100 protein-coding genes (2 of these 100 running past the window's edge) are annotated in these 115343 nt (G+C 54.9%); 52 read left to right on the top strand and 48 right to left on the bottom strand.

The window, feature by feature from the left end:
- The 17 genes from mraZ to L103DPR2_RS13645 all read left to right on the top strand — a co-directional run.
- Window positions 1–163: the final stretch of a division/cell wall cluster transcriptional repressor MraZ gene (mraZ, locus tag L103DPR2_RS13725; RefSeq protein ID WP_055361654.1), read on the top strand. 266 nt of this gene lie to the left of the window's left edge; only the last 163 of its 429 coding nucleotides appear in the window; its start codon lies beyond the left edge, outside the window; its stop codon occupies window positions 161–163.
- A 7-nt stretch (window positions 164–170) separates the two neighbouring features.
- Window positions 171–1103: a 16S rRNA (cytosine(1402)-N(4))-methyltransferase RsmH gene (gene rsmH, locus L103DPR2_RS13720; protein ID WP_055361653.1), complete on the top strand. Its 933-nt coding sequence runs from the start codon at window positions 171–173 to the stop codon at window positions 1101–1103.
- Window positions 1100–1420 carry a cell division protein FtsL gene (gene ftsL / locus L103DPR2_RS13715; RefSeq protein WP_055361652.1) on the top strand — a complete coding sequence of 107 codons (321 nt, stop codon included), beginning with the start codon at window positions 1100–1102 and terminating at the stop codon, window positions 1418–1420. Before rsmH ends, ftsL begins: the two co-directional genes overlap by 4 nt.
- Window positions 1417–3150 carry a peptidoglycan D,D-transpeptidase FtsI family protein gene (locus L103DPR2_RS13710; RefSeq protein ID WP_055361651.1) on the top strand — a complete coding sequence of 578 codons (1734 nt, stop codon included), beginning with the start codon at window positions 1417–1419 and terminating at the stop codon, window positions 3148–3150. Before ftsL ends, L103DPR2_RS13710 begins: the two co-directional genes overlap by 4 nt.
- Window positions 3150–4691, top strand: coding sequence for a UDP-N-acetylmuramoyl-L-alanyl-D-glutamate--2,6-diaminopimelate ligase (locus L103DPR2_RS13705; protein WP_055361650.1), 1542 nt, complete (start codon window positions 3150–3152; stop codon window positions 4689–4691). The genes L103DPR2_RS13710 and L103DPR2_RS13705 overlap by 1 nt, the downstream gene beginning before the upstream one ends.
- Window positions 4688–6142 carry a UDP-N-acetylmuramoyl-tripeptide--D-alanyl-D-alanine ligase gene (locus tag L103DPR2_RS13700; RefSeq protein ID WP_055361649.1) on the top strand — a complete coding sequence of 485 codons (1455 nt, stop codon included), beginning with the start codon at window positions 4688–4690 and terminating at the stop codon, window positions 6140–6142. The genes L103DPR2_RS13705 and L103DPR2_RS13700 overlap by 4 nt, the downstream gene beginning before the upstream one ends.
- Window positions 6132–7310 carry a phospho-N-acetylmuramoyl-pentapeptide-transferase gene (mraY, locus tag L103DPR2_RS13695; protein ID WP_055361648.1) on the top strand — a complete coding sequence of 393 codons (1179 nt, stop codon included), beginning with the start codon at window positions 6132–6134 and terminating at the stop codon, window positions 7308–7310. The genes L103DPR2_RS13700 and mraY overlap by 11 nt, the downstream gene beginning before the upstream one ends.
- Window positions 7311–7312: 2 nt before the next feature.
- Window positions 7313–8827: a UDP-N-acetylmuramoyl-L-alanine--D-glutamate ligase gene (murD, locus tag L103DPR2_RS13690; RefSeq protein ID WP_055361647.1), complete on the top strand. Its 1515-nt coding sequence runs from the start codon at window positions 7313–7315 to the stop codon at window positions 8825–8827.
- 8 nt (window positions 8828–8835) lie between these two features.
- Entirely contained in the window at window positions 8836–10110 is a 1275-nt protein-coding gene (gene ftsW / locus L103DPR2_RS13685; protein WP_108257118.1) for a putative lipid II flippase FtsW, read from the top strand.
- Window positions 10107–11168, top strand: a complete 1062-nt coding sequence (gene murG, locus L103DPR2_RS13680) for an undecaprenyldiphospho-muramoylpentapeptide beta-N-acetylglucosaminyltransferase (protein ID WP_055361645.1) — start codon at window positions 10107–10109, stop codon at window positions 11166–11168. The genes ftsW and murG overlap by 4 nt, the downstream gene beginning before the upstream one ends.
- Window positions 11165–12574, top strand: a complete 1410-nt coding sequence (murC, locus tag L103DPR2_RS13675) for a UDP-N-acetylmuramate--L-alanine ligase (RefSeq protein WP_055362072.1) — start codon at window positions 11165–11167, stop codon at window positions 12572–12574. Before murG ends, murC begins: the two co-directional genes overlap by 4 nt.
- Complete coding sequence (locus L103DPR2_RS13670; RefSeq protein WP_055361644.1) at window positions 12571–13548, top strand: D-alanine--D-alanine ligase; 978 nt, start codon at window positions 12571–12573, stop codon at window positions 13546–13548. Before murC ends, L103DPR2_RS13670 begins: the two co-directional genes overlap by 4 nt.
- On the top strand, window positions 13545–14333 hold the full coding sequence (locus tag L103DPR2_RS13665; protein WP_055361643.1) for a cell division protein FtsQ/DivIB: 789 nt from the start codon (window positions 13545–13547) through the stop codon (window positions 14331–14333). The genes L103DPR2_RS13670 and L103DPR2_RS13665 overlap by 4 nt, the downstream gene beginning before the upstream one ends.
- Window positions 14334–14367: 34 nt before the next feature.
- Window positions 14368–15597 (top strand): cell division protein FtsA, encoded by a 1230-nt coding sequence (gene ftsA / locus L103DPR2_RS13660; protein WP_055361642.1) that lies wholly within the window; start codon window positions 14368–14370, stop codon window positions 15595–15597.
- A 129-nt stretch (window positions 15598–15726) separates the two neighbouring features.
- Complete coding sequence (gene ftsZ / locus L103DPR2_RS13655; protein ID WP_055361641.1) at window positions 15727–16950, top strand: cell division protein FtsZ; 1224 nt, start codon at window positions 15727–15729, stop codon at window positions 16948–16950.
- A gap of 80 nt (window positions 16951–17030) precedes the next feature.
- Entirely contained in the window at window positions 17031–17954 is a 924-nt protein-coding gene (gene lpxC / locus L103DPR2_RS13650; protein WP_055361640.1) for a UDP-3-O-acyl-N-acetylglucosamine deacetylase, read from the top strand.
- Window positions 17955–17963: 9 nt separating this feature from the next.
- Window positions 17964–19193 carry an MFS transporter gene (locus tag L103DPR2_RS13645; RefSeq protein WP_055362071.1) on the top strand — a complete coding sequence of 410 codons (1230 nt, stop codon included), beginning with the start codon at window positions 17964–17966 and terminating at the stop codon, window positions 19191–19193.
- An 83-nt stretch (window positions 19194–19276) separates the two neighbouring features.
- Here the strand turns inward: L103DPR2_RS13645 and ruvC are convergent, their stop codons facing one another.
- The 5 genes from ruvC to L103DPR2_RS13620 are packed head-to-tail and all read right to left on the bottom strand — an operon-like array spanning window position 19277 to window position 24487.
- A complete protein-coding gene (gene ruvC / locus L103DPR2_RS13640; RefSeq protein ID WP_055361639.1) occupies window positions 19277–19825 on the bottom strand; it encodes a crossover junction endodeoxyribonuclease RuvC in 549 nt (182 codons plus the stop codon).
- Between the two features lie 35 nt (window positions 19826–19860).
- Window positions 19861–20607: a monofunctional biosynthetic peptidoglycan transglycosylase gene (gene mtgA / locus L103DPR2_RS13635; protein WP_055361638.1), complete on the bottom strand. Its 747-nt coding sequence runs from the start codon at window positions 20605–20607 to the stop codon at window positions 19861–19863.
- 24 nt (window positions 20608–20631) lie between these two features.
- On the bottom strand, window positions 20632–21474 hold the full coding sequence (aroE, locus tag L103DPR2_RS13630) for a shikimate dehydrogenase (protein WP_055361637.1): 843 nt from the start codon (window positions 21472–21474) through the stop codon (window positions 20632–20634).
- 13 nt (window positions 21475–21487) lie between these two features.
- On the bottom strand, window positions 21488–22414 hold the full coding sequence (locus tag L103DPR2_RS13625; protein ID WP_082466826.1) for an energy transducer TonB: 927 nt from the start codon (window positions 22412–22414) through the stop codon (window positions 21488–21490).
- Window positions 22415–22417: 3 nt separating this feature from the next.
- Window positions 22418–24487, bottom strand: coding sequence for a ribonuclease catalytic domain-containing protein (locus tag L103DPR2_RS13620; protein WP_055362070.1), 2070 nt, complete (start codon window positions 24485–24487; stop codon window positions 22418–22420).
- Window positions 24488–24587: 100 nt separating this feature from the next.
- Here L103DPR2_RS13620 and rodA point away from each other — a divergent pair, with 100 nt between their 5' ends.
- The 3 genes from rodA (at window position 24588) to L103DPR2_RS13605 (ending at window position 28631) form a co-directional block, all read left to right on the top strand.
- Window positions 24588–25742: a rod shape-determining protein RodA gene (gene rodA / locus L103DPR2_RS13615; protein ID WP_055361635.1), complete on the top strand. Its 1155-nt coding sequence runs from the start codon at window positions 24588–24590 to the stop codon at window positions 25740–25742.
- 70 nt (window positions 25743–25812) lie between these two features.
- Window positions 25813–27273 (top strand): metalloprotease TldD, encoded by a 1461-nt coding sequence (gene tldD, locus L103DPR2_RS13610; protein ID WP_055361634.1) that lies wholly within the window; start codon window positions 25813–25815, stop codon window positions 27271–27273.
- A gap of 233 nt (window positions 27274–27506) precedes the next feature.
- Window positions 27507–28631, top strand: a complete 1125-nt coding sequence (locus L103DPR2_RS13605; protein ID WP_055361633.1) for a 3-deoxy-7-phosphoheptulonate synthase — start codon at window positions 27507–27509, stop codon at window positions 28629–28631.
- Window positions 28632–28704: 73 nt separating this feature from the next.
- Here L103DPR2_RS13605 and mpl read toward each other — a convergent pair whose 3' ends face one another.
- Complete coding sequence (gene mpl, locus L103DPR2_RS13600) at window positions 28705–30093, bottom strand: UDP-N-acetylmuramate:L-alanyl-gamma-D-glutamyl-meso-diaminopimelate ligase (RefSeq protein WP_055361632.1); 1389 nt, start codon at window positions 30091–30093, stop codon at window positions 28705–28707.
- 31 nt (window positions 30094–30124) lie between these two features.
- Here mpl and L103DPR2_RS13595 point away from each other — a divergent pair, with 31 nt between their 5' ends.
- The 6 genes from L103DPR2_RS13595 (at window position 30125) to L103DPR2_RS13570 (ending at window position 34719) form a co-directional block, all read left to right on the top strand.
- Window positions 30125–30709: a hypothetical protein gene (locus L103DPR2_RS13595; protein WP_055362069.1), complete on the top strand. Its 585-nt coding sequence runs from the start codon at window positions 30125–30127 to the stop codon at window positions 30707–30709.
- A 33-nt stretch (window positions 30710–30742) separates the two neighbouring features.
- The gene (locus tag L103DPR2_RS13590; protein ID WP_231717652.1) at window positions 30743–31330 is read left to right on the top strand and encodes a TlpA family protein disulfide reductase; all 588 of its coding nucleotides are present in this window, start codon (window positions 30743–30745) and stop codon (window positions 31328–31330) included.
- Window positions 31331–31479: 149 nt separating this feature from the next.
- The gene (accB, locus tag L103DPR2_RS13585) at window positions 31480–31971 is read left to right on the top strand and encodes an acetyl-CoA carboxylase biotin carboxyl carrier protein (protein ID WP_055361631.1); all 492 of its coding nucleotides are present in this window, start codon (window positions 31480–31482) and stop codon (window positions 31969–31971) included.
- A gap of 15 nt (window positions 31972–31986) precedes the next feature.
- Entirely contained in the window at window positions 31987–33336 is a 1350-nt protein-coding gene (gene accC / locus L103DPR2_RS13580) for an acetyl-CoA carboxylase biotin carboxylase subunit (protein ID WP_055361630.1), read from the top strand.
- 3 nt (window positions 33337–33339) lie between these two features.
- A complete protein-coding gene (gene prmA, locus L103DPR2_RS13575; protein ID WP_055361629.1) occupies window positions 33340–34224 on the top strand; it encodes a 50S ribosomal protein L11 methyltransferase in 885 nt (294 codons plus the stop codon).
- Window positions 34225–34227: 3 nt separating this feature from the next.
- Window positions 34228–34719: a DUF3426 domain-containing protein gene (locus L103DPR2_RS13570; RefSeq protein WP_055361628.1), complete on the top strand. Its 492-nt coding sequence runs from the start codon at window positions 34228–34230 to the stop codon at window positions 34717–34719.
- A 76-nt stretch (window positions 34720–34795) separates the two neighbouring features.
- On the opposite strand, the gene L103DPR2_RS13565 is transcribed toward L103DPR2_RS13570, so the two are convergent.
- The 6 genes from L103DPR2_RS13565 to L103DPR2_RS13540 form a co-directional block, all read right to left on the bottom strand.
- Window positions 34796–35281 carry a histone H1-like repetitive region-containing protein gene (locus L103DPR2_RS13565; RefSeq protein WP_055362067.1) on the bottom strand — a complete coding sequence of 162 codons (486 nt, stop codon included), beginning with the start codon at window positions 35279–35281 and terminating at the stop codon, window positions 34796–34798.
- A gap of 186 nt (window positions 35282–35467) precedes the next feature.
- Window positions 35468–36658, bottom strand: a complete 1191-nt coding sequence (locus L103DPR2_RS13560; protein ID WP_055361626.1) for a ribonucleotide-diphosphate reductase subunit beta — start codon at window positions 36656–36658, stop codon at window positions 35468–35470.
- 159 nt (window positions 36659–36817) lie between these two features.
- Window positions 36818–39730, bottom strand: coding sequence for a ribonucleoside-diphosphate reductase subunit alpha (locus L103DPR2_RS13555; RefSeq protein WP_082466825.1), 2913 nt, complete (start codon window positions 39728–39730; stop codon window positions 36818–36820).
- Window positions 39731–40208: 478 nt separating this feature from the next.
- Entirely contained in the window at window positions 40209–40778 is a 570-nt protein-coding gene (ampD, locus tag L103DPR2_RS13550) for a 1,6-anhydro-N-acetylmuramyl-L-alanine amidase AmpD (protein ID WP_055361624.1), read from the bottom strand.
- Between the two features lie 31 nt (window positions 40779–40809).
- Entirely contained in the window at window positions 40810–41070 is a 261-nt protein-coding gene (locus L103DPR2_RS13545; protein WP_055361622.1) for a PP0621 family protein, read from the bottom strand.
- The gene (locus L103DPR2_RS13540; RefSeq protein ID WP_055361620.1) at window positions 41067–41873 is read right to left on the bottom strand and encodes a cytochrome C assembly family protein; all 807 of its coding nucleotides are present in this window, start codon (window positions 41871–41873) and stop codon (window positions 41067–41069) included. Before L103DPR2_RS13540 ends, L103DPR2_RS13545 begins: the two co-directional genes overlap by 4 nt.
- Before the next feature lie 78 nt (window positions 41874–41951).
- On the opposite strand from L103DPR2_RS13540, the gene ffh reads away from it, so the two are divergent.
- Entirely contained in the window at window positions 41952–43349 is a 1398-nt protein-coding gene (gene ffh / locus L103DPR2_RS13535) for a signal recognition particle protein (RefSeq protein ID WP_055361618.1), read from the top strand.
- A 25-nt stretch (window positions 43350–43374) separates the two neighbouring features.
- Here ffh and L103DPR2_RS13530 read toward each other — a convergent pair whose 3' ends face one another.
- Together L103DPR2_RS13530 and L103DPR2_RS13525 are read right to left on the bottom strand one after the other, a co-directional pair.
- On the bottom strand, window positions 43375–44889 hold the full coding sequence (locus tag L103DPR2_RS13530; protein ID WP_055361617.1) for a glutamine synthetase family protein: 1515 nt from the start codon (window positions 44887–44889) through the stop codon (window positions 43375–43377).
- Window positions 44890–44899: 10 nt separating this feature from the next.
- Window positions 44900–46264, bottom strand: coding sequence for an aromatic ring-hydroxylating dioxygenase subunit alpha (locus L103DPR2_RS13525; protein WP_055361615.1), 1365 nt, complete (start codon window positions 46262–46264; stop codon window positions 44900–44902).
- A gap of 34 nt (window positions 46265–46298) precedes the next feature.
- Here L103DPR2_RS13525 and L103DPR2_RS13520 point away from each other — a divergent pair, with 34 nt between their 5' ends.
- Entirely contained in the window at window positions 46299–46742 is a 444-nt protein-coding gene (locus L103DPR2_RS13520; protein ID WP_055361613.1) for a gamma-glutamylcyclotransferase family protein, read from the top strand.
- A 3-nt stretch (window positions 46743–46745) separates the two neighbouring features.
- Here L103DPR2_RS13520 and miaB read toward each other — a convergent pair whose 3' ends face one another.
- Window positions 46746–48083 (bottom strand): tRNA (N6-isopentenyl adenosine(37)-C2)-methylthiotransferase MiaB, encoded by a 1338-nt coding sequence (miaB, locus tag L103DPR2_RS13515; protein ID WP_055361611.1) that lies wholly within the window; start codon window positions 48081–48083, stop codon window positions 46746–46748.
- A 143-nt stretch (window positions 48084–48226) separates the two neighbouring features.
- Window positions 48227–48799 (bottom strand): DUF2889 domain-containing protein, encoded by a 573-nt coding sequence (locus L103DPR2_RS13510; RefSeq protein ID WP_197274884.1) that lies wholly within the window; start codon window positions 48797–48799, stop codon window positions 48227–48229.
- Window positions 48800–48965: 166 nt separating this feature from the next.
- Here L103DPR2_RS13510 and L103DPR2_RS13505 point away from each other — a divergent pair, with 166 nt between their 5' ends.
- The 15 genes from L103DPR2_RS13505 to L103DPR2_RS13435 are packed head-to-tail and all read left to right on the top strand — an operon-like array spanning window position 48966 to window position 65204.
- Window positions 48966–49775 (top strand): GntR family transcriptional regulator, encoded by an 810-nt coding sequence (locus tag L103DPR2_RS13505; RefSeq protein ID WP_055361609.1) that lies wholly within the window; start codon window positions 48966–48968, stop codon window positions 49773–49775.
- Window positions 49776–49816: 41 nt separating this feature from the next.
- Entirely contained in the window at window positions 49817–51019 is a 1203-nt protein-coding gene (locus L103DPR2_RS13500; protein ID WP_055361607.1) for an ABC transporter substrate-binding protein, read from the top strand.
- Between the two features lie 45 nt (window positions 51020–51064).
- Window positions 51065–51949, top strand: a complete 885-nt coding sequence (locus tag L103DPR2_RS13495) for a branched-chain amino acid ABC transporter permease (protein WP_055362064.1) — start codon at window positions 51065–51067, stop codon at window positions 51947–51949.
- 10 nt (window positions 51950–51959) lie between these two features.
- Entirely contained in the window at window positions 51960–52928 is a 969-nt protein-coding gene (locus tag L103DPR2_RS13490) for a branched-chain amino acid ABC transporter permease (protein ID WP_055361605.1), read from the top strand.
- Entirely contained in the window at window positions 52921–53682 is a 762-nt protein-coding gene (locus L103DPR2_RS13485; protein WP_055361603.1) for an ABC transporter ATP-binding protein, read from the top strand. The genes L103DPR2_RS13490 and L103DPR2_RS13485 overlap by 8 nt, the downstream gene beginning before the upstream one ends.
- The gene (locus L103DPR2_RS13480) at window positions 53679–54389 is read left to right on the top strand and encodes an ABC transporter ATP-binding protein (protein WP_055361601.1); all 711 of its coding nucleotides are present in this window, start codon (window positions 53679–53681) and stop codon (window positions 54387–54389) included. The genes L103DPR2_RS13485 and L103DPR2_RS13480 overlap by 4 nt, the downstream gene beginning before the upstream one ends.
- 13 nt (window positions 54390–54402) lie before the next feature.
- Window positions 54403–55371 carry a tripartite tricarboxylate transporter substrate binding protein gene (locus tag L103DPR2_RS13475; RefSeq protein ID WP_055361599.1) on the top strand — a complete coding sequence of 323 codons (969 nt, stop codon included), beginning with the start codon at window positions 54403–54405 and terminating at the stop codon, window positions 55369–55371.
- On the top strand, window positions 55368–56678 hold the full coding sequence (locus L103DPR2_RS13470) for a 3-isopropylmalate dehydratase large subunit (RefSeq protein WP_055361597.1): 1311 nt from the start codon (window positions 55368–55370) through the stop codon (window positions 56676–56678). The genes L103DPR2_RS13475 and L103DPR2_RS13470 overlap by 4 nt, the downstream gene beginning before the upstream one ends.
- A complete protein-coding gene (locus tag L103DPR2_RS13465) occupies window positions 56675–57214 on the top strand; it encodes a LeuD/DmdB family oxidoreductase small subunit (protein ID WP_055361595.1) in 540 nt (179 codons plus the stop codon). The genes L103DPR2_RS13470 and L103DPR2_RS13465 overlap by 4 nt, the downstream gene beginning before the upstream one ends.
- 25 nt (window positions 57215–57239) lie before the next feature.
- Entirely contained in the window at window positions 57240–58928 is a 1689-nt protein-coding gene (locus L103DPR2_RS13460) for a hydantoinase B/oxoprolinase family protein (RefSeq protein WP_055361593.1), read from the top strand.
- The gene (locus L103DPR2_RS13455; protein WP_055361591.1) at window positions 58925–60973 is read left to right on the top strand and encodes a hydantoinase/oxoprolinase family protein; all 2049 of its coding nucleotides are present in this window, start codon (window positions 58925–58927) and stop codon (window positions 60971–60973) included. Before L103DPR2_RS13460 ends, L103DPR2_RS13455 begins: the two co-directional genes overlap by 4 nt.
- Window positions 60974–61007: 34 nt before the next feature.
- On the top strand, window positions 61008–61622 hold the full coding sequence (locus L103DPR2_RS13450; protein WP_055362063.1) for a cysteine hydrolase family protein: 615 nt from the start codon (window positions 61008–61010) through the stop codon (window positions 61620–61622).
- Window positions 61619–62995: an FAD-dependent oxidoreductase gene (locus tag L103DPR2_RS13445; RefSeq protein WP_055361590.1), complete on the top strand. Its 1377-nt coding sequence runs from the start codon at window positions 61619–61621 to the stop codon at window positions 62993–62995. Before L103DPR2_RS13450 ends, L103DPR2_RS13445 begins: the two co-directional genes overlap by 4 nt.
- On the top strand, window positions 62992–63879 hold the full coding sequence (locus tag L103DPR2_RS13440) for an isocitrate lyase/PEP mutase family protein (RefSeq protein WP_055361588.1): 888 nt from the start codon (window positions 62992–62994) through the stop codon (window positions 63877–63879). The genes L103DPR2_RS13445 and L103DPR2_RS13440 overlap by 4 nt, the downstream gene beginning before the upstream one ends.
- The gene (locus L103DPR2_RS13435; protein WP_055361586.1) at window positions 63876–65204 is read left to right on the top strand and encodes an FAD-dependent oxidoreductase; all 1329 of its coding nucleotides are present in this window, start codon (window positions 63876–63878) and stop codon (window positions 65202–65204) included. Before L103DPR2_RS13440 ends, L103DPR2_RS13435 begins: the two co-directional genes overlap by 4 nt.
- Here the strand turns inward: L103DPR2_RS13435 and L103DPR2_RS13430 are convergent.
- The 3 genes from L103DPR2_RS13430 to L103DPR2_RS13420 form a co-directional block, all read right to left on the bottom strand.
- Window positions 65201–66514 carry an MFS transporter gene (locus L103DPR2_RS13430; protein WP_055361584.1) on the bottom strand — a complete coding sequence of 438 codons (1314 nt, stop codon included), beginning with the start codon at window positions 66512–66514 and terminating at the stop codon, window positions 65201–65203. The genes L103DPR2_RS13435 and L103DPR2_RS13430 overlap by 4 nt on opposite strands.
- 26 nt (window positions 66515–66540) lie before the next feature.
- Window positions 66541–68421, bottom strand: a complete 1881-nt coding sequence (locus tag L103DPR2_RS13425) for an alpha-amylase family glycosyl hydrolase (RefSeq protein ID WP_197274883.1) — start codon at window positions 68419–68421, stop codon at window positions 66541–66543.
- An 81-nt stretch (window positions 68422–68502) separates the two neighbouring features.
- Entirely contained in the window at window positions 68503–70794 is a 2292-nt protein-coding gene (locus tag L103DPR2_RS13420) for a TonB-dependent siderophore receptor (protein ID WP_055361579.1), read from the bottom strand.
- Window positions 70795–71141: 347 nt separating this feature from the next.
- Between L103DPR2_RS13420 and L103DPR2_RS13415 the strand changes: the two genes are divergently transcribed.
- Window positions 71142–72173, top strand: coding sequence for a LacI family DNA-binding transcriptional regulator (locus tag L103DPR2_RS13415; protein WP_055361577.1), 1032 nt, complete (start codon window positions 71142–71144; stop codon window positions 72171–72173).
- Window positions 72174–72222: 49 nt separating this feature from the next.
- Here the strand turns inward: L103DPR2_RS13415 and galE are convergent, their stop codons facing one another.
- The 6 genes from galE to L103DPR2_RS13385 are packed head-to-tail and all read right to left on the bottom strand — an operon-like array spanning window position 72223 to window position 78448.
- Window positions 72223–73233 (bottom strand): UDP-glucose 4-epimerase GalE, encoded by a 1011-nt coding sequence (gene galE, locus L103DPR2_RS13410; RefSeq protein WP_055361575.1) that lies wholly within the window; start codon window positions 73231–73233, stop codon window positions 72223–72225.
- A gap of 3 nt (window positions 73234–73236) precedes the next feature.
- Window positions 73237–74757, bottom strand: a complete 1521-nt coding sequence (locus L103DPR2_RS13405; protein ID WP_055362062.1) for an ABC transporter substrate-binding protein — start codon at window positions 74755–74757, stop codon at window positions 73237–73239.
- A gap of 21 nt (window positions 74758–74778) precedes the next feature.
- Window positions 74779–75621 (bottom strand): ATP-binding cassette domain-containing protein, encoded by an 843-nt coding sequence (locus L103DPR2_RS13400; protein WP_055361573.1) that lies wholly within the window; start codon window positions 75619–75621, stop codon window positions 74779–74781.
- Entirely contained in the window at window positions 75618–76649 is a 1032-nt protein-coding gene (locus L103DPR2_RS13395) for an ABC transporter ATP-binding protein (protein ID WP_055361571.1), read from the bottom strand. Before L103DPR2_RS13395 ends, L103DPR2_RS13400 begins: the two co-directional genes overlap by 4 nt.
- A gap of 9 nt (window positions 76650–76658) precedes the next feature.
- Window positions 76659–77483 (bottom strand): ABC transporter permease, encoded by an 825-nt coding sequence (locus tag L103DPR2_RS13390; RefSeq protein ID WP_055361569.1) that lies wholly within the window; start codon window positions 77481–77483, stop codon window positions 76659–76661.
- The gene (locus L103DPR2_RS13385; protein ID WP_055361567.1) at window positions 77480–78448 is read right to left on the bottom strand and encodes an ABC transporter permease; all 969 of its coding nucleotides are present in this window, start codon (window positions 78446–78448) and stop codon (window positions 77480–77482) included. The genes L103DPR2_RS13390 and L103DPR2_RS13385 overlap by 4 nt, the downstream gene beginning before the upstream one ends.
- An 83-nt stretch (window positions 78449–78531) precedes the next feature.
- On the opposite strand from L103DPR2_RS13385, the gene L103DPR2_RS13380 reads away from it, so the two are divergent.
- A complete protein-coding gene (locus L103DPR2_RS13380; protein WP_055361564.1) occupies window positions 78532–79611 on the top strand; it encodes a P1 family peptidase in 1080 nt (359 codons plus the stop codon).
- A 46-nt stretch (window positions 79612–79657) separates the two neighbouring features.
- Here L103DPR2_RS13380 and L103DPR2_RS13375 read toward each other — a convergent pair whose 3' ends face one another.
- The 3 genes from L103DPR2_RS13375 to L103DPR2_RS13365 form a co-directional block, all read right to left on the bottom strand.
- Window positions 79658–80818 (bottom strand): saccharopine dehydrogenase family protein, encoded by a 1161-nt coding sequence (locus L103DPR2_RS13375; protein WP_055361562.1) that lies wholly within the window; start codon window positions 80816–80818, stop codon window positions 79658–79660.
- Window positions 80819–80891: 73 nt separating this feature from the next.
- Complete coding sequence (chrA, locus tag L103DPR2_RS13370) at window positions 80892–82244, bottom strand: chromate efflux transporter (RefSeq protein WP_055361560.1); 1353 nt, start codon at window positions 82242–82244, stop codon at window positions 80892–80894.
- A gap of 31 nt (window positions 82245–82275) precedes the next feature.
- Window positions 82276–84186, bottom strand: coding sequence for an FAD-dependent monooxygenase (locus tag L103DPR2_RS13365; RefSeq protein ID WP_055361558.1), 1911 nt, complete (start codon window positions 84184–84186; stop codon window positions 82276–82278).
- 227 nt (window positions 84187–84413) lie between these two features.
- On the opposite strand from L103DPR2_RS13365, the gene L103DPR2_RS13355 reads away from it, so the two are divergent.
- Window positions 84414–86618 carry an OsmC domain/YcaO domain-containing protein gene (locus L103DPR2_RS13355; protein ID WP_055361555.1) on the top strand — a complete coding sequence of 735 codons (2205 nt, stop codon included), beginning with the start codon at window positions 84414–84416 and terminating at the stop codon, window positions 86616–86618.
- Here L103DPR2_RS13355 and L103DPR2_RS13350 read toward each other — a convergent pair.
- Window positions 86538–86969, bottom strand: a complete 432-nt coding sequence (locus L103DPR2_RS13350) for a DUF2244 domain-containing protein (protein WP_197274882.1) — start codon at window positions 86967–86969, stop codon at window positions 86538–86540. The genes L103DPR2_RS13355 and L103DPR2_RS13350 overlap by 81 nt on opposite strands.
- Before the next feature lie 166 nt (window positions 86970–87135).
- Between L103DPR2_RS13350 and L103DPR2_RS13345 the strand changes: the two genes are divergently transcribed.
- The 3 genes from L103DPR2_RS13345 (at window position 87136) to L103DPR2_RS14345 (ending at window position 89042) form a co-directional block, all read left to right on the top strand.
- A complete protein-coding gene (locus tag L103DPR2_RS13345) occupies window positions 87136–87687 on the top strand; it encodes a hypothetical protein (protein WP_055361550.1) in 552 nt (183 codons plus the stop codon).
- A 22-nt stretch (window positions 87688–87709) separates the two neighbouring features.
- Window positions 87710–88723: a glutathione S-transferase family protein gene (locus tag L103DPR2_RS13340; RefSeq protein WP_055361548.1), complete on the top strand. Its 1014-nt coding sequence runs from the start codon at window positions 87710–87712 to the stop codon at window positions 88721–88723.
- 136 nt (window positions 88724–88859) lie between these two features.
- Window positions 88860–89042 (top strand): hypothetical protein, encoded by a 183-nt coding sequence (locus L103DPR2_RS14345; protein WP_156339919.1) that lies wholly within the window; start codon window positions 88860–88862, stop codon window positions 89040–89042.
- Here L103DPR2_RS14345 and L103DPR2_RS13335 read toward each other — a convergent pair.
- The 4 genes from L103DPR2_RS13335 to L103DPR2_RS13320 are packed head-to-tail and all read right to left on the bottom strand — an operon-like array spanning window position 89039 to window position 92793.
- Complete coding sequence (locus tag L103DPR2_RS13335) at window positions 89039–89755, bottom strand: ABC transporter ATP-binding protein (RefSeq protein ID WP_055361546.1); 717 nt, start codon at window positions 89753–89755, stop codon at window positions 89039–89041. The genes L103DPR2_RS14345 and L103DPR2_RS13335 overlap by 4 nt on opposite strands.
- A gap of 10 nt (window positions 89756–89765) precedes the next feature.
- Window positions 89766–90968 carry an ABC transporter permease gene (locus L103DPR2_RS13330; protein WP_055361545.1) on the bottom strand — a complete coding sequence of 401 codons (1203 nt, stop codon included), beginning with the start codon at window positions 90966–90968 and terminating at the stop codon, window positions 89766–89768.
- Window positions 90965–92158, bottom strand: coding sequence for an efflux RND transporter periplasmic adaptor subunit (locus L103DPR2_RS13325; RefSeq protein WP_055361543.1), 1194 nt, complete (start codon window positions 92156–92158; stop codon window positions 90965–90967). The genes L103DPR2_RS13330 and L103DPR2_RS13325 overlap by 4 nt, the downstream gene beginning before the upstream one ends.
- 14 nt (window positions 92159–92172) lie before the next feature.
- Window positions 92173–92793, bottom strand: coding sequence for a TetR/AcrR family transcriptional regulator (locus tag L103DPR2_RS13320; protein ID WP_055361542.1), 621 nt, complete (start codon window positions 92791–92793; stop codon window positions 92173–92175).
- A gap of 242 nt (window positions 92794–93035) precedes the next feature.
- On the opposite strand from L103DPR2_RS13320, the gene L103DPR2_RS13315 reads away from it, so the two are divergent.
- Window positions 93036–93305, top strand: coding sequence for a hypothetical protein (locus tag L103DPR2_RS13315; protein ID WP_156339918.1), 270 nt, complete (start codon window positions 93036–93038; stop codon window positions 93303–93305).
- A gap of 300 nt (window positions 93306–93605) precedes the next feature.
- Here the strand turns inward: L103DPR2_RS13315 and L103DPR2_RS13310 are convergent, their stop codons facing one another.
- The 15 genes from L103DPR2_RS13310 to L103DPR2_RS13240 form a co-directional block, all read right to left on the bottom strand.
- Complete coding sequence (locus L103DPR2_RS13310; RefSeq protein WP_055361538.1) at window positions 93606–94193, bottom strand: hemerythrin domain-containing protein; 588 nt, start codon at window positions 94191–94193, stop codon at window positions 93606–93608.
- Window positions 94190–94795 (bottom strand): nitroreductase family protein, encoded by a 606-nt coding sequence (locus tag L103DPR2_RS13305; protein WP_055361536.1) that lies wholly within the window; start codon window positions 94793–94795, stop codon window positions 94190–94192. Before L103DPR2_RS13305 ends, L103DPR2_RS13310 begins: the two co-directional genes overlap by 4 nt.
- 33 nt (window positions 94796–94828) lie before the next feature.
- Window positions 94829–95527 (bottom strand): carbonic anhydrase, encoded by a 699-nt coding sequence (locus tag L103DPR2_RS13300; RefSeq protein ID WP_055361535.1) that lies wholly within the window; start codon window positions 95525–95527, stop codon window positions 94829–94831.
- A 10-nt stretch (window positions 95528–95537) separates the two neighbouring features.
- Window positions 95538–96524 (bottom strand): peptidylprolyl isomerase, encoded by a 987-nt coding sequence (locus L103DPR2_RS13295; RefSeq protein ID WP_231717651.1) that lies wholly within the window; start codon window positions 96522–96524, stop codon window positions 95538–95540.
- Window positions 96525–96565: 41 nt separating this feature from the next.
- On the bottom strand, window positions 96566–97285 hold the full coding sequence (gene narI / locus L103DPR2_RS13290; RefSeq protein WP_055361534.1) for a respiratory nitrate reductase subunit gamma: 720 nt from the start codon (window positions 97283–97285) through the stop codon (window positions 96566–96568).
- Complete coding sequence (gene narJ, locus L103DPR2_RS13285; protein ID WP_055361533.1) at window positions 97282–97962, bottom strand: nitrate reductase molybdenum cofactor assembly chaperone; 681 nt, start codon at window positions 97960–97962, stop codon at window positions 97282–97284. Before narJ ends, narI begins: the two co-directional genes overlap by 4 nt.
- A 13-nt stretch (window positions 97963–97975) precedes the next feature.
- On the bottom strand, window positions 97976–99508 hold the full coding sequence (gene narH, locus L103DPR2_RS13280) for a nitrate reductase subunit beta (RefSeq protein WP_055361532.1): 1533 nt from the start codon (window positions 99506–99508) through the stop codon (window positions 97976–97978).
- Between the two features lie 12 nt (window positions 99509–99520).
- On the bottom strand, window positions 99521–103315 hold the full coding sequence (locus L103DPR2_RS13275) for a nitrate reductase subunit alpha (RefSeq protein ID WP_055361531.1): 3795 nt from the start codon (window positions 103313–103315) through the stop codon (window positions 99521–99523).
- A gap of 59 nt (window positions 103316–103374) precedes the next feature.
- Window positions 103375–105015 carry an MFS transporter gene (locus tag L103DPR2_RS13270; RefSeq protein ID WP_055361530.1) on the bottom strand — a complete coding sequence of 547 codons (1641 nt, stop codon included), beginning with the start codon at window positions 105013–105015 and terminating at the stop codon, window positions 103375–103377.
- Window positions 105016–105036: 21 nt separating this feature from the next.
- Entirely contained in the window at window positions 105037–106314 is a 1278-nt protein-coding gene (locus tag L103DPR2_RS13265) for an MFS transporter (RefSeq protein ID WP_055361529.1), read from the bottom strand.
- A 141-nt stretch (window positions 106315–106455) separates the two neighbouring features.
- Window positions 106456–107136 (bottom strand): response regulator, encoded by a 681-nt coding sequence (locus tag L103DPR2_RS13260; protein WP_055361527.1) that lies wholly within the window; start codon window positions 107134–107136, stop codon window positions 106456–106458.
- On the bottom strand, window positions 107133–109043 hold the full coding sequence (locus L103DPR2_RS13255; protein WP_055361525.1) for a type IV pili methyl-accepting chemotaxis transducer N-terminal domain-containing protein: 1911 nt from the start codon (window positions 109041–109043) through the stop codon (window positions 107133–107135). The genes L103DPR2_RS13260 and L103DPR2_RS13255 overlap by 4 nt, the downstream gene beginning before the upstream one ends.
- Window positions 109040–109513, bottom strand: a complete 474-nt coding sequence (locus tag L103DPR2_RS13250) for an RrF2 family transcriptional regulator (protein WP_055361524.1) — start codon at window positions 109511–109513, stop codon at window positions 109040–109042. The genes L103DPR2_RS13255 and L103DPR2_RS13250 overlap by 4 nt, the downstream gene beginning before the upstream one ends.
- Window positions 109514–109625: 112 nt before the next feature.
- A complete protein-coding gene (locus tag L103DPR2_RS13245) occupies window positions 109626–112106 on the bottom strand; it encodes an adenosylcobalamin-dependent ribonucleoside-diphosphate reductase (RefSeq protein WP_055361522.1) in 2481 nt (826 codons plus the stop codon).
- Window positions 112107–112143: 37 nt separating this feature from the next.
- Window positions 112144–113430 (bottom strand): acyl-CoA dehydrogenase family protein, encoded by a 1287-nt coding sequence (locus L103DPR2_RS13240; protein ID WP_055361521.1) that lies wholly within the window; start codon window positions 113428–113430, stop codon window positions 112144–112146.
- 162 nt (window positions 113431–113592) lie between these two features.
- Between L103DPR2_RS13240 and ytfE the strand changes: the two genes are divergently transcribed.
- Both ytfE and L103DPR2_RS13230 read left to right on the top strand, forming a co-directional pair.
- Window positions 113593–114270, top strand: a complete 678-nt coding sequence (gene ytfE / locus L103DPR2_RS13235) for an iron-sulfur cluster repair protein YtfE (protein WP_055361519.1) — start codon at window positions 113593–113595, stop codon at window positions 114268–114270.
- A gap of 29 nt (window positions 114271–114299) precedes the next feature.
- Window positions 114300–115343: the 5' portion of an NAD(P)H-dependent flavin oxidoreductase gene (locus tag L103DPR2_RS13230; protein ID WP_055361518.1), read on the top strand. 162 nt of this gene lie beyond the right edge of the window; only the first 1044 of its 1206 coding nucleotides appear in the window; it begins with the start codon at window positions 114300–114302; the stop codon falls past the right edge of the window.

The following is a 115343-nucleotide window of genomic DNA, read 5'->3' as shown; positions in this document are numbered from 1 at the left end:
GATCTCCCCTGAGTTGCGAGCTGCCGCGGGCATTGCCAAAGACACCATCTTGCTCGGTATGGGCAATCACTTTGAGTTGTGGGACAAAACAGCCTACGACTCCCAAGAGGCGAAAGCCATGCAGGGCGACATGCCCGATGTCTTTAAGGACTTTTCGTTCTGAGGCCTGCGTGACAACTACTTGGCAACACACCACCGTCTTGCTCACTGAAGCGGTTGATGCATTGTTAGGCAATGCAGGCGAAACCGCCGAAAAAAATGTTTATGTGGATGCAACCTTTGGTCGTGGTGGTCATTCACGTTTGATATTGTCGCGTCTGCCAGTAGGTGCGGCCTTGATTGCTTTTGACAAAGATGTCGAAGCCATTGCTGAAGCTGCCAGCATCAAGGATGCACGTTTCTCCATTCGACATGAAGGTTTTCGCAACCTCGGCGAATTGCCCGCAGGCAGCATTGCCGGTGTGTTGATGGACCTGGGGATCAGCTCCCCCCAAATTGACAACCCCGACAGGGGTTTTTCTTTTCGTTTCGATGGTCCCTTAGACATGCGCATGGACACCACGCGCGGTCATAGTGTGGCCGAGTGGCTGGCCACTGCCAGTGTGGATCAGATCACGGAGGTTGTGCGTGACTATGGCGAAGAACGGTTTGCTTTTCCGATTGCAAAGGCGATTGTGGCTCGCAGACAAGAGCGGGGCCCAATTTCATCCACCGCCGATTTGGCCGGGATCGTGGCTAACACGGTCAAAACCCGCGAGCCGGGCAAGGACCCTGCAACGCGGACATTTCAGGCTCTTCGGATTTTCATCAACGCCGAGCTTGAGGAGCTTGAACAAGCGCTAGAAGCCAGCCTGGATGTTCTCAAGCCAGGTGGCCGTTTGGTGGTGATCAGTTTTCATTCTTTGGAAGATCGGATCGTGAAGCAATTCATTGCGAAGCACTCCAAAGAAGTCTATGACCGCCGCGCACCTTTTGCAGTGCCTCAGGCTATGAAGTTGAAATCCTTGGAACGCATTCGCCCAAGTGAAGCGGAGGTGTCAGCCAATCCGCGTGCACGCAGCGCCATCATGCGCGTTGCTGAAAGAACCGAGGTGGCTGCATGACACGCCTCAATGTGTTCTTGGTCATTGCCATTATTTTCTCGGCCATGTTTTTGGTGCACAGTCATTACGAAGCGCGCCGCTCATTCATGGCCTTGGAAGCTGCGACCAAAGAAGCAACACGCCTTGAGTTAGAGCATGAGCGTTTGCAAGTTGAGCGACGTGCGCAAGCTTCGCCTTTGCGCATTGAGCAAATTGCCAAACAGCAATTGCAGATGCGTTTGGTCACGCCTGGCATCACGCAATACGTGAAGCAACCTGCAGATGTGCAAGTGCCTGCGGCCACGGCAGAAGAGAAGACATCGGGGGCAAAGCCATGAGCCGAAGTGTTCAGCTTTCATCCAGCCCTTTGCTTGCAAGCAAGACGCCTGTATGGCGCAGTAAATTGATTGTGGCCGCTATGGCCTTGGCCTTTGTAGGCTTGGCAGTGCGTGCATCGTATGTACAAGTTTTTGACAATGCATTTTTCAAGCGCCAGGGTGAAGTTCGCTTTGCACGCACACTGACATTGCCCGCCAATCGCGGCCGTATTTTGGATCGCAACGGATTGATTTTGGCATCCAGCGTGCCAGCGCCCAGTGTATGGGCCAATCCGGAAGAGATTGACCGCTCGCCAGAAGGTTTGCGTCAGTTGGGCAAGTTGCTGGAAATGTCGCCTGTCGAGTTGGCCAAAAAATTAGAAAACGAAGACAAGACCTTTGTGTGGCTACGTCGCCAAATGGACGAGTCGGTGGTGAAGGAAATTTTGGCCTTGAACATCAAAGGCATCTACACCATCAAAGAATACAAGCGCTTGTACCCCGAAGGTGAAGCGGCAGCCCACATTGTGGGCTTTACCAATGTTGAGGACAAAGGCCAAGAGGGCATAGAGTTGATTTTCCAAAATCAACTGTCAGGTAAACCGGGCGCACGTCGTGTCATCAAAGATCGCTTGGGTCGTGTGGTGGAAGATGTGGGCCAGATGACCTTGCCCGTTGATGGCGAGGATTTGCAGTTGAGCATCGACAGCAAAGTTCAGTTTTTTGCGTATCAAAAGTTACGCGAAGCGGTCCTAGACAACAAAGCCAAAGCGGGCAGTGTGGTGGTCCTGGATGCACAGTCGGGTGAAATTTTGGCTTTGGCCAATTACCCCAGCTATTCGCCCGATAAGCGTGTCAATTTGAGTGGTGAACAGCTGCGCAATCGCGCGTTGACTGACAGTTTTGAGCCTGGCTCCACCATGAAGCCTTTCACCATTGCGTTGGCGTTGGAGAAGGGTTTGGTTAAACCTGAAACCATCATTCAAACAGCCCCAGGCCGGATCAACATCACGGGCTCCACGATCACCGATGCGCATCCTCACGGTGCCTTGTCTGTGAATGAAGTGATTCAAAAGTCCAGCAACGTGGGCACGGTCAAAATTGCCATGCAAACACAGCCACGTGAAATGTGGGAAATGTTCACTGCAGTCGGCTTGGGACAAAAACCGCAATTGCCTTTCCCTGGTGTGGTCAGTGGTCGCCTACGCGCCGCCAAAACATGGCGACCTGTTGAGCAAGCCACCATGAGCTATGGCTATGGTGTGTCGGTCAGTTTGTTCCAAATGGCGCGCGCGTACACCATCTTCGCAAGTGATGGCAAATCACTGCCTGCCACTCTGATTAAAAATGGCCAAGTCCCGGTGGGCGTTCCCGTGATCAGTCCAGAACATGCAGCGGCCATGCGCCACATGCTGAACATGGCTGCTGGCCCTGGTGGTACAGCGCAAAAAGCTCAAACAGTGGGTTACTCTGTTGGTGGCAAAACAGGTACGGCGCACAAGCAAGAAGGCAAGGGCTACGCCACTAAAAAATACCGTGGTTTGTTTGTTGGCATTGCGCCGATCGACAAGCCCCGTATCGTGGTGGCAGTGATGATTGATGAGCCTACCAATGGCCGCTATTACGGCGGTGACGTGGCTGCACCCGTTTTCAGTCAAACCGTGCAACAAAGTTTGCGCTTGTTGGGTGTGCAACCGGACATGAGCGTGAAGCCGCAAATTGTGGCCAATGGTGTGGAGGAGACGTTCTGATGCAAACCTTGCACAGTCCCTCTCAAGCCGCACAGTGGTTGCGTCAAAACGTGTCAGGTGTTTTGTGCACCGACAGTCGTGTCGTCAAAGCGGGTGATGCTTTCATTGCATGGCCCGGTGCTGCCACCGATGGTCGTGCTTATGTGGTGTCAGCTTTGGCCCAAGGTGCTGCGGCTTGTTTGGTGGAAGCTCAAGGCAGTGAACAATGGACTGCAGAGTGGCTGAAAGCAGATGCTGATACGCAGACAAAAATGGCCGCCTACCCAGGTCTGAAAGCAGACACCGGTTGGATTGCCGACGCCTATTACGAACAACCCAGCCAAGACTTGAAAGTCATGGCGGTGACCGGCACCAATGGTAAAACCTCCACCACCTGGTGGTTGGCACAAGCTTTGAATGCCCTCAACAACACAGCACGTTGCGCGGTGGTCGGAACTTTGGGTGTTGGCGAGCCACCTGCGTTGATGTCGACGGGCATGACCACCCCCGATCCGGTCTTGTTGCAAGCGCAATTGAGGAATTTTGTGGCAGCAGGTGTGACCCATTGCGCCATAGAAGCCAGCTCCATTGGCATTGCAGAACAGCGCTTGGCAGGCACACGCATTCAAGTGGCCATTTTTACCAATTTCACGCAAGACCATTTGGACTATCACGGCACCATGGCTGCTTATTGGCAAGCCAAACAAGCCTTGTTTGCTTGGCCTGATTTGCAAGTGGCCGTTGTCAATGTGGACGATGTGCAAGGCGCTGAGTTGGCCGTGCAACTGCAATCGCAAAAAAACCTCGACCTTTGGACCTGCTCAAGCCAAGGTAAACCAGCGCGTTTACAAGCTTTGAACTTAGAGCGCACAGCCCATGGCATGGCCTTTGATGTGCAAGAAGATCAGCAGCGTGTGCATTTGCAAACCCATTTGATGGGTGACTACAACGTCGACAATGTGTTGGGTGTGATGGCTGCGTTGCGTGCATTGCAATTGCCCTTGAACCAGGTGATCGAGGTCTGTGCACGTTTGCAAGCTGTGCCTGGTCGCATGGAAAAGGTGGTCGGTGTTGAAGGCATTGAACTGCCCTTGACCGTGGTGGACTACGCACACACGCCCGATGCAGTGATGCAAACCTTGTCCAATTTGAAGCGCGTTACGCAAAGCTTGAACACCAAACTGTGGTGTGTCTTGGGTTGTGGCGGAGATCGCGATGTCAGCAAGCGTCCCTTGATGGCGGCTGCCGCAGAAGCTGCGGCCGATCATGTGGTGCTCACCAGCGACAACCCACGCACAGAGTCACCTGCCGCCATTGTGCAAGACATGCTTCAAGGCATGAAGATGCCGCAGGCAGCCTACCAAGAACTTGATCGCGCCAAAGCCATTGCCTACGCAGTGATGCATGCGGACAAGCGTGATGTCATTTTGATTGCTGGCAAAGGCCACGAAGACACGCAAGAGATTGCGGGTGTGAAACACCCCTTCGACGACCGACTGCATGCGCACGAAGCCTTGGTCAGCCGTGCCAACACCATGGCTTCTATGGAGGTTCGCTCATGAACTTCACATTGGCCCAATTGCAAACTTGGCTGCCCATCGCTGTGCCAGTAGTAGGCACCTTGAAGGCTGATCAATTGAAATCCGTCTGCATTCAAGCAGTTCGCACGGACAGCCGCAGTGTGGTGGCTGGCGATTTGTTTGTAGCATTGAAGGGCGAGAACTTTGATGGCGCAGCTTTCTTGCTGCAAGCGCAAGCGCAGGGTGCTGTTGCCGTTTTGTTTGAAGCTGCCCAAGTCCAAAGCCCCGAGACCCAAAAGCATTTGGACGGTGTTCACATTCCTGCCTTCTGTGTGCCGGATGCTCGCGCAGCCTTGGGCGAGTTGTCTGCGCAGTGGCGTCGGCAGTTTGACGTGTCCCTCATTGGTGTGACTGGCAGCAATGGCAAAACCACAGTGACGCAAATGATTGCGGCTGTGTTGCGCGCCGATGCCGCACACCCTTCGATGTCGACACAAGGTAACTTGAACAATGAGATCGGCGTCCCATTGACCTTGTTTAACTTGCGTGCGTCACATCAGCGTGCCGTGATTGAACTGGGCATGAACCATCCTGGTGAAATTGAAGTGCTGGCGCGTTATGCCCAGCCAACTGTTGGCTTGGTCAACAATGCGCAGCGTGAACATCAAGAATTCATGGCCACCGTGGAGGCCGTTGCGCGTGAGAATGGCGAAGTGATTCGCGCCTTGCCAGCCCATGGCGTAGCCGTGTTTCCGGCTGTCGACGCCTACACACCCTTGTGGCGCGAGTTGGCTGGCAACCGTCAGACCCTCACATTTGGATTTGAAGCCGGTGATGTTCAAGCCCACAACATTGCCTGGACCCACGGCGCTTGGCAATTCACACTGGTTGCCAAGGCTCAGTCCTTGCCATGTCGTTTGAACATTGCAGGCCGCCACAACGTCCTCAACGCTTTGGCCGCTTCGGCATGCGCCTTGGCAGCTGGCATGAAGTTGGTCGACATTGTCAAAGGACTTGAGTCCTTTGAGCCTGTCAAAGGTCGCTCTAAATCATGCCAATGGCAAATTGCGGGGCACGCCTACACCTTGGTGGATGACACCTACAACGCCAACCCCGACTCTGTGCGTGCAGCCATTGATGTGCTCGCTGAATTGCCCGCGCCGCGCTTGCTGGTGTTGGGTGACATGGGTGAGGTGGGTCAGCAAGGACCTGAGTTCCATACCGAGGTGGGCGCTTATGCCCAATCGCGCGGCATTGATGCTTTGTTCACCTTGGGCAATTTGTGCGTGCACAGCAGCCGTGCCTTTGTGGGTGCGCGTCATTTTGAAACGATGGAAGCTTTGCAAGCGGCCGTTGTGTTGCACATGCCTGCGTGCAACAGCGTGGTGATCAAAGGATCCCGATTTATGAAAATGGAGCGCGTGGTGGAAAGCTTGCGCGTGCTGACCGAGTCAGCTCAAGCAACCGAAAGAGAGTCCTTACATGCTGCTTAATTTGGCGCAGTGGTTGCAAACCTTGTCCCCTGAGTGGGGCTTTTTGCGGGTGTTTCAGTACATCACGTTCAGGGCAGTGATGGCCGCTTTGACCTCGCTCTTGATTGGCTTGATTGCAGGCCCCGCAGTGATTCGCCATTTGACATCTTTGAAAATTGGTCAGCCTGTGCGCGGCTATGGCATGGAAAGTCACTTGGCCAAAAGTGGCACACCCACCATGGGCGGCGTATTGATTTTGTTGTCGATTGCCATCAGCACCTTGTTGTGGTTTGACTGGACCAATCGCTTTGTCTGGATTGTGCTCATCGTCACTTTGGGATTTGGTGCCATTGGTTGGGTTGACGATTGGCGCAAGGTGGTGAACAAAGATCCTGAAGGCATGCGTTCACGCGAAAAATATTTCTGGCAATCTGTGATTGGATTGCTGGCTGCGTTCTATTTGGTTTTCAGCATTTCTGAGAGCTCCAATTTGCGCGTGCTCGATTTGTTTGTGAAGTGGGTCATCTCCGGATTTGATGTGAACTTGCCCCCCAAGGCCGGCTTGCTGGTGCCTTTCTTCAAAGAGATCAGCTACCCCTTGGGTGTGTTTGGTTTCATGGTCATGACCTATTTGGTCATTGTGGGTTCAAGCAATGCGGTGAATTTGACCGATGGTTTGGATGGTTTGGCCATCATGCCTGTGGTGATGGTGGGCTCTGCCTTGGGCGTGTTTGCCTATGTGACCGGCAGCTCTGTGTATGCCAAGTACTTGTTCTTGCCTTACATCCCAGGCACTGGTGAGTTGATGATTTTTTGCGCTGCCATGGCTGGTGCAGGTTTGGCCTTCTTGTGGTTCAACACCCATCCTGCACAAGTCTTCATGGGTGATGTCGGTGCGTTGGCTTTGGGCGGTGCATTGGGCACCATTGCCGTCATCGTGCGTCAAGAAATTGTGTTGGCCATCATGGGCGGTATTTTTGTGGTGGAAGCTTTGTCGGTGATGCTGCAAGTGACTTACTTCAAGTACACCAAAAAGAAATATGGCGAGGGTCGTCGCATTTTGAAGATGGCGCCTTTGCACCATCACTTTGAAAAGAGTGGTTGGAAAGAAACCCAAGTGGTTGTGCGTTTTTGGATCATCACCATGCTGCTGTGCTTGGTGGGTCTGTCGACTTTGAAGCTGAGATAAGCATGAACTATCTTCAAGGCCAACACATTTTGATTTTGGGGCTAGGCGCTTCAGGCCTGGCCATGGCGCGCTGGTGCGCGTTCGCAGGTGCAGAAGTCACCGTTGCCGATACGCGTGAAGCACCGGCCAATTTGGCCATCTTGCAAAGCGAGTTGCCCCAAGTGCATTGGGTTTCGGGTCCTTTCAGCGCCAGTCTGGTTGAAGGCAGCGCCATTCGTGCTGTGTTTGCAAGCCCAGGTTTGGCACCTGCCGATACAGCCCCTGTGTTGGATGCTGCCAAGTCCATGGGGCTGTGGACGGGTGGCGAGCTGACTTTGTTTGTGCAAGCCCTCGAAAAACTCAAGGCCACACGCGACTACACCCCCAAAGTCTTGGCCATCACGGGCACCAACGGCAAAACCACGGTGACCGCATTGACCGGCCAATTGATTGAGCGCGCCGGTAAAACAGTCAAGGTGGCCGGCAACATTGGCCCCACCTTGTTGGACACCTTGCGCGAATGTGTAGACGACGCATTGCCTGAAGTGTGGGTGCTCGAGTTGTCGAGTTTCCAATTGGACAACGCAGGACCGTTTGAGCCAACTGCGGCCACCGTGCTGAACGTCACCCAAGACCATTTGGATTGGCACGGCAGCATGGACGCCTACGCTGCTGCCAAAGAAAAGATTTTTGGTGAACAGTCTTTGATGCTGTTGAACCGCGACGATGCGCGTGTCATGGCCATGCTGCCAGACCCCATCCGCGCCAAGCTGCAAAAACCCATTGTTCGAGAACACATCACCTACGGTGCTGGTATGCCCGAGCGGCCAGGTGACTTTGGTTTGGAAACCGTCAACGGCATGACCTGGTTGGTGCGGGCTTTGGAATCTGATGAAACACGTCGCCTGCGCAAAGGGGAAGTGGAAGAGATTCACATTCAACGCCTGATGCCAGCCGATGCATTGCGCATTCGCGGTCGTCACAATGCCGTGAATGCTTTGGCTGCTTTGGCTTTGGCCAGTAGCACGGGAAGCAGCTTGGCTTCGATGTTGTTTGGTTTGCGTGAATACAAGGGCGAGCCACACCGAGTGGAATCAGTCGCCATCGTCAATGACATCGAATATTTTGACGACAGCAAAGGCACCAATGTGGGCGCCACCGTGGCTGCGTTGGTGGGCTTGGGTTCTGAGCGCCGCGTGGTGGTGATTTTGGGTGGTGATGGCAAAGGTCAAGATTTCTCGCCGCTGGCCGAACCTGTCTCTCGTTACACGCGTGCCGTGATTTTGATCGGCCGCGATGCTCCCCTTATCCGTGACGCGTTGTCACTGTGTGGTGTGCCCTTGATCGATGCCGCCACATTGCCCGAGGCTGTCAACGCAGCCAAAGAGGTGGCCCAAGCAGGCGACGCTGTGTTGCTGTCGCCCGCTTGTGCAAGTTTTGACATGTTCCGTGACTACCCTCACCGCGCGCAAGTCTTCTGCCAAGCTGTGGCAGAGATTGCAGAGGCAACCGGCCAAATTGTGGAGACCTCTCAATGAGTGGATGGATGGCACGTTTCACTGCTTGGAGCGCTGGCTTGTTCAGCCGCGCCGGCGGTGGTGCGTCCGTTCAGGCCGCAGGTGATGGCGGCTTGCCAGTTAATTTGGGCAGCTATGACTACGCCAAAAATGGTGCTGCGCAAGGCAAGATTCAGAACATTGACCAAGCCTTGGTGTGGGTGGTGGTGGCCTTGCTGATGTGGGGCATGATCATGGTGTACTCGGCCAGCATTGCCATGCCAGACAACCCCAAGTTTGCGCGCTACTCCCAAACGCATTTCCTGGTCCGCCATGTCATTTCCATTGTGATTGGATTTGGTGTGGCTTTGTTGGCTTTCCAAGTGCCTTTGGAAATGTGGGAAAAAAATGCGCGGCCTCTGTTCATTTTGTCTTTGGTCTTGCTGGCAGCCGTGTTGTTGCCTTTCATTGGCAAAGGTGTGAATGGCGCACGCCGCTGGATTTCCTTGGGGGTGATGAACTTTCAGCCCTCTGAATTTGCCAAGCTGGCCGTCATCATTTACGCATCCGATTACATGGTGCGCAAGATGGAAGTGAAAGAGCGCTTCTTCCGCGCGGTGTTGCCAATGGGCGCTGCTGTTGGCTTGGCCGGTATATTTTTGTTGGCCGAACCCGACATGGGCGCTTTCTTGGTGATCGCCATCATTGCCATGGGCATTTTGTTCTTGGGCGGTGTGAATGCCCGCATGTTCTTCTTGATCTTGGCGATCTTGGTGTTTGCATTTGCCATGATCATTGCCGCATCGCCCTGGCGCCGTGAACGCATTTTTGCGTACCTCGATCCTTGGGATCCCACGCACGCACTGGGCAAAGGTTATCAGTTGTCGCATTCACTCATTGCCATTGGCCGCGGCGAAATCTTTGGCGTGGGATTGGGCGGCAGCGTAGAAAAACTGCACTGGTTGCCCGAAGCGCACACCGATTTCTTGTTGGCTGTGATTGGTGAAGAGTTTGGACTGGTGGGCGTGATTGCCGTGATTGGCATGTTCCTGTGGCTCAGCCGCCGCATCATGGTGATTGGCCGTCAAGCGCTGGCTTTGGACCGCACATTCCCAGGTTTGGTGGCACAAGGTGTGGGCATCTGGATTGGATTCCAGTCCTTCATCAACATGGGCGTGAACTTGGGCGCGCTGCCGACCAAAGGTTTGACTTTGCCCTTGATGAGTTATGGCGGCTCGGCCATTTTGCTCAACATGGTGGCCATTGCCATCGTGCTTCGCATCGACGCCGAAAACAAACAGATGATGCGAGGGGGTCGTTCATGACGCGCTGCGCACTCATCATGGCTGGCGGTACCGGTGGGCATATTTTCCCAGGCTTGGCCGTGGCCGAGTCTTTGCGTGATGCGGGTTGGCGCGTGCATTGGTTGGGCGTACCCGGCAACATGGAAAGTCAATATGTACCGCAACGTGGCTTTGCATTTGAGCCTGTTGAATTTGGTGGTGTGCGCGGCAAAGGTCTGCTCAGTTTGGCATTGCTGCCTATGCGTCTGCTCAAGGCATTTTGGCAAAGTCTGCAAGTGGTTCGCCGTGTGCAGCCCCACGTGGTGGTGGGCTTGGGTGGCTACATCACTTTCCCAGGCGGCATGATGTCTGTTCTGATGGGCAAGCCCTTGGTCTTGCATGAGCAAAACTCGGTCGCGGGCTTGGCCAACAAAGTGTTGGCCGGTGTGGCCGATCGCATCTACTGCGCATTTCCAGACGTGCTGAAAAAAGGCGTGTGGGTGGGCAATCCCTTGCGTCAGAATTTCTTGAACAAACCTGCACCTGCAGCCAGATTTGCGGGCCGCACGGGTCCTTTGAAAATTTGGGTGGTGGGTGGCAGTTTGGGTGCGCAGGCCCTGAATGAAATCGTGCCTCAAGCGCTGGCCTTGATGCCTGCAGATCAGCGGCCTGTGGTGGTGCATCAAAGTGGGGCCAAACAAATTGAGGCCTTGCGCAACCATTACCAACAAGCTGGGGTGCAAGCAGAACTGACGCCTTTCATTGATGACACCGCACAAGCCTTTGCCGATGCCGATCTGGTCATTTGCCGTTCTGGGGCCAGCACCGTGACCGAAATTGCGGCGGTAGGTGCGGCTGCCATTTATGTGCCATTCCCATTTGCGGTGGACGATCACCAAACGACCAATGCGAATTTCTTGGTTCAACAGGGTGCGGGCTGGCTGATGCCACAAGCCCAGCTCACGCCTGAAACTTTGGCGGCCCGTTTGGCCAGCCTGACACGTGAAGAATTGTTGGCCTGTGCCGAAAAAGCATGGGCTTTGAAGAAGACACAAGCCACTCAAGAAGTGGTGGCAGCTTGCGAGGCATTGGCCGCATGAAACACGCCATTCGTCATATCCACTTCATCGGCGTCGGTGGCGCCGGTATGAGCGGCATTGCAGAAGTATTGTTGAATTTGGGTTACACCATCTCGGGCTCTGATCTGTCCGACAGCAGCACCTTGCGCCGTTTGGCTGCATTGGGCATCCAAACGCATGTAGGCCACAGTGCAGACAACGTTCAGGGCGCTGACGCCGTGGTCACTTCAACGGCCGTCAAAGCCGACAACCCTGAAGTGCTGGTGGCCAAGGCACGCCACATTCCAGTGGTGCCACGCGCCGTCATGCTCGCTGAGTTGATGCGCATGAAGCAAGGTGTGGCCATTGCGGGCACCCACGGCAAAACCACCACCACCAGCTTGGTGGCCAGCGTGTTGGCAGAAGGTGGACTCGATCCCACGTTTGTGATTGGCGGTCGCTTGAACAGCGCGGGCACCAATGCCAAGCTCGGAACGGGTGACTACATCGTGGTGGAAGCAGACGAATCGGACGCTTCTTTCTTGAATTTATTGCCTGTGATGGCGGTGGTGACCAACATCGATGCCGACCACATGGAGACCTACGGCCACGACTTTGAAAAATTGAAGTCGGCATTTGTTGAATTTTTGCACCGCATGCCCTTCTACGGCACGGCCATTTTGTGCAGCGATGACCCTGGCGTGCGCAGCATCCAAGACAAGCTGGCCAGGCCTGTGACCACCTACGGCTTGAAAGAAGGCGCACAAGTCCGCGCGGTCGATGTTCGGGCTGAAAACGGTCAAATGCATTTCACCGTCCAACGCCGCAACGGTGTGGTTTTGCCCGATTTGCCCATCGTGCTGAACTTGCCGGGTGATCACAATGTGCTGAATGCCTTGGCCGCCATCTCGGTGGCCGTTGAATTGGGTGTGGACGACGCGGCGGTTCAGCGTGCCTTGGCCCACTTCAAAGGTGTGGGTCGCCGCTTCCAGCGCTATGGCGAAGTGAAGCTGTTGAACCAAGCCGGAAGCTTCACGTTGATCGACGATTACGGTCACCATCCAGTTGAGATGGCCGCCACTTTGGCAGCGGCCCGCGGCGCCTTTCCAGGCCGTCGTTTGGTGCTGGCATTTCAGCCGCATCGCTACAGCCGAACACGCGATTGCTTTGAAGATTTTGTGCGCGTGATCAGCCACGGTGCCGACCACGTTTTGTTGTCCGAAGTTTATGCAGCAGGTGAGGCGCCCATCGTTGCAGCGGACGGTCGATCTTTATCTCGTGCTTTACGCATCGCAGGCAAAATTGAACCCGTTTTTGTCGATAAAATTGAAGGCATGGCGCAGGCTATTTTTGACAATGCAAAAGACGGTGACATCGTCATTTGCATGGGTGCCGGCTCCATCGGCGCAGTGCCTGCCCAAGTTCAAAAAATGGGAGGTGTTGCATGAGCAACGCACCAGCCCATTTCGGTAAAGTGGCCGTGCTGATGGGCGGTCAATCAGCCGAGCGCGAAGTCTCCTTTATGTCCGGCAATGGCGTGCTCAATGCCCTGCGCAGTCGCGGTGTCGACGCCCATGCTTTCGACCCTGCCGAACGCAATTTGGCCGATCTCAAAAAAGAAGGTTTCCAGCGCTGCTTCATTGCATTGCATGGCCGCTTCGGTGAAGACGGCACAGTGCAAGGCGCACTCGAATTGCTGGGCATCCCCTACACCGGCTCTGGCGTCATGGCCTCTAGCATCGCCATCGACAAAACCATGACCAAACGCGTGTGGTTGTCTGAGGATGTTCCGACTCCTCGTTATGTCTTGCTCAAGCAAGACAATTTGGGTGAGCAGGCGCAAGCCCATGTGATTCAAACTTTGGGTTTGCCCCTCATCGTGAAGCCAGCGAGAGAAGGCTCGTCGATTGGTGTGGCCAAGGTTACGCAGGCCAGCGAATTGCCTCAAGCCCTGAAGGCCGCCGCAGCATGCGATACCGATGTGCTGTGCGAGCAGTTCATTGCTGGCGATGAAGTCACGTGCCCTGTGTTGGGTGAAGGCGAAACAGCCCAGGCCTTGCCCGTGATTCGAATTGTGGCGCCCGCCGGCAATTACGATTACCAGAACAAATATTTCACCGACGACACGCAGTACTTGGTGCCGTCTGGATTGCCTGAATCTGAAGAAAAGGCCATTCAAGCCCTTGTCGTGAAGGCCTACCAAGTGCTGGGTTGCAAAGGTTGGGGCCGTATCGACGTGATGATCGATGCGCAAAGCCGCAAGCCTTACTTGCTAGAAATTAACACCTCACCCGGCATGACGGGTCACTCCTTGGTGCCCATGTCAGCCAAAGCGGCGGGCATGGATTACGAAAGTCTGTGCATGCACTTGTTGGCCCATGCGGGTCTTGAGCACTCTTTGTCAGCTGGGGGCTTGGCATGAAAAAGCCGCTGGTCTTGCCCATGGATGTGCGCTTGATGCAATGGACGTCAGGATTGATGTTTGCCCTGGCCCTCATCATGTGCGTGGCCAGTGGCATTGGCTGGTTGTTGCGCCATCCTGCTTTCTCCATTCAAGGCATCACGGTGCGCGGCAATGTGACGCACAGCAATGCAGTGACATTGCGTGCCAATGTGTTGCCGCAATTGACAGGCAACTTCTTCACTTTGAATTTGCTGCAAGCCCGTCAAGCCTTTGAGCAAATTCCTTGGATTCGTTCGGCGCTGGTTCGCCGCGAGTTTCCCAACCGTTTGTCGGTCACCTTGGATGAATTTCAGCCTGTGGCGCAATGGGGCACGGAAGGTGATGGCAAGTTTTTAAGTGCCGAAGGTGCCGTGTTTGAAGTCAATGCCGACGATGTGGACAGCGATGCATTGCCCACCCTGAAAGGGCCCGAGTCGCAGGCGAAAACGGTGTTGGAAATGTTCCAGTACCTCAAGCCTTTGATGGCCAAGATGGACATGCCACTGGACAGGTTGGAGCTCAGTCAGCGTGGCAGTTGGTCTGCCCAACTTGAGTCGGGTGCCAGCTTGGAATTGGGGCAAGGCACGCAACAAGAGTTGGGTGACAGATTGAAACTGTTTTCGAAAACATTGACCCAGGTGGCGTCTCGCTACGGCCGCACCACCACGTCATTGTTGTCGGCAGATTTGCGTTATGAAAGTGGTTACGCCTTGAGGTTGCGGGGCGTCAGCACTTTGGCGGTAGATGGTTTGAAAAAACCTTGATCGATTGAAGATATAGACAAGAACGGTTGGACATATGGCAAAAGAATACAAAGATTTGGTGGTCGGTCTCGACATTGGCACGTCCAAGGTCATGGTCGTCGTGGCCGAGGTCATGCCAGGTGGAGAATTGAAACTGGCAGGCATGGGCGTGGCCCCAGGTAATGGTTTGAAACGCGGCGTGGTGGTCAACATCGACGCCACGGTGCAAAGTATTCAGCAAGCTTTGAAAGAAGCCGAGTTGATGGCGGATTGCAAAATCACACGCGTCAACACCGGCATCACTGGCAGCCACATTCGCGGTTTGAATTCAAGTGGCATGGTGGCGGTTAAAGACAAAGAAGTCACGCCAGCCGATGTGGCGCGCGTGGTTGAAACAGCGCGTGCCATCAACATCTCCACGGACCAGCGTTTGTTGTTGGTCGCACCGCAAGAATTTGTGATCGATGGCCAAGATGTGAAAGAGCCCATTGGCATGAGCGGCATGCGCCTTGAAGCCAAGGTGCACATCGTGACCGGCGCTCAAAGCGCCGCAGAAAACATCATCAAGTGCGTGCGTCGCTGCGGCTTGGAAGTGGACCAGTTGCTGCTCAATCCTTTGTCTTCCAGCTTGGCTGTGTTGACCGAAGACGAGCGTGAGTTGGGTGTGGCCTGCGTAGACATTGGCGCTGGCACCACCGACGTGGCCATTTTCACCAACGGCGCCATTCGCCACACGGCGGTGATCCCGATTGCAGGCGATTTGATCACCAGCGACATTGCCATGGCTTTGCGCACCCCTACCAAAGATGCAGAAGACATCAAGGTCGAAAGCGGTTGTGCCAAACAATTGTTGGCCGATCCCGAAGCTCAAGTGGAAGTGCCCGGCTTGGGCGATCGCGCACCGCGCATGCTGTCCAAGCAAGCTTTGGCTGGCGTGATTGAACCCCGCGTTGAAGAAATCTTCTCGCTGGTCCAGCAAGTCATTCGCGAATCAGGTTACGAAGAGGTCTTGTCGTCCGGCATTGTGCTCACTGGCGGAAGCGCAGTGATGCCCGGCATGGTGGAACTGGGCGAAGACATTTTCTTGAAGCCCGTTCGCCGCGGCGTTCCCAAATACAACGGCGCGCTGTCTGACATGGTCAGCCAGCCCCGCGTGGCCACCGTGATGGGCCTGATGGAAGAAGCCCGTTTGGCCCGCTTGCGTGGCTTCAAAGTTTCGCAGAAGAAGGGTTCGATGAACAACGCCTTCACTCGCTTCAAAGATTTCATCGTGGGTAACTTCTGATGGATTGGCGCAAACTTTACTTGGCAAGGGGGAGTCCACATCAGCGATGTTGAAACCCTTTTAATCCAACAAAAATAAAATTTTCAAAAATCAATATTTAGGCAACTGCAACAGTTTTAGGAGAGCACCATGAGCATTGAAATGATCCAAGTCGAAGAGTTCAATCAAGGAACGCAAATCAAAGTGATCGGCGTGGGCGGCGGCGGCGGCAACGCTGTTGAGCACATGATCGAGCGCAACGTTCAAGGCGTTGAATTCATTTGCGCCAACACCGATGCACAAGCATTGGCACGCAGCGCAGCGCACCGCTTTATCCAACTGGGTCATACCGGCTTGGGTGCAGGTAGCAAACCAGAAAAAGGCCGTGATGCTGCAGAAGAGGCTGTGGAAGACATTCGCGCAGCCATCGAAGGTGCGCACATGTTGTTCATCACAGCCGGTATGGGCGGCGGCACAGGCACTGGCGCTGCACCGGTGATCGCACGTGTTGCCAAAGAGATGGGCATCCTGACCGTGGGTGTGGTCACCAAGCCTTTCGACTTTGAAGGCGGTCGCCGCATGCAAAGCGCCGAAGCAGGTTTGGCCGAACTCGAAGCCAACGTCGATTCATTGATCGTGGTGCTCAATGAAAAGCTGATGGAATTGCCAGGCGGCGAAGACATGACCCAAGACGAAGCTTTTGCGCACGCCAATGACGTGCTCAAAAATGCGGTGGGCGGTATTGCAGAAATCATCAATGTGCCTGGCCACGTGAACGTCGACTTTGAAGACGTGCGCACTGTCATGGGCGAACCCGGCAAAGCCATGATGGGTACAGCTTCTGCCAGCGGCCCAGACCGTGCACGCATTGCTTCTGAGCAAGCAGTGGCTTGCCCATTGCTCGAAGGCATCGACTTGTCTGGCGCCAAAGGCGTGTTGGTGTTGATCAGTGCAGCCAAAGGCTCCCTCAAATTGAGCGAGTCCAAGCAAGCCATGAACACCATCCGTGCCTATGCTTCTGAAAGCGCACACGTCATTTACGGTACAGCTTATGACGAAAGCCTCGGCGACGAAATTCGCGTGACCGTGGTGGCCACTGGCTTGTCAAGCCAAGGTGCTCGCCGTACAGCGCCCCCATTGCAAGTTTTGCGCACAGGTACCGACAACGTGCCTTTCACTGTAGACACTGGCGATGCTGTGTCCCCCACACTGGGTGGTCAAAACGCCGCCTTGGGTGGTGACTATGGCCGTTTGAACACACCTAGCGTATGGCGCACCAACCGCACGCAGGCTGCTGCCAAAGTCGACGGCATGGCCTCTGCTGGCATGGACGACATTGAAATTCCAGCCTTCTTGCGCAAGCAAGCTGACTGATTTTCAATTGGCATCGCGTCAGAGTGGGTCTGCAAAACCCTCTTTGTGCAAGCTTGGGCTTGAGAATTTAAAATCAGCCCATGCTTGCTCAAAGAACCCTTAAAACCCTCACCCAGGCCGTGGGTGTGGGTTTGCACAGCGGTCAACGGGTTGAGCTGACCCTGAGGCCCGCGCCAGTCGACACCGGCATTGTGTTTCGACGTGTCGATTTGGCCGAACCTGTCGACATCCACATCAATGCACTCAGCGTCACAGACACGCGATTGGCTTCCACCATTTCCAGTGGCCAAGCCAAGGTGCACACGGTTGAACATTTGATGTCTGCCTGCGCAGGCTTGGGCATCGACAATCTGATCATCGACATCACGGCTGAAGAAGTGCCCATCTTGGATGGCTCAGCTTCTTCCTTTGTGTTTTTGTTGCAAAGTGCTGGCATCGAACTTCAAAAAGCACCGAAAAAATTCATCCGCGTGCTCAAAACCGTTGAAGTGCGTGAAGGTCAAGGCGAGAACGTCAAGTGGGCCAAACTCGAACCCTACGACGGTTATCGCCTGAGCTTTGAAATTGAATTTAAGCATCCCGCAGTTGACTCCACAGGTCAGCAAGTGGTGTTTGACATGGGACGCGATGTCTATGCCCGCGACATTGCGCGGGCTCGCACTTTTGGTTTCACCAAAGACGTTGAAATGCTGCGCTCCAATGGCTTGGCCTTGGGCGGCGGCTTGGACAATGCCATTGTGATGGACGACTACAAGGTCTTGAACAGCGATGGTTTGCGTTACGACGATGAGTTCGTGAAGCACAAAATTTTGGACGCCATGGGCGACCTGTACATCATTGGCAAACCTTTCATTGCCAGCTACACCGCTTTCCGTTCTGGCCATGCCATGAACAACCAATTGCTTCGCGCCTTGCTCGATCAACCCGATGCCTATGAAATCGTCAGCTTTGACGATGTCAAAAAAGCACCCGAAGGATTTGCCTTGCCTGTGCGTGCTTGGTAATTGCAAGGCATGAACACGGCTGCCCAGTCTTCTTTGCGCGATTTGCTGTCGCACCAACCCTTCTTGCGTTTTTGGCTGGCGCGTTTGGCCGGTATCTTGGCCACGCAAATGTTGATGGTGGCTTTGGCCTGGCACATGTACGAAATCACGGGCAGTGCCTGGGACCTGGGTTTGGTGGGCTTGTTTCAATTTGTACCCGCGCTGATCTTGACATTGCCTGCTGGGCAAATTGTGGACCGTGTTCACAAGGTCCACATCTACGCCACGTGCATGCTGGTCCAAACAGCCGTGGCCGGTTTGTTGGTTTGGGGCACCGCCACCGATCAAGTCACGCGCGAGTTGGTGTTGTTCATCTCAGCTGTGCTGGGCATGGTGCGCTCTTTTCAAATGCCCACACAACAAGCACTCACGCCGCACTTGGTGCCCAGTCATCTTTTGCAACGCGCAGTGGCCTTGAGTTCCACAGGTGTGCAAACAGCCGTCATTGGCGGGCCTGCGCTGGGCGGTATTTTGTACGCCATGCATGTCAATGCGGTGTATGTCACGTGTGCAGCCTGTTTGTTCATCGCCTTTTTATTGGCCTTGACGGTTCGCTACGAGCATAAGCCTTCCAAAGCAGCTGCTGATTTGCGCAGCGTGTTGGCAGGTGCTCACTTTGTGTGGCATCACAAGGTCTTGTTGGGCGCCATTGCCTTGGATTTATTTGCTGTGCTGCTGGGAGGCGTCACAGCGCTCTTGCCCATTTATGCCAAAGACATTTTGCACACAGGGCCTGAAGGCTTAGGGCTCTTGCGCTCATCACCTGCTGTGGGTGCTTTGTTGATGGCAGTCGTATTAACGCAGTGGCCCATCGAGCGGCGCGTGGGCCGTTGGATGTTGATTGCCGTGGGCGTGTTTGGTTTGGCCAATTTTGTATTTGGCATTTCAACGCACTTTGTGTTGTCGATGGCGGCTTTGATGGTGGCCGGCGCTGCCGACAACGTCAGCGTGGTGACGCGCCTGACGTTGCTGCAACTGGAAACACCCGATGACATGCGTGGCCGGGTTGCCGCCGTCAACTCGATTTTCATTGGTGCTTCCAATCAGTTGGGCGAGTTTGAGTCGGGTACGACAGCGGCCATGTGGGGGCCCGTTGGCTCAGCGATTTTTGGGGGCTTGGCCACAGTGGGGGTGGCCGTGGCTGCAGTGAAGTTCTTCCCCGAGTTGGCCAAGCGCGACCGCATGGTCATGCCCAAGTAAAACAGCCCTGACACATAGCCTTCAAGCGAACTTGCGCAATGTGGCAACTGCCAATGGGTTCAGTTGCTGAATGACTGCGCTGCTTAATGGCTTCTCCCATCACGGTACATGCCGTGGGTCTTGCGATTGAGCACATCCAAGGCAGCCAGCTTGTTCATGGAGGGACTGGCATGGGCATGCGTGATGGCCAAACCCAGCGCATCGGCTGCATCGGGACCCGGCACCGAAGGCAACTTCAGCATGCGTTTCACCATCTCTTGAATTTGTGACTTGGCGGCACGGCCATGTCCGGTGATGGCCTTTTTCATTTGCAAAGCGGTGTACTCGGCTACAGGCAAATTGCAAGTCACCAAAGCTGTGACGCAACAACCGCGCGCTTGTCCCAATAGCAAGGTGGCTTGCGGATTGACGTTGACGAACACAATTTCGACCGAGGCTGCGTTCGGTTGGTAGCGCTGGTTGATTTCGACAATGCCGTCGTAAATCACCTTCAAGCGATTGGGCAAGTTGCCTTGCTGAACTTTGTCCGTGCGAATCACGCCACTGGCCACATAGGTCAGTTTGGAGCCGTCCATATCAATCACACCAAAGCCAGTGGTTTGAAGGCCGGGGTCAATGCCAAGAATTCTCATGGGTGGATTGTGATGGCTAGAGGGTGAGAGGTGACTCAGGGTAGCGCAACATCGTTCATGCGCGCCATGATGGTTTGCGCACGGTCGCTGAGGTAGACCGATTGCGGCAGCTTTTCAAAGTAGCGGGGTCGCGGCAGCATCACGGCCAAGCGGGCAGCCTCCCATTCGGTGAGCTGGCTGGCAGACTTTTGAAAATAATGCCGCGCTGCTGCTTCTGCGCCAAACACGCCGTTGCCCCATTCCACATGGTTCAGGTAGAGCGTGAGAATTTTCTTTTTGGACAAGAACGTTTCCAAGGCCACCGTGATGACCCATTCTTGACCTTTGCGAATCAGGGTTCGCTCACCACTGAGCAATAGATTTTTTGCCAATTGCTGGGTGATGGTGGAGCCGCCCACAATTTTGGGGGCTACCACTTTGCCATTTTTCTTTTGCGCAGCCTGCGCTTCTAGTTTGGCTTGGGCTTTGGCATTTTTGCTCCACGCTTTTTCCACAGCATCCCACCACACGCCGTTGTGGCTGGTGAAGGCGCTGTCTTCGGAGGCCAGCACGGCGCGTTTGAGCGGTTTGGCGATTTGCTCTGAAGGCATCCAAGTTTGGCGCCACAACAAGCGACCTTGGCTGCTCACAATTTGCCAGGCTTGTGAACGTTCAAATGCGGTAGAGGAGGGATCGACCACCGCCATAAAACCCACGCGTCCAATGAAAAACAATTGCAACAAGACGAAGCCAGCCAATAGCAACAAAAGCCATTGTTTGAATGCGTAGAGTGCGTAGCGCATGAATGACGTTGTTGAAAGAGAAGATCAGGACTGCGCCAACAAGGCGCGCAGCTCGGCCAAAACAGGTGCTGTAGGCGGACGGACGCCACGCCAGACATAGAAGGATTCGGCGGCTTGCTCGACCAGCATGCCCAGCCCATCACGCGCTTGTGCGCCATGTGCAGTGGCCCATTGCATGAAGCCTTGTGCCGCAGGGCCGTACATCAAATCGCAAGCCATACCGCCTTGTTTGAGAACACTGGGAGGCACGGGCACTTCGCCTTGATGCAAGCTGCTGCTGGACGCATTGATCACCACATCAAAGGACTGACTGAACAGTCCTTCGTGTTGCAAACTCAAGGCTTGGCAGTCGACCCCTTGCTCAGAGGCCAATGTGGCATGTCGTTGCACCAGTTCCGTGGCTTTCTCGGCCGTTCGATTGCAGACCCAGAGTTGGCGCGGTTTTTCGCACAGCAGGGGCCCTAAGACGCCAGCCGAGGCACCGCCCGCACCAATCAACAAAACGCTTTTGCCTTTCAGCTGACAGCCCGCGTTGCGAACCAAGTCGGTGACCAAGCCTAAGCCGTCGGTGTTCTCGCCATAGATGGTTTGTCCGTCAAATTTCAAGGTGTTGCAAGCTTGCGCCAGAAGTACACGGGGACTGGAGTGGGTGGCCAATGCCGCAGCTTCTGTTTTGAAGGGCAAGGTGACGTTGCAACCTTTGCCGCCTTGGTGTTGGAAGGCATGCAAGCTGTTGGCAAATCCGTCCAGCGGCGCTTTTGTCATGTGATACACCAAACTTTGATCGGTCAGCTGCGCAAAGCGTGCGTGGATCCACGGCGATTTGCTGTGTTCAATGGGATGGCCGAAAACGCAGTACGTGTCCATGCAATTCAATCGGTTATGGGGTTCGTTGAATGGGTGTTGAGCGAGCTGAAGCGGCACTGTTTTGAGGTGCCAACATGTTGGTTTCTAGGGTTTCATCGCGCGCAAAGTGAAAGCGTGACACCACCACCAATTGGTCCGCTTGACGCTTCATCTCTGGCGTGAATGCATCAAAGGGTGAGGCACCGCGCACGATGGCTTGCGCGCGTTTGTCTAGCAGGGGCTTGCCAGATGCACTGGCAATTTCAGTTTCAAGCACACGGCCTTTGGCATCGAGGGTGATGACCATGGTGAGGCTGCCGTAGAGTTTTTCGCCGCCCGCTTGCGGAAAATTTTCTGTCCCTGTGAGTTCGATGGTGCGACGCATCTTGTCGTAGTAACGCGCAAAGGAAACCTCTTGCGTGGCAGGGCCAATGTAGCGTTTTTTGGGTCCGCCCTGCAGAGCTTGTGATTGCTTTTCGATTTGTGCCAACTGGCTAGCGAGCTGGTGTTTGCGCTCGATCACGGCATCGGTCTTGCCTTCGTTGGAAGCGCTGGGCGCTTGATTGCTGAGCTGTGACAACTCTTGCTTGAGTTGTTCGATGAGCCGCACTTGTTCGTTTTTCAGCGTCTCAATTTTTTTCTCAATTTGCTGCAACTCTTGGCCGTTTTGATCTTGCACATTGGCACTGAAAGGGCTGCTTTGGATCGCGGTTCCTGGCACTTGACCACCGCCTGCCAAATTGACCTGCGCCAATGCCAAGGGTGCATCGGGCGCGTTGGTGCTGCGTGAATTGACCAACACCACTTCCAAAGTGTTGGTTTCAAACATGCGATCAAAGGTGGCAGGCGAGACCCATTTCAAGGTCAGCAGTGCCGCATGCACCAGCACTGAAACACCCAAAGCCCACATCAAGGTACGGTGCGAAGTACTTGCAGAAAAAGGTGCTGTTGACGTCGACATGAATTATTCTTCGGCGGGCGCCTCGTTGACGTTCAGCGCAATGGCAATGGGGCCTGTGGCCGCTTCGTCCAGATCTTCCATGGCCTCATCCAAACTTGCCTCGCTGTCCTCGGCTTCAGAATGTTCGCTGATGATTTTCTCGATGACGGTGCCACTGACGTCCAGCGCCATGGCATCGATGGCGCCCAATTGAACCTTGACCTTGTCACCCCGCGTCAAGCCTGATGCGCCCATGACAGTGAGCATGAGTGGCAGGTGGTCTGCGCGCACCAACCAACTGCCACCCGCCATTTCTTTGACCAAACTGGCCACCACTTCCGTGATGTTTTCTTGCTTCAGGTATTGCAATGTCCAAAAGCGCTCCATGCCGGATTGGTAGCCGTTGTAAGCGGTGTAGGCCGCATCAAAGGCACTGATGATGGCAAACAGTTGTGCATCTTTCGGTTTGAAGGGTGCGGCCAATGCTGCTGTGGCGCCGTGTTGGGCGCAGGCAATGATTTGCCATTGGTTAACCAAGTCGGTGTATCGGCGCAAGGGTGAAGTGCTCCACGCATACGCAGGCACGCCAATGCCAGCATGCGGCAGGGCCTTGGTGCCCATGCGCACTTTGACACCGGGTGCCATGCTGGCTTGGCTGCGGTAGATGGCCGGAACGCCCAAACTGGCCAGCCATTGGCCCCATGTGCTGTTGGCCAAGATCATGGCCTCGGCCACGATCAAATCGAGGGGTGCGCCGCGTTGGCGTACCGAAATCTGCACCGACTCTTGACCTGTGGGCGGCGTGTCTTTGTTGTCACGGACCAAGCGGAAGTTGTAGTCGGGACGATTGAAATTCTCGGGCTTGCCGCGCACCACTTCGCGACCCGCTTTGAGGTGTTGCGCCAAGCGCCAAAAAAATGCCAATTCGCTGTGCGCAATCGGCAGTTGTGGTTCACCTTCGCGGGCTGCGGGTGCAGCGTCCTCTAACCAAGCTTGTGTCACCCATTGATCGAGCTGATCGTGGCGCAAATTGGCGTTGATGGGCACGCGCTCCAATTTGGTCTCGGTGTGTTGAATGCTGAGCGTGGCTTCGTCCAACGTGACGTACAGCGACACCGCTGGGCAGGCCTGGCCTTCGGCCAAGGTGTAGCTTTGCACCACTTCATCGGGCAGCATGGTGATTTTGTAGCCCGGCATGTACACAGTGGACAACCGGGTGCGGCCCACATTGTCGATGGCGCTGTTGGGCGCAATGGCCAAGCCAGGGGCGGCAATGTGAATGCCCACCACCACTTGGCCGGAGCCCAGCCCTTGCAAAGACAAGGCATCGTCTATTTCGGTGGTTTGTGAGTCGTCGATGGAGTAGGCCTGTACGTTGGCCAATGGCAATTCCTGCGCAATGGCAGGCGCCTCCAATTTGGGAAAGCCAGTGCCCTTGGGAAAGTTGTCAAACAAAAAGCGTTGCCAATGAAAGTCATAGGCGCTGGCAATGGCACCGGCGTTTTGCAGCAAAGTCAGCGGCGCCGTTTGACTGGCACGACTGGCCTCGACCACCGCTTTGTATTCGGGTGCATTCTTGTCGGGGCGGAACAAAATTTTGTATAGCTGCTCTTTGATGGGCGCAGGGCATTGACCCGCCATCAGTTCGTGCGACCAACTTTCAATCTGCGCTTGAATTTGTTTTTTCTTCTCTATCCCTGCCAAAGCCAATTGCACTGTTTCGGCAGAGGCCTTTTTGAATCGGCCTTTGCCAGCACGGCGAAAATAATGAGGCGCTTCGTAGAGGCGAATGAGGGCCCCCACCTGCTGCGCGGTGGTGGCATCTGCATTGAAATACTCGCGGGCCACTTCGGCAAAACCGAACTCGGTGTCGGGCGCAAATTCCCACGCCAAATCAAGCTCAATGCTTTGGCTGATGGTGGCAGCGTCTGCCAAGAGTTGGGCCGGTGCTGGCTTGTCAAATTTCAAAAGCACATTGGCGCCTTTGACTTTGACCCGCTTGCCGCTGTCCAATTCCACTTGCACCGAAGCTTCTGCCTCTGACAAGACGCGTCCGGCAACAAATTTGCCAGCTTCTTCAAACAATAAAAACATGAGCGCAATTGTCCCATGCGCAGGCCCTTGGGCAAGCCTGAGGGGGTTCAAATTTAGGGTGAAAGCGCCTAAATCTGCCGAAGCAAAGGATAATTCGGCCATGTCCCGTGTCATCGAAAAACCCAGTTGGTCGTCTCGCCTCCTTCATTTGTTTGAAGGTTTTGACGGACCATTGGCCTTTGCGGTCTTTGTGCTGGCCTGCGCGGGCATGCTCATCATGTACTCCTCGGGCTACGACCATGGCACGCGTTTTGTCGACCATGGGCGCAACATGCTGATTGCCGGCACCATCATGTTTGTGGTGGCGCAAATTCCACCGCAGCGGCTCATGACCTTGGCGGTGCCCATTTATACGGCGGGGGTGCTGCTGTTGATTGCCGTGGCCATTTTCGGCATCACCAAGAAGGGTGCGCGGCGCTGGCTCAATGTCGGTGTGGTCATTCAGCCCAGCGAAATTCTCAAAATTGCCATGCCTCTGATGCTGTCTTGGTGGTTCCAAAAGCGGGAAGGCCAACTACGCCCGCTTGATTTCTTGGTGGCAGCTTTGTTGTTGATGGTGCCTGTGGGACTGATCATGCGTCAGCCCGATTTGGGCACCGCTTTGCTGGTGCTCAGCACGGGTGTGGCCGTGCTGTTTTTTGCAGGTTTGAGTTGGCGCTTGATTTTGCCGCCGGTCTTGCTGGGCTTGATTGGATTGAGTTTGCTGGTGGCGTTTGAAACGCAGTTGTGCGCTGAAGGGGTAGATTGGAAGGTTTTGCACGAGTACCAACGGCAGCGCGTTTGCACCTTGCTCGACCCAGCGCGAGACCCCTTGGGCAAAGGCTTTCACATCATTCAAGGCATGATTGCCATTGGTTCGGGCGGTTTTTGGGGCAAGGGGTTCATGCAAGGGACGCAAACCCATTTGGAGTTCATTCCCGAGCGCACCACCGACTTTATCTTTGCGGCTTTTTCGGAAGAGTTTGGCCTGCTTGGCACCTTCCTTTTGATCACTTGCTTCTTCTTTTTGGTGTTCCGCGGTTTGGTCATTGCCAAAGAGGCGCCCACCTTGTTCACCCGTTTGTTGGCCGGTAGCGTCAGCATGATTTTCTTCACCTATGCCTTTGTCAACATGGGCATGGTCAGTGGCATCCTGCCTGTGGTGGGCGTGCCTTTGCCTTTTATCAGCTATGGCGGCACCGCCATGGTCACATTGGGTTTGGGCTTGGGCATTTTGATGTCCATTGCCAAAGCCAAACGACTGGTTCAAACCTAAGCGCGTGAAACTCACAAGACCAGCTGACCGGTGTACAGCAGGGCCTTCTGAGCTTGCCTACAATGGCAGCATGATTTCACGCGAACCCACTCTCGAACGTCTGGCCACAGCCAGGTCCTTGTTACTCGAGCCTTTTGGCTTGGACGAAACCCATTTGGCCAAGGCCTTGAGCGCCATCCAGGCCCACAAGGTTGACGACGCCGATTTGTATTTCCAATACACCCGTGCAGAAGGCTGGAGCCTTGAAGAGGGCATTGTGAAAACGGGCAGTTTCAGCATCGACCAAGGCGTGGGTGTTCGCGCCGTTGCTGGTGAAAAAACGGCCTTTGCATACTCCGATGACATTTCAGAAGCTTCCTTGATGGATGCTGCGCAAACGGTGCGTGCCATTGCACAGGCCAACCAAAACAAAAAAGCCAAAGTTGCCCCGCGCAAAATTGCGGGCATGCGCTCGCTGTACCCCTCTCTTGACCCCATCAGCTCGCTCAACAGCACTGATAAAGTGCAGTTGCTCGAAAAAGTAGAGCAACTGGCGCGCGCCAAAGACCCTCGCGTGGTGCAAGTGATGGCGGGTTTGGCCAGTGAATACGATGTGGTCATGGTGGCACGTGCCGATGGCACCTTGGCTGCCGATGTGCGACCTTTGGTCCGCTTGTCGGTCACGGTCATTGCTGAACAAAATGGCCGACGCGAGGTTGGCAGTGGCGGTGGCGGTGGCCGATTTGGCATGGCTTATTTTGACGATGCCATGGTCAATGCATATGTGGACGATGCCGTGCATGCGGCGCTCACCAACTTGGATGCACGACCTGCGCCTGCTGGCGTGATGACCGTGGTCTTAGGCCCAGGTTGGCCTGGTGTCTTGTTGCACGAAGCCATTGGTCATGGCTTAGAAGGCGATTTCAACCGCAAAGGTTCCAGCGCTTTCAGCGGCATGATTGGCAAACGTGTGGCAGCCAAAGGCGTCACTGTGCTGGACGATGGCACCATTTCTGATCGCCGTGGTTCTTTGAATGTGGACGATGAAGGCTGCGCTAGCCAGCGCAATGTGCTGATCGAAGACGGCATTTTGAAAGGCTACATCCAAGACGCCATGAACGCGCGCTTGATGGGTGTGAAGCCAACGGGCAATGGCCGCCGTGAAAGCTATGCGCACATTCCCATGCCCCGCATGACCAATACCTACATGTTGGGTGGCGACAAAGCGCCTGAAGAAATTGTGGCCAGCATCAAGAAAGGCTTGTACGCCACCAACTTTGGCGGTGGCCAAGTGGACATCACCAGCGGCAAGTTTGTGTTCTCTGCCAGTGAAGCCTATTGGGTTGAAAACGGCAAGATTCAATACCCTGTGAAGGGCGCGACCTTGGTGGGCAGTGGCCCCGAATGCCTGAAACACGTCAGCATGATTGGCAACGACATGCGCCTTGATTCGGGTGTGGGTGTGTGCGGCAAAGAAGGTCAAAGTGTGCCTGTGGGCGTGGGTCAACCCACCTTGCGAATTGAAGGTTTGACCGTGGGCGGCACGGCTTGAGGGGGTTTATCTTAGATTTCTTGTCAGAAAACTGCCAAAAACTTGTGCTACATTCCAGATCTATGAATACGCGCTTCAGCTTTTTTAGCTTTTATTTTGCATTCTCAGTCCTAGGCGGACGAGAGGCCAGCGCATAAGTCACTGAACCCCTCTACCAACCGCCGGACTCAACCCCCGGCGGTTTTTTTTTGCATCTCACCGAACCCATTTTTATTTTTGAACAGGAGCACACGATGAACACCAAAGCCAAAGCCAATTCGGAGCCTCGTTATGCGAACCCCACAGATCGCACTGGGCAAACCGATGACGAACGCATCAAGGACATCACCGTGTTGCCGCCGCCCGAGCATTTGATGCGCTTTTTCCCGATCACGGGAACGGCGGTGGAAACGCTCATTTCACAAACGCGTCGCAAGATTCACAACATCATGGCCGGCAAAGACGACCGCCTGCTGGTGGTCATTGGTCCTTGCTCGATTCACGACCCCGCAGCCGCTTTGGATTACGCACGTCGTCTGAAGCCCTTGCGCGACAAATACCAAGACACCTTGGAAATTGTGATGCGTGTCTACTTTGAAAAGCCCCGTACCACGGTGGGCTGGAAAGGTTTGATCAATGACCCCTATTTGGACGAAAGCTTCCGCATTGACGAAGGTTTGCGCATTGCACGTCAGTTGCTGATTGAAATCAACCGCCAAGGCTTGCCTGCAGGCAGTGAGTTCTTGGATGTGATTTCGCCTCAGTACATTGGCGATTTGATCAGCTGGGGCGCCATCGGCGCACGCACCACCGAAAGCCAAGTGCACCGCGAATTGGCTTCGGGTTTGTCAGCACCCATCGGCTTTAAAAATGGCACCGATGGCAACATCAAAATTGCCACCGACGCCATTCAAGCCGCCGAGCGTGGCCACCACTTTTTGTCGGTTCACAAGAACGGTCAAGTGGCGATTGTGCAAACCCAAGGTAATCCCGATTGCCATGTGATTTTGCGCGGCGGCAAAGCGCCCAATTACGATGAAGCCAGTGTCAATGCAGCTTGCAAAGACTTGGTGGCAGCCAAACTGAAGCCCACCTTGATGATCGATTGCAGCCATGCCAACAGCAGCAAGCAGCATGAGCGTCAAGTGGATGTGACGAATGACATTTCAGCGCAAATTAGCAAAGGCTCACATCAGATTTTTGGTGTGATGGTGGAAAGCCACTTAGAAGGGGGTGCGCAAAAATTCACGCCTGGCAAAGACGACCCCAGCGCATTGAAGTACGCGCAAAGCATCACCGATGCGTGCATTGGTTGGCCTGACAGCGAGAAGGTGTTGGAGACGCTGTCCAAAGCCGTGTTGGCACGTCGACAAAAATAAATGCAAAGGACGCGGACCTTTTAGACAAGGCCCGTGCCTATGCTTCACAAGCGCCTGTGTTCAGGCGCTTTTTTTATGCAGGCTTCAATGCCTTCAAGAGCTTGTCGTGAATACCGCCAAAGCCGCCATTGCTCATGCACAGCAAATGGTCGCCAGGTTTCGCGGCGGCAAGCACTTGTTTGACCAAGTCGTCAATGCTGCTGGCCACTTGCGCTTTGGCGCCCATCTCGGCCAAGGCTGCATTGGCATCCCAGTCCAAGCCACCGCTGTGACAAAAGGACAAATCGGCTTGTTCCAAGCTCCAAGGCAGTTGCGATTTCATGGTGCCCAGTTTCATGGTGTTGCTGCGCGGCTCGAAGATGGCCAGGATGCGCGCTTGACCGACTTGTCGGCGCAAGCCATCGAGGGTGGTGCGAATGGCGGTGGGGTGATGCGCAAAGTCATCGTAGACCGTCACACCCGCCACGGTACCGCGCACTTCCATGCGGCGCTTCACATTTTGAAAACTCGACAAAGCTTTGGCGGCCACATCGGGTGAGACACCTGCATGTTCGGCCGCTGCAATGGCGGCCAATGCGTTGTGTTGGTTGTGCACGCCGCCCAGCGACCATTGCACGTGCCCCACTTTTTGGCCTTGGTGCAGGACTTCAAAATCACTGGGTTCGCCCAGCGCTGAGAAATCACTGACGGCCGCGCCAAAGCTGCGGACTTCACTCCAGCAACCTTGCGCCAAGACACGCGTCAAACTCTCTTCCAGACCATTGACCACCAAGCGGCCTTGACCTGGCACCGTGCGCACCAAGTGGTGAAACTGACGCTCAATGGCTTGGAGGTCATCAAAGATATCGGCGTGGTCAAACTCCAAATTGTTCAAGATGGCGGTGCGAGGACGGTAGTGCACGAACTTGCTGCGCTTGTCGAAAAAAGCTGTGTCGTATTCATCTGCTTCGATCACGAAGTAGGGGCGCGAGTGGCCGTTGGTCAGTTGGCCAAGGCGTGCTGACACACCAAAGTTCAAGGGTACGCCACCCACCAAGAAGCCCGGCTTGAGACCGGCAGCTTCTAAGATCCATGTCAGCATGGAGGTGGTGGAGGTTTTGCCATGGGTGCCAGCAACAGCCAGCACATGGCGACCTTGCAGCACGTGTTCTGCCAACCACTGGGGGCCACTGGTGTAGGGGGCGCCAGATTCCAAAATGGCTTCCATCAAGGGAAACTTGGGCTCGCCCGAGGGCAATCGGCTGCGGCTGACCACGTTGCCGACCACGTACAAATCGGGTTGAAGGCGCATTTGCTCAGCCCCAAAGCCTTCAATCAACTCAATGCCCAAGGCTTCCAGTTGGTCGCTCATGGGGGGGTAGACGCCAGCGTCACAGCCTGTGACGCGATGTCCCGCTTCTCTTGCCAAGGCGGCCAAGCCTCCCATGAAGGTGCCGCAAATGCCCAATATATGTATATGCATAGGGAGATTTTAGGCGGTGCACAATGGCGTCATGGCAGATTTAACAGATGAAATTGCAGCCTCGGCTGCCCAATGTGTGGTGGAGGAGGGCTTGGAGTACGGGCCTGCCAAACGCCGCGCCTTGAAAATGCTGGGCTTGCCGCCAAGAACACCCCTGCCCAACAACGATCAAGTTGAAGCGCAGGTGCATGAATACATTGCCGTGTTTTGCGCGGACACCCAAGCTGCCGAATTGTTGGCATTGCGTCAGCATGCTTTGATGTGGATGAAGCGCTTGCACGATTTCAGACCCTATTTGGGGGGTGCGGTGTGGCATGGCACGGCCACCCGGTTGTCAGACATTTACTTGCAGTTGTTTTGCGATGATGAGAAATCGTGCGAAATTGAGCTCATCAACCAGGGTGTTGACTTTGAAGCGCGAACGGTCAATGGCCTGCATGGTGACCCTGTGGAGGCCTTGAGCATCCACAGTTACTGCAAAGAGTTGGGTGAAGAAATTGGCGTGCACTTGCTGATCAATGAATACGACGATGTCCGAGGTGCCTTGAAGCTTGATTCCCAGGGCCGCTCGCCTCGCGGTGATGCCTTGGCTGTTCAGCGCTTGATTGATGCATGATTCGGTTAAATGAACGAAGTTGATGGAAAAAGAATGTCAGATCAAGAAAATTTAAAGAAACAAGCTGCTCACGCCGAAGATTTGCAGGACAGTGGCATGGCGCGCCGTCACTGGATCACGGCAGGTGTGGCTGCGGCAGCCGGTTTGACGGGTGCTTTTGTGGCTTGGCAAAAATACCAACCACAAGGTGTGATGGATGTGGCTGTCCAGAATTTCTGGAGCCAGACCTTCGAAAAGCCTGAAGGTGGTACTTTGGAGATGAAGTCGTTTCGAGGCAGACCCCTGTTGGTGAATTTTTGGGCCACCTGGTGTCCGCCTTGTATTGAAGAACTTCCTTTAATTGATGCCTTTTATAAGGCAAATCAATCTAAATCCTTCCAAGTTGTTGGTTTGGCTGTGGATCAACCTAGTCAGGTTCGACGCTTTTTGACGCAAAAGCCTTTGCAGTTTCCCAACGGTTTGGCGGGCATGGTGGGCACTGAGTTGGGGGTTAGCCTTGGCAATGCGCAAAGCGCTTTGCCCTACAGCGTACTTTTCGATGCAAAAGGTAGGCTTTTAGCGCAAAAAGCCGGCAAATTAGATCAAAAGGATTTGGACAGCTGGTTGCAAAAAGTAGCCTGAGCCCGGCACTTGCAAAGCGGACCTGCATCCTTGCCCCTCAAAAACTGGCTTCTTTCGGCCTTTAAGCATGGAAATGAGTGCATTTGTAGCTATTTAAGAGGATTTTTAGTGTAAATTCCATGTTTTCGACAGCAAACGCAGGGGGTAACATGGATTTGCGCAAATTGAAAACCTTGATCGACTTGGTTTCCGACTCCAACGTCACAGAACTGGAGATCACCGAGGCAGAAGGCAAGGTTCGAATTGTCAAAGGTGCTGTCGCTTCTGGCGCACCTGTCCTCACGCATCAAGTCATGGTGCCAGCTGCTGCACCTGTTGCTGCCCCCGCCGCTGCGCCTACGGTGTCAGAAATTGCAGAAGCTGCCGCTGTCACTGCGGCTGCCGTAGCCGCCGAGGCTGCTGCTGCAGGCCATACTGTCAAATCTCCCATGGTTGGCACGTTCTACAGATCGTCCAGCCCAGGTGCGGCCCCATTTGTTCAGGTGGGCGACACCGTCAAAGAAGGCGACACGCTGTGCATCATTGAAGCCATGAAGATTTTGAATGAAATCGAATCTGACAAGTCTGGCGTTGTGAAGCAAGTCTTGTGTGAAAACGGTCAGGCTGTTGAGTACGGCCAAGCTTTGTACATCATCGAATAAACCACCGGGATTCTCATGTTCAAGAAAATTCTGGTTGCCAATCGCGGGGAAATTGCCCTGCGAATTCAGCGTGCATGCCGCGAGCTCGGCATCAAAGCTGTTATGGTTTATTCCGAAGCCGATCGCGAAGCCAAGTACGTCAAACTGGCCGAAGAGGCCGTTTGCATTGGGCCCGCCGCGTCCAACCTCAGCTACCTCAATATGCCGGCCATCATTTCGGCAGCAGAAGTCACAGATGCTGAAGCCATTCACCCAGGCTACGGTTTCCTGAGCGAAAACGCCGACTTTGCCGAGCGTGTCGAAAAGAGCGGTTTCCAATTCATTGGACCTACGCCCGAGTCCATCCGCATCATGGGTGACAAAGTGTCGGCCAAACAAGCCATGATCAAGGCGGGCGTGCCCTGTGTGCCCGGCTCTGAAGGCGAGTTGCCCGATGATCCCGTCATCATCCGCCGCACGGCCAAAAGCATTGGCTACCCGGTCATCATCAAAGCTGCCGGTGGTGGTGGTGGGCGCGGCATGCGTGTGGTCCACACCGAAGCAGCCCTGATCAATGCGGTGCAAATGACCAAGGCCGAAGCGGGCGCTGCGTTTGGCAATCCTGCGGTGTACATGGAAAAGTACCTGCAGAATCCACGCCACATTGAAATTCAAATCTTGGCGGACAAACACAAGAACGCGGTTTACTTGGGTGAGCGCGATTGCTCCATGCAGCGCCGTCACCAAAAAGTGGTCGAAGAAGCACCAGCGCCTGGCATTCCCCGTAAACTGATCGACAAGATCGGCGAACGCTGTGTGGCCGCTTGCAAAAAAATCAATTACCGCGGTGCTGGCACCTTCGAGTTTTTGTATGAAAACGGCGAGTTCTATTTCATTGAAATGAACACCCGCGTCCAAGTTGAGCACCCCGTGACCGAGTGGATCACTGGCATCGACATTGTCAAAACACAAATCATGGTGGCCGCAGGTGAGAAGTTGCCATTCTCACAACGCCAAATTGAAATTCGAGGCCATGCCATCGAATGCCGTGTGAATGCTGAAGATCCCTTCAAGTTCACGCCTTCTCCTGGTCGAATTACCACTTGGCATGCACCAGGCGGTCCTGGTATTCGCGTGGACTCGCATGTCTACAACAATTACTTTGTGCCACCTAACTACGACTCCATGATTGGCAAAATCATTGCACATGGCGACACGCGCGAACAAGCCATTGCACGCATGCAAACTGCTTTGGGTGAAATGGTGGTGGAGGGCATTAGCACCAACATTCCATTGCACCGAGAAATTTTGCGTGATTCCAAATTCGTCTCAGGCGGCACCAACATCCATTACTTGGAAGAGTGGTTGCGTCAACGCAAAAGCTGACCTATGTATGAACTGAACTTGTTGTGCCCCGAGGCACGTGTGGATGTCTTGAGTGAAGCACTGGATGCATTGGATGCTTTGAGTGTGTCTGTGGAAGACGCCGACGCGGAAACCGAGCACGAACAAGCTTTGTTCGGCGAACCTGGCATGCCGCCCCCCAAAGACGGTTGGCAGCGTTCCAAGATGGTGGCCTTGTTTGCCAAAGAAGAACAAGCCCAAGAAGCGGCTGTCTTGTTGGCAGCGCAAGATTTTTTTGAGTCCTGCCAAATCTTGTCCATCGCAGCGGTACCCGATCAAGATTGGGTTCGCCTCACACAGTCCCAATTTGCGCCAGTCGAAATCACGCCTGAATTTTGGATCGTGCCGACATGGCATGAGCCTCCCGCCCAAGCGCGTGAAGTGATTCGCCTCGATCCAGGCCTGGCCTTTGGCACCGGAACGCATCCTACCACACGCATGTGTTTGCGTTGGATTGCCACGCACGAGGTGACATCGCAACGGGTCTTGGACTACGGTTGCGGTTCTGGCATTTTGGCCATTGGTGCTGCCAAGTTTGGCGCGTCACACATTGATGCAGTCGACATTGATGAGGCGGCTGTCACGTCCACCGAACTCAATGCGCAAGCCAACGGCGTTCAGCTCAACGCGGGCTTGCCCGAATTGGCGCAAGGCACTTACAACACCGTTTTGGCCAATATTTTGGCCACGCCCTTGAAGGTGCTCGCCCCTCTGCTTTGCAGTCATGTGCATGCAGGCGGTCATTTGGTATTGGCAGGTATCTTGGAGCGCCAAGAAGAAGAACTCATCCAAGCCTATGCGCCCCACATCACCTTGAAGGTGGCGGATCGCGAAGATGGCTGGATTTTGATGACAGCGCAACGCAATTAAGCAATGACCAACGCTGGCTTGATCGCCTGGGCCTTCTTGGGTGTTTTGGGATTGGTGTTTCAGGCCAGCTTGTTTTTCAAAGATGAGTTGGCGGCGCATCAACCTGATTTGCGGCCAGCACTTGCCCAGTTGTGTTTGTGGGCGAATTGCAAAGTGGGCCCTCTGAAGCAAGCCGATGCGGTGGTCATTGATCATGCAGCCATTGACCAATTGTCCTCCAGTTTGGACCCCTTGGACACGGCAGCCTCTTTGCATTGGGCCTTTGAAGTTCACCTGAGGAATTCGGCCAAAGTGCCTGTGGCAACGCCTTGGATCGAGCTGACCCTCACAGATGCACAAGACCAAGCGGTGATGCGCAAGGTCTTGGATTTGTCGCAGTGGGGCGCACCGCCAGTCATGGCCGCAGGTGACATTTTGCCCATGTCACTTCAACTTAGCTTGGTGAACCCCGAGGTCAATTTCGTCGGTTACCGTTTGCTGACTTTTTACCCCTGAATTTGGCAATGCCATGAAAAAAGCCCGACGCTTTTCAGCATCGGGCTTTTGCTTTCGCTAACGTATCAACGTTGAATCAAGGCTTGGCGGCCGAAGGAAACGGCCATGCAGCTTGAGGATTCAGTGCTGTCGAAGCGGGAGCAGGGGCAGCGGGTGCTTTCGCTGCTTTCTTAGCTACTTTTTTTTTAGCAGCTTTTTTGGGAGCTGCTTTTTTAGGAGCAGCTTTCTTTACAGCTTTCTTAGCAACGGCTTTTTTAGCGGCTTTTTTAGGAGCTGCTTTTTTAGCTGCGGCTTTTTTAGGAGCTGCTTTTTTAGCTGCGGCTTTTTTAGGAGCTGCTTTTTTAGGAGCTGCTGCCTTTTTTGCTACGGCCTTCTTAGGAGCTGCCTTTTTAGGAGCTGCTGCCTTTTTCGCTACGGCCTTCTTAGGAGCTGCTTTTTTAGGAGCTGCTGCCTTCTTAGGAGCTGCCTTTTTGGGAGCAGCGGCTTTTTTCACTACGGCCTTTTTAGGGGCTGCTTTTTTTGCTGCGACTTTTTTGGGTGCCGCTTTTTTTGCAGTTGCCATGATTTTTTTCTCCTTGATCAATTAGAAAAATCAACAGGGTGAAACACTTTGCAAATGTTGGAGTCGCAAAGCGATTCAAGGTGCTGAGAGTGAATCTCAACACCTTGAATGGGGAAAAACCTCACCCCGGCGCCGCTGTGAGCGGTCGTGGTGTGAGGTTTAAACTGGATCGTCATGTAGAAAGGTTCAGTCCCAAGACAGGGCGCCGCCCGACTGGTATTCAATGACGCGGGTCTCGAAGAAATTACGTTCTTTCTTCAAGTCAATCATTTCGCTCATCCATGGGAAGGGGTTCTCTTCGTTGGGGAAGAGGGCTTCCAAGCCAATTTGGGTGGCACGGCGGTTGGCGATGTAGCGCAAGTAACCTTTGAACATGGAAGCGTTAAGGCCGAGCACGCCGCGGGGCATGGTGTCTTCGGCGTAACGATATTCCAATTCAACAGCTTTCAAGAACAAAGCATTGATTTCGGCTTTGAATTCGGCAGTCCACAACTGGGGGTTTTCGAGTTTGATCTGGTTGATCAAGTCGATGCCGAAGTTGCAGTGCATGGATTCGTCGCGCAGGATGTACTGGTACTGCTCGGCAGCGCCAGTCATCTTGTTTTGACGGCCTAAAGCCAGAATTTGGGTAAAGCCCACGTAGAAGAACAAGCCTTCCATGAGGCAAGCAAACACGATGAGCGACTTCAAGAGGGTTTGGTCAGTTTCCTGCGTACCCGTTTTGAAGTTGGGGTCCATGATGGCGTGAATGAACGGAATCAGGAACTCGTCTTTGTCACGAATGGACTGAACTTCGTTGTAGGCATTGAAGATTTCGCTTTCGTCCAGGCCCAAGGACTCAGTGATGTACTGGTAGGCGTGGGTGTGAATGGCTTCTTCAAAAGCCTGACGGAGCAAGAACTGACGGCACTCGGGCGCCGTGATGTGACGGTAAGTACCCAAAGTGATGTTGTTGGCAGCCAAAGAGTCGGCCGTGACGAAAAAGCCCAAGTTGCGCTTGACCAAGCGGCGCTCGTCTTCGGTCAAACCGTTGGGGTCTTTCCAGAGAGCGATGTCGCGTGTCATGTTGACTTCTTGCGGCATCCAGTGGTTGGCGCAAGTGGCGAGGTATTTTTCCCAAGCCCATTTGTATTTGAAAGGCACCAACTGGTTGACGTCGGTCTGGCCATTGATGATACGTTTGTCGGCGGCGTTGACGCGCTTTGAAGTGCCAGTGGCAGCGGTCATGACGGGAGAGGGTGCTGCAGTTACTGTGTTGACAGGTGAGCCGCTGAATGAAGACAGATCAGCGAAGCGGTCGGCAGATGGACCGCTTGGGGGAAAGCTTGGCATTGCAGGTTGCAACGCAGGTTTAGATGAATCGTCCCAGGACAACATAGAAATTTCCAATGAGTGAATTATGAAAGCTTGCGGACGAAATGCAAAGCAATGTTTTGAAATGAAATGAAATCACGCGAAGAAGTGTTGCGTTTTTGCATTGTATTTCTTCGTCGTGATTTTGAAATTGAGAAAAAGAATTTCCTGACGCTTGAAAAGTTATTGGCAAGCTTCGCAGCCAACATCGTCGATGGCTGTGAACTTCACATCGGTTGCAGGCACACCTGAGAACTGTGCGGGTGCAGATGCACTCGATGCAGATACGCCGCCAGTTGAAGAGCCAGAAGACACCGCATTCATCTGGTTGTTTGACACAGTTGATTTCTCGGCGTGTGTGGCGCTGATGGTGCGCAGGTAGTAAGTGGTTTTAAGACCGCGCAACCAAGCCAGCTTGTAGGTGTCGTCCAATTTTTTACCCGACGCGCCCGACATGTAGATGTTGAGCGACTGGGCTTGGTCAATCCATTTTTGGCGACGTGCAGCAGCTTCCACAATCCATGTGGTTTCCACTTCGAAGGCCGTGGCGTACAAGGCCTTGATTTCTTGTGGCACACGGTCGATGGGGCGCAATGAGCCGTCGAAGTGCTTCAAGTCCATGACCATGACATCGTCCCACAGACCGAGGCGCTTCAAATCGCGAACCAGGTAGCTGTTGATGATGGTGAACTCGCCAGACAAGTTGGACTTGACGGACAAATTGCCGAAGCAAGGCTCGATACAAGCGTCGACACCAATGATGTTGGAGATGGTGGCGGTAGGCGCAATGGCCACGCAGTTGGAGTTGCGCATGCCGTCTTTGGCAATCTTCTTGCGCAAAGCATCCCAGTCCATGGTGCTGCTGCGGTCGACTTCAACGTAACCACCGCGGGCTTTTTCCAGCAGGTTGAGGGTGTCCAAAGGCAAGATGCCTTGGTCCCACAAAGAACCTTTGTAACTAGAGTACTTGCCACGCTCGGCAGCCAACTCGGTAGAAGCCCAGTAAGCGTAGTAGCAGATGGCTTCCATGGACGTGTCGGCAAATTGCACGGCTTCTTGGGAGGCATAAGGCACACGCATTTGGTACAGCGCGTCTTGGAAGCCCATGAGGCCCAAGCCCACGGGGCGGTGACGCATATTGGAGTCACGCGCTTTTTTGACCGCGTAGTAGTTGATGTCGATCACGTTGTCGAGCATGCGCATGGCCGTTTTGATGGTGCGCTGCAGTTTGGCGTGGTCGATTTGTTTGCCGTTGGGGCCGTCCATCAAGTGCTGTGGCAAGTTGACCGAACCCAAGTTGCACACCGCTGTTTCGGTGTCGCTGGTGTTCAAGGTGATCTCGGTGCACAAGTTAGAGGAGTGCACCACGCCAGCATGCTGCTGAGGTGAACGAATGTTGCAAGCATCTTTGAAAGTGATCCAAGGATGGCCTGTTTCGAACAGCATGGAGAGCATTTTGCGCCACAGGTCGTTGGCCTGGATGGTGCGGCTGGGCTTGATTTCGCCGGCGGCAGCTTTTTGCTCGTAAGCCACGTAGGCTTTTTCGAACTCAACGCCAAACTTGTCGTGCAAATCGGGGCAATCGGAAGGCGAGAACAAAGTCCAAGTGCCTTTTTCCATGACACGGCGCATGAACAAGTCGGGGATCCAGTTGGCGGTGTTCATGTCGTGCGTGCGGCGGCGGTCGTCGCCGGTGTTCTTGCGCAGTTCCAGGAACTCTTCAATGTCGAGGTGCCAAGTTTCGAGGTAAGTACAGACCGCACCTTTGCGCTTGCCGCCTTGGTTGACCGCCACAGCGGTGTCGTTGACCACTTTGAGGAAAGGCACCACGCCTTGTGATTCGCCATTGGTGCCCTTGATGTGGCTGCCCAAAGCACGAACGCGCGTCCAGTCGTTTCCCAAGCCGCCTGCAAATTTAGACAGCAAAGCGTTTTCTTTGATGGACTCGTAGATGCCGTCGAGGTCGTCAGGCACCGTGGTGAGGTAGCAGCTGGACAGCTGTGAGCGCAAACCTGCGCTGTTAAACAGTGTGGGGGTGCTGGACATGAAGTCGAATGAAGACAGGACTTCGTAGAACTCGATGGCGCGGGCTTCGCGGTCGGCTTCGTTCAGGGCCAGGCCCATGGCGACGCGCATGAAGAAAGACTGGGGCAACTCGATGCGTGTTTTGCGAACGTGCAAGAAGTAGCGGTCGTACAAAGTTTGCAGGCCGAGGTAATCGAACTGCAGATCGCGCTCGGCTTTCAGGGCTGTGGCCAGCTTGCGCAGGTCAAATTGCAGGAGTTTTTCGTCGAGCAAGCCGTTGTCGACACCCTTTTTGATGTAGCCAGGGAAGTAGTCCACATAGTGAGAAGCCATGTCCTTCAAGAGCACCTCTTGGCCCAAAACTTCTTTGGCAATGGTGTGCATTAAGAGACGGGCTGTGACGTAGGTGTAGTCAGGATCCTTTTCGATCAGGGTGCGAGACGCCAAGATGGACGCCTTGTAAACCTCTTCCATGGGCACGCCGTCGTAGAGGTTGCGCATGGTTTCGGCCACGATGGGATCGGGATGGACGTCTTGGCCCAAACCGTGGCAAGCATTGACGATGAGGCCTTGCAAATAGTTGACGTCGAGGGGCACGCGCTGGCCGCCGTCCAAAACGTGCAAGGTGGGGTGGGCACTGACCGCGGCTTTTTCTTCTTTGACTTGGGCGCGTTCTTGGGTGCGACGTTCACGGTAGAGCACATAGGCACGAGCGACTTCGTGGTTGCTGCTGCGCATCAGGCCCAGCTCAACTTGGTCTTGCACGTCTTCAATGTGGAAGGTGCCGCCACCAGGACGTGAGCGCATCAGGGCGCGCACCACGTTTTGGGTGAGGCCGTCCACCACTTCTCGCACGCTGGCAGAAGCCGCACCTTGCGTACCGTGAACCGCCAAAAAGGCTTTCATCAAGGCAACCGCAATTTTGTTCGGCTCGAAGGGCACCACAGCGCCATTGCGGCGAATGATTTGGTAGTTGGCCAAAGCATGGGGTGCCGCAGCCGATGCGGTGGATGCATCGTTGGCACCCAAGAAGCCTTGGGGGTTCGATGTCGGATTTAGCTCAATTTGCATAGCGTTCTCTGTGGTCAGTGTCGGTTCAAAATTCTGGTTGGCTGCAGCCTTGCGGGGGCTTGGTTGAGCAGTCAAACGGGGTCGTCAAAGTGGCTTGTTTTCTGGTATTTCACCGAACAGTGTCTTTGGCGTTGGGACACTATATCTGGGGTCTGGGGTGAATTCAAGCCACTAGGGGTAGTGTACAGGCTAGCTTGGGTGCCTACAAACTTCTTGACAAAGGAGAGCGCATTTGTCCAACAAAAAAAGAGCAAATTTGGGGCATCAAAACGATGCCTTGAAATGCGCATCAAATCAGTCTGTTTGAATGGCCAATGAGGGCTGGCGTGCTTTGGCTTGCATTTGCTTGCGCAAAGCCTTGCAAATTCAAGGATTTGAGAATTCCCCTGATTTCACAAGTGACAAGCATGCGCCTGCTTGGTGCAAAAAAAAGTGCCTCAAGGGCACTCCAAATATTTTTGGATATTCAAAAATATTTTCAAAATTCGGGAAAGTACTGAGGCGGCCACGCGACATTTTTTTGCAACAGTGCCCAATCAAATCCAGGTCCTGGATCTTTTTTGCGACCCGGCGCGATGTGTTCGTGACCGGCCAGATACGCGATGGGGTATTGTTGTTTCAAGGCTTGGCATAGCTGCGTCAAACTGTCGTATTGGGCGGCTTCAAAAGTTTCACCTTCCAGGCCCTCCAGTTCAATGCCAATGGAGTCGTCGTTGCAGTTGCCGCGGCCACGGTAATGTGAAGCGCCGGCATGCCATGCACGGTCGTCACAACTGACGAACTGCCAGACTTTGCCTTGCCGCTCAATGAAGAAATGCGCAGACACTTCCAGGCCGCGAATGCTTTGAAAGTAAGGGTGTGCGTCCCAATCCAGTTGGTTGGTGAACAACTGTTGCACAGCTTGTGTGCCGTACTCACCCGGTGGCAAGCTGATGGAGTGAACCACGATCAAATCGATCTTGGCTTGCGCTGGCCGCGCGCCATGGTTGGGTGACACACATTTCTCAGCCGCTTGGCACCAGCCGTTTTGCCATTGATCGAAGCGCATGGTGTGGGCGTCGTGAGGGATGAAGGGCTGTTTAGACCCGGGTGTCCGAGGCGGCTTGGCAATGCACCTGAGAGCAGTAAATGCCGCGCTGCCCTTGCACCATGTCAGCCGCGGGCATGTGCACACCGCATTGGGTGCATGCCTGCATGGGGCTGGGCTCTGAGGTGGGGGGAGTGGGGGCTGGATGGGTTTCGGCGGACTTGGACTTGCGCTCGTTCAAGGCATTCAAGCGGTTTCTGCGCCACAGCCAAACCGCAAACAAAATCGTCAGCAGGAACAGCAGAATTTTCAAAGGCTGCGCCCCAAAACGACTTCCAGCACAAAACGCGAGCCCGCATAAGCCAACAGCAGCAGCGCGGCGCCCGAGTAAAGTACGCGAACAGCACGTCGGCCGCGCCAGCCAAATTGATGTCTGCCCAGCAGCAAGGCGCCAAAGGTGAGCCAGGACAGGATGGAGAAGACAGTTTTATGGTCCCATTTCCAATGCGCGCCCGCTGCACCATAGAGCTGCTCGCCAAAAGCAAAGCCCGCAATGAGGGTGAGGGTGAGCAGAACAAAGCCCAGCATCACAAATCGGAACATGAGCCGCTCTAGCGTGAGCAAGGGCAAGCCACTTTGGTTTTCATTGCCTTGTCGGATTTCAATTTCGGCGCTGGTCATGAGTGCTGCATGAATGACGGCCGCGGCAAACATGCCATAGGAGGCAATGCCCAAAGCCCAGTGCAGGGGTAGCCAAATGGAGGCGGTGACTTGAAGTGCATGACCAGGAAACACCCAAGCCAGTGCCACAGCGGCGCTGCCCAAGGCCGCCATGGTCCAACGCGCTTTCAATTGCGGGAAGTATTGGGTTTCGACGGCGTAGGCTGTGAGAACCCACCAAACCGTGACGGACAAAGCGGGGGCAAAGCCAAAGCGCGGTGTTTCACCCAAGAGGCCAATGCCAATGGTGGCGCCATGCAAGAGCCAAGCGAGCCACAAATAGCGGCGTGCCAAGCTGGGGCCCATTCGATCTGCCGTGATGGCGGGAATGGCATAAGCGATGGCAGTTAAAAGCGTCAACCACATCGCCAAATCAGATGGACTGGCTAAAATCATGCTTCCTAGTTTAGCGTTTTGAGCCCTTGCAATCTGGCAATCGGCGCAAAACCTAGCGGTTTATGAGAAATTTTCCCTATGGCTTCCGCCCTCACCGACAAACTCTCGCAACTTGTTAAGCAAATCAGTGGTCAAGCGCGGATCACGGAGTCCAATGTCACGGACATGCTGCGCGAGGTTCGCATGGCCTTGCTGGAGGCTGATGTGGCCTTGCCGGTGGTGCGCGATTTCATTGCCCGTGTGAAAGAAAAAGCCTTGGGGCAAGAGGTGCTGGGCTCCTTAAAGCCTGGCCAAGCCTTGGTGGCCATCGTGAACCGCGAGTTGGCTGCCACCATGGGCGAAGGTGTGGCCGATATCAACTTGGCAGCGCAACCGCCTGCTGTGATTTTGATGGCAGGTTTGCAAGGTGCCGGTAAAACCACCACCACCGCCAAGTTGGCCAAGCACCTGATTGAAAAGCGCAAGAAAAAAGTGCTGACCGTGTCGGGCGACGTGTACCGACCTGCGGCCATTGAGCAGCTGAAAACAGTCACAGCACAAGCCGGCGCCGAATGGTTCCCCAGTTCGCCTGACCAAAAGCCTTTGGACATTGCCCGTGCCGCCATCGATTACGCACGCAAGCATTTCTTTGATGTGTTGCTGGTCGACACGGCAGGTCGTTTGGCCATTGACGAAGCCCTGATGGCTGAAATTCGGGAGTTGCATGCGGCTTTGAACCCTGTGGAAACTTTGTTTGTGGTTGATGCCATGCAAGGTCAGGATGCGGCCAACACCGCCAAAGCTTTTAAAGATGCTTTGCCTCTGACCGGCATTGTTCTGACCAAGATGGATGGCGACTCCCGAGGTGGCGCGGCTTTGTCTGTGCGTCAAATCACGGGTGCGCCCATCAAGTTTGCAGGTACCAGCGAAAAAATTGACGGCCTCGAAGTTTTTGATGCCGAGCGACATGCAGGCCGTATCCTTGGCATGGGCGATATCTTGGCCTTGGTGGAGCAAGTCACTGCCGGCGTGGACATGGAAGCCGCGCAAAAGTTGGCGGCCAAAGTCAAGAGCGGCAGCGGTTTTGATTTGAATGATTTTTTGGCGCAAATTCAGCAAATGAAGCAAATGGGTGGCTTGTCCAGTTTGATGGACAAATTGCCCACGCAGTTGGCGGCCAAGGCTGGCAGCATGGATTTGGGCAAAGCCGAAAAAGACATCGCGCGCAAGCAAGGCATCATTCACAGCATGACACCGCGTGAGCGCAGTAAACCTGAACTCATCAAAGCCACGCGCAAGCGCCGCATCGCCATGGGCGCAGGCGTTCAAGTGCAGGATGTGAACCGCTTGCTCAAAGAGTTTGAGCAAATGCAAGACATGATGAAAAAAATGTCCGGCGGCGGCATGATGAAGATGATGAAGCGCTTGGGTGCCATGAAGGGCATGGGCGGCTTTGGCGGCATGGGCGGTGGCGGTTTCCCTGGTATGAAACGCTAAGGGCCCAGCCTTTGGGCTTGATTCATCAAATGCGGCTGAAATACTCTCGCCGCTGAAATTCCACCTTGTCTTCCGCGTCATTGAAACGCGTTTGCTCTGACTGTTTGATGCGCTGGTAATAGCGCACAAAGTCAGCGCCCAAACCCGCGCTCAAAATTGGGTCATCGCCCAATCGCGCTAAGGCATCACCCAAAGTCAAGGGCAAACGCTCGGCACTTTCTGCGTAAGGTGCTTCTGTGGCGAATGGCGCCGTCAGATCGTTTTCAATGCCATCCAAGCCCGCCAAAATTTGCGAGGCCATGTACAGGTAGGGATTGGCAGCAGGCTCGCCCATTCTGTTTTCAATGCGCGTGCCAGCATCGCCGGGGCCACCCACCACGCGGAGCATGGCGCCGCGATTGTCGCGGCCCCACAAAATGCTTTGGGGTGCCAAAGCGTTGGGCTTGAAGCGACCAAAGCCATTGACTGTGGTGGTGCACAAAGACGTCATGCCTTGACCGTGGGCCAACAAGCCGGCCAGATACGTTGCACCGATCTTGGAGAGAGCGTGACAGGCATCGTCTGCACGCAGCGATTGCGCCTCTTGAATGTCTTGCGCAGTGGTGCGCGCAAACAGGTTCTGACCTGTTTGCAAGTCGTAGAGAGATTGATGCAAATGCCAGCCACTGCTCATGATGTTCTCAAACGGCGGTCGGCACATGAACGTGGCGTGATAGCCGGCGCGTCTCAAGGCTTGTTTGATGGCGCTTCTAAAAAGCACCATGTTGTCGGCTGCCGTCATGGCATCGGTGGCTTTGAACACGGCTTCAACTTGACTGGGGCCCAGTTCAATTTCCAGGGACAACAATGGCAAACCCAAATCTTGGGCTGTTTGTTTGACGATGCGCAGCGCAGGTTCTGCGCGGTCAAACCACAACTCATTGAGCAAGTTGTAGCCTGGATGAATCATGCTGACCTCGGGCGCTGGTCCTGGCCATGCGGCTTGCGCAGGGTCGGCATCGTCACCGTGCTCGGCGTCTTTGAGTTTGTAAATGTGAAACTCAACTTCTAGGCCGCATCGCATGCCCCAGCCTTTGGTGGCCAACTTTTCCAAGGCAGTTTGCAAAATACGACGCGAGTCGTAGCTTACAACTTGGCCATTCGGGAACCAAGGCTGACACATCAGCCAGCCTGTTTTTTCGGCCCAAGGCAAAATTTTGAAGGTGCTGGGGTCGGGCAACAACATCACATTGCTGGCGCCTTCAAAACCAGGCAATTCATATTTGACATCGGCTTCAAACACCTTGTAGACGGTGCGATCTGAAGTGTCTTTGAGCATCAAGGTGCTGACCATGCCCATGCCTTGCGCAAAGGCAGTGGCCAACTCGGAAGTGACCCACGTTTTGCCGCGCAAGCTGCCGTGCACATCACACCAAACCAAGCGGATCCACGCCAGGCCAGAGGCTTGCGCCAAGGCCAGTACGCGTTGCACCTCGGCTTGTCGGGCCTGGGTGTTGATGCCGCATTGGTCCGCGAAAGAAGGGATGACTGTTGAGCTCATGTCGTAGAACTCAGGGCGAATTGGGTGTGGCTGCATCCCACGGCGCGCCATCGCGCTTGGCTTGCATGGTTTGCTGTGACCACGTGGACCAATCTTGGGCGGGCGCTATGCCGTCGACGGTATCGGGGCCAAATCGGGTGGCTGCAACTTCGGCCTTGGCAAATCCGGGAGGCAATGCGCCTGCAGCCACATCGTCAATGGCTTTGGCCAACATGCGGCGATTGGCAATGATCACTTTGTCAGAGGTACCCAAATGTTCGCGAGTTCTGTTTTGAATGGCCCCCATGCTTTCGCAGGCCCATTGATCGTGCACATTGATGTCGTCCTCGCCCATGCCCAAAAACGTGCGCGTCATTTGTTCTTCGGGGTTGAAGCCCCAGTTGTTGTGACGTCCTGATTTGGGGATGTAGTCGGGCAAGCTGACGGCCTCAAGCCGTTGATTGCGCATGGCAACTTTGTTGACAGGATCGGCAAAACTCGTGAAGACGGCATACCAGTAGGTGCGCGTGTCGTCCACCGGCACATGCATCTGCGTGATGGTCATGGTTTCTGACAAAGGAATCACAAAAGTGTTGGGGAACAGCGAATTAGTGATGCGCACATGAGTCAGCTTGTCTGTCATGTGCCGGAGTGTGGTCAGTTGGAGGCCATAAGCTTTTTCGGTGAAGGCAATGTCGGGTTGGTCAAACTCGCGCATGACGCGGGTCATGGGCCATTTTTCACCATCGATTTCACCTGCACTGGCGCCGCGAAATTGTTTGCCGTAGGTGTCTTCCAAGGAGGCGTCGTTGAAGAAACGGTGCAAGAAAGATGCGTGCGCAGGGTCGATGCCCACTTCAAAGGCCTGGAGCCAATTGCAGTTCCACAAACCTTTGAAGGCAAAGGTGTGGGTGCCAGGCGCTTCAAAACAATCGATGGCCGGAAGTGGCGGTGGTGTGCTGCCCTCAGGCCCCATCCACGCAAACAAAATACCGCTGCGTTCTTGAATGGGGTAATTGCGTTGCTTGATGCGGGTGCACAAAACACTGCCTTGGGGTTCGGCGGGGGTTTCGAGGCATTGGCCCGTGACGTCAAATTTCCAGCCGTGAAAGGGACAGCGCAGGCCATCGCCTTCATTGCGACCAAAGGCCAGGTCGGCGCCGCGATGCGGACAGTCGCGATCGAGCAATCCAAACTGGCCCTGCGCATTTTTGAACAAGACCAAGTCTTGGCCGAGCAAGCGAACCGCTTTGACAGGTCGGATGGCCATGCGGGGATCGAGTTGGGGGTCGAATTCGTCCATCAAAGCCACAGGGTGCCAGTAATGGCGTAGCATTTCGCCACAGGGTGTGCCTTGACCAATGCGCGTGAAGCGCTCGTTTTGTTCTGCTCTCATGAATTCACTTTAACGCAAAAACCAGAGGAAGAAAATGATTTCGCGCAAGCCACCCTTTGCTGAAAACGAATTGCTTTTTGTCTACGGTACTTTGTTGTCTGGCCTCAGCAATCACCACCACATGCAAGGTGCAACTTGCCTTGGACCGGCCACGATGCAGGGTGCTTTGTTCGATTTGGGGGACTACCCGGCCATGAAGTTGCTGGGTGACAGGGCTGCGCCGCTGGGAACAGTGCTGGGGGAGTTGTACAAAATTGAAGCGTCTCAGTGGCAGCGGTTGGACGATCTAGAAGAAGTTGATCCTGAATCGATGGCGAATTCCATGTACTTGCGCGTCACAGCCGATGTGACTTGGCTCGCAACTGAATCGCCCCAAGCAGTGCGCGCGCAAGTCTATGTCTACAACTGGTCCTTAGAGGGCAGACCTCCAATCAAAAATGGCGACTTTCGTCGCCATATTTCACTCAAAAAAGCTTAGGCTTTATTCAGGCAACACCAAGTCACCGCGCAAAGAATGTGACAGCGCTGTGTTGATGCGCACATCCACCATCTGACCCACCAAGCGCATGCCATTGGGGCCGGCAGGGAAGTTGACCACGCGATTGCATTCGGTGCGTCCCGCCATTTCAGTGGCGTCTTTGCGCGCAGGGCGCTCGACCAAAATGCGTTGCACCGTGTTCAAGCGGCTGTCGCCAATGCGTTTGACGTTGGCTTCAATGGTGGCTTGCAAATGGTGCAGACGTTTGAGCTTCACATCGTGCGGGGTGTCATCAGGCAAGTTGGCTGCAGGTGTGCCGGGACGTGGGCTGAAGATAAAACTGAAGCTGGTGTCGTAGCCCACATCGTCAATCAGCTTCATCATCTTGTTGAAGTCTTCGTCGGTTTCGCCAGGGAAGCCCACAATGAAGTCGCTGCTCATGGCCATGTCGGGGCGAATGGCGCGCAGTTTGCGAATGGTGCTTTTGTATTCCATCGCGGTGTAGCCGCGTTTCATGGCCATCAAAATTTTGTCAGAGCCGTGTTGCACGGGCAGGTGCAAATGGCTGACCAACTTGGGCACCTTGTCGTACACATCGATCAGGCGCTGTGTGAATTCGTTGGGATGGCTGGTGGTGTAGCGAATGCGCTCGATGCCGGGAATGTCGGCCACGTATTCAATCAGCAGCGCAAAGTCGGCAATCTCGGCGGTGTCGCCCATCTTGCCGCGGTAGGCATTGACGTTTTGACCCAGCAAGGTAATTTCGCGCACGCCTTGCTCAGCCAAGCCGGCGACTTCGACCAACACGTCTTCAAAGGGTCGGCTGACTTCTTCACCGCGGGTGTAAGGCACCACGCAATAGCTGCAATATTTGCTGCAACCTTCCATGATGGACACGAAGGCCGTGGGGCCGTCCATCTTGGCCGGTGGCAAGTGATCGAACTTTTCAATTTCAGGAAAGGTGATGTCCACTTGCGGACGTTTTTTGGCGCTGCGTGCCGCCAAAAGTTCGGGCAGGCGGTGCAAAGTTTGCGGGCCAAACACCACGTCGACATAAGGAGCGCGTTTGATGATGTCGGCGCCTTCTTGGCTGGCCACACAGCCGCCTACGCCAATCAGCACACCCCGTTCTTTAAGGTGCTTGACGCGACCTAAATCGCTGAAGACTTTTTCTTGGGCGCGTTCACGCACCGAGCAGGTGTTGAACAAAATGAGGTCGGCCTCTTCGACGTCTTGGGTGGGCTCGTAGCCCTCGGCAGCTTTCATGACATCGGCCATTTTGTCCGAGTCGTACTCGTTCATTTGGCAACCGAAGGTTTTGATAAATACTTTTTTGCTCACAAGAGACTCCAAGCGGTGACTGGTTTATATCCAGGGGCTGATGGAAGGTGCGCGTCGTGCAGACGGGCGGATTAGCCCTCGATTATCGCAGGGACTGAAGCGCAAACAGCGCCATCACTGAAGGGCGCTGGTGCCAAAGCGTCTTACGTCGCTTCGGGTTTTCTGTAAAACATGGGGTAATAACGCTCGACCACCGGGCCATCAAAGGCCCATGACATGCACTTGCCCACGTGCGGCGGCGGTGTGGTGGGCACGTGCTCTGGCAGTCCTGCTTGTTGCGCTCTGAATTGGCGCGCAGAAGGGATGGTCTGATAAGCCGCGGTGGCCATGTTGAACAACATTTCACGCAAATGGGTGCAGCCTGCAACGCCCCCCAGATGGGCTTCAATGGTTTTGCGCCAACCAGAACCCAAAGTGCAGCCGACCAGCTTGTGCATGTTGAGAGGGGCTCGGTCACATTCTGGATGGGGAATGTGTGCCATGTCGGTGATCACTTCGTGAATTTTGAATTGGTCGTCCACCGTCAAGCGGATGTTCAAACCATGGATCGGCTGTCCTGCTTCCAAGGGGCCTTGGCTGGGGATGACGAAGTTGTAGGTTTTGACATCGGTCAGGGCGGCTTCGATGTCCCACAAGCCATCTTTCCGCTCAAAGCCTGAATAGACCACGGTTCGGGTGTGTGACAGTTTGCGGGGTGCAGGAGATGGCAGTGCCAATGTTGGCCTCTTTGGTAACAAGTTCAATTCACTGATTATCGATTTGATTTGCCTGATTGAATGACCTCAATGACTTCTACTGCCACACATTCATTGGAGAAACTGCGCATTTGTCCTAACAAATGTCCTATTGACAGGTCATTAGGAGTAATGAAACATATCGCCCATGAACCAAAACCTGCCATTGCCCAAGTACCACCAGATTTATCTGGTGTTGTGCGAGCAATTGCAAGAAGGCAAATTCGACGAGGGTTTGCCTGGCGAGTTAGCGCTGATGAAGCAGTTTTCTGTGGCACGCGTCACGGTGCGTCGTGCGCTTCAGCAGATGGCTGAAGAAGGACTCATCAAACGTGAACCAGGTCGCGGCACGCGTCCCGTGAAACGCAATGAAGTCAGTGCCTCCAAACTCGGTGGTGATGTATCAGGTCAGGGCGCTCAACAAGCTCGCTTGACGGGATTGCTGGAAAACCTGGTCACCATGGGTTTGCGCACCTCCGTGAAGGTGTTGTCCGTGCAAACCTTGCTGGCGCCAAAAGAAATCCAAGACAAACTCAAACTTTCAGCCACAGACTGGGTGCAAAAAGCCGAGCGGGTTCGAAGCACGCGAGAAGGGCCGTTGTCGCACATGACCACCTGGGTACCTTCTGAGATTGCCCAAGGTTTTGGTCAGCGTGAATTGGCGCAAAAACCCATTTTGATCTTGCTGGAAGAGGCGGGCGTCAAAGTGGGCCGCGCAGAGCAAACCATTTCTGCGCGCCTGGCCGATGCCGACATGGCGCGCCACTTGGATGTGCCGGTAGGATCCGCCTTGTTGTCCGTGCGCCGTTTGATTTACGACCAGCAAGACAAACCTGTTCAGTGGTTGCTGGGCTTGTACCGGCCCGACCGTTACGAATACCAAATGCAGTTGTCCCGTGTTGGCAGCATTGACGCCCAAATTTGGGTGGACAAAGAGCTGTCGGCGAATTTTCATTGACCGTCCCTTGATTTTCCCTTGACCTTTTAAAGGAGCTTCCCATGACCACACGTCGTCACTTTATGAGCCAGACCGCTGCAGCGGCTTCTGTCATGTCCTTCCCTTTGATTGCTGGCGCGCAAGCCAAGACAGTCAAAGTGGGTGTGTTGCATCCTGTCACAGGTGCTCTGGCGTATTCAGGACAGCAGTGCCGTTTGGGCGCACTGATGGCCATTGAAGACATCAACAAAGCGGGCGGCATCAAGTCATTGGGCGGCGCCAAAATTGAAGCGGTGTTGGGGGATGCCCAATCGAGCCCACAAGCCGGTACTGCTGAAATTGAAAAGATGAACGAAGCTGGCGTGAGCGCTGTGGTGGGTGCCTTTGCATCGGCCATTTGTTTGGCGACAACGCAAGCAGCGGCCAAGTACAACTTGCCCCACGTGGTGGACGTCGGTGTGGCCGATCAAATTGTGGAACGTGGTTTGAAAAACACCTTCCGCTTCGGTCCTGGTTACAAAAAATGTGCGGAAGTGGCTGTGGCCAATTTGCACGTGCTCAACACAGCCGCTGGCAAACCAGCTCGCAGCGTGATGATCATTCACGAAGAGTCTTTGTTTGGCACAGGTACCGCCAACTTGTTGTCTAAAGAATTGCCTGGCTACGGCTACGACGTGAAAGAAGTGATCAAGCACGCCAACCCCACGCGCGACTTCAACAACATTGCCTTGCGCATCAAGCAAGTCAACCCTGACATCGTGATTCCTGCCAACTACTACAACGAGTACGCTTTGTTGGTTCGCACGATGCAGCAGCAAAAAATCACACCCAAAGCCATTTACTCGGTCTTGGGCGGCGCAGCTTCCAGCTACAAGTTTGTCAAAGAATTCCCAGAAGCCGCCAACGGCATCATCGATTGCAACCACTGGTTCAACCCCCGCGACAAGCGTTCTTTGGAATTGAAAAAACGTGTGGAAGCGCAAGGTCAGTTCTTCAGCTACGAGGTGTTCATGACCTACACCGCCATGACTTTGCTGGCTGATGCCATTGAGCGCGCCAAGTCAACAGACCGTGCGGCCATCATCGATGCTTTGAGCAAGAGCACTTTCTCCAATCACATCATGCCCTACGGCGCGACACAGTTTGTGAACGGCCAGAACATGGGTGCGCAACCTTTGATGACGCAAGTGGTTAAGGGTGACATCAAGGTGATCGTGCCTCGTGACTACCGCGAAGTGGAACCGATCTTTCCTTTGAAGGCATAAGCCTTGAGCCCACGCCTTGAACCTTAATTTGAATGGGTCACGATGATGTTTGACGCCAGCATTTTGCTGTCCGCTTTGCTCAACGGTTTAACCACCGGCGCAGTCTATGCTTTGATTGCGCTGGGGTTGACCTTGATCTATGGTGTGCTGCACATCATTAACTTTGCGCACGGGGCCTCGCTCATGATGGCGCTGTATGGCGTGTATGCGCTCAAAGAAAGGTGGGGTGTGGACCCTTATGTGGCTTTGCCTTTCATGGTGCCTGCCATGTTTGTGCTGGGCTATGGCATGCAGCGTTTGATCATCAACCGGGCCAGTCACGGCAAAGATGAAAACATCTTGCTGGTGACTTTGGGTTTGTCCATCGTGATGGAAAACTTGGCCTTGTTGTTTTTCAAATCAGACACGCGCACCATCGACACGGCCTACACCTTGAGCACAGTGGCCATTGGGCCGGAGGCTGTGCAGGTGATGGTGTCCTTGCCTAAATTGGTGGCCTTTGCAGGTGCGCTGGTGGTGTCTGCATTGCTGATCGTGATTTTGCAGCGCACGGATTTAGGCCGTGCCATACGTGCTGTGGCCAAAGAAAAACAAGGCGCACGTTTGATGGGCATTGATGTGGAACACGTCTATGCCATGTGCTTTGGTTTGGGCTTGGCCTGTTTGGGCGCCGCTGCATGCTTCTTGTTGCCCGCTTATTACGTCAACCCCCAAGTCGGCAACGGCTTTGTGTTGGTGGCCTTTACGGTGGTGGTGTTGGGTGGCATGGGCAGTTTTGCGGGCGCCTTGTTGGGCGGGCTGCTGATTGGTGTGGTGGAGTCTTTTGGCGGTTTGTTCTTGGGCGAGTCCTTGGGGCAGGTCGGTATTTTTGTGATCTTCATCGCCGTGTTGTTGTTGCGACCTCAAGGTCTGTTTGGGGCGAAGACATGAGGTTGACACCATGAATCAATTGTTCAAAGACTTGTTGAGCATTGCCCTGTTTGTAGCGCTGGTGGCGGTGATCCCTGTGTTGACTGAATCGGGGGTCACGCTGAACTTTGTGATGATGGCGCTTTTTGCTTGTTTGATTGCCCAAGCTTGGAATGTGCTGGGTGGCTTTGGCGGACAGTTTTCATTTGGTCACGCTTTGTTTTTTGGTACGGGCGCCTACTTTCAAGCCATTGCACAAATGAGTTGGGGGTGGAACCCTTGGTTGGCTTTGCCTTGTGCCATGTTGGCTGCAGGTTTGGTGGGCGCCTGGGTTGGCGCACTGTCTTTCAGGTATGGCTTGAAGGGCTCTTACTTTGCCTTGATCACCTTGGCTTTTGCTGAAGTCTTTCGCATCGTGTCACTGTCGGTGCCTTTCACGGGCGCAGGTGTTGGTTTGATGTTGCCCTTGAAAGAGTCTTGGACCAACATGCAATTCGGTTCGCGCGCCGGTTATGTTTGGTTGATTTTGGGTTTGGTCACTTTGGCTTTGTGCGTCACCGCCTATTTGCGCAACGCCAGGTTCGGTGCTTATTTGCAGGCTGTGCGCGACAACGAAGATGCAGCGCGGGCTGTGGGGGTCAACCCCTTTCATGTCAAAACATGGGCCACTGTGATCTCTGGTGCTTTGATGGGCTCAGCGGGTGCTTTTTATGTTCAAGTGTTTCAGTACATCGATCCCGGCATTGGCTTTGGCTCGCACACATCTGTCGAGGCTTTGGTGGGTGCCATTGTGGGCGGTATGGGCACCTTGTGGGGGCCTGTTTTAGGTGCAGTGGTTTTGCATGTGCTGGCCGATATGACGCGCAACTTGTTTGGCCAGATGCCTGGCATCAACATGGTGATCTACGGCGCGGTGTTGATTGTGATTGTGATGTTCTTACCGCGCGGCATTGCCGGTTTGAGCGACTACTTGCCCAAGTCTTGGAGACGTCATGACTAAGCCAAATGCCTTGTTAGAAGTGCAGGGCGTGAGCCGCTCCTTTGGTGGCTTGAAGGCGGTTCAAAACGTCAGCCTGCAAGTGCCTCAAGGCTCGTTGACGGCCTTGATCGGCCCCAACGGTGCCGGTAAAACCACCTTGTTTGCTTTGCTGTCAGGCTTTTTAACGCCGGACACGGGTCGTGTGATTTTCAAGGGGCAGGACGTTACGGGTCAAGCGCCGCACTTGAATGCCAAATTGGGCATGACGCGCACCTTCCAAATTGTGCAACCCTTTGCCGCACAAACAGTGCGAGAAAACATTGCAGTCGGCGCGCATTTGCACACGGCATCTCGCGAGCACGCTTTGGCAACCGCAGAGCAAGTGGCGCAGCGTGTTGGCTTGGCCGATCAACTCGACAAGCTGGCCAGTGATTTGACAGTGGCGGGACGCAAACGCCTGGAGCTGGCACGTGCCTTAGCCACAGCGCCACAATTGTTGCTGCTCGATGAAGTGTTGGCGGGTTTGAACCCCCAAGAAATTGCAGAAATGATTCCCGTGGTGCGCGCCATTGCAGCATCGGGTGTGACTGTGCTGATGATTGAACACGTGATGCAAGCCGTCATGAGTTTGGCTGAGCATGTGTGGGTGTTGGCGCAAGGGCAATTGATTGCCGAAGGCTCGCCCGCCGAAGTGACACGCCATCCGCAAGTGATTGAAGCCTATTTGGGACACGGTACGGCAGCACGCCTGCGCCAAGCGGAGGTGTCAGCATGAGCGAAATTTTGAACGTGTCACAGCTGCGCGCTGGCTATGGTGCGGTTGAGGTGTTGCGAGGCGTTGACCTGACGGTGAATGCCGGCGAAACGGTTGCCTTGCTGGGCAGCAATGGGGCGGGTAAGACCACTTTGAATGGCGTGCTGAGTGGCTTGGTCAAAGCGCGCAGCGGACACGTGAACTTTGAAGGCCAAGACATCACAGGTTGGCATGCTCGTAAAGTGGTGCAAGCTGGTTTGATTCATGTGCCAGAAGGACGCAAAGTATTTCCCAACTTAAGCGTTTTGGAAAACTTGTCTTTGGGGGCCTTCACCCGCGGCCGTGAAAGACGTGACGCCAACTTGGAAAAAATCTTTGGCATCTTTCCACGCTTGCGTGAACGAGTGAAACAACTGGCTGGCACCTTGAGCGGTGGCGAGCAACAAATGTTGGCCATTGGTCGTGGCTTGATGGCCGAGCCCCAACTCTTGATTTTGGACGAGCCATCCTTGGGTCTTTCACCTTTGTTGGTAGAAGAAATGTTCACCTTGATTGGCCAACTCAAAGCCAATGGCTTGGCTGTGCTGCTGGTGGAGCAAAACGTGGGGCAGTCGCTCGAGATTGCAGACCGTGCTTATGTGATGGAAAACGGTGCGATCCGTTTCAGCGGCAAGCCCGCAGAGTTGTTGGCCAGTGACACCTTGCGACAAGCCTACTTGGGCATGTGAGCAGGACTTTCCCATGAAAAAATTTTTCTTGAAACTGAAATTCTGTGTGTTGGCGTGCGCTGTGGTCTTGGGCAGTGCCCATGCGCAAACCTCTGCTACGGCACCCATTCGCATCTTGGTGGGCGCACCTGCAGGCGGCACTACCGACACCATGGCACGCACTTTGGCGCAGGCGATGGGACAACAATTGGGCCGCGTGGTGGTGGTCGAAAACAAACCGGGCGCAGGCGGTAACTTGGCCGCAGACATGGTGGCAAAAGCGGCACCAGATGGCAATACCTTGTTGATGAGTTTCACCAGCCACGCCATCAATGCGTCACTCTATCCCAGCTTGCCCTTTGACCCCATCAAAGACTTCACACCTTTGACCATGGTCTCCACTTCGCCTTCCGTGCTGGTGGCACATCCCTCTTTGCCTGTGAAAAATGTGGCGGACTTGGTGAAGTTGGCCAAAGAAAAACCAGGGCAGCTGAACTTTGCCATTGGCGCGCTGGGCTCATCTCTTCACTTGGCAGGGGACTCGTTCAAAATGAAAGCAGGGGTCTTCATTGTCAACATTCCTTATCGCGGTACAGCCCCTGCGGTTCAAGATGTGTTGGCGGGGCAAGTGGAATTGATGTTTGCGGCCGTCGGTAACGCGCAAGCGCACATCAAGGCGGGCAAGTTGCGTGCGTTGGGTGTGACCAGCCCCAAGCGCTTGCCAGCCTTCCCCGATGTGCAGGCCATTGGCGAAACACTGCCAGGCTATGAGTCGAGTGCATGGTTTGGTTTGTTTGCACCAGGTCGCATGAACCCCGACTTGGCCAAGCGTTTGAGCGATGCAGCACGCGTGGCGATTCAAACACCCGACGTGAAGCGTCGCATTGAATCTGAAGGCGCCATTCCCGCAGGCAACAGCCCGCAAGAATTCTCCAAATTTGTTGAAGCCGAAATTGTGCGCTGGCGTTCAGTGGTGCAGTACTCTGGAGCTAAACCAGAATGAGTGCTGCCAACATTTCTACCAGCTTGATTGCCAAGCCGACTGGCGCCACTTTGGCGCAAAAGTTGATTGCGCGCGCAGCAGGTCGTGAACAGGTCAGTGTGGGTGAGGTGCTGACGTGCCAAGTGGATTTGGCCATGTTCCACGATTCATCTGGGCCTCGTCGCCTCAAGCCGATGCTGACCGACATCGGTGCGCAAATTTGGGACCGCAACAAAGTGGTCTTGGTGCTGGACCACTATGTGCCCGCCCAAGATGCAGACTCGCAAAAAATTGTTCAAGTCACACGTGACGTGGCCAAAGAATGGCAACTGCCCCACGTGATTGACTCTGAAGGCATCTGCCATGTGGTGTTGCCAGAGCGTGGTCATTTGAAACCTGGTTACTTTTGTGTGGGCGGCGATTCGCATTCACCAACTGGCGGCGCCTTTGGCACTTACATGTTTGGCATCGGTGCAACCGAAATGTTGGGCGTGGTGGCCACCGGCGAAATCTGGGTGCAAGTACCGCAAACGCTGCGCATGGTGTGGTCAGGTGCTTTGCAAAAAGGCGTCTGTGCCAAAGACATGATGCTGCACATGATTGGCAAGTTTGGTATGAACGGTGGCAACTACCAGGCGGTAGAGTTTGCCGGTGATACGGTGCGAGGTTTGGGCATGCAAGAGCGCATGACCCTTTCCAACATGAGCGCAGAAATGGGCGCGCAAGTGGGCCTGATAGCAGCCGATGACGTGACCACAAACTACTTGAAGTCGGTGGGCGTGACAGATGCACAGTTGGAGGCCAGTCATTTTTTTCAAACCGATGAAGATGCCGACTGTCAGCGTTTTGAGTTTGATGCGTCGCAACTCAGCCCTCAGGTGGCCGCGCCGCACAGTCCAGAAAACACGAAGCCAGTGGCCGCATTTGCCAACATTAAACCCACAGTGGCTTACATCGGCGCCTGCACTGGCGCCAAGTTGGCCGATTTGCGTGCCGCCGCTGAAGTCTTGAAAGGCCGCAAAGTTGCGGCTGGTGTTCAATTGCTGGTCGCCCCCGCCAGTGCCCGTGATCAAGCGCAAGCAGCACGCGAAGGTGTGATGCAAATTTTGACCGATGCGGGCGCCAGTGTGCTCCCCAATGCCTGCGGTGCCTGTGCAGGCTACGGCGGTACGTTTCAGGAAGGTGCCACGGTCATTTCCAGTACGGCGCGTAACTTTCAAGGTCGCATGGGTCCCGCCAGTGTGCAAGTGTATTTGGCCTCGCCTTGGACTGTGGCTGCTGCGGCAGTGACGGGTCACATCTCTGATGTGCGCGAGGTGTTGTCATGAGCCAAAACGCCATCACAAGCCACAAGGTTTGGCGCGTGGGTGCCAACATCGACACCGATGCCTTGGCGCCAGGTGCCTACATGAAGCACGGCATTGAGGTGATTGCCGCCCATTGCTTGGAAGTGCACCGCACAGATTTTGCAAATGAAGTGAAACCTGGCGATGTTTTGGTGGCCGGTCCCAACTTCGGCATTGGCTCTTCCAGAGAACAAGCGGCAGGCGCATTGAAATACTTGGGTCTTGCGGCCGTCATTGCCCCTTCTTACAGTGGCTTGTTTTTCAGAAACGCTTTCAACTTAGGTCTCTTGCTGTTGACATGCCCAGAGGCCGACAGTTTGCAAGAAAACGAACACGTGCAATTGACCTACGAAGGCACAACACCTCAAGTACTGACCTCTTCAGGGCGCTTGTTGGCTTGTGCGCCTGTGCCTTCCTTTTTGATGGACATGGTGAAGGCGGGCGGCTTGGTCAATGTGTTGAAACAGCGCATGACCTTGAAGTCTCAGCCGCCATTGAGCGCCCATCTGTCCTCCTGAATTTTTCGCAATGAATGGAAATCCAATGAGTGAGCGAAAGCTTTCCAATTCAACGGCCCTTGATCCCGTCACCTTGGCGGTATTGAAAGGTCGTTTAGAACAAGTGGCCGACGAGATGGACGCCACGTTGTACCGCAGCGCCTTCAACCCTATCATTGCGGAAGCGCATGATGCGTGTCACGGTATTTATGATGGCGTGTCTGGCGACACACTGGTTCAAGGCAAATCTGGCCTGCCCGTGTTTGTGGGGGCGATGGCCTTTGCAGTGCGCGCTGCGGCCAAAGCTGCTGCCACGCGCGGTGGCATGCAAGACGGCGACATTTGGTTGTTCAACGATCCGTATGAAGGTGGCACCCACGCCAATGACTTCAAATTGGTTCGTCCGTTTTTCCGAAATGGCCAATTGTTTTGCTTCTTGGCTTCAGCGGCGCATTGGCACGATGTGGGCGGCGCTGTACCGGGCAACTACAACCCTGCAGCCACCGAGTGCTGGCAAGAGGCGGTGCAAATTCCGCCCGTTCGCATTTTGCGGGCTGGTGTGTTGGATGAAGATGTATTGGCCATTCTGCGCGCCAACACCCGTTTGCCCGACAGCCTCTGGGGCGACCTGAATGGTCAACTCGCAGCGCTGGAGTTGGGTGCCAAGCGCTTGAATGGTTTGCTCGATGAATATGGCGACGCCAAAGTGGCGCAAGCCATGGTGGAGTTGCGCTCACGCGCAGTGCGCTTGATGCGCTCGCACATTGCCAGCTTGCCCGACGGTTGCTACAGCTTCGAAGACCTGCTGGACAACGACGGTGTGGTCGACACACCACTCACCATTGCCTTGGACATGACTGTCAAGGGTGATCGTTTGACCTTGGATTTTTCTCGCACGTCTGCGCAGTGTGCCGGCCCTGTGAACATTTCCAAAGCGACTGCCGTAGCGGCTTGTTATGTGGCCTTGAAGCACGTATTTCCGGATGTACCCGCCAATGCGGGTGTGCTTGATGCCGTCGATTTCATCATTCCCGATCGCTTGGTGATCAGTGCAGAGCGTCCACGTCCCGTGGGTGGTTACACCGAAACCATCTTGCGCATGATCGATGTGATCTTCAGTGCCACAGCACTGGCCGATCCCAAACGTGCTGTGGCACACGCTTACGGCACCATCAATGCGTTGTCGATTGCGGGCCACCGCACCGATGAAAAACGCAAAGGCCAACGCTGGGTGATGTTCAGTTTCTTTGGCGGCGGCCATGGCGGTCATTCAGATGCCGATGGTTTGTCGCACAGCAATGCACCCATTTCGACAGCCACCATTCCGCCTTTGGAAATTTTGGAAGCGGCTTACCCTGTGCGCTTTACGCAATGGGCCTTGCGTGCCAACTCCGGTGGCGATGGGCAACACCGAGGTGGCTTGGGTGCCGTCTACGAAATTGAACTGCTGGAAGAATCGGCAGAAGCCTTTATTTTTGGTGAACGTGGTAAAGCCTCGCCCAAAGGCATTGCGGGTGGACAGCCTGCCTTGCCCAATGTGTTTGAGTACGAAAATGAGGGCGTGTGGAAAACGCCGCCCATGGTCTCCAAGATGTTGGGGATTCGTTTGAAGAAAGGCGAGCGCGTGCGTTTGCAAACACCCGGTGGCGGCGGTTGGGGCAAGCCTAGCGATCGCAGCGCCGAAGCGCGCGCCAAAGACATTGAAGAAGCCTACGTTTCAAAGGAAAAATCATGAGCCAGAAACGCTGGGTGGTCGGTGTGGACGTGGGCGGTACGTTCACCGATTTGTTTGTGCTCGATGAGCAAACCGGAACCGCACGCATTGTGAAAGTGCCTTCAACACGCGGCGAAGAAGCGCGTGGTTTCATGAATGGCATTCAGAAAATTTCAGAAGATGGTTCTGCGTCAGGTGTGGCCAGCATTGTGCATGGCACCACCGTGGGCACCAATGCATTGTTAGAGCGCAAAGTAGCCCGCACCGGCATCATCACCACACGCGGTTTCCGTGATGTGTTGGAAATGCGACGCCGTGATCGGCCTCAAACTTGGGGTTTGCGCGGCAGCTTCACGCCCATCGTCCCACGTGCTTTGCGTTTGGAAGTGGACGAGCGCGTGTTGGCCGATGGTCAAATCCACACGCCTGTCGACATCGATCAAGTGAAAGCCCAAGCGCAAGCTTTGCTGGACGCTGGTTGCGAAGCGGTGTGCGTATTCTTCATCAATGCCTATGCCAACATGGCCAATGAACAAGCCGCCGTGGCGGCCGTGCGCGCCATGTGGCCCAACCCTCACGTGACCGCGGCCAGCGAAGTCTTGCCCGAAATTCGCGAGTTTGAGCGCTGCTCTACAGCCACCTTGAATGCGGCTTTACAGCCCGTGGTGGGCAGTTATTTGACGCGTTTGGAATCTGATTTGCGCGGTCAAGGCTTTGAAGGCGAATTGCTGATTGTGCAAAGCAATGGCGGCGTGATGTCGCGTCAAACTGCGTGTGATGTTCCGGTTCGCACAGCCTTGTCAGGCCCTGCAGCAGGTGTCATGGCCTGTGCGGCCATTGCGCGCGCAGCCGGTTACCCCAATGTGATGACCGGCGACATGGGTGGCACTTCGTTTGATGTGTCCTTGGTGGCGCAAGGCGAGGCAGCCTTGGCAGCGCAGACGTCCATTGAGTTTGGCTTGGTGGTGCGCTCCCCCATGATTCAAATTGAAACCATTGGCGCAGGCGGTGGCTCCATTGCTTCTGTAGATGCCAGTGGCATGTTGCAAGTAGGTCCCGAGTCGGCCGGCAGTGTGCCAGGCCCGGCTTGCTACGACCGTGGCAACACACGGCCTACCGTGACCGATGCCAATGTGTTCTTGGGCCGCATCGCTGCCGACCGTCCTTTGGGTGGTGGCTTGTTGCAAGCCTTGCGTGCGGACCTGTCGGAGCAGGCCATTCAAAAGCATGTGGCAGAGCCTTTGGGTCTCAGCACTTTGGAAGCAGCCGAAGCCATTTTGACGGTTGCCAATGCCAAGATGGCCGGTGCTGTGCGCGTGGTGTCGATTGAAAAAGGTCACGACCCCCGTCAATTTGCTTATATGCCCTTTGGTGGCGGTGGTGGCTTGCATGTGTGCGCCATGATGCGAGAAGTGGGCGTGGCCACCGGTATCGTGCCACGTTACCCCGGCGTGACTTCAGCCTTGGGTTGTGTGATGGCCGACATGCGCCATGACGCCGTGCAAACTTTGAACCAAGCTTTGAGTGATGTGAACTTCACAGAGGTGCTGGCGCGCATCGACCAATTGGCAGAGGCTTGCCAAGCTCGCCTTGATTCTGCGGGGGTGCGCTTTGTCGCGGTAGATGAAAACATTGCGCTCGACATGCTGTTTACCGGCCAAACCCACACACTGCAAGTGAACGTGCAACGTTCGCAGTTGTCAGCCGAGGGTTTGCGCCAAGCGTTCACTGAAGCGTATCAAAACGCCTTTGGCCGTGTGCTTGAAGGCCCCGTGATTCGCGTCATGAACTTGCGCTATGCCCGCATTGGCCGTCGCCCCAAATTTGACTTGTCAGTGTTAGCGCCTGTGGGTGCCGGTAGCACGCAGCCTTTGGGTGTGCAGCGCGTGTATCACCAAGGACAGTGGTGGGATGCCCAGCGCTATGCCCGTTTGGAATTGCCGATTGGCGCCAAGGTAAATGGCCCGGCCATTTTGGAACAGGCCGACACCACCGTGTGGTTGGAGCCAGGCTTTGAAGCCAAAGTGGATGACATGGGCAATCTGCTGGTCACCGCACAAGTTTGAATTCAGCGCACGCTTCCATGAAGAAAGTTTTGTCATGACCCAGCACTCAAAAATCGCAGCGGCACGCACAGCCTTGATCATTGTGGATTTGCAAAACGACTTTTTGTCGCCCCAAGGCGCTTATGCGCGTGGCAATACCGTCAGTGCAGAAGCCTTGTTGTTGCCTGCCCGTGTTGCACCTGTTGCTAAAGCCTTGAAGGCTCAGGGGGGCTATGTGGCGGCCAGCCAATTTACCTTGTGGCCCGATGCCAAAGGTGAACCGATGGTGTCACCTCATTTGCTGGAAAAGCGACCCTTCTTGCGCAAAGGCGACTTTGCACCTGGCAGTGTGGGTCAAGCCAATGTGCCAGAACTTCAAGATTGCGTGGACTTGGTGGTTTGCAAAGTGGCCTACTCGGCATTTTTCAACACCCAACTCGATTGGGTGTTGCGCAAAGCCGGTATTGAAACCGTGGTGGTGTGCGGCATTGTGACCAACGGCGGTGTGGCCAGTACCGCACGCGACGCCCACTTGCGCGATTACAACGTGGTGGTGTTGAGCGATGCTTGCGCCGCGTTCAGCGATGCTTTGCACCAAGCTTCATTGGCCGACTTGGCCTCGATTGGCAAAGTCACAACTTGCCGTGAATTTGTCAGTAGCCTGGCATGAGCGTCGTGGAAGAAACCATCCACACACCTGTGGCCATTGTGGGAGCAGGTGCCTGCGGCCTGACAGCGGCATTGGCTTTGCACCGACAAGGCATTGAATGTGTGGTGCTAGAGCGCGACGCGGTACCGGCTGGATCGACCGCCTTGTCCTCAGGTTTTGTGCCTGCACCCGCAACTCGTGTGCAAAAAGCTGCCAAAGTTGAAGACTCGCCTGAATTGTTTGCTCAAGACATTCAACACAAAGCACATGGCCAAGCCGCGCCTGTTTTGGTCAAGGCCTACAGCGAGGCCATAGGCACTGCGATGGATGATTTAGAAAAACATCATCACATCCCATGGCAATTGCTGGACCAGTTTTTGTACCCTGGTCACAGCGTGCACCGCATGCATGCTGTCCCTGAAAAAACGGGCGAAGGTTTGATGACCCGTTTGCGCGCAGCCGCCGATGCGGCCGGTGTGGTCGTGTTAACGCAGGCGCAAGTGACGGCGCTGCATGCCGATGACACGGGCCGCATCAACAGCCTCAGCTATTCACAACCGGATGGCGCGACCAGCAACTTAAATTGCGACGCCGTCATCTTGGCTTGCAACGGTTTTGGCGGCAATGCCGACATGGTGAAGCAACACTTGCCCGCCATGAAAGATGCGCAGTATGCCGGCCACGTGGGCAACGACGGGAGTGCCGTTGCCTGGGGCTTGCAGTTGGGCGCTGCCTTGGCCGACATGGGGGCCTACCAAGGCCATGGCTCGTGGGCCATTCCGCAAGGCAGTCTCATTTCGTGGGCCCTGATGATGGAGGGCGGCGTGCAGATCAACGCCTTGGGTCAGCGTTTTCACGATGAGACCCAAGGCTACTCAGAAGCGGCTGTTCAAGTTTTGAATCAGCCGGAGGGTGTCGCATGGAATGTATTCGACAACCAGCTGCTGCGTTTTGCGCAAGACTTTCCAGATTTTGTGGCAGCGCAAGCGGCCGGTGCAGTGAAGTCGGCTGCCGATGTCGCGTCTTTGGCGGCCATTGTGGGGTGCCCTGTTGAGACCCTAGCAAACACCTTGTCTGCTGTGAATCCAAACAATGCAAAAGATGCTTGGGGCCGCACTTTCAAGCGCGCCTTAGAAGCCCCCTTTCATGCCATCAAAGTCACCGGTGCCTTGTTTCACACACAGGGTGGCTTGAACATCAATGGACAGTGCCAAGTGCTGAAACCCCATGGCGAGCCATTGCCCAATTTGTATGCTGCCGGTGGTGCCGCACGGGGCGTTTCTGGCGCTGAGGTGTGGGGCTATTTATCAGGCAACGGCCTGCTCAGTGCCATTGCAGGTGGCCACATTGCGGCACTTGCCGTTGCACAAACCATTTCGGAGAAAACAAGATGACTTCCAAAGCCACCCACCCTGCCAACTTGGCCCAAAGACTGACGCAACAAAAGGCTTTGTTGGCCCCGGGTGTCTATGATGCCTTCAGTGCGTTGATTGCAGAGCAAGCTGGTTTTGAAGCCTTGTATTTGTCGGGTGCGTCCATCGCTTACACCCGCTTGGGTCGCTCAGACATTGGGCTCACCACGGCAACCGAAGTGGCACAAACTTTGGCGCATATCACCGATCGCATTCGCGTGCCCGTGATCGTGGACGCTGATACGGGTTTTGGCAATGCCCTCAACACGCAGCGCACTGTGCGAGATTTTGAACGTGCGGGTGCTGCAATGATTCAAATTGAAGATCAAACCTTTCCCAAGCGCTGTGGTCATTTGGATGGCAAGGGTGTGGTGCCTGTGTCAGAGATGCAAGGCAAGTTGAAAGCAGCACTGGACGCACGTCACAGCAGCAATACCTTGATTTTGGCGCGCACGGATGCATTGGCCGTGGAAGGTTTAGAGGCTGCGCTCGAACGAGCAGAAGCCTATTTGGCTTGCGGTGTCGATGCATTGTTCATTGAAGCTTTGCGCACCCCCGAGCAAATGGACCAGGCTTGTGCCCAATTTGCGCAACGCATTCCATTGCTGGCCAACATGGTGGAAGGCGGCCAAACACCCATTCAAAGCGCCCATGAATTGGGTGAGCGTGGTTTCAGAATTGTGATTTTTCCGGGTGGTACGGCACGCGCAGTAGCCCATACTTTGCAGGGCTACTACGGCAGTTTGCATGCGCACCAAACCACCACGCCTTGGCGCGATCAGATGCTCAATTTTGATGACCTGAATCAAGTGATTGGCACACCGGAATTATTGGCACACGGAAAACAGTACGATGGCAAGTCATGAATCCGCAAACTAAACACGTCTGTGTCATCGGTGCTGGCATTGTGGGCTTGTCCACGGCTTGGCGCTTGATGCAAGACGGTTGGCAAGTCAGTGTGATTGAAGAAAGCGCTGCACCTGGCCTGGTCACCAGCTATGCCAATGGTGCCCAACTTTCTTACAGCTATGTGGCCCCCTTGGCCGAACCTTCTGCGCTCAGCAACTTACCCAAGTGGTTGCTGAAAAAAGATGGCCCCTTGCGAATTCATCCCTCTTTGTCGCCTGAGTTTTTGCGCTGGGGTTTGAGTTTTGCTTCGCATTGCACAACGGTCCGCGCCCATCAAACCACCCGCGATTTGCTGGGTCTGGGTTATTTGTCTCGTCGCATCTTGCGAGAGTGGTTGGCCGATGTACCCGCCAGTTGGGCCGCCTCAGCAGGTTTGGATTACCGTACCAATGGCAAGTTGGTGGTGTTTCGCGATCCAGCAGCCTTGGCCACGGCCAGCGCTCAAGTGGACTATCAACGCAGTTTGGACGTGGGCTGCGAGCAGTATGTACTTTCAGCAGCTGAATGTGTTGACAAAGAACCTGCGTTAGCGGCCATGCAAAGCAAGTTGGTGGGCGGCATTTACACACCTTCGGAAGATGTGGTCGACAGCCACGGCCTGTGCATGTTCTTGGAGCGCTTGATAGTGTCCCGCGGCGGTGAGTTGCGTTACGACACACGCATCACAGATGCTGTGATCGAAGGTCAACGCTGCGTGGCATTGAAACTCAAATCACAAAGCGCTGCGCTAGACGATGGGGATGCGTCTGCGCAAGTTGAAGAATTCAAAGCAGATTTTTTTGTGGTCGCTGCGGGTCTCAGCAGCCGCGAGTTGCTTCAAAAATTCGGCACCCGCGCACCCTTGTTAGGGCTCAAAGGTTTCTCTATCACGCTCGATTGTGAACATGGCATTGCGCCCTCAGTGTCCATCACAGACAGCCATCACAAAATTGTGTTTGCCAAACTCGGACATCGCTTGCGGGTGGCTGGCATGGTTGATTTGGGACGTGAAAACCGCGACATCGAGGCCCCTCGCATTGCGGCTTTGATCAAGCAATCACAAGACAATTTTCCAGAGGCAGGGGACTACAGCAAAGTGCAAACTTGGGCGGGTCTGCGCCCTGCAACACCATCGGGGCGTCCGATCGTTGATCAAACTGTTTGCGAAAACGTGTATGCCAACATCGGGCATGGCACCCTGGGGCTAACCTTGGCTGCCGGATCGGCCGATTTGTTGGCCGACAAAATGGCAGGCCGCCCTAGCAGCCTGCCAATGATGCCTTTCTCCTTCAAAGCCGCTTAGGAATTTTTTACGGCTGCTTCTTGAATTCGAAGCGTTAACAAAGCCGCAATGCACAGCAAAACACCAGCAAAAACAATGACATTCGTTGGGTTGCTGTCCAGCCAATGTGTGTAGATGAAGGGCAAGGTGATCATTTGGAAAATCATGGGCAACACGATGAACATGTTGAAGATGCCCATGTAAACACCCGCCCGCTCTTTGGGAATGCTACCGGCCAGCAAAATGTAGGGGTTGCCCATGATGCTGGCCCAAGCCAAGCCAACACCCACCATGGGCACAAACAGCAGCCAAGTTTGTTGCACCGAGGGCAAGAGCATCATGCTGATGCCTGCCAAGCTGAGGCACAAGGCATGAATGTATTTAGGGCCCCATTTGCGAATCAAGGGCATCAATGCAAACGCAGCAATGAAGGCCACGAAATTGTAGAAACCACCAATTTGGCCATTCAACAAACTGGCATCTCTGAAGGCACTGGTATTGGGGTCGCGGGTGCCAAAGATCGACAAGGCCAGAGCAGGCACGATGTAAATCCAGTAGCACATCATGGCGTACCACTGAAACAGCTTCATCCACCAAAGTTGGCGCATGGTGCTTGGCATGTTGCGAATCGCATCCACAATTTCAGCCAGCGTTGCTTGGATGCCTGTCTTTTGCGACTTGATGTGCGCAATCTCCTCCTCCGTCAGGGGCAATTCGGGGGTTGATTTCACGGACCATGCCACCGTGCTGATGGAGAACACAGCGCCAATCATGAACGCAATGACGGTGAGATGCGGGATGTTGCTGCTGTTGACGGCGTCTTTGTCAATGCCCATCAAGAACAGCAGCGTAGGCGTGAGGTAGGCAAATGTTTGCGCCAGACCCGTGAAAGCACTTTGCGTTAAAAATCCCAATGCATGTTGATCTTTGTTGAGTCGATCGCTGACGTAAGCGCGGTAAGGCTCCATCGTGACGTTATTGGCAGCGTCCAAAATCCAAAGCAGACTGGCGGCAAACCAGAGTGCAGGGCTGAATGGCATGACCAACAAACAAATGCTGCACAGCAACGCCCCAATCAAAAAGTAAGGTGTTCGGCGTCCCCATTTGCTCAGCGTTCGATCGCTCATGGCGCCAATCAAAGGCTGGATCAACAAACCTGTCATTGGCCCTGCCAGCCACAGGTAAGGCAAGCTGGCTTCATCTGCGCCCAAGTACTGATAGATGGGACTCATGTTGGCTTGTTGCAAGCCAAAGCTGTATTGAATTCCGAAGAACCCAAAATTCATTTGCAAGATTTGCCAGAGCGACAGGTGTGGTTTCAGCAAGTTCATGGGTTGTCCAATCAATGACAAACGAGTCAGTCAATCAATGTGCGAAGTGTGGCGCTGGAACTGCTTTGCAGCCAAACAAAGCCGTAGGGTTTTATCGCAAGGGTTTGACCATTGCCTACATCTTGATCAACAGGTAGGCGTGAGAAATTGAAGAAGCCCTTCAATTCTGCACCGCGTTGCAATGCCAATACGGTGGGATGTTTCGACTCAATGGCATTGACCGGTACATCACCATGAAAGGCTGTCAGTGACTTTCGCAGTTGCGCAAAGGCCTGCAGCTTGGAGAAGATGCGGTGTTGAACCGAGCCCTCTTGCTTGCGCAATTGCGCCAGGGCCTCTTGCCAATTGGGGCGGTGCAACTCGCGGCCATCTGGGCCTTGACGGGCTGCAAGCACCTCTGCGGAGGTGTTGCCCATGCCCAATTCATCGCCCATGTACAGAAGCGGTAAGCCACCGGTGAAATAAGACAAGCTTTGCAATAAGAGCAAGCGATCCAGTGCGAGCTGGGAATCGGCAGGCGTTGAGGCCGAGTACATGCCTACCAGCGCAGAGGCCATGCCATTGGTGCCGTGTGCAGTTTGCAAGTCGGTGGTTTGAAATGACGCCCCTTGCGCATAACTGCCAGGCGCAATGCCTGCAAAGAAATGCGAAGCGTTTAGCAGTCGTTGATAGTGGGTATCACCCAGTGCTTGCGCTTCGGGACGCAAGACGTTCCAGCCGATGTCGTCGTGGCATCGCACATAAGTCAACCAAGAACTGCCTTGGGGTACGGCGGGTGTGTTTTGCATGACGGCTTGAAGAATGCTGACATTCTCTTCTGCCAGGGCCACCCAACTGGCGGCCATCATGCTGGAGTGATACGCCAAGTGACACTCGGGTCCGGGCGTTTCGCCCAAGCCGAAATAGGGTGGCAGCTGATGCGTGGGCATGATGGCCTCGGCCTTCAAGAGCACGCCTGGGCAGGCAATTTCCATCAGCGCGCGCATGGCCTGCAAAAGCCAATGCACTTCCGGTTGGTTTTGACAGTTGGTGCCTTCGCGTTTCCACAAGAAGCCCGTGGAGTCCAAGCGGAATGCCTCAACCCCCATGTTGGCCACGCGCATCATGGCGCTGACCACTTCAAAAAACACTTTGGGATTGGCGTAGTTCAAATCCCATTGGTAAGGGTAGAAAGTGGTCCAGACCCAAGCTTTCAAACTGGGCTGGTAGGTGAAATTGCCTGGCGCTGTGTCAGGAAAAATTTGAGGCAGGTTTTTTTCCCAGCCATCGACCTCTGCTTGGCTGTGCGCCATGCAGAAAAAATTCTGAAATTCTGGATTGCCATTGCGCGCTTCGACGGCCCATTCGTGGTCGTGTGCCACATGGTTCAAAACAAAGTCGCTGCACAAACTGATGCCTGCTGCTCGCAGGGCTTGCGTTAACAATTGCAGATCGGCCTGCGTGCCCAAGCGCGGCTCAACAACTTCGAAGTTGGCCACTGCAAAGCCACCATCGTTGGGGCCTTCCGCTGCTTTGAAAAAAGGCAGCAGGTGCAAGTAAGTCACACCCAGTGACTTCAAGTAATCAATGCGATCCACCACACCTCGCAGATTACCTGCAAAGTGATCCACGTAAGCGGTGTAACCCACAGCACCTTTTTGGTGCCAATGCGGCTGTGATTGACGTGATAAATCCAAATCCCAAAGTGCTTGGGAGCGTTTCCGTGCGATATCGACTGCTGCTGCTAGCAATTGCTCGGTCAGTTCTTCGACTTGATTCCCTTCGCCGTAGGTGCGACTTAAACGGTTTTGAAGGATGGGAAGTTGTTGGGCAATACGCTTTGCCAATTCGTCTGCACGATCTGGCGATGCATTCATCAATGCCACGCGCCAAGCTGAAGCTTTTGGCACAGAGACTGAGCTTGACATGGTGGGCATCGGGGACAGTGTAAGGGACATAAAAAACCAAAAAAAAGGCTGCCGACCGAAGTCGGCAGCCCAAACCTCAGATTAGAAGTTGTACTTCAGACCTGCTTTGATGGAGCGACCATTGATGGCACGTGCAGCCATGCGGCCGTCGTTGCTCTCTGTGTAGCCCAAAACATTGGTCAAGTTGTTCACACCCAATGATGCCACTGCGTTTTTGCCAATGTTGAAGTTGGCAAATGCATTGATCACTGTGTAGGCAGGCAATGTCACGTCATAGCCAGAACCTTGAGCATCTTTCGAGCTAGAAGTTCCAACGATGGCGGCACCGATTGTGGCGTCACCCAAAACATAAGAGGGGCTCAATTGGTAAACCACTTTGGCTTGACGGTTAGGTGTCAAACCGGTGGCCACAATTTTGGCATCGGTCACGGTCACGCCACCGTTGATACGGAACGCGCCCATTTTGTAACCGGCTTCCACTTCCACACCGGAGGCATCGTATTTGTTGGATGTGCTCTTTTGTGTGGTTGCGTCGTAGTTGCTCTCGTCAGTTTTAGCGTTGAACAAGGTCACGAATGTGCTCAAGTTGCCGTTGCGCAATTTCACGCCACCTTCAACTTGTTTAACTTCGTTGATGGGCACCACACCTGAACCGTCCAAAGGCATTTTCTTAGGATCGAACATGATGCGGTCTGCATTGAAGGCCGCACCTTTGCTGACACGTGCGAACAAGGCAGTGTCTTTGTCCAACTGGTAGTTACCACCGAATGAATAAGAATTGAAGTTCTTGGTGTAGTTGATGGCTTGTGTGTTCTCTGGCTTGAACTGGTTGTTCGAAGCTTGGTTGTAAGAACCTGTGGCCACTTGTTGGTCGGCGCGCAAGCTACCGTCCAAGCTCAAAGCACCTTTTTCCCAACCCAAAACAGCGTAGGGAGATGTTGTACGGTAGGTGCCATCGATGGCACGTGTGCAGCAACCGCCCCAAACGTTGGTGCCCAAATCAATGGCGCCATAAGAATTGGTTTTGGAATTGGCCAACAACGCGGGGTTGTTGTCTGTGGCTTCCATCAAGTACTGGTTGAAGTTCCATGTCAGTGCAACTTTTTGCACGTTCACAAACAAACCAGCTGTGGTGGTGATCTTGGAACCATCGGCTTGCGCAAATGTTTTGCTCAATTTAACGTCGTTGGTGGTTGAACCCATGTCATCCATGGACGTGTTGAACACGGTCGCTGTGAAAGACTTGCCTGTGTAGGCTTGGCCTTTCTTGGGGCCAGTTGCGTACTTGCTGCCAGATGCAGCGTTGGCCACATCGTCGCCAGGGAAGATGCTGATGAAGCGGCCGCTGTTTTCTGAAGTGCGGAACTTTTCGCTCAATTTCCAGCCACCTGCCAATTTCAATTCGGTTTCAACACCGAATGAATCGCTCTTCACGCGCAAACCATCGTTCACGTTGGAGTTCACGAGGGTGTTGTTCTTAGACAGCGTGGCATCTTGCACCCAGTAAGGTGAGTAGAAAGTCGCTTTGCGGGGGTCAATGCCAGGCAACTCGCTCAACACGCCGTTCTTGATGCTGACGGGTGCGGGCATGAACAAAGGCGACTTGTCGTCCAATGTTTTGAAGTTCAAGCGAACAAAACCATTGTCAACGTCTTGTGTGATGTTGGCTTTGATCTGGTGACCTTGCACGCCGTTGGCAGATGCATTGCGGGGACCTTGGCCCATGTTGGCGTAACCGCCCACGAAGAAGCGAGTCTTCTCGCCCAATTTGCCGCTGTAGTCAAAGTCGAAACGCTTTTCGTCGTAGCCCAAACCGGTGGTCACACCCATAGAGCCGCCTGGTTCTTCACCTGTTTTGGAGATGAAGTTGATGATGCCGCCAGGTGCGTTGGTGCCCAATGTGGAGGCAGAGCCACCACGAACCACTTCCAAACGCTCCAGGCTGCCATCGGCGCGCAAGAACATGTCGGGTGTCGCGAAGGCCACATCGCCGAACAGCAAAACGGGCAGACCGTCTTCTTGGAATTGCACATAGCGTGCGCCACCTGCAGAGATGGGCAAGCCACGAACGGTAACGTTGGCGTTACCGCCGCCGCCGCTGGATTCAGCGCGAACACCAGGAATGGTGCGCAGAATGTCAGAAGAGTTGGTGGGCTGTGCTTGCAAAATTTGATCCACACCCACGGTTGAAATGGAATTGGATTGCTTCATTTTGCTGGCGCCAGAAGCGGTGCCAGTCACCACCAATTCGTCCAACTTCAAAGTGTCGTTGTTAGGCGCTGTTTGCGCCCATGCGCTGCCCATGTGGGCAACTGTTAAGGCGCAGGCCAATGCAACTGCATTGGGAACGATTGCATTCATTCGTTTGGACATTGAAAGTCTCCAGAAAAAATATTGAATTACTTAAGTGTATGAATTTATTGAATATTTTCAATAAAATTCGAGAATGGATACTTCTTGGCAATCCCGAATGCCTAGATTCTCCGAAAAATTGCAAACGTTTGCAATTGGAATTTCCTCAAATTGGGGCACTGACCGCCATCCGAGACCCGTTCCGCATAGCTAAGTCATTGAATCTTTTGAAAAAAAGGCCTTCTTTAGGTGCTTTCCCTAGGCTAGTGCATTAGAAACCATGTTGATTTCATGGCGATTGAAGTTTTTCAAACGTTTGCATTCATTTCTTATACTTAGGTCAAGCAACCGGAGTCATTGCAGTTTTTATGGCCAAAGCAGACGCAGACAACAAGAAGATTCAGATGGTCGACATTGCCCGATTGGCGGGTGTGTCGACCTCGACGGTCTCGCGCGCGCTCAATGGCAGCCCACTGATCAATGAAGAAACGCGCCAACGCATTGCCGACTTGGCCAAGTCGCTCAGCTACACCATCAACCTGAGCGCTAAAAATTTACGCTCTGGCGAGAATCGAACCATTGGTGTGGTGATTCCTTACCAAGACCAAATTCGCCAAGATGTGACCGATCCGTTCTTCATGACCATGCTCGGTCATTTGGCGGACCAACTGACCAAGCAAAATTTTGATTTGCTTTTCTCCCGCATTTCAGCAGATCACTTGGAAGACTTGGCACAGCTTTATGAATCAGGCCGCGTGGGCGGTTTGATTGTGGTGGGCCAGTGGGACCAACACGAAAAACTCAATGAGCTGGCGCGCCGACAAATTCCCTTCGTGGTGTGGGGCGGTCAGTTGCCAAGGCAGTTGTATTGCACGGTGGGTGGCGACAATTTCAACGGCGGCTTTTTGGCCGCCAACCATTTGCTGAGTCTGGGCCGCAAACGAATTGTTTTCATGGGCGACAAACATGCAACAGAAACGCAGCAACGCTATGCGGGCTATGTGCAGGCTCATCAAGCGCACAAAGTGCCCATCGCGCCAGAGCTCTACATTCCATCCCCCTTCACAGTGGCGGAGGCCAGAGAAGACATCAAAGTTTTCTTGCAAAAGAAATTAGCCTTTGATGCGCTGTTCGCAGCCAGTGATTTGTTGGCGATCACCGCCATGGGCGCCTTCACCCAAGCGGGCCTGCGCATTCCGCAAGATGTGAGCGTGGTGGGCTATGACGACATTGGCATGGCCGAGCACACCTACCCGCCACTCACCACTATTCGTCAGCCGATGGATTTGGCGGGGGCTGCCTTGGTGCAAAACCTCATGCGAGTGTTCAGCGAAGGTCACTCCGACTCTGAAGTGGTCAGCACCGATTTGATCATTCGAGGTTCAACTTGCCGGGTTTGAAAAAAAGCTTTGTTGCGAGTGCATTGCACATAGCCCCGCAAGACTGACTTTAAGGGTAACCGTTGGGATTTTGTGATTGCCAACGCCAGGTGTCTTGGCACATGTCGTCGATGGTTTTTTCAACTTGCCAACCCAGCGTGTTGAGCGCGTGTTGCGGGTCCGCCCAATAGGCATCGAGGTCGCCCGACCTACGCGGCGCGAAGTTGTAAGGCAAATCCCGGCCACAAGCTTTTCCAAAGGCATGCAACATGTCCAACACACTGTGGCCGATGCCACTGCCCAAGTTGAACACGTGATGGCCAGGGCGTTCATGCGAATAGGCCAAGGCTGCCACATGGCCTTTTGCCAAATCGTTCACGTGAATGTAATCACGTACGCCAGTGCCATCTGGGGTGTTGTAGTCCTTGCCATAAATTTGGAGCGCCTCACGGCGGCCAACGGCCACTTGTGACAAATAGGGCATGAGGTTGTTGGGAACATCTTGCGGGTCTTCGCCCATTTGCCCACTGGGATGGGCCCCTACTGGATTGAAATACCGTAAAGAAGTCATGGCGCATGTTGCGTCAGCCGCAGCCACATCGGCCATGATGTGGTCCACCATGAGTTTGCTTCGGCCATACGGATTGGCTGGCGAGGTGGGCACTTGTTCGTTCCAAGGTGGCGCAGATGAATGGCCATAGACCGTGGCCGATGAACTAAAGACCATCGTTTTAACGCCGCACTGTTGCATGGCTTGCATCAGCACCACGCTGCCGTGCACATTGTTGTCGTAATAGCGCAGGGGTTGCGCAACAGATTCACCAACGGCTTTCAAACCAGCGAAGTGAATCACAGCCTCGATGCCGTGTTCTAAAAGAAGCTTGCCGAGCAAGTCAGCATCACGCACATCGCCCTGAATGAAGGGCGGGCGATGCCCAGTGATGCTTTCAATTCGATCAATGACACTGACTTTGGAATTGACCAGTGAATCCAAGATGACGGGTTGCCAGCCTTTGTCGATCAACTGCACGCAAGTGTGGCTGCCAATGTAGCCGGTGCCACCCGTCACCAAAATCTTCATGCATCAATTCCAGGAAACAGCCGCCATGTCGTTGGCAAAAATAGGCGAGCTGGACCACAAGCCCTTCAAGCCTTTTTTGTACACCGCGGTGTTGGTGGCGTTGAACAAGAAGACGTTGACAGCGTCGTTGGCAATCATGCGCTGCATGTCGCCAAACAACTTGGTACGGTCTTTGGCGCCTGTGGTGGCGGAGTGCTTGGCAGCCAAGTCACGGAAGGCCTTGCTGTCGTAGCCCCAGTAGTAATTGGGGTTGGCATAGGCCATGTAATCGAGCGGCTCGACGTGGTTGATGACGGTGAGGTCAAAGTTGCCTTTGAAGGTGCCGCCAAGCCACTGTGCCCATTCCACGTTTTCAATTTTTGCCACGATGCCCACTTTGGCCAGTTGGGCGGCCAAGATTTCGCCGCCTTTACGGGCGTAGGGTGGGGGAGGCAGGGTGAGTGTGACGTTCAGAGGCGTTTGGACGCCAGCTTCTTTCAGCAAAGCCTTTGCTTTTTCTGGATCAAAGGGGTACTGACCGGTCAGGTCCACATAGCCCGCATCGGTGGGTGCCATGTGGCTGCCAATGGGTTTGGCCAAGCCTTCGAACACGCCATCAATGAAGGCTTTTTTATCGATGGCATGTGACAAGGCGCGACGAACACGCACATCATCAAACGGTTTCTTTTTGTTGTTGATGGTCATGATGCCCTTGCCGGCCGTGCTGCCCAACTCGACCACAAAGCGCTTGTCGGTTTGGAACTGCTTCAAACTTTGGGGCGATTGGAAGCGGGGCATGCCATCGATGTCACCGGCCAACAAAGCAGCCACTTGTGCAGACGAATCGTTGATGAAACGGAAGGTGACTTTTTTGAGTTTGACGTTGGCCGCATCGCGGTAGCCATCCCACTTGGTCAAAGTCACAGCAGTGCCCTTGGCCCAGTTGTCCAATTTGTAAGGGCCAGTGCCGATGGGCTTGGTGGCCGCCGCATCGGCTGAGTTGGGGTGCAAGATGACGGCAGTATTCTCGCCCATGCGGAACAAGAAATTGCCATCGGGGTTGGTGAGCACCAAGACCACGGTGTGGGCATCGGGCGTTGAAATGTGGGCAATGTTGTTGAACACGGCGCCTTTGGCTTTGTTGGTGCTCTTCTCGCCTTTGGCGCGTTCGAAGCTGAATTTCACAGCCGATGAATCAAAGGGTGAGCCGTCTTGAAACTTGACGCCTTTGCGCAATTTGAAGGTGAAGGCTTTGCCGTCGGCGTCCATGGTCCAACTTTCGGCCAACAAAGGTGTGACAGAACCGTCGACATTGATTTTGGTGAGGCCTTCCAAGATGTTGTAGTGCACCACTTCACCAATGGCCGCAGCAGGCGCAGTGGTGGGGTCAAGGCTGGTGGGCTCCAAAATCATGCCAATCACGGCGCTGTCTTTTTTGGACTGGGCCTGTGCCGCAGGGTGGACGAGAACCATGCTGGCCGTAGCAATCAGGGCCAGGCCAAATTGGCCCAACTGACGACGCGTTGAACGAGGTGCTTGTGTCATGAAAAACTCCTTCATCAAAAATTAGGCGGAATGCAAATGGGCGGATGCGGCATGGCCAGGGATGGCCGCAAGCAATGCTTGCGTGTAGGGATGCTGTGCATGTTGAAAGATGGCTTCGGATGCACCTGCTTCCACCACGTGACCGTGCTGCAAAACGAGCACATCGTCGCACATCAGGTTCACAACCGCAAGATCATGGCTGACAAACAGGTAACTCAAACCAAGCCGGTCTTGCAGGTCCATCATGAGGTTCAAAACCTGGGCTTGCACGGACACGTCCAAGGCGCTGACCGGTTCGTCGGCCACAATCAAAGAGGGCCTGGTGATGAGTGCCCGGGCAATGGCAATGCGTTGACGCTGGCCGCCCGAGAATTCATGGGGGTATTTGTCGAGGTCAGAGGCACGCAAACCCACTTCGGTCAGTGCTTGCGCCGCCCGGTCTTTCAAATCTTGCGAGCTCAGTGATTTCCCTGAGCCGCTGTTCAAGGTGCTGTGCAGCGGCTCGGACACAATGCGCAAAACCTTTTGACGTGGATCGAGCGAGCCATAGGGGTCTTGAAAGACCATTTGAAAATCACTGCGCGCTGCGCGCAATTGATCGGCACTCAAGGCGTTCAGATCTTGCCCTTTGAAGACCACCTTGCCCTGCGTTGGTTTTTCCAAGGCCATCACCAAACGGGCCAGCGTCGATTTGCCAGAACCCGACTCGCCCACAATGCCCAAACTTTGGCCAGCCTGGAGTTGAAAACTCACATCGCTCAAGGCTTGAATGTGGCCCGCTTTGGCAAACAAAGAGGGTTTGGGCAATGCGTATTGTTGGCTGACGTGTTGAACGTCTAACAACACGGATGACGGGTTGCTCATGCGGCCACCTCCAAGTGTTGCCATTGGGGGCAGCGCACCCAGTGTTCAGCCGCAGCAGGCAAACCTTCTGCTTGCTTTGGGTTGGGGACCTGTTCAAGCTGCGGCAATGACTGGCGGCAGTTGGTTTGCACATAAGGGCAACGGTCTGCAAATGCACAGCCTTGCGGCCAATTGAAAATATCAGGCACATTGCCTGGAATGGTTTGAAGCCTTGTGCCGCGTTTTAAGCCCAGCTGCGGACGTGCTGCAAACAGCCCCTGCGTGTAGGGATGCGCACGTTTTTCAAACAGAGCCTCCGTGCTGGCGCTTTCAACCACCGCACCGCCATACATCACCATGACACGGTCCACCTGATCACGCATGAGGCCTAAATCGTGGCTGATCAACAGCAAGCCCATACCGTCTTCAGCCACCAGTTGGCGAATCAAATTCAGCACTTCTTTTTGCACTGTGACATCGAGTGCTGTGGTGGGTTCGTCGGCAATCAAGATATCGGGTTGGCATGCGAGTGCAATGGAAATCATCACGCGTTGCCGCTGACCGCCCGAGAGTTGGTGCGGGTAAGCGTCGAGCCGCTCTTTGGCGCGTGGCAATTGCACACGTTCTAGCAATTCAAGGGCACGTGCTTTCGCGCGGCTTAAGTCCATGCCCTGGTGCAATTGAAGGGGCTCGGCAATTTGCTTCCAAATGGGATGCAGCGGATTGAGCGCCGTCATGGGCTCTTGAAAAATCATGGCCATGCGCGCACCGCGCATTTCGCACAAGTCGGCTTCGTTAAGTTGTGTGAGGTCGGTGCCATTCAAATGGATGGCGCCCGAAACTTTGGCGCGCTCTGGCAGCAAGCCCATCACAGCCAGTGCGGTGAGCGATTTTCCGCAGCCGCTCTCGCCAATCAAACCGAGCGTGTCGCCCCTTTGCATTTCAAAATTTACACCGCGCAAAGCTTCGACATGGCCATGCGAGGTTTGCAGGGCCACGCGCAAATCGCGGACAGACAGCAAAGGGGGGGCGTTGCGAGACATGTTCATGTGAATGGCTTATCGCGCCCTCGACAAACGTGGATCGAGCAGGTCACGCAGACCGTCGCCCATCAAGTTCAGACCCAACACGGCCAAGGCAATGGCTACGCCTGGGTACACCGCCAACATGGGGGCTTGGAACATTTGCGATTGCGCTTCGTTCAGCATGCGACCCCAGCTGGGATTGGGGGGCTGCGTGCCCAAACCCAAATAAGACAAAGCAGCTTCGGCCAAGATGGCGATGGCAAATTGCACCGTGGCTTGCACAATCAGCACGCTGGCCACATTGGGCAGCACATGCTCCCACGTGATGGCCCATTTGGTTTTGCCGGCGGCTCTAGCGGCCAAGGTGTAGTCGCGTGACCACACTGCGTTGGCAGCACCGCGCGTGATGCGTGCAAACACTGGAATGTTGAAGATGCCGATGGCTGTGATGCTGACCACCAAGCCTGGGCCGTAAATGGACGTGAGCAAAATGGCCGAGAGCAAGGCGGGAAATGCAAACGTAAAGTCGGCAGCGCGCATCACCACTTCTTCAGTCCAGCCGCGTTTGGCAGAGGCCAAAAGGCCCAGTGGAACGCCAAAACCCAGGCCAATGCCCACGGCGATGAAACCCACCAACAAAGAGTTTTGACTGCCCACCAACAACAGCGAAGCGATGTCGCGGCCTAAGCTGTCTGTGCCAAACCAATGCTGCGCGCTGGCTTTGGCCAATTTGTTGGGAATGTCGATGTCGCCCACCGGGTAGGGCGACCAGAACAAAGAAACGATGGCGCTCGTCACCAAGAGCGTGACCAAAATGGCGCCTGCCACAAAGCTGGGATGCTTGAATGCACGCTTCATGCGTCAGCCCCGCCTGACTTCAAACGCGGATCAATCCAGGCATACAACAAGTCAATTAAAAAATTGATCAAGATGACCATGGCCGATAGCAGCATGACCACATCGCGCACCACAATCAAATCGCGGTTGGCAATGGCTTGAAAAATCAAGCGGCCAATACCTGGCAACACAAACACGTTTTCAATCACGATGGCGCTGGTGATCAGGTTGCCAAATTGCAAACCCATCACGGTGACCACCGGAATCATGGCGTTGCGCAGCACGTGGCCCCACAGTACTTGCTGCTTGGACAAGCCTTTGGCACGGGCGGTGCGCACATAGTCTTCCGACATGGCCTCAATCACGGCCGAGCGTGTGACGCGCGTCAAAATGGCAGTTTGCACAGCGGCCAGCGCCATGGCGGGCAAAATCAACGCAGAAAATCCAGCCCACAAACCTCCGCCATCTTCTTCCGACCATCCCGGAAATCCGCCAGCACTGACCCATTGCAATTGCACCGCAAACAGCAAGATGAGCAAAATGGCCAACCAAAAATTGGGCAAAGCCAAACCGATTTGGCTGAGGGTCATCACGCCTACATCACCCGCGGTGTTTTGTTTGGAGGCGGCATAAAGTCCCAGGCACAAAGCCATCAGTACCGTGAGGCTCATGGCCATGACGGCCAAGGGCAAAGTGACGTGCATGCGCTCCATCATGAGCACGGCGGTGGGTGTGTCGTAGGAAATGCTGATGCCTGATTGGCCTTGCAGCAAACCGCCTGTCCATTGCAGATAGCGGTTGAGGGCGGGTTGGTTCAATCCCAACTTTTCTTCCATTGCCGCCAAAGATTCGGGGGTGGCTGTTTCGCCCAAAATGACCTGTGCCGCATTGCCGGGCAACCATTCCAGCACCCCGAACACCACGACCGAGGTAACCGCCAACGTGACGAAAAAACTGAGCAAGCGTTGGAGCACAAATGACGACACGCGTTATCCTTGTGTCTTCAGAGTCTGTGTTTCATTTGCCGTGTCGGCAAGCAAGAACAGGGGCATTGATAAAAGGGTTTCAAATGACATCTCAGAACATTGTAATCACCCGTTTGAGTGAAAGAGCCAACCCGCATTACGGCAGCATTGCAGACATTGCTGGACTGCACATTGGCCACTTTACCTCTGGCCAGCGCTTAACGGGTTGTTCCGTGGTTCTTGCGCCGCAAGGTGCCGTAGGGGGCGTGGATGTGCGCGGTGCGGCCCCCGGCACCCGCGAAACCGATTTACTCGACCCCAGCAACCTGGTCGACAAAGTGCATGCGGTCTTGCTGTCGGGCGGCAGTGCCTTTGGTTTGGACGCAGCCAGTGGTGTCATGCGCTGGCTAGATGAGCGCAACATGGGCTTTCAAACGGGTCATGGCTGTGTGCCCATTGTGCCGGCTGCGGTGTTGTTCGATTTGCCCATGGTGCGCGAAGGTGACAACGCCAAAATTCGACCTGATGCGGCGGCAGGCTATGCCGCTTGTGAAGACGCCCTGTATCAAAAACCTTTGACAGCCAGCGCCATGCGTTCCATGGTGCCGCCCATGTCGGGCAATGTGGGCGCGGGCGCGGGCGCAGCAGTGGGAAAGTTGTTTGGATTACAGCGTGCCATGAAAGGCGGCATCGGTCATGCGCTGGTGCGGGTGGGGCCTTGGCAAGTGGGTGCCATGGTGGCCTGCAATGCGGTGGGCGATGTGATCGATCCTGCAACAGGACAAGTATTGGCAGGCGCTAGAACTGCAGATGGCACCCGTTTGTTGAACACGCAGCAAGCCTTGTTGGCGGGTCAAACAGCCGCCACGCCCATGCCCGGCACCAACACCAGCATTGGCATCGTGGCCACCAATGCCACGTTGACCAAAGCCCAAGCCAAGCGTTTGGCCATGAGTGCCCACGACGGCTTTGCCCGAAGCATCAGGCCAGCCCACACCACCTTGGATGGCGACACCTTGTTCGCCATGGCCACTTGCGCAGAAACTGGTCCCGCCGACATGATGCTGCTGACAGTGATGGCGGCTGAGGCCACGGCCCAAGCCACTGTCAATGCCATCTTGTTTGCCACAGGCGTTCACAGCTTGAAGGGATTTTTACCTTCGGCCATGGAACTCAACCCTTAAGCAGAATATGCGTGACCTCATCACGCAAGTCCTTGTGGTGTGGCGCTTATTCCACGCTAAATGTCAGGCCCGCATGCGACTGCAAACGTGCGATGAGTGCGTGCCCCATCGCTGATGCGGGCGTCCAGAATCCGCCCTTGGTTTCAGTGGCATCTTTCAACAAACAGATGGCGGCCTCAGCAATCATTTTGGAGGTGCTACCGTAGCCGGGGTCACGGTCGCCTTTCACGCCAACCTGCACCGATTGGCCTTGTTCGTTGGTGGCAATGAACAACACGTCGTAGCTGCCTGCTTCGCGCTCGGCTTTGGACGGGCCTTCGCCGGGTTTGAGTTTGTCTTCGCTCATGCTCTTGTCTTGCGCAATGGCGTTGGCAATGGCTTCGCCTTTTTCGCCAGGGCCCGTCACGATCATTTCGTCGTACACAAAGTCGGAGCCCCACACATGGTTCAACAAAAAGTTGGAGCGGTGTACATTGCGGGTGTTGATGGTGGCCATGATGAATGGTGCAACCCATACGCCCATCACTTCGTCCAACATAGGCTTGTGACCAGTAGGTTGTTTAGGACCTTCAAAACCAGGCGTGAGTGAGAATGGGTTCTTGAGCAAGTCAATGACGCCAGGCTGTGTGGCAGCAGCAGCCATGGTGGCCTTGAAGCTGGCTGCCGTACCGCCGGAGAATGTGCCCTTCATTTTGCGAACACGGCCGCGCACACGCGGTGCAGGTTTGCCAAAGCGTTTGGTCATTTCGTCTTGCGCCATGAACACACCCAAGTCGAAGGGGCTGGAGTCGAAACCGCATGAGAAGACCAGGCGCGCACCACTTTTTTCAGCGGCCGCTTGGTGCTGATCAATCATGTGGCGCATCCATGCAGGCTCGCCGCACAAGTCGACATAGTCCACCCCCGATTCGGCGCAGGCTTTGACCAATTCGTTGCCATAAAGTTGGTAGGGGCCGACAGCAGAGATGACCAAACGCGTACGAGACATCAGTGATTTCAAAGATGCTTCGTCGCTGCTTTCAATCACCACCAAAGGCGTGGTAGCGGGGGCGCCAATTTCGTCGCGCACGGCTTGTAGCTTGTCTAAACTGCGACCGCCCATGGCCCAAGTGAGGCCTGTGTCAGTGCGGGTTAACAAATACTCGGCGATGAGGCGGCCTGTAAAGCCAGTGGCGCCGTGCACCACGATGTCAAATTCTTTGGTCATGCGATACCTGTAGGAGAAAACGGCAGAGATTAACGCTGGAATCGAGAGTTTGCTGTCGCCTTGGAGATGTATCCTATAACCACAGTTTGATGAGAATACCAAGAAGGCCACAAACACCAATGACATGCATCACATTGCGTTTGTATTTAAAAAGCGCAATGGCGGCACCCATTGCAATGAGTGCAGAAGCAATGTCCAGTGATCCAGCAAATCCTTGCGGCCACAACGTGTGATAACCAAAGAACAAGGCCAAATTCAAGATCACACCCACCACTGCGGCTGTGATAGCCGTCAATGGTGCGGTGAATTTCAAATCATTATGCGTACTTTCTACAAAAGGGCCGCCCGCCAAAATAAAAATGAAGGAGGGTAAGAACGTGAACCACGTCACCAGTGTTGCGGCAAGGGCACCAGCTAGAAACAAATTGTCGGGTCCTAATACAGCTTTGGCATAGCCACCGATAAATCCTACATAGGCCACCACCATGATGAGTGGACCGGGTGTGGTTTCACCTAAGGCCAAGCCATCGATCATCTGCGTTGCAGTGACCCAGCCAAATTGTTCAACTGCGCCTTGGTAGACGTAGGGAAGTACCGCATAAGCACCGCCAAACGTTAGAAGCGCAGCTTTGGTGAAGAACCAACTCATCTGCGTCAAGGTGTGATCCCAGCCATGTTGCATCATTAGAAAAGCCATGGGCATTGTCCACAGCACAGCCCCAGCCAGCAAAACTTTGAGAAAGCGTTTCCATGTGAACATGGCATGTGAAGGTGTAGGTGTGTGGTCGTCAATCAGCGCAGGGCCGAAGGATGCTTGTGTGCTGGCATGCCCACCACTTGCACTGAAGGAAGCGGGTGACATGCGGCCACCGATCAAGCCAACAAGTGCTGCAACTACAACGATGATCGGGAAGGGCACATTCAGTGCAAAGATGGCCACAAAGCTGGCAGCCGCAATGGCAATTAAAAAATTGTTTTTCAAGGCTCTTGAACCAATGCGATGCGCCGCCTGCACCACGATGGCCGTCACAGCAGGCTTGATACCGTAGAACATACCTGCCACCCACGTGACGTGGCCAAACGCAATATAGAGCCAAGACAAGCCGATCATCATGAACAGCGAAGGCAAAACAAACAACGCGCCGGCAGCGATGCCACCGCGTGTCTTGTGCATCAACCAGCCGATGTAGGTGGCCAGCTGTTGAGCTTCGGGGCCGGGCAGGACCATGCAGTAGTTGAGGGCGTGCAGAAAGCGTTTTTCCGACAACCAACGCCTGCGTACCACCAGCTCTTCGTGCATGATGGCTATTTGGCCTGCTGGCCCGCCAAAGCTGATGAAGCCCAACTTGAACCAGAACCTCAGAGCCTGCCAAAAGCTCACGGCTTGTGGTGCCTCTGAAGTTACTTCCGGATGTGTTGTGTTCATCCGAAGAGTTTAGCGTGCGATTGCAAATGACTTAACTGAGAATGCCTGCAAAGTAGGCCGACAGCTCGTCATACGCATCGAGTGGTAAAACGTTCGCCACATATTGGTCAGGCCGCACCACAATCATGCAGCCTTTTTCACGGTTGATGCCGCGCATGTCAAAGATGTCGCCCAGTCCTTTGTGGTCCACACAGAAGACTTTTTCGTAGTCTTGCAAACCCAGCTTGCCTGTTTTGGGCTTCAGCAAAGAAGGCATCTTTTCGTAAGCCATTTGGTCAAAGGTTTGTTGAAACACTGCGCGGAAATCAATCACGGCGTCAATGTCTTCCCCTTTGCGGGTGTGCTTCAGTACAGGCGAATTGGGATTGGTTTCTAGCCAATCTGACAATTTGTGAATGGCCGAACCTGCAGTGGATGTGTCTGCCTTGCCTGCAAACGCGTAAATGCGCCAACGCGCATCGGCTTCCGCCACGTGGCCCAATTGCATTTGCTTGGCATCGGACACGCGCACCACAGGTGCTGAGTGAAAGCGACGGCCAATTTCCTCGCCGGTGGCCAGCGCTTGGTGCGGGCTGTCGGCAAAGAGATATGACTTGTCGTACTTCACCGCTGTGCCGCCTGTGAACTCCAAGTTGTCCTTGAACTGGCGAATGATGCGTGGCTCTTGCGTGCCATCACGTTCGGCTTGTGTGGTGGGCGCCGACATCACGCGCGACCATTTGTGATCGGTATCGACCAAGCGCTTGGCTTCGGTCATGCGTTCATAGGAGTAGCTGCGCAACAAGCTTGGATTCGCACGGCCCTGCAACACATGAATCAGTTTCCATCCCAGGTTGAACGTGTCTTGCATCGACACGTTCATGCCTTGACCTGCTTTGGGGGAGTGGGTGTGGCATGCGTCACCCGCCACAAACACGTGGGGGTTGCGGCCAGTGTCATCGCCAACATCGTCAAATTTATCGGTCAGGCTGTGGCCAATGTCATAAATTGACCACCACACCACTTCTTTCACGTCCAGTGAGTAAGGCTTGATGATGCGATTGGCCGCAGCAATCATGTCGTCTTGCGTGAATTTTTTCTGCGCTGCTTTTTCGTCAGGGCGCAATTTGTCGAGCTCTACATACATGCGGAACACATAGCCACCTTCGCGTGGCAAGACCAAAATATTGCCTTCGTTGGCAGAAGAGATCAAACACTTTTGACGAATGTCCGGAAAATCGGTATTGGCCAGAATGTCCATCACGCCCCAAGCTTGGTGCGCCGCATCGCCATGCAACACACCGCCAATGGCTTTGCGCACAGAAGAGTGTGCGCCGTCGCAGCCCACCACATAGTTGGCGCGGACAGTTTTGGTGGCGCCCCAATTCAGGCCTGTCGAATCTTTCAGCACCACCGTGACGGGGTGGTCTTCTGTGGTGGGGTCTACGGTCAAGCTTAAAACTTCCCAGCCATAGTCGGGCGCCAAGCGAGAGGGTGAGTTTTGCATCACTTCTAAAAACAACTCGTGCAAACGCGCTTGGTTGATCAAGATGTGGGGCATTTCCGAGCTGTCATCGGCCACGTCTTGCACGCGCCCTACGCGCTTGATGTGCGCAGGGTTGGCAGGGTCGGGCATCCAGAAAGCCGTCTGATTGACCCAATAAGTTTCGCGCTTGACCTTGTCGGCAAAGCCAAAGGCTTGGAACATTTCCATGGTGCGCGTGTTGATGCCGTCGGCTTTGCCCTTGATGATGTTGGCGGGCATGCGCTCCACAATCATGGTGTCAATGTCAGGAAACTGGGCCAGTTGGGCGGCCAAGCAGAGGCCTGCAGGGCCGGTGCCAGAAATCAGCACATCGACTTTTTCCGGCATGGGCTCGTTAGCACCTCGGTTTCGGCGGTTGGGGGCTGCTTGCTTGATGTCGGGGTTACCGCCTCTGAAACCGTCTTTGTAAAACTGCATTCTGGTGCTCCTAAATTGCAAATTTGTCTGGCCAGTCGAGGCCACAGCCGAAATAATAACTGTGCTTATTAATTTCTGTCAAGATAGTAAGCATGCTTATTAAATGGACTTTTCCCCCCTTCAACAGGGCCCCTTTGCCTATACTCAAGGTCCGCGTGGAGGCGAAAGTTCGCTCTTGTTCTTCATATTTACAGACAAGTGCAAATGCTGCCAACGCCTCTCTCGCCATGGAAATCAAGGTCAATTTTCTCGACAAACTTCGCCTAGAAGCCAAGTTTGATGATTTCACGGTCATCGCCGACCAGCCCATTCGCTACAAAGGTGATGGCTCAGCACCTGGCCCGTTCGACTACTTTCTGGCTTCCTCTGCTTTGTGCGCTGCCTACTTTGTGAAGCTGTATTGCGACACTCGCAATATTTCCACAGAGCACATTCGGCTATCGCAAAACAACATTGTTGATCCCGAAAACCGCTACAAGCAAATCTTCAAAATTCAGGTGCAGTTGCCACCTGACATTTCGGAAGTCGACCGCCGCGGTATCCTGAATTCCATTGAGCGCTGCACCGTAAAAAAAGTGGTGCAAGAAGGCCCTGAATTTGTCATTGAAGAAGTGGCCAACTTGGATGAAGACGCTCAAGCCTTGCTCAGCCTCAAGCCCGATGCCCAAAGCAGCACCTTCATTTTGGGCAAAGACCTGCCCTTAGAGCAAACCATTGCCAACATGTCGGGCGTCTTGGCCAACCTCGGCATCAAGATTGAAATTGCCTCGTGGCGTAACATCATTCCCAATGTGTGGTCGCTGCACATTCGCGATGCGCATTCGCCCATGTGCTTTACCAATGGCAAAGGCGCTACCAAAGAGAGCGCACTGGCTTCTGCCTTAGGTGAATACATTGAACGTCTGAACAACAATCATTTTTTCGCAGGCGCCTATTGGGGCGAAGTCATGGCCAATGCCGAGTTTGTGCATTACCCCAACGAAAAATGGTTCAAGCCAGGTAAGAAAGACGCGCTGCCCAAAGAAATTTTGGACTCGCACTGCCTCAGCATTTACAACCCCGATGACGAACTCAAAGGTTCGCACTTGATCGACACCAATTCGGGCAATGTGGCGCGCGGTATTTGTTCGCTGCCTTTCGTTAGGCAATCAGACCAGCGAGTGGTGTACTTCCCATCCAACTTGGTCGAGAACCTGTTTGTGAGTAACGGCATGAGCGCAGGCAACACTTTGGCCGAAGCGCAAGTGCAATGCTTGTCGGAAATTTTTGAACGCGCGGTGAAGAAAGAAATTCTGGAAGGCGAAATTTGCTTGCCCGATGTGCCACCTGAAGTGCTGGCCAAATATTCCAGCATCATGGCGGGCATTCAAGGCCTTGAAGCGCAAGGCTTTCCCGTGTTGGTGAAAGACGCCTCACTTGGCGGTGTGTATCCCGTGATGTGCGTTACTTTGATGAACCCTCGTACAGGCGGTGTGTTTGCCTCCTTTGGCGCACATCCCAGCATGGAAGTGGCCTTGGAGCGCAGTCTGACTGAGCTCCTTCAAGGTCGCAGCTTTGAAGGCTTGAACGATTTGCCACCGCCCACCTTTGAGAGCAATGCCGTGACAGAGCCCTACAACTTTGTAGAGCACTTCATTGACTCTAGCGGCATTGTGTCTTGGCGTTTCTTTAGTGCTAAGCCCGATTACGAATTTGTAGAGTGGAACTTTGCAGGCCAAGGCGCCACAGCCAATGCCGACGAAGCCGCCAGCTTATTTGGCATCTTGCAAAGCATGGGCAAAGAGGTTTACACCACCGTGCATGATCAACTGGGCTCAATGGCATGCCGAATTTTGGTGCCAGGGTATTCTGAAATCTATCCCATCGAGGATTTGATTTGGGACAACACCAACAAAGCCTTGTTGTTTCGTGAAGATATTTTGAACCTGCACCGCTTGAGCGACAAAAGCTTGGCTGCGCTGCTAGACCGTTTGGAAAACAACGAGCTGGACGAGTACGCCGACATTGCCACGCTCATTGGCATTGAGTTTGATGAAAACACTGAATGGGGTCAGCTGACGGTGCTGGAGCTAAAGCTGCTGATCAACTTGGCCTTGAAACAACTGGATGCCGCGCAGGAGTTGGTGGGTGCTTTCTTGCAGTACAACGACAACACCGTTGAACGCAAGCTGTTTTACCAAGCCCTGAATGTGGCGCTAGAAGTGTCTCTGGACCCAGACCTTGAAATGGCCAACTACGAACACAACTTTCGCCGAATGTTTGGCGATGCGCGCTTGGATGCCGTCTTGGGTTCAGTGAACGGCAGTGTGCGTTTCCATGGCCTGACACCCACCAGCATGAAACTGGAAGGCTTAGACAGACATCACCGCTTGATGGACAGTTTGAGGAAATTGCATGCGGCTAGAAATTTGTTGGGCCAGCAAAGGCCGTAAATTGGCGTGAATGAATTGACCAAAATACGTGGATTGTTGGCCTTGCCGCAACTCAATCAGTTCATTTTTGAGACTGTCAGTGTCCACACGTGTTAAGTACCTTGCCATCTGAACTTGTTTGATTTGAAGTCCTATTTTGCTTTCGATGTGAACAAAGTTGTCAGACAAAATCAAGGACTCGTAGTCGTTGGCATGAATGGCGTTGTAGATGAATGCGATGAGCAGAGCCGCAATTTCAACCATCGAAAAAGGCAGGATGTAATGGGCGCCCGCCCAAAAGAAGGCGGTTCCAATCAGCAGCGTCACCAGGCCCAAGACCCCAAAAATGCGCGCAATTTGAGACGGCGCCATGGAGATGTTCCTTTTCAGGTGCCACCGCCAAGTTGAGCCATCACCACTGCCAAGAACATTTTGGGTCAGGTGTCCACTGTCCATTTGATGCAAAGTTCGTCAAAAACCCATTATCAGAAAAGACCGAAGACACGAACCTCAGTAAGGTAATTGGCAGACAAGCAGAATGGCAAACTTATCTGCAGAAGCCCGCCATACCATCGCTATGCCCCAAAGAATTTCAATTTACGTGCTCTTGCTGGTCACTTTGGGTGTCTTCCTCAATCACTTTTCGGTTGAGCACAAAGAAAACGGCTACCTGCTGATGGTGGACGGTCGAGAAGTGGATGCCATTGGCATCGCCCAAGACAACTGGGTGAAACTGACGCGAAACTGCAGCCGTGTCAGGTCTGTCGATGCACAGACACCTGAGCTTTTAACTTTGCTGCAATTGATTCGAGACTACAGTCCGCCGGCTTCCGAAACAGCGCATGTCATCCAAGCGGCCACGACGGGGAATTGGGCCTTGGTTGAGGTCAAATTCAAAGACTTGCTACCCGCTGTGGTGCTCATCGACCAAACAGTTCAGCCACCTCAAATTGTGCCCAATGCCATTTGGAGTGGTGAAACCCACCCTTGGCGACCTGCGCCTTTTGTTCGACAATACATTTCAAGCAAAGCCCCTCAAGCGCCTTCAGACTTGCTGGACTGCTTCGAGCCGCAATTGAAAAACTTGTAAACACCGTCTTGGAGATCGCATCATGCAAGACCTCGAATTGCTGGGTGTGCCAGGCTCTCCCTACACCCGCAAGATGCTGGCGCTGCTTCGATACCGCCGCATACCCCATCGAATGATTTGGGGGTCTCATTTTGAGCCGCTTGCCAACTACCCCGCGCCCAAGGTCAAGCTTTTACCGACGTTTTACTTTCCTACCGCCAATGGCAAAGAAGCGGTTGTTGACTCTACCCCCATCATTCAGCGATTGGAACGTGAGCATGACGACAGAAAAGTCGTGCCCGACGATCCTTTGCTACGCTTTCTGACCAACTTGATCGAAGACTTTGCAGATGAGTGGGTCACCAAGGCGATGTTTCACTACCGCTGGCATTTCTCCGAAGATGCTGCCAATGCAGGTCCTTTGCTGGCATTCTGGCAAAACCTGCACCTGGAGGAAGAACCGGCCAGGGCTTCAAGTCAAGCCTTTGCTTCAAGGCAAATTTCTAGGCTTTATGTGGTGGGTTCGAGTCATCAAACTGCGCGCATCATTGAGTCCAGCTTTGAGCGCTTGGTGGGCATCATGGACCGCATCATTGAGCGTCAAGGTTTTGTGTTGGGAACTCGCCCTTCAGCCGGCGACTTTGCTATCTATGGTCAATTGACGCAACTCGTTTGGGTCGATCCCACGCCGGCGCGTTTTGTTGCGAAGCATTCACCCCGGTTGCGAGCCTGGATTGATCGGACAGACGATCTGTCTGGTCTTCAGGGAGATCAATGGCTGCCTCGCTCTGAACTTCGCATTCATCTAGGTGAATTGATTCAAGAAATTGGGCGCGTCTATGTGCCATTTTTGATCGCCAATGCAAAAGCCATTCAAGAGGGACGCGAAGAATTTGAAACGCTCATCGATGGACAAGCATGGGCTCAGCCCGTGTTTCCTTACCAAGCTAAATGCCTTGAACATTTGCGACGAGAAGCTATTTCATTGCCGGCTGATGTCCATCATGAATTGAGGTCTTTGTTCAATGGCACAGGGTGTGAAAAATTACTGCCTTGATTCAAAAAAAAAGGTCAAATTCGAAATGAATTTGACCCTTCGGGTATGTGGTGGTGCATGGTTTATCACTCGGGAACTTTCTATTCGCACTCAATCATGCTAGCGAGTACTAGAGCGTGAATGCGAGGAAGAAATTTTGACCACACGGATAGATCACATCATTCGAATTCTAAAAGCCCGCTACGCAGCGCGAACGGACCATCGATCCTACGGTAGTTATCAGCCCGCAAACCACAAACCGGCCATTGACGTGGTGGAGCAGTGCCCAGCGCCAGTGACCGGTGCAGAGGGTACTTCCGGCGTTGACGACGTGACCTAATCAAGTGCACGCCCTTCGCCTTGTTCCTCGACCGTTTGGCCATCGCGGATGTGGTAGATCCGCTTGAAGGTCGGGATAATTTTCTCGTCGTGGGTCACTACGATGATGGCGGTCTGCGCCTGACGGGCCATGTCATTGAGGATGCTGACCACGGCCAGGGCGCGTTCGCTGTCCAGGGGCGCGGTCGGCTCGTCGGCCAGAATCACCGGCGGTTTGTTGGCCAGCGCCCGGGCGATTGAAACCCGTTGCTGCTCGCCACCGGAAAGCTGCGCTGGTTCGGCTTTGGCACGGTGAGCGACATCCAGAGCATTCAGCAATTCAAGTGCACGCTGCCGCGCCTGGACATTGGGCACACCTGCCAGCATGGGCAGCAGCGCTACGTTGTCGGTCACGTCCAGGAACGGGATCAGATAGGGCGCCTGAAACACAAAGCCGATCCGGTCACGTCGCAAGGCGCGCAGGTCGGGCGTTTTCCAGCCATCGTCATAAATGACTTCGTCGCCCAGTGTCATGCGACCGGACGTGGGCTCAATGATCGCCCCCAGGCATTTGAGCAAAGTGCTTTTGCCGGAACCAGACGGCCCCACCAGCCCGACCACTTCACCAGGAGCGACCTGCATGTTGACGTTTTTCAGCGCTTCGACCGCCGTGTCGCCATGGCCATAAACCTTGCGCAGGTTTTCGATGCGAATGCCACCAGTTTGCTTGATCATTTCAGGGTCCTCAACTGATGGCTTGCGCGGGATCGACACGCAAGGCGACACGTATCGCCAGCGTGCTGGCCAGCGCACAAATGAGCATGGTGGCACCGAAGCCAACCACCGCGTCCTGCGTGAGCAACAGCACGAACTTGGGGAACACCGGTGCCCAAATTGTCGCGGCCACCTTGCCCACCACAAAGCCGATTACACCCAGACCCAGCGCCTGCTGCAAGATCATCGTCGCGATGGTGAGGTTGCGGGTACCGATCAGTTTGAGCACCGCGATCTCACGGATCTTGCCCAGCGTCATGGTGTAGATGATGAAGGCCACAATCGCCGCGCTCACCACAGCCAGAATGGCCAAAAACATGCCGATCTGTTTGGCCGAAGTGGCAATCAATTTATCCACCAGGATGTTCTCCATGTCAGCACGGGTAAACACGGTCAGGTGCTTCCAACGTTGGATTGGCTCGGCCACACGTTCAGCGCTCCATCCATTGGCCACACGCACCAGCACAGCATTGACGTTGCGGCTGCTGGTCTGCAAGTTCTGCACCGCATCGAGCAGGCCCGGCACTGCAGGTCGGTTGAATGCTGGATTGGCGGCTGTACGCACACGGTCGTTCACGATGGCGTCGTTGTCCTTGAGGAACTGCGCTTCCTGAGCATCCTTGATCGGGATGAAGACCATCGGGTCGCCGCCAGATGACACCATGCGGCGTGTCAGGCCCACCACCTCGTAGGTGTGGCGCCGGATTTCCACCCGGTCCCCCAGCGAGAGTCCGGTCTTGACGTCAGCCACCGCCTCGTAATGGCTGCGCGTGAGATGCCGGCCAGCCAATAAATGGCCAGGCTGCCCGGGCAAGCCAGCGAAACCCGGCTCGATCCCGACCACCATGGTCCGCGCCTCTTTGCCTCCTACCGTCCTGACCTGCATGGTGAAGTAAGTGATGTTGGCCGCCATGGCCACGCCGGGCATGCCCGCAATGCTGCGCACCACATCGTCCTTGAGACTGGATGATTCAGCATATGGTCCCTGCGTGTCCTTTTGAACCACCCAGAGGTCGGCACCGCTGTTGTTCAACAAAGCTTGGGCATCGTCGACCATGCCGCGAAACACGCCAGCCATGGTCAATGTCACGCCAATGAGCAAACCCAGCCCCAGACCGGTGAACACAAACTTGGCCCAACTGTGCTGAATGTCGCGCGCCGCCAGGCTGATCATGGCTGCGCCTTTTTAACCAGAGCGTCCACCACCTTGAAGCGGGCTCCTGTCGACAGCGGCTTATCGCTGTACACCACCACGGTGTCACCAGAGGCCAGTCCGCTCAGCGCCTGTACGCGGCCGTCCAGACTGGACACTCCCCACTGCACGGAAACAAAGTCCAATGCGCCGTCTTTCAGACGCCACACGCCCGTTCGGCCCTGATGCGTCTGCACACTGGCCTGCGGTACCGCCAAGGCCTGATCCTCTGGCTGCAACTGGAGCGTGACCTCGGCCATCTCGCCGATCGACAGTGATGCAGGCGTTTGATCAAACGTCACTTGTGCGATGCGCTCCTCGGTCACTGCATCGGCCTGCAACTCCAGCCGTTCCACCTTACCGGTCAGCACCTGCTGCGGTTGCGAGCGCAACACAATCTGGGCGGGCAAACCAAGCGCCAACCCTCTCGAGCGTGCCTGGTCCACGCGCAACTTCACCCAGAGGGTGGCGGGATTGGCCAGCCTGATCACGGCTTGACCGGCCACCACTGTGCTGCCTGCCTCAGCATCGCGGCTGACCACCACCGCATCGGCCGGTGCGATCAATCGGGTGTTCTGTCTTTGCTGCACGGCCGCTGCACGCTCGGCCTGCAGGCGTTGGGCGTCCTGGCGGGTCGCCTGCAAGTTGGCTTGAGCGGCCTCGTGTGCGGCCTGCGCAGACTGCAGCTCCTGCTCGCGCCCCTCTAGCGCTGACGGGCTGATGAAGTTCTGCCGAGCCAATTCCTTTTGCCGGTTCAGATTGGTGGTGGCAAGCTCTCGTCGGGCTTTGGCGTCTGCCAATTGAGCCTGTGCTGCCGTTTGAACACTCACCGCCTTGGCAAGTGCGGCATCTTGCGCCTGCAAGCGTTGGTCCAAATCCACTGGATCCATCTCTGCCAACAACTGTCCAGCCTTGACCGCCTGCCCCGCATCGACATGCACCCGCAATACGCGACCCGCCACCGTGGGGCCCATCAGCCAGCTTTGACGCGCTTCCACACTGCCAATGCCAAACACCGAGGGCGTCAGATTTTCGCTCTTGACTTGTGTCACTGTAACTTTAGTCGGGGCAAGTGGCCCCATGCGAGTCGCCACGAATCCCAGAGCCACAATCACGATCGCGGCACTGGTTGCGACCAAGACCTGCCGCTTGTTGATATTGGAGAGTGTCATCGGCGCTTCTTTCGTCAGATTTTAGGTTTTGGCAACAGGCCTGCCTCGTAGAGTTTGAACACGGCTTTGCCCTGTCGTGCCAGTCCATGGAGATTGCCCGTGACCAGAGACTGCATGACCAGCCCCTGAACTGCACCCATAAATAGGACCACTGCCGACGGAATATCCACATCTTTTGCCAGCAAGCGCTCTTCGCGGGCCTGGGCCAGCAGTTGGGTCACCAGAGTCCGGTAGTCAGCCATCAGTTGCTGCACCCTGCTTTTGAGCGGTGTGGGCTTGGCATGCTGCAACTCTTGAAAGACAAGTCGGGGAACACCAGGAAACTGCACAACAAAATCGATGTGAGCCAAGAAGACAGCACACAGGGCCTGCAAGGCATTGTCCTGCCGTGCTTGTGCTGCTTGCTCAAGCTGCTCCATCAAGGACTGGCGTACCCAATCAAGAACAGCCAGCCAGATGGCCTCCTTGCTGTCGAAATGCTTGAATACGCCCCCTTGGGTGATGCCGATGACCAAGGCCAGATCACCCGTGGTGATTTCAGCCGGGCTGCGCTGAGCGGCCAATCTCAAGGCTGCCTGGATCAGTTCTGCCTGGCGGTCTTCGCTTTTGAGCTTGATTCGTGTGTTGGCGACCATAAGATAAGTAATTGATGAATTACTTTATCATAATTCCCAATGCCCTTTGAGTCGGTCGTAACACCATGTTCGGCGATTGAGGAAATAAAAAATCGAGCGCTCGAAGAGACTGTCACCAACTATGTCGATGGGAAGGTGACTACTCGCACCCCCCTGTTTAGCCGTGAGGTGCAAGCACTGGAAACGCTGATTGAACGAAATCAGCGTTGGGTCACCAAGCCCAGAAACAAGATTTGACGGTCTTGCAAACTGCACTTGCTCGTGGACGTCAATGGCAAATGATGCTGGAGTCAGGGAAATTCAAAAACCTGCGTGAAATTGCCGCTGACGAAAAGGTTGATCCAGGCTATGTCAGTCGGATGATGAACATGAACCTGCTTTGCCCAGAGCTTGTCAGACGCATACTAGACGATGATCTTGAGTCCGATTTTTCTTTCAACGAAATTTATCGGGACATCCCAGCTCTCTGGGAGGACCAATTCAAGAAATTCAAAGTGCCGATGAATGCGTGACGGCTACTGCGTTCAAGTCTGCGAAGCAACCTTCGCGGGACGACAGTCGCCGCACATGAACATGCTCTGATTCAAAGGTCGCTTGAACGTGCCAAGCGAACGGGGTTTGTGCAGACCACACTTGTAGCAACTCATGGTGCTTGTAGGGCTAGACCCGCCAAATGGCGAACCGCCAACTTTGGCTTTGTACCTTAGGCCGGTCTTGTCAATTTTTGTTTCTGCGGGTTGGCGACTCATGCTGAGAATTTTAGACGGCAGGCAGCTCTGACCAGTTAGTGAATCAAACAACACCCGTGCAATTCACACACTTACTTCTCCCCCCCGTCGGCGTATCATTTCCCTCGAAATCACACTCATCTGTTCGGGTTTCAATGCTCGTCTGGCTTCTGGAAACACCAAACCTTCTTCGGACCGGATGTGATCCTTGTAGATTGAAATAAATGCGTCCATGTCGGCCAGTTCCGCTTGGCTGAAGGGGCTCTTGGTGTTGGCGTCTTCTTGTGCCACACGCGCTAGCGCCTGACGCACCTCACCCCAAAGGTTTTCCATTCTAAGATGCTCTTGCCTCAGACGCAAAATCAGCAGATCTAGATGGTCGTTACACATCGCCATTGCCGCTGGAAATATATGTAGTTCTTCATCCTGGTGGTGCAAAGGCGCAGCCAGATCAAAGTAGCGCATCACGTCCACCGCAGCATCAACTGCTTGGGCATCGCATCCGTTTTTTGCTACATGCTTCCTCAGACGGTTCAACAAATCCAGCATGCGCTGGACTCGCTCATGACAGGCTTCAAGCATTTCAAAAGGTGCTTCAAAGCCCACGCCAGGGGAACGCAGGCCTGGCAAACTAACACCTATGACCACTTCCGCTTTGGTCGGGGTGCTCATGCGCTGTCTCCCCAAATTCGAGTGAACTGCTGCACCTCAGGGCGTAGTTTGAAGGGTTTGCGCGAACTCACGGTGCCCACACTCAAACAACAAATAACGTGCTCAGAAGCCCCCAGCCCCAAACCAGCCCGAAAACAGGTGGCTTTGAGCGCTTTGCCGCTCGTCAGGGCCGAGCCGTAGCCCATGGCGTTGGCCAACAACATGAGGTTTTGCACCGCGCAGCCCGCGCTCAACACGCGCTCGTTCAGGTCAATTTCGGCTGAGCCCTTAGCCTCGTCCACGATCAGCAGCATCAGCAAAGGGGCCCGCAGGGCCTTGTCGCGAGCTTGATCAAGCTGCTCGGTCGATGCGCTCGGGTCACGCTCCAGCAAGGCGGCTGCAAACAGATCACCCAAATCGGCCCGTTTGTGTTCGGGGATGATCAAAAACCGCCAAGGGTTGATCATGTCATGGTCGGGCGCGGCCGCAGCAGCCTGAAACAATTGCGCCAGTTCCGCCGCGTCAGGCCCGGGTGCCACCAGGCGCTTGGGCAACACCGTCTGGCGCGAAGTCATCAGATGGCTAGCCATACGATTAGCGGTGTGTTTGTCTGTATCGCTCATTCAGGTATTTCTCCTTGGCCACACCCATTACGTTCAATTTGCAATGATCTGGCCATCTTGCTCAACATAGGGTACGAACGGCCCGGTGCCGCTGTGCGAGGACTGCGACGCGGGCACAAAATCACCCCGCTGTACATCGAACACATGCACCTCGCCGTCTTCAATCACATAGTGCCAGCCGTGCAGGGTAAGGCGCCCCGCCTCGATTTCACGCCGGACCATGGGATAGTCCATCAGGCGCTCGAGCTGCAAAACTACCGAACGCTGCTCGGTACGCATCAAAGCCTCGGGGCTGGGTCGCACCGGCAGCAGTGCCTCGTCAGCCAGTTTGAGCCAGCTTTGCAACGCCTTGGCTTCTGCCGGAGCACCTTCGTATGCTGTGCGGATCGCGCCACAGTGGCTGTGCCCGCATACGATGATGCGCCGCACATGCAGCTCCAGCACCGCAAATTCGATGCCCGCCATGGTGCCATGCAGCCCATGCGAACCATCGTATGGCGGCACCAACGCGCCCACATTGCGTACGATGAACAACTCACCCGGGCCAGTACCAGTCAACAGATAGGGTACCAGGCGCGAGTCCGAGCAACCAATGAACAAGGTCTTGGGGTGCTGCCCCTGCGCCACCAGATCCTGAAAACGTTGCTGGTGCAGCGGAAAATAATCCGCATGAAAGCGCTGCAAACGCAGTAGCAGTTCATCGATCGAATCCGGCAACACATGCTCGTTCATGGCTATTGATTTATTGCACCAGGGGCGAAGCATCGCCCTCCAGCGCTAGGCCTTGCACCTGCGCGAGGCCCCCCAATCGGCGCATGTACTGACCCAATGCGGTCGCACGAGACTGCCATTGCAGGCGGGTGGCTATCTGAGTTTGCAACTGCGCAAACTCAGGCAGGTGCCCTGGGTTCACCTCCAGCACATCGACGATGTGAAAGCCAAAGCGCGTGTGCACCAAGCGCGGACGCAGGCCCAATGCCAGACTGGACTCGGCCAGGAAGAACAATTCCTTGGCAAACTCAGGCGCGCAGTCTTGAGGCGTGAGCCAGCCCAGATCACCGCCTTGTGCCCCCGATGGGCAGTTGGACAACTCGGCAGCCAATTGAGCAAAGCGCTCGGGCGACGCCGACTTGTTGCTTAGCTCAAGCAAAGCCGCTTCGGCGCGTTGCGCCAGCGCGGGCACATTTACGCCGAGCGTGACAGCAAACAGGATATGGCGAACACGGCGCGCTTGCCCCACCGTGAACTGCGCCTTTTGCGCGTCGTAATAGCGCAACGCTTCTTCAGGCGTGGGCTGGGGCGATACTACTTCCTGGTCCAGCATCCGGTCGATTACGGCTTGTTCGTTGGCATTCAGCTCGGGTGCGGTCAGGCTCGCATGCGCAGGCAACAGGCCCAAGCGCACGGCCTCTTGGCGCAGCAGTTCGGCATGCGCCCGCTCCAGCAGGTGTTCTGCCGACAAGGTCTCTCCGGGGGCGAGCAAGGCGATGCCGTTAATGGAAGGTGGCGTGGAAGGCGTCTCAGCCAGCGAAACATCGTTGGCCGCTTCAGACTGTGCGGCAAGCACCGCCGCTGGCATGGATGCTGCTGTGCGCTCATAAGCCGTAGATGAAGCCGTAGATGAAGCCGAAGATGCAGACGCGCTGCCGCAACCGCAAGAACCGCTGCCGCACGAACCGGATGCGCCCGCGGTGCCCAGCGGCTGATCTGTCAAGGTGTCAAAGTTCATATGAAGCCCCAATGCATGGTTTCAAAAATGTGGACGTCCGATCAGCTACGGCCAAACGGGGACCGTGGCGTCATGCCCACGCGGCGGCTGCGCACCACTTGGTATGGGCGCACCACATAACCCAGCGTGCCAAAACCGCTCCAGACGTGCACCAGCCGGGTGAACGGAAAGATAAAGAAGATGCTCATGCCCAAGAACATGTGGGCCTTGAAAATCCAGCTGGCTTCGGCCAGCAGCTCTACTGCACCGCCACGGAAAGTGACGATGCGCTGCGCCCATTCGGCCAGCTTGAGCATCATGCTACCGTCCAAGTGCTGGGCCGACAGCGGGATGGTAGCCAGGCCCAGCGCAAACTGCGCCCACAGCAAGACCAGCAGCACGATGTCGCTGGTTTTGCTGTTGACCCGGATGCGGTCGTCCGATAAACGGCGGTGCAAGAGTAGCGTGACCCCCACAAAGCCGAGCACGCCAAACACACCGCCCGAGACCATTGCCAGCAGCTGCTTGTAGCCCGCGCTCATGAAAGACTCGTACACAAAGTGCGGCGTGAGCATGCCCACGCTGTGCCCGCCAAACAAGAACAGAACGCCCACATGGAACAGGTTACTTCCCCAGCGCAACTGGCCTCTGCGCAGCAGCTGCGAAGAATCACTCTTCCAGCTGTACTGGTCACGGTCAAAACGGATCAGGCTGCCAAGCAAAAACACGCTCAGCGCGATGTAGGGATAAACGCCAAAGATGAAGTGGTCCAAGTAGCTCATGCTGCAACTCCCCGAGTTTGGGTGGATGTTTTTCTGACGATGTGAACGGGCTGCGCCTCGCCCGGCCGAGCCTGGCCGCGTGTGCTGCAACCGTCAAAGGCTTCGGGCTCGCTCCAGCTCTCGTCAAGTGGCTCGTCGGCGACGATCTGCACCGCCTGGGCCTTGTGCCCGGCCAGCTCCAGCACCGCCGCCAGAACCACCGCATAAGGGCTCTCGCGTTTGAGCAAGGCGCTGAAGATGGCGTTCAGGATGTGCGCCATCTCGCCCAAAAAGGACTTGGCCACCTCGGGGGGCTGGGTCGATGCGAACTCGAGCACCACGCACAAATGGTCGGGCAGCTCGTCCGGCGACAGGAACAGGCCCGACTGTTCATAGGTCTTGGTTAGGTCGATCATGGCCGGACCCCGGTCGCGCGAGTCGCCATGCACATGCTCGAACAGGTGCAGGCAAGTGGCGCGGCCCCGGTCGAAGGTCTCCACATAGCGCGACTCGGCGTCCAAGCTGTCTAAGCGCTGCAAGTGCGTGACCAAGGTTTGCAGTTCTGCCTGACGTGCTGCGCTCAAAGCGTCCTCTTCTTTCAGCACCGGCATCAGCTGGGGCAGCTGTGCGCGCTGTGCAGCGTCCGGGTAAGACAAGAGCTGCGACAGCGCGCGCAAGGTGTATCGGTTGTTTTTCATGAGGAACCTCGCTTCAGACCACAGGCTGGATGGGGATGGTGCGGCGCTTGTCGCCACCGAACAGACTCGCTTCGGACTGGCCGTCCGAGCAACCGTTGCCAAACGAGAAGCCGCAACCGCCGCGCATGTCAAAAGTGTTCTCGGCATATTCGCGGTGCGAGCTGGGGATCACAAAGCGGTCTTCGTAATTGGCAATCGCCATGACGTGGTACATCTCTTCGACCTGAGCCACCGTCAGACCGGTTTGCTCCAGCACCGCCAGGTTGTCTATGCCGTCCACATGTTTGCTGCGCTGGTAAGTGCGCATGGCCAGCATGCGCTCCAAGGCGCGGGTCACAGGTGCGGTGTCACCGGCGGTGAGCAGGTTGGCCAGGTACTGCACCGGAATGCGCATTTGCGACACATCGGGCAGCTCGCCGTTCATGCCCACATGGCCTGCGTTGGCAGCCGCCGTGATGGGCGATAGCGGTGGCACGTACCAGACCATGGGCAGCGTGCGGTACTCGGGGTGCAGCGGCAGCGCCACTTTCCAGTCGATGGCCATTTTGTAAACCGGGCTGTTGCGTGCGCCCTCCAGCCAAGCCTCGGGAATGCCGTCCAGCCTAGCCTGCTCGATCACCTTGGGGTCGTTCGGGTTCAGGAATATATCGAGCTGGGACTGGTAGAGGTCTTTTTCGTTTTCGGTGCTGGCCGCTTCGGCGATGCGGTCTGCGTCATACAGCACCACACCCAGGTAACGGATGCGGCCCACACAGGTTTCCGAGCACACCGTGGGCTGACCCGCTTCAATGCGCGGGTAGCAGAAGATGCATTTCTCGGCCTTGCCGCTTTGCCAGTTGTAGTAAATCTTCTTGTAGGGGCAGCCGCTCACGCACATGCGCCAGCCACGGCATTTGTCCTGATCGATCAGCACAATGCCGTCGTCCTCGCGCTTGTAGATCGAGCCAGAGGGGCACGAGGCAACGCACGCCGGGTTCAGACAGTGCTCGCAAAGGCGAGGCAAATACATCATGAAGGTGTTTTCAAACTGACCCACCATGTCTTTTTGCACCTGCTCGAAATTGGCCAGGTTGGCGTCTTTGCTGCGCTTGCTGAACTCGCCCCCCAGAATTTCTTCCCAGTTAGGGCCCCACTCGATCTTTTGCATGCGCTGGCCGGTGATCAGGCTGCGCGGACGCGCAGTGGGCGTGGCCTTGGACTCGGGCGCACCCTGCAGGTGTTCGTAATCGTAGGTAAAGGGCTCGTAGTAATCGTCAATCTGCGGCATGTTCGGATTGGAAAAAATACGCATGAGCAGTTTCCATTTGCCGCCCTGCTTGGGCTCGATGGAACCATCGGCCTTGCGTGTCCAGCCGCCGTTCCAGCGATCCTGGTTTTCCCAGTCCTTGGGGTAGCCAATGCCGGGCTTGGTTTCCACGTTGTTGAACCAGGCGTATTCCACGCCGGGTCGGCTGGTCCAGACGTTTTTGCAGGTGACCGAGCAGGTGTGGCAACCGATGCATTTGTCTAGGTTCAGCACCATCGCAATTTGTGCACGAATTTTCATGTTTTTTCTCCTTCAAGCCTGCACAGTGGCAGGGGCTTCACCGTCGAGCCAATCCACCTTGCGCATCTTGCGCACTACGACAAATTCATCGCGGTTGGTACCAATGGTTCCGTAGTAGTTGAAGCCGTAGCTGAACTGGGCGTAGCCGCCGATCATGTGGGTGGGCTTGGTCACGATGCGGGTGACCGAGTTGTGGATGCCGCCACGAATACCGGTGATTTCCGAGCCGGGGGTGTTGATGGTTTTTTCCTGCGCGTGGTACATCATGACCATGCCCGGATTGACCCGCTGGCTGACCACGGCACGGGCCGCAATCGCGCCGTTGCTGTTGAACAGTTCGACCCAGTCGTTGTCCACAATGCCTGCGTTTTTCGCATCGTCTTCGCTGAGCCAAATCACCGGCCCCCCCCGGTTGAGCGTGAGCATATGCAGGTTGTCGCTGTACGTGCTGTGGATGCCCCATTTTTGGTGCGGCGTGATGAAGTTGAGCGAGATTTCCTTGTTTCCGTTGGGCCTGCGGTCAATCATCTCGTCCACCGTCTTCAGGTCCACGGGTGGGCGGTAACTGGTCATGCCTTCGCCAAATGCCTGCATCCAGGGGTGGTCTAGATAAAACTGCTGACGCCCGGTGAGCGTTCGCCACGGGATGTACTCGTGCACATTGGTGTAACCGGCGTTGTAGGAGACCTTTTCACTCTCCAGCCCCGACCAGGTGGGCGAACTGATGATCTTGCGCGGCTGGGCTTGGATGTCGCGGAAACGGATTTTTTCGTCTTCGCGGTGCAAGGCCAGGTGCGTGTGGTCGCGCCCGGTGATTTTGCTGAGCGCCTCCCATGCCTTGACTGCCACATGGCCGTTGGTCTCGGGGGCCAGTTGCAGCACCACTTCGCAAGCATCGATATCGGTGCTGATGTTGGGCATGCCCTGTGTAACGCCCTCCGCGCGGACCTTGCCATTGAGCTCGCCAAGCTGGTGTACTTCGTCGGTAGTGTTCCAGCCAATGCCCTTGCCACCGTTACCCGCTTTTTCCATCAAAGGGCCCAGCGCCGTGAAGCGTTTGTAGGTGTTGGGGTAATCGCGCTCTACCACCGAGATTTGGGGCCCGGTTTTACCGGGAATCAGCTCGCACTCGCCTTTACTCCATTCTTTCACATCAAAGGCCTGGGCCAGCTCGGCCGGAGTGTCGTGCATCAAAGGCATGAGCATCAGCTCTTTTTCAACGCCCAGATGGCCCACACACACTTCGCTGAAGGCTTTGGCGAAACCTTTGTAAATTTCCCAATCGCTCTTGCTTTGCCAGGCCGGGTCCACGGCGGTGGACAGCGGGTGGATGAAGGGGTGCATGTCGCTGGTGTTGAGGTCGTTCTTCTCGTACCAAGTGGCGGTGGGCAGCACGATGTCCGAATACAGGCAAGTCGTGCTCATGCGGAAGTCCAGCGTCACCAAGAGGTCCAGCTTGCCTTCGGGCGCTTTGTCATGCCAAGTCACTTCGGTCGGCTTGGCGTCTTCGGCCCCCAGGTCCTTGCCCTGCACACCGTGGGAGGTGCCCAGCAGATGCTTGAGGAAATACTCGTGCCCCTTGCCCGAAGACCCCAGGATGTTGGAACGCCAAACAAACATGTTGCGCGGCCAGTTGAGCGGGTGGTCTGGGTCTTCGCAGCTCATCTTGAGGCTGCCGTCCTTCAAGGCCTTGACCGCGTAGTCTTTGGGGTCCATGCCCTGAGCCTGTGCGTCCTTGACGACCTGCATCGGGTTGGTCTGCAGCTGCGGCGCACTGGGCAGCCAGCCCATGCGCTCGGCGCGCACGTTGTAGTCGATCATGCTGCCGCCAAACTTGGACTTGTCAGCCAGCGGCGAGAGGATCTCCTCCACGCCCAGCCGCTCGTAGCGCCACTGGTCGGTATGCGCATAAAAGAAGCTGGTGCTGTTCATCTGGCGAGGTGGGCGCACCCAGTCCAGCGCAAAAGCCAGCGCGGTCCAGCCGGTCTGGGGACGCAGCTTTTCCTGGCCCACATAGTGCGCCCAGCCGCCACCGCTTTGGCCAATGCAACCGCACATCATCAGCATGTTGATGATGCCGCGGTAGTTCATGTCGCTGTGGTACCAGTGGTTCATGGCCGCGCCGATGATGACCATAGACTTGCCACGAGTCTTGTCGGCGTTGTCGGCAAACTGGCGGGCTACGGCGATCACTTGGTCGCGCTTCACGCCGGTGATCTTTTCCTGCCAGGCAGGGGTGTAGGGGGTGTCGTGGTCATAGCTGGTGGCGGCGTTTTCGCCGGGCAGTCCTCGAGCTACGCCGTAGTTGGCAGCCGTCAGGTCAAACACCGTGGCCACCAGGGCGTAGCGCTCTTCACCGGCCTTGCCCAGCTTGATGCGTCGCACCGGAACATGCCGCACCAGCACATCGTCCACCGCGCTGGCTTGTTTGTTGGCACTGAAGTTGGGGGTGTCGATGCCGCCAAAATACGGGAACGCTACCTCGCCCACTTCGTACTCACTTGCCTCACCCTCCATCAGGCTCAGCTTGAGCTTGACTTCGTTGCCGCCTCGCGCCTCTTTGTTATCGAGATTCCATTTGCCAGCGTCACTGCGGCCTTCAGCACCCCAGCGGAAACCAATGGAGCCATTAGGCAGGACTACGCGGTCGTTCTGGTCCAGCGCCACGGTTTTCCACTCGGGGTTGTTGTCCTGGCCAAGCTTGCCGTTGAAGTCGCTAGCCCGCAGGTAGCGGGCGGGCACCGCGACCTTGCGGCCATCGGGCAAGGTGCGCTCTTCGAGCTGCACCAGGTTGGGCATGTCGGTGTAGCGGCGCACATAGTCATCAAAGTAGGCGCTGCGCTTGTCGAAGTAAAACTCTTTCAGGATCACATGGCCCATGGCCATAGCAATGGCTGCATCGGTGCCCTGCTTGGGGTGCATCCACAAATCGGCAAGCTTGCTGATCTCGGCATAGTCGGGCGTGATGGCCACGGTCTTGGCCCCTTTGTAGCGTACCTCGGTAAAGAAGTGGGCATCGGGCGTGCGCGTCTGCGGCACGTTGGAGCCCCAGGCGATGATGTAAGTCGAGTTGTACCAATCTGCTGACTCGGGCACATCGGTCTGTTCGCCCCAGACTTGCGGACTGGCAGGTGGCAAGTCGCAATACCAGTCGTAAAAGCTCATGCACACGCCGCCAATAAGCGACAGGTAACGGCTGCCTGCGGCGTAGCTGACCATGGACATGGCCGGAATGGGCGAAAAGCCGATGATGCGGTCAGGGCCGTATTGTTTGGCGGTATAGACGTTGGCACTGGCAATAAGTTGGTTGACTTCGTCCCATGTGCTGCGCACAAAGCCGCCCAGGCCGCGCTGCTGCTGCCACTCGCGGCGGGCGTCTTCGTTTTGCACGATGCTGGCCCAGGCGTCCACCGGGCTCTTGGCTACAGCCAGCGCGGCGCGCCAGTGCTGCAGCAAACGGGCGCGGATCATCGGGTACTTGACACGGTTCGCGCTGTATAAATACCAAGAATACGAAGCGCCACGGGCACAACCGCGCGGCTCGTGGTTGGGCAAATCAGCGCGGGTGCGCGGGTAATCGGTCTGCTGGGTTTCCCAAGTGACGATGCCGCCCTTGACATAGATTTTCCAAGAGCACGAGCCAGTACAGTTCACACCGTGAGTGCTTCGCACAATCTTGTCGTGCGCCCAGCGGTTGCGGTAGGCGTCTTCCCAAGTGCGATCTTCGTCGGTGGTCACACCGTGCCCGCCCGAGAAAGGCTCTTTGGGGTTTGAAAAGTAATTCAGTCGGTCCAGAAAATGGCTCATCTTTTTCTCCAATTCAGCGGGGCGGTTGGCGCCCCTTGTCAACAACTTTCAGACAGGGCTCAGGGGTTGCGGATCTCCGCTCCGGCGCGCAGGTAAAACCACCAGTTGAGCCCAAGGCACAGCGCGTAAAACACGGCAAAGCCATACATCGCCACCTCGGGAGAGCCCGCCTTGATCTGCTGGCCAATCACTACGGGCGCGATGAAAGCGCCGTAGGCAGCCACCGCAGATGTCCAGCCCAGCACGGGGCCGGCTTGCTGGCGGTCAAAAATCACTGCGATGCTGCGAAAGGTCGAGCCATTGCCAATGCCACTGGCAGTGAACAACAAAACAAACAGAAGCATGAACATCAAAAAGTACTGCTCAGGCGTGGTCGACTGGTAGGCCAACCACATGACATAACCCACCGCCCCCGAGGCCACCACCATCACCGCCGAGATGCATTGCGTGACGATGGATCCGCCAGTCTTATCCGACAGCCAGCCGCCAATCGGCCGGACCAGCGCGCCCACAAAGGGGCCGATCCAGGCATAGGTCAGGGCCGAAGGCGCGTTGGGGTTTTTGAGGGTGTGCTGCAGCACGCCGCTGGCATCTGGCACATGGCTGATGCCAAAGATCACCGTGATCGACAGCGGCAAGGCCATCGAAAAGCCGATGAAGCTGCCGAAGGTGACAATGTAGAGCACCGTCATGGCCCAGGTGTGTTTGTTCTTGAAAATCGAAAACTGGGCCGCGATGTTGTCCTTCATGGTTCCAAAGGCGGTGAGCTTCATCACCATCAATGTGCTCACGATGATGAGCGGCATGGTCAGCCACATGTTGAGCATACCCAAACCGCTTGGTGCGGGCAGGTACAAATACAGGCCCACCCCGGCAGGCAAGAACGACAAGGTGTAGAGCCAGATGATTTTCAAAAAGGCGGGTATGGTGCCGCCCATGTTGGGCGAGACGGTGGTCAGATTATTCATGCCGAAAAAGCAGATCACCGACAAAGGCACCAGCGACAGTACCCAGGCAAAGCCTGCGTTTTGCACCCAGGTGGTCGTGCCTGCGGTGATCTTGCCGAGAATCCAACCGCTGTCTTTCACCAGCGTCATGGGTTCACCGCCCAGGTCACCAAACAGGCTCACGGTCATGACCAGCGGAATCACAATCTGCATGGTAGTCACACCAAAATTGCCCAAACCCGCATTCAGCCCCAGCGCCGTGCCCTGCAGACGCTTAGGGAAAAAAGTGCCAATGTTGGACATGGAGCTCGCGAAGTTGCCGCCGCCCACGCCCGACCACAAGGCCATGAGCTGGAAAACCCACAAGGGCCACTCGGGGTGCTGCAAGGCAATGCCCGTGCCTACGGCTGGAGCCAGCAGCATGGCGGTTGTCAAGAAAATGGTGTTACGCCCACCGGACAAGCGAATCAAAAACGAAGCGGGAATGCGCATGGTCGCGCCCGCTAGGCCCGAGATGGCCGTGAGGCTGAACAGCTCGGCTTGACTGAACGGGAAGCCCAGGTTTAGCATCTGCACGGTGATGATGCCCCACATGCCCCAGATGGCGAAGCCGCATAAGAGAGCAGGCACTGAGATCCAGAGGTTGCGGTAGGCGATGCGCTTGCCGGTGTTTTCCCAAAATTTTTCGTCTTCGGGACGCCAGTCGTCAATATCGGTTGAGCTTCCTGCGGTTTGCTTAGAAGATGTGTTCATGCTGTAGTTCCTTTAAAAGGTTTAGGTGCGCTGCTCGGCTGGTGCAGCGATCAATTCCCTTGGCCCCATGACGTCGGTCTGGCGCACTTCGGTCCAGTACATCCAGATGAGAGAGACCCAGACCACGCCGTACATCAGCATGAAGGCGCTGCTGCGCACGCCGGTCAGGTCCACCAGCGCACCAAACAAGATAGGTAAGACAAAGCCACCCAGGCCACCAGCTAAGCCAACGATGCCACTGATGGCGCCAATGTTGCCGGAGTAGTCATTGGCGATGTACTTGAAAACGCTCGCCTTGCCGAAGGCAAACGCTATACCCAGGATGAACAGTAAAACTGTGAAGGTATAGACGTTCAGGCCAATGACGAAGGTTTGCGGCCCAGTCACGGTGGCGATAGTGAATTCAGTTTGCGGATAGGACAGAAGGAAGAGGCAGATCCAGCTGACCCACATCACCCACCATGTGACGTTGTGCGCTCCGTATTTGTCGCTGAGCACCCCACCCACGGCGCGCAGCACGCCACCGGGCAGAGAGAAGCAAGCTGCCAGCAAAGCCGCCACGCGGATATCTAGACTGTATTCACCGATGTAGTACTGCACCATCCACAAAGCAAGCGCCACGTAGCCACCAAACACGATGCTGTAGTACTGGCAGTACTTGAGTACGCGGGGGTCTTTGAGCGACTTGATCTGGTCCTTTAATGACACTTGACTTTGCACCAGGTGCGTCGGATCGCTATGGCTGAACAACCAGAACAGCACCACCGTGATCGCCATGATGGCCGCATACACCTGTGGCACGGCCGTCCAGCCAAATGCCACCAGGATCAACGGAGCCACAAATTTATTGACGGCTGAGCCCGAGTTGCCTGCGCCGTAAACCCCCATGGCCATGCCCTGTTTATTTTTGGAAAACCAGCGCGCCACGTAAGGCGTACCCACTGAAAACGATCCACCCGCAAGACCTACAAACAAGCCGATCACCAAAAAATGCCAATAAGATGTGGCGTAAGACATGAGCCAGATCGCCGGCACCGTTAAAGCCATCAGCAACGTCATGACGATGCGTCCGCCATAACGGTCGGTCCAGATGCCCAGCGGCACCCTAACCAACGAGCCAGTCAACACTGGCATAGCCATCAACAAGCCGAATTGCGTGGTATTCAGGTTCAGCATTTTTTTGATCGGCACGCCGATCACACCAAACATCATCCACACCATGAAGCAAACCGTGAATGCCAGGGTGCTGACAATCAGCACCGACCATGCTTTGCGCTGTTGAACCAGATTACTTGCCATTTGTATTCTCCAAACTCATGCGTTGAGTGTGGTTTTTTGAGCAAGCCTTGGGTATCCATCTGAAGGTTATCTACCCTCAAGCAAAAGGAGGATGAAGAGCTGACCTTCATCCTCCTTTGGAACTATGAAAATTGACGAATATCAAACAATTCCGTTTGTTGCCGCGAAAATCGCGATCTGAACCCGGGAATTCAGCATCATCTTTTTGAAGATGTGCTGAATGTGGATCTTCACAGTGGTTTCGGCAATGTCCAGATCACGGGCAATTTGCTTGTTGCTCAGGCTTTGAGCCACCAAGATAAAGATATCTTTTTCGCGAGGCGAGAGCATGTGTAGCAACTGCAAAGGGTCTTCCGAGATGGGAATGTTTTCAGGTGCCAGAGGCGTAACAGCAGGCTGGCGCAATCCAGACACCAGTTTGTTCAGCATGGTCGGACTGATGACCGAATGACCTTCATGCACCTTGACCAGTGCCTCGCACAGTTGATCCGATTCGGAGGTTTTGAGTAAATAACCATCGGCCCCGTTGTGCAGGGCTCGGGACAAATCGTCCTCATCTTCGCTTACGGTGAGCATCAGGATGCGCAAATCAGGGGCCAACTCTTTAAGCGATCCAATGGCATCCACCCCCTTTACACCAGGCAGGTGGTTGTCCAACAGCAACATATGTGGCCGTGTTGTGGCCAGCACACGCAAGGCCTCACCCACATCACCTGCCTCTCCCACTATGCGAAAGCGCTCGTCCTGCGATAACAGGGCCATCAGCCCCCGGCGGAACAAGGTGTGGTCATCGACCACCAAAAGCTCAATAGGTTCGATCATCCTAAAGAGGACAGGATCTCTGTCGGTTTGGTTTTAGATGGAGACGGTTGGAGCGTTGGCACCTGCAAGGTGACCACCGTGCCTTGTCCTATGGCTGAATCCACGGTCACCTTTGCGCCAATCTGCTGGGCGCGCTCGCGCATAATTTTCAGGCCCACCTGCAGCTCACTCTGCTGACCACCTTCGTCAAAACCTGCGCCGTCATCGCGGACCACAAAGCGCCAGCTCTCGCCTTTGTGGATTTCGATCTCGACTCCTCTAGCACCTGCATGTTTGCGAACGTTGGACAACGCCTCTTGCAAAACGTGTAGCACATGGATCTGCACATCCTGTGGTAAGGGCAAGCTCTCTCCGATCACCCTGCGGCTAACCTTAAGGCCGGTTTGGTGTTGGAACTTTTGCAAGGTCTCACGCACGGCTAGGTCAATGTCATCGGCCTGGGCTCGGGTGCGAAAATGCACCAGCAACTCTCGCACATCGGCAATGCTGTCCTTGAGTCCGCTGTCGATCTCCCCCAAGATCATTGTTGTTTTGTCGGCATCTTTTTTAGCCATAGCGGTGCGCAATAGCTGCACTTGAATCTTGAGAAACACCAGAGACTGAGCAATTGAGTCGTGTAACTCGCGGGCCAACAAAGCACGCTCACCCGATATGGCCGCCTCCCGGTCTAACACCACTGCGCGCAAGCCCTCGACCGCTGTGGCGAGGTGACTAGCCAGTGTGTCCATCAATTCCAACTCTTCGGCAGGCAGGCTGACCTGACTTTTGTAGAACAAATTGATCTCCCCCAGTACCTTGTTATGCATGCGTACAGGCACAGAGATCATGCCAACATAGCCCATGCGCGAGCAGTGTTGCAAGGGAGCCACATCGCTGTTCATGATCGGGATCACACGCGTGCGGGCATCCGACTGAGGCTGACCGCAGGCGCAAGCCCCCGTCATCAGACATTTCTCCTCTTCCTGCATGAGTTCTGGAAATTCGTCGGACGCCAACAATAGCGATTTGCTGGGATCTTCGCCCGACCATCGCAGAGCCATCGCATCGGCTCGCATCATCCGACGCACCCTTTGCACAAAGCCCTGGGTCAACTCGGTCAAGTCATTGGTCTGCGCCAGAAAGACGCTCACGGCATACAACGCTTCAAGTCGCTCCTTTTGCGCCACAATACGCTGCGTCTTGGCAGCTACCTGGCCTTCCAAATTGCCGTACAAAGACTGCAAAGTAGCCGCCATACGGTTAAAACTTGAGGCCACCTGACCAAATTCGTCGTTCGAGGACACATCGACTCGTACCGAAAATTTAGCCGACTCAATCTTGTGCAACCCATCGCGCAAATGGCTCAACGGATTGATCACATACATATAACCTGTGTACAGCATAATGACTGCGCCGCCAATGGCCAGTGCCATCATTACGAACTGGAAGAGATTGAGAATTGCCGTCAACCCAGTCATCTGGTCTTCGATGGACAAGACGAAGCTGTCAATTGCCCCCAAAAAAGTGTTAGCGTGTTGCACCAAACTGGCATGGTTCAGCGAAGGTTGAGACATGAACAGGCTTTTCTGGTTGTGCCACAAGTCCTCCACTTCGCTGTAGCGCCGATGAACGACATCGTTCCAAGGCACAAAAAGGGGTCGCGTTGCATCGCCGTTTTTGAGCACCAGCATGCTCCGGTCAAATTCACGAGTCAACTTTTCAATTTCAGTGACTGGCAACTGCGCCTGCACCTCACTAGTCAGACGCCATGTTTGCATTCGCATGCGCCCAGCCTCGTTCAAAGCAGCCGCTCCGCCGCTGAGCTTCCAAGTCACCCATAGGGTCAGGCCAATCGAGATCAGCACGACAACCAACAATCCCGCGCCTATACGCACCAACTTGGCCGACAGGGAGGCAGTGTGTTTCATGCTTTGACTCTGACCGCTTTGGGCTGAAACGTAAGTGTTTGAAAACCGAGCAATCGCTCTTGTGTGGTGTTCATCAAATCAGCCAAAGTGACCCCATCAAGTTTGGCCCAAAACGCATCCAGCGCTTCGGCCAAAATTTGTTTCAAATAGCAGGCAGGCATCAATGCGCAACTGCTGGGCACATCACCAAAGCACTCAACCATCTGAAAGTCGGTTTCGGTCTTGCGCACCACCTCACCCAGCACGATCTGCGACGCAGGTCGCCCTAGCCGAATGCCTCCGCCCCGCCCCCGACTTGTCAGCAAATAACCATCGGCCGCCAGCGTCATAACAATCTTAGTAAGGTGGCTTTTGGAGATGTCGTGCTGATCAGCAATGGTTTGTATGGTCGCCACTGTCTGCAGCGACTCACATTGCGCGCAATACATTAGTACGCGCAAACTGTAATCGGTCCATTGGGTCAGTCGCATGGTTGTGAAGTCTTGGTTTTAGAGGCGTCAGCCTTAAATGTGCATTATGAATGCCTTTTATAAGCAACGATCCGCCAATGCATGAATTTGCTCATGCTGGCAACTCTCAGCATCACCCACAAGCCCCAACAAACCCGCACGCCGTACAGTAGTCGCAACCGTCTTTCTTAATAACGGCATGCGCACCGCAGTCGGCGCATTTTTTTCCGGCCAACGCCACGCTGGCTGAAGCGGCAGCTGGGGGATTTTTAATTTCATCCAATGGAAGCATCTGCTCTTTGGTATTGTGCTGACGATGGGATCGCAGGTCCAAAATGTTTTGAATGGACCATGCAATGGCGGCGACTTCGGAGTCGTGCCATAGAGGCATACTGGATCCGTCTTCGCGCACTTTGGAGCCGCAGCGCACTGGTCCACGATCCCAGGCCACTTTTCGCATATCAGACAGAGCGCGCTCCAGAAAGCCTCCTCGCGCCGCTAGTGAGAGTAATCGCATGCTGGACGTGATCCACTGCTGCGATTCGCCGCTTTGGCCCACAGGCATGAAAAATTCAATGGCTCGTTCCACTGTGCCCCTGCCTTCACAGCCCGACAGTGGGAGGAAAGACACAATCAAGTAAAGCGACTTTGCGCCTTCGTTGGTCCAGTATTCAATTTTTTCGGCCACGGCATCGAGCGCTCCAAGCGGTCGGCTTTCGATGACTGCGCGCATCGGATCCACCATAGTGGCGGAGGTTGCGAACGTAGCAGAGCTGTGGGGAACTGCTACAGCGGATTCTCCAGTTTTAACTTCTAACACTGCTCCCAGAATGCTGTTGGGCCGGTAGGTGGCCAGACCTTTGAGGCGAGCGCTCCATGCCTGCATGTACAAGTTTTTAAAGTCCTCGTAGGGGTAGTCAGCGGCAACGTTAACCGTCTTGGAAATTGAGGTGTCGATGTAAGGCTGCACTGCCTGCATCATTGCGATGTGGTCTTGCGCGCTCATTTCTAACGCGCCCACAAAGGCTGGTGGCAGCTTAGACGCGTCACCACCTAGGGCCTTATACAGTCGGAAAGCATGGTCCTGCACTTCGTATTCGCTAAAAGTGCCGTCGGCTTCTCGCTTTTTCCGGGTGTAGTTCCAACTGAAGGCAGGTTCGATACCATTGGATGCGTTGTCGGCAAATGCCAAGCTCACGGTGCCAGTGGGCGCGATCGACAGCAGGTGGCTGTTGCGCAAACCGTGCTGTTGAATCTGGGCCTTGATGGCGTCGGGTAAGCGGCTGGCAAAGGTGCCTTCAGCTAGGTAAGTATGAACATCCAACAGAGGAAAAGCGCCCTTCTCTTTCGCCAGCGCAACTGATGCGGTATAGGCCGCATCACGCATGCACTCGGCAATGCGACGGGCCATGTTGCGGCCTTCGATCAAGTTGTAGGGCAGACCCATCATCACAAGCGCATCGCCCAGCCCTGTAAAGCCCACGCCAATACGGCGCTTGGCCTGCGCCTCTTGCTGTTGCTGGGGAAGCGGCCAGTGCGTCAGCTCCAGCACATTGTCGAGCGCACGGACCTGCAGTGCCACGCTTTGTGCAAACCCTTCAAAGTCAAAGTTGGCCTCTCCACCATGGTTGAAGGCATGGCGCACAAACTTCGGTAGGATGATTGGGCCCAGATCGCAGCAGCCGTAGGGCGGCAGGGGTTGCTCGCCGCAGGGATTGGTCGCGTTGATTGACTCGACCGCACGCAGGTTGTTGTCAGTCTGGATGCGATCTAGAAACAAGATACCGGGTTCGGCAAAGTCGTAGGCCGATGTCATGATGGTGTCCCACAGCTCTCGGGCGGGCACCCTACGGTAAACCCATTGGCCATCGGCTCGGGCATGGGCGCCTTGCTGGATCTGCTCGGCCCCCGGCTCAGACGGGTGCACGAGCGACCAGTCGGTGCCTCGTTGGACAGCGCTGATGAAAGCATCGGTCACACCCACGGAGACATTGAAGTTGTTCCAACGGCCTGGCGTGCGCTTGGCAGTGATGAATTCGAGCACATCGGGGTGGTCGATGCGCAGTACGCCCATTTGCGCACCACGCCGCGCACCAGCGCTTTCGACCGTAGCACAAGACTGATCGAACACATTGATGTAGCTGCAGGGGCCGGATGCGATGGATGCCGTGCCTTTGACGCATGCACCCTTGGGGCGGATACGCGAGAAGTCGTAGCCCACGCCGCCGCCTCGTCGCATGGTTTCAGCTGCTTCGCGCAATGCTTCGTAAATGCCCGGGTAGCCGTCGTTGTCCACACCCTGGATGCAGTCGCCCACCGGCTGTACAAAGCAGTTGATCAACGTGGCCTGGATACCTGCACCCGCCGCGTTCATGATGCGACCCGCACCAATGGCGCCCGCCTCCAGGTTGCAACGAAATCGGGCCTCGTATTCGGCTTGCAGCTCAGGTTTTTCAACGCTGGCCAAGGCACGGGCCACGCGGTCATAGATCTCGTTGATGGTAGTTTCACCGTGCTTGAGGTACTTTTCCTTCAGTACGTCGGTGCTGATAGGCTGGGGAGATAAAAACGGCAATGCACCAGACAATTGAGAGGCTTCTGCGGGGTGATTCATTTAGGTTCTCCTTCAAAAAAGGGTCTGTATCGATGCATCATGCTGACAAGTGAGGCTGTGCGCACATTTGTTCGGGGGTGGTGAAGTAGGCAGCGGTTTGCCCCATGCGCTGACGCGCTTTTTGCAGCTCGTGCCGAGCTACGGTACGCAAATGGACTTCATCGGGGCCGTCCATCAGATGCATGGCGCGGCCCCATGTCCAGAAATACGCCAGCGGCGTGTCGGGCGACAAGCCCATTGCCCCAAAGACCTGCATGGCGCGGTCGACCACACGAGTTTGCAACCGTGCCGCCACGACCTTGATCGCCGACACTTGGGCTCGCATTTCGGAAGCAGGCGCCTTACCAAAATCCAGCATCCAAGCGGTCTTGAGTACCAATAGCCGCGCCTGATCAATCTCCAGCCGGGACTCGGCCAACCAGTCCTGCACATTGGATTGATCAGATAAATGCTTGCCAAAGGCACTGCGCTCCAGCGCGCGTTCGCTGGACAGCTCCAACGCTAGCTCGCACTGACCGATGGTGCGCATGCAGTGGTGCACCCGCCCGGTACCCAGCCGAGCTTGCGCCATAGCAAAGCCCTGCCCCCATGCGCCCAGCAAATGGTCTTTGGGCACACGCACTTGGCGGAACACGATTTCGCAGTGACCTTCGGGAGCTCGGTGGTGCACCACCGGGATGTTGCGAACTACCTGGACGCCAGGGGTATTTAGTGGCACCAGCACCATGCTGTGTTGCTGGTGCGCAGTCTGCTCAGCTGCATTTCCATTTCGGCACATCACGATCAGTAGTTGGCAGCGAGGATGCGCGGCACCGGTGATGAACCATTTGCGGCCATTTAAAACCCAGTCGTTGCCATCAGAGCGCATTGTGGTTTGCAGGTTGGTCGGGTCAGACGAAGCCACATCTGGCTCGGACATGGCAAAGGCAGAGCGGATCTCGCCGCGCAATAAGGGCGCGAGCCAGGTTTGCTTTTGGGCATCACTTGCAAAGCGGTGCAGCAGTTCCATATTGCCGCTGTCGGGCGCGTTGCAATTGAATACCTCGGCAGCCCAAGGCAAACGGCCCATAGTTTCCGCCAGCGGAGCATAGTCTAAGTGGCTTAGGCCCGTGCCAGGCTCGCTTGCCTTCAGGTCCGGCAGAAACATGTTCCACAAGCCTTCTTCTTTTGCCAGCGCTTTCAGGTCGTCGATAAATGGGGGTGGAAACACATCGTCTTTCACGCACTGATGCCAAGCTGCGTTGTAAGGCAACAAATAGCGGTCTATGAAGGCCTGTAGGCGTGCGTGCCACTGGCGTGCTCGGGGCGATGGCGAAAAATCCATATCAAATCTCCAGACATATCCAACAGCAGCTGGCTTCATTTAGCGTCCAGATACCAGCGCATGGCACGGCAAAGACCTGAAGCTCATCATGGTAAATATTCAAATCAAATGAATCTTAACGCATAATAGATTCACATCGAATGAATCTTTAAAGGAAGCACTATGACCTTAACCATCCAGTCCCAACAAAGCATTGGCTCTATCGCTGTCCAAATTCCTGGTGCGACCGCCATTTTTCTCAAGCTCAAACTCGACTTTTGCTGCGGCGGACAACAGCCCCTTGCCAAAGCTTGTGCCGACAAAGGGCTAGATACTGAGCAGGTGCTGCAAGCCATTCAGTCGCTGCAGCATAAGACCGAACTGCCTAAGACCCCCACGCCCGTTGTGCTGATAGACCATATCCTGCAGCGCTACCACGAGGTACACCGCCAACAACTGCCCGAGCTAATCCGAATGGCGCGCCGCGTCGAGGCCGTTCACCGCGACCATCCCTCAGTACCTCAAGGACTAGCCGACCACCTGGAAACCATGGAGCAAGAACTGCTGGACCACATGGCCAAAGAAGAGCAAATCCTGTTTCCGATGCTCAAACAAGAATTCAACCCTATGGTGGTGCACCCAATCGGCATGATGAGGCACGAACATGTGAGTCACGGAGCGCAGCTCGAAAAACTAGCCAATTTAACGTCTAACCATCAACCACCAATCGGCGCATGCAACACATGGCAAGCACTCTATGCTGGAACTGCGCGCTTGACTGAAGATCTTATAGAACACATTCATACTGAAAACAATCTCCTGTTTCCGCAGTTTGAACCAAATGCATCGCAAAGCCATTAAGAAGACTCAACATCTTAAGGAGAATTCTTATGACCTCTGACGCAACCTATTGGTTAACTCAAACTGAAGCTGCAGGTCTAAAGCCACTAAAAATCAAGGGTAAAACGCTATTACCAATAGTTCAAGGAGGCATGGGCGTTGGTGTTTCAGCTTCCGGCCTATCTTCAGCCGTAGCTAAATTAGGTGGCATGGGTACTATTTCCTCAGTCGACTTACGTCGCCGTCATGCTGATTTGATGATGAGAACCGGCCATTTGGATAAAGAGCCCGATGCTCGGGCTCAAATTGATGCTGCAAACCTTGAAGGGCTTGACCGCGAAATTAAAACTGCCAAGTTAAATTCGAACGGCCAAGGCTGGATAGCCGTCAACATCATGAAAGCGCTAAGTGCCTATGAGGTCTACATCAAGCAATCTATCGAAAGTGGGGCTAATGCGCTGGTTGTTGGCGCAGGTCTGCCATTAGATCTACCAGAGCTAACAAAAGATCACCCAGAAATTGCACTAATCCCGATTCTTTCTGATGCACGAGGTGTTCAACTTCTTGTTCGGAAATGGGAAAAAAAAGGACGTTTACCTGATGCAATCATTATTGAAAATCCCAGACTAGCAGGCGGTCATTTAGGGGCAGCAAAGGTAGCCGATCTTCGCGATTCACGTTTTGAATTCGACGTTGCTATTCCTCAAATTCTTGAATTTTTCAAAGTTTCAGGCATAGAAAAGCAGATACCACTAATCGCTGCTGGCGGCATTAATAGTCACGCTGAGATTTTGCGTCTTCAGAGAATCGGCGCAAACGGCGTTCAACTGGGAACGGCGTTTGCAGTCACTGTAGAGTGCGATGCCTCACAGGTCTTTAAGGAAATTTTGGCTCAAGCTAGACCCCAGGACATTGTTGAATTTGTAAGTGTTGCAGGACTACCCGCTCGAGCGGTTCGGACTCCGTGGCTAGATAAGTATTTGCGTATATTGCCAATTCTTCAAGAAAGAGCTCATCAAAAAAACAAATGCAATATGTCGTTTGACTGCTTACAGCATTGCGGCTTGCGTGATGGCGATTCAAACATCGGTCAG

It is taken from the genome of Limnohabitans sp. 103DPR2, from assembly GCF_001412575.1.
Taxonomy (GTDB): Bacteria; Pseudomonadota; Gammaproteobacteria; order Burkholderiales; family Burkholderiaceae_C; genus Limnohabitans_A.
This window is presented reverse-complemented; position numbering and strand designations above follow the sequence as displayed.

What these genes read in the sequence shown, in the direction of transcription:
- L103DPR2_RS13670 (WP_055361644.1), top strand. Translation starts at nt 12,571, where the DNA reads ATGAGCAACGCACCAGCCCATTTCGGTAAAGTGGCCGTGCTGATGGGC.
- L103DPR2_RS13400 (WP_055361573.1), bottom strand. Translation starts at nt 75,621, where the DNA reads ATGAGCAACCCGTCATCCGTGTTGTTAGACGTTCAACACGTCAGCCAA.
- L103DPR2_RS13425 (WP_197274883.1), bottom strand. Translation starts at nt 68,421, where the DNA reads ATGTCAAGCTCAGTCTCTGTGCCAAAAGCTTCAGCTTGGCGCGTGGCA.
- L103DPR2_RS13325 (WP_055361543.1), bottom strand. Translation starts at nt 92,158, where the DNA reads ATGACACTCTCCAATATCAACAAGCGGCAGGTCTTGGTCGCAACCAGT.
- L103DPR2_RS13355 (WP_055361555.1), top strand. Translation starts at nt 84,414, where the DNA reads ATGGAAATCAAGGTCAATTTTCTCGACAAACTTCGCCTAGAAGCCAAG.
- L103DPR2_RS13555 (WP_082466825.1), bottom strand. Translation starts at nt 39,730, where the DNA reads ATGCAAATTGAGCTAAATCCGACATCGAACCCCCAAGGCTTCTTGGGT.
- lpxC (WP_055361640.1), top strand. Translation starts at nt 17,031, where the DNA reads ATGCTTGCTCAAAGAACCCTTAAAACCCTCACCCAGGCCGTGGGTGTG.
- L103DPR2_RS13645 (WP_055362071.1), top strand. Translation starts at nt 17,964, where the DNA reads ATGAACACGGCTGCCCAGTCTTCTTTGCGCGATTTGCTGTCGCACCAA.
- L103DPR2_RS13490 (WP_055361605.1), top strand. Translation starts at nt 51,960, where the DNA reads ATGAATCAATTGTTCAAAGACTTGTTGAGCATTGCCCTGTTTGTAGCG.
- L103DPR2_RS13480 (WP_055361601.1), top strand. Translation starts at nt 53,679, where the DNA reads ATGAGCGAAATTTTGAACGTGTCACAGCTGCGCGCTGGCTATGGTGCG.
- L103DPR2_RS13295 (WP_231717651.1), bottom strand. Translation starts at nt 96,524, where the DNA reads ATGAACTTTGACACCTTGACAGATCAGCCGCTGGGCACCGCGGGCGCA.
- prmA (WP_055361629.1), top strand. Translation starts at nt 33,340, where the DNA reads ATGTATGAACTGAACTTGTTGTGCCCCGAGGCACGTGTGGATGTCTTG.
- L103DPR2_RS13415 (WP_055361577.1), top strand. Translation starts at nt 71,142, where the DNA reads ATGGCCAAAGCAGACGCAGACAACAAGAAGATTCAGATGGTCGACATT.
- L103DPR2_RS13705 (WP_055361650.1), top strand. Translation starts at nt 3,150, where the DNA reads ATGCAAACCTTGCACAGTCCCTCTCAAGCCGCACAGTGGTTGCGTCAA.
- L103DPR2_RS13560 (WP_055361626.1), bottom strand. Translation starts at nt 36,658, where the DNA reads ATGTTGTCCTGGGACGATTCATCTAAACCTGCGTTGCAACCTGCAATG.
- L103DPR2_RS13320 (WP_055361542.1), bottom strand. Translation starts at nt 92,793, where the DNA reads ATGGTCGCCAACACACGAATCAAGCTCAAAAGCGAAGACCGCCAGGCA.
- ftsL (WP_055361652.1), top strand. Translation starts at nt 1,100, where the DNA reads ATGACACGCCTCAATGTGTTCTTGGTCATTGCCATTATTTTCTCGGCC.
- L103DPR2_RS13420 (WP_055361579.1), bottom strand. Translation starts at nt 70,794, where the DNA reads ATGTCCAAACGAATGAATGCAATCGTTCCCAATGCAGTTGCATTGGCC.
- L103DPR2_RS13570 (WP_055361628.1), top strand. Translation starts at nt 34,228, where the DNA reads ATGACCAACGCTGGCTTGATCGCCTGGGCCTTCTTGGGTGTTTTGGGA.
- narJ (WP_055361533.1), bottom strand. Translation starts at nt 97,962, where the DNA reads ATGAAAAACAACCGATACACCTTGCGCGCGCTGTCGCAGCTCTTGTCT.
- narH (WP_055361532.1), bottom strand. Translation starts at nt 99,508, where the DNA reads ATGAAAATTCGTGCACAAATTGCGATGGTGCTGAACCTAGACAAATGC.
- L103DPR2_RS13405 (WP_055362062.1), bottom strand. Translation starts at nt 74,757, where the DNA reads ATGACACAAGCACCTCGTTCAACGCGTCGTCAGTTGGGCCAATTTGGC.
- L103DPR2_RS13300 (WP_055361535.1), bottom strand. Translation starts at nt 95,527, where the DNA reads ATGAACGAGCATGTGTTGCCGGATTCGATCGATGAACTGCTACTGCGT.
- L103DPR2_RS13310 (WP_055361538.1), bottom strand. Translation starts at nt 94,193, where the DNA reads ATGAGCACCCCGACCAAAGCGGAAGTGGTCATAGGTGTTAGTTTGCCA.
- L103DPR2_RS13390 (WP_055361569.1), bottom strand. Translation starts at nt 77,483, where the DNA reads ATGAAGCGTGCATTCAAGCATCCCAGCTTTGTGGCAGGCGCCATTTTG.
- mtgA (WP_055361638.1), bottom strand. Translation starts at nt 20,607, where the DNA reads ATGCGCTACGCACTCTACGCATTCAAACAATGGCTTTTGTTGCTATTG.
- L103DPR2_RS13365 (WP_055361558.1), bottom strand. Translation starts at nt 84,186, where the DNA reads ATGCAGTTTTACAAAGACGGTTTCAGAGGCGGTAACCCCGACATCAAG.
- L103DPR2_RS13530 (WP_055361617.1), bottom strand. Translation starts at nt 44,889, where the DNA reads ATGAGCTCAACAGTCATCCCTTCTTTCGCGGACCAATGCGGCATCAAC.
- L103DPR2_RS13595 (WP_055362069.1), top strand. Translation starts at nt 30,125, where the DNA reads ATGGCAGATTTAACAGATGAAATTGCAGCCTCGGCTGCCCAATGTGTG.
- aroE (WP_055361637.1), bottom strand. Translation starts at nt 21,474, where the DNA reads ATGGACACGTACTGCGTTTTCGGCCATCCCATTGAACACAGCAAATCG.
- chrA (WP_055361560.1), bottom strand. Translation starts at nt 82,244, where the DNA reads ATGAACACAACACATCCGGAAGTAACTTCAGAGGCACCACAAGCCGTG.
- L103DPR2_RS13605 (WP_055361633.1), top strand. Translation starts at nt 27,507, where the DNA reads ATGAACACCAAAGCCAAAGCCAATTCGGAGCCTCGTTATGCGAACCCC.
- mraY (WP_055361648.1), top strand. Translation starts at nt 6,132, where the DNA reads ATGCTGCTTAATTTGGCGCAGTGGTTGCAAACCTTGTCCCCTGAGTGG.
- galE (WP_055361575.1), bottom strand. Translation starts at nt 73,233, where the DNA reads ATGAAGATTTTGGTGACGGGTGGCACCGGCTACATTGGCAGCCACACT.
- L103DPR2_RS13250 (WP_055361524.1), bottom strand. Translation starts at nt 109,513, where the DNA reads ATGCGACTGACCCAATGGACCGATTACAGTTTGCGCGTACTAATGTAT.
- L103DPR2_RS13500 (WP_055361607.1), top strand. Translation starts at nt 49,817, where the DNA reads ATGACCACACGTCGTCACTTTATGAGCCAGACCGCTGCAGCGGCTTCT.
- L103DPR2_RS13430 (WP_055361584.1), bottom strand. Translation starts at nt 66,514, where the DNA reads ATGAACTTGCTGAAACCACACCTGTCGCTCTGGCAAATCTTGCAAATG.
- L103DPR2_RS13475 (WP_055361599.1), top strand. Translation starts at nt 54,403, where the DNA reads ATGAAAAAATTTTTCTTGAAACTGAAATTCTGTGTGTTGGCGTGCGCT.
- mpl (WP_055361632.1), bottom strand. Translation starts at nt 30,093, where the DNA reads ATGCATATACATATATTGGGCATTTGCGGCACCTTCATGGGAGGCTTG.
- narI (WP_055361534.1), bottom strand. Translation starts at nt 97,285, where the DNA reads ATGAGCTACTTGGACCACTTCATCTTTGGCGTTTATCCCTACATCGCG.
- L103DPR2_RS13345 (WP_055361550.1), top strand. Translation starts at nt 87,136, where the DNA reads ATGGCAAACTTATCTGCAGAAGCCCGCCATACCATCGCTATGCCCCAA.
- L103DPR2_RS13335 (WP_055361546.1), bottom strand. Translation starts at nt 89,755, where the DNA reads ATGATCAAGCAAACTGGTGGCATTCGCATCGAAAACCTGCGCAAGGTT.
- L103DPR2_RS13565 (WP_055362067.1), bottom strand. Translation starts at nt 35,281, where the DNA reads ATGGCAACTGCAAAAAAAGCGGCACCCAAAAAAGTCGCAGCAAAAAAA.
- L103DPR2_RS13665 (WP_055361643.1), top strand. Translation starts at nt 13,545, where the DNA reads ATGAAAAAGCCGCTGGTCTTGCCCATGGATGTGCGCTTGATGCAATGG.
- L103DPR2_RS13620 (WP_055362070.1), bottom strand. Translation starts at nt 24,487, where the DNA reads ATGTTTTTATTGTTTGAAGAAGCTGGCAAATTTGTTGCCGGACGCGTC.
- L103DPR2_RS13435 (WP_055361586.1), top strand. Translation starts at nt 63,876, where the DNA reads ATGAATCCGCAAACTAAACACGTCTGTGTCATCGGTGCTGGCATTGTG.
- L103DPR2_RS13505 (WP_055361609.1), top strand. Translation starts at nt 48,966, where the DNA reads ATGAACCAAAACCTGCCATTGCCCAAGTACCACCAGATTTATCTGGTG.
- accB (WP_055361631.1), top strand. Translation starts at nt 31,480, where the DNA reads ATGGATTTGCGCAAATTGAAAACCTTGATCGACTTGGTTTCCGACTCC.
- L103DPR2_RS13440 (WP_055361588.1), top strand. Translation starts at nt 62,992, where the DNA reads ATGACTTCCAAAGCCACCCACCCTGCCAACTTGGCCCAAAGACTGACG.
- L103DPR2_RS13395 (WP_055361571.1), bottom strand. Translation starts at nt 76,649, where the DNA reads ATGAACATGTCTCGCAACGCCCCCCCTTTGCTGTCTGTCCGCGATTTG.
- L103DPR2_RS13460 (WP_055361593.1), top strand. Translation starts at nt 57,240, where the DNA reads ATGAGTGAGCGAAAGCTTTCCAATTCAACGGCCCTTGATCCCGTCACC.
- L103DPR2_RS13275 (WP_055361531.1), bottom strand. Translation starts at nt 103,315, where the DNA reads ATGAGCCATTTTCTGGACCGACTGAATTACTTTTCAAACCCCAAAGAG.
- L103DPR2_RS13485 (WP_055361603.1), top strand. Translation starts at nt 52,921, where the DNA reads ATGACTAAGCCAAATGCCTTGTTAGAAGTGCAGGGCGTGAGCCGCTCC.
- ftsA (WP_055361642.1), top strand. Translation starts at nt 14,368, where the DNA reads ATGGCAAAAGAATACAAAGATTTGGTGGTCGGTCTCGACATTGGCACG.
- accC (WP_055361630.1), top strand. Translation starts at nt 31,987, where the DNA reads ATGTTCAAGAAAATTCTGGTTGCCAATCGCGGGGAAATTGCCCTGCGA.
- L103DPR2_RS13495 (WP_055362064.1), top strand. Translation starts at nt 51,065, where the DNA reads ATGTTTGACGCCAGCATTTTGCTGTCCGCTTTGCTCAACGGTTTAACC.
- murG (WP_055361645.1), top strand. Translation starts at nt 10,107, where the DNA reads ATGACGCGCTGCGCACTCATCATGGCTGGCGGTACCGGTGGGCATATT.
- L103DPR2_RS13255 (WP_055361525.1), bottom strand. Translation starts at nt 109,043, where the DNA reads ATGAAACACACTGCCTCCCTGTCGGCCAAGTTGGTGCGTATAGGCGCG.
- L103DPR2_RS13245 (WP_055361522.1), bottom strand. Translation starts at nt 112,106, where the DNA reads ATGAATCACCCCGCAGAAGCCTCTCAATTGTCTGGTGCATTGCCGTTT.
- ftsZ (WP_055361641.1), top strand. Translation starts at nt 15,727, where the DNA reads ATGAGCATTGAAATGATCCAAGTCGAAGAGTTCAATCAAGGAACGCAA.
- L103DPR2_RS13700 (WP_055361649.1), top strand. Translation starts at nt 4,688, where the DNA reads ATGAACTTCACATTGGCCCAATTGCAAACTTGGCTGCCCATCGCTGTG.
- L103DPR2_RS13540 (WP_055361620.1), bottom strand. Translation starts at nt 41,873, where the DNA reads ATGATTTTAGCCAGTCCATCTGATTTGGCGATGTGGTTGACGCTTTTA.
- ffh (WP_055361618.1), top strand. Translation starts at nt 41,952, where the DNA reads ATGGCTTCCGCCCTCACCGACAAACTCTCGCAACTTGTTAAGCAAATC.
- murD (WP_055361647.1), top strand. Translation starts at nt 7,313, where the DNA reads ATGAACTATCTTCAAGGCCAACACATTTTGATTTTGGGGCTAGGCGCT.
- L103DPR2_RS13465 (WP_055361595.1), top strand. Translation starts at nt 56,675, where the DNA reads ATGAGCCAAAACGCCATCACAAGCCACAAGGTTTGGCGCGTGGGTGCC.
- L103DPR2_RS13450 (WP_055362063.1), top strand. Translation starts at nt 61,008, where the DNA reads ATGACCCAGCACTCAAAAATCGCAGCGGCACGCACAGCCTTGATCATT.
- ampD (WP_055361624.1), bottom strand. Translation starts at nt 40,778, where the DNA reads ATGCGCTTCGATCAATGGCAAAACGGCTGGTGCCAAGCGGCTGAGAAA.
- L103DPR2_RS13260 (WP_055361527.1), bottom strand. Translation starts at nt 107,136, where the DNA reads ATGATCGAACCTATTGAGCTTTTGGTGGTCGATGACCACACCTTGTTC.
- L103DPR2_RS13305 (WP_055361536.1), bottom strand. Translation starts at nt 94,795, where the DNA reads ATGAGCGATACAGACAAACACACCGCTAATCGTATGGCTAGCCATCTG.
- L103DPR2_RS13270 (WP_055361530.1), bottom strand. Translation starts at nt 105,015, where the DNA reads ATGAACACATCTTCTAAGCAAACCGCAGGAAGCTCAACCGATATTGAC.
- L103DPR2_RS13380 (WP_055361564.1), top strand. Translation starts at nt 78,532, where the DNA reads ATGACATCTCAGAACATTGTAATCACCCGTTTGAGTGAAAGAGCCAAC.
- L103DPR2_RS13455 (WP_055361591.1), top strand. Translation starts at nt 58,925, where the DNA reads ATGAGCCAGAAACGCTGGGTGGTCGGTGTGGACGTGGGCGGTACGTTC.
- ruvC (WP_055361639.1), bottom strand. Translation starts at nt 19,825, where the DNA reads ATGAGAATTCTTGGCATTGACCCCGGCCTTCAAACCACTGGCTTTGGT.
- rodA (WP_055361635.1), top strand. Translation starts at nt 24,588, where the DNA reads ATGTCCCGTGTCATCGAAAAACCCAGTTGGTCGTCTCGCCTCCTTCAT.
- L103DPR2_RS13330 (WP_055361545.1), bottom strand. Translation starts at nt 90,968, where the DNA reads ATGATCAGCCTGGCGGCGCGCGACATTCAGCACAGTTGGGCCAAGTTT.
- L103DPR2_RS13520 (WP_055361613.1), top strand. Translation starts at nt 46,299, where the DNA reads ATGATTTCGCGCAAGCCACCCTTTGCTGAAAACGAATTGCTTTTTGTC.
- L103DPR2_RS13240 (WP_055361521.1), bottom strand. Translation starts at nt 113,430, where the DNA reads ATGGATTTTTCGCCATCGCCCCGAGCACGCCAGTGGCACGCACGCCTA.
- L103DPR2_RS13625 (WP_082466826.1), bottom strand. Translation starts at nt 22,414, where the DNA reads ATGTCGACGTCAACAGCACCTTTTTCTGCAAGTACTTCGCACCGTACC.
- L103DPR2_RS13445 (WP_055361590.1), top strand. Translation starts at nt 61,619, where the DNA reads ATGAGCGTCGTGGAAGAAACCATCCACACACCTGTGGCCATTGTGGGA.
- tldD (WP_055361634.1), top strand. Translation starts at nt 25,813, where the DNA reads ATGATTTCACGCGAACCCACTCTCGAACGTCTGGCCACAGCCAGGTCC.
- L103DPR2_RS13470 (WP_055361597.1), top strand. Translation starts at nt 55,368, where the DNA reads ATGAGTGCTGCCAACATTTCTACCAGCTTGATTGCCAAGCCGACTGGC.
- L103DPR2_RS13265 (WP_055361529.1), bottom strand. Translation starts at nt 106,314, where the DNA reads ATGGCAAGTAATCTGGTTCAACAGCGCAAAGCATGGTCGGTGCTGATT.
- murC (WP_055362072.1), top strand. Translation starts at nt 11,165, where the DNA reads ATGAAACACGCCATTCGTCATATCCACTTCATCGGCGTCGGTGGCGCC.
- L103DPR2_RS13350 (WP_197274882.1), bottom strand. Translation starts at nt 86,969, where the DNA reads ATGGCGCCGTCTCAAATTGCGCGCATTTTTGGGGTCTTGGGCCTGGTG.
- L103DPR2_RS13710 (WP_055361651.1), top strand. Translation starts at nt 1,417, where the DNA reads ATGAGCCGAAGTGTTCAGCTTTCATCCAGCCCTTTGCTTGCAAGCAAG.
- ftsW (WP_108257118.1), top strand. Translation starts at nt 8,836, where the DNA reads ATGGCACGTTTCACTGCTTGGAGCGCTGGCTTGTTCAGCCGCGCCGGC.
- L103DPR2_RS13525 (WP_055361615.1), bottom strand. Translation starts at nt 46,264, where the DNA reads ATGAGAGCAGAACAAAACGAGCGCTTCACGCGCATTGGTCAAGGCACA.
- L103DPR2_RS13590 (WP_231717652.1), top strand. Translation starts at nt 30,743, where the DNA reads ATGTCAGATCAAGAAAATTTAAAGAAACAAGCTGCTCACGCCGAAGAT.
- ytfE (WP_055361519.1), top strand. Translation starts at nt 113,593, where the DNA reads ATGACCTTAACCATCCAGTCCCAACAAAGCATTGGCTCTATCGCTGTC.
- L103DPR2_RS13340 (WP_055361548.1), top strand. Translation starts at nt 87,710, where the DNA reads ATGCAAGACCTCGAATTGCTGGGTGTGCCAGGCTCTCCCTACACCCGC.
- L103DPR2_RS13375 (WP_055361562.1), bottom strand. Translation starts at nt 80,818, where the DNA reads ATGACCAAAGAATTTGACATCGTGGTGCACGGCGCCACTGGCTTTACA.